Origin of the sequence: Desulfosporosinus paludis (assembly GCF_045689965.1) — a bacterium.
Classification (GTDB): Bacteria; Bacillota; Desulfitobacteriia; order Desulfitobacteriales; family Desulfitobacteriaceae; genus Desulfosporosinus; species Desulfosporosinus paludis.
Genome location: NZ_CP144211.1, coordinates 115,344 through 230,686, shown reverse-complemented (window position 1 = coordinate 230,686; position 115,343 = coordinate 115,344). Strand labels below are relative to the sequence as shown.

Here is a 115,343-nt window from a genome sequence, read left to right as displayed (position 1 = left end):
GCTCCGCTCGGGAAAAAGGTTTTCTTGTAGCTACTGGTAAAGTTGGTTCTATGGACGTGCAAAAAATCATTGCGGCAGTTGAGACTGCTGCCAAGCGAGAAGGACTTGTTGATGAGCGATATCGCTCTCAACATGCGCTCTACCATGCCATCTTAGACGCCCTTCAAGGGTTAGGACGCGGCCCGATACAATTGGGCAATGTTTTGCGAACGGTAGGTCTCCGCTTTGCAATTCTCATAGGTCCGCGAACACTTTCGGATAAGGATGACCTCTGGATTGCCGTCGGGATGTATGGGATGATTGGAGCTCCAATTAAGGGACATGAACATGAGGTCTGTGGGCTGGGGATTAATCATTTGTAAGGCTAAAATACGGTGAAAGATCGTATGAAATCGTAAAAATTGCAATAGAATAGGGTATGCTCAGAGATGTTAGATGATAGAGGGCTAAGCTGTAGACGAAGGTTTATAGCTTAATCCTCTTTTTCGTTGCTCTTAGTTTAGGGAGGAATAAAGATGAGTGAGATTTTAACGGAACAATTAGAGGTTGAATTGGATGGTGAATCTCTGACCTTGGAGCAGATGGTTGCAGTAGCTAGACACGGAGCCAAGGCGGTTTTAAAGACCGAAGCCAAAGAGAAGGTCCTAAAATCCAGAGAATTTGTCGAACAATTAATTAAGGATAATAAATCAGTCTATGGGATCACCACGGGCTTTGGTATGTTTAGTAATGTCGTGATCTCTACAGATGATGCTAAAAAGCTCCAGCGAAACCTAATTATGAGTCATTCCACTGGAGTAGGAGAACCTCTTTCGGCAGAAGTTGTAAGAGGAATCTTACTTCTGCGTGCTAATGCCTTGGCCAAAGGGTTTTCAGGTATTCGATTATCTACCTTAGAGACACTGCTTAAAGTACTAAATACCGGGATTGTTCCGGTCATTCCGGAGAAAGGGTCACTTGGGGCGAGCGGAGATTTGGCCCCGTTATCCCATATGGTTTTAGTTCTGTTGGGTGAGGGAGAGGCCTTCTATCAAGGACGACGGATGAAAGGAAGCGAGGCCTTAGCTCTTGCCGGAATTGAGCCAGTGGCTTTAGAAGGTAAAGAAGGCTTAGCTTTAATAAATGGAACTCAAATTATGACGGCGATTGCTGCTCTGGCTGTTTGGGATGCGGAGTTACTTTGGAAGTCCGCTAACATTACGGCAGCGTTGTCAATGGAGGCCTTGGAAGGAATCCTTGACGCCTTTGATCCGAAGATACATGCCGTGCGTCCTCATCGCGGACAAATGGAGACGGCAGAACAAATTCGCCAACTCACCTTCGGAAGTACGTATGTAGCCGGAAAGCAACGTCCCCGCGTTCAAGATGCCTACGCCCTGCGCTGTATTGCCCAAGTTCATGGCCCTTCAAAAGATGCTCTGGAGTATGTGAAAAAAATTGTCCAAACTGAGATGAATTCGGCGACGGATAATCCTTTGATTTTTCCCGACGCTGGGGAAGTGTTTTCAGGAGGGAATTTTCACGGACAACCCATCGCTTTAGCGATGGATTTTCTCGGAATTGCCGCAGCGGAACTGGCGAATATCGCCGAACGTCGCCTGGAGCGTTTGGTGAATCCAAATCTAAGTGGTTTGCCGGCCTTTCTCACTCCAGATGGTGGTCTGAATTCTGGTTTTATGATTGTACAATACTCTGCGGCATCCTTAGTTTCGGAAAACAAGATTTTAGCTCATCCCGCGAGTGTCGATTCAATACCTTCTTCGGCCAACCAGGAAGATCATGTCAGCATGGGGACGATTGCTGCCCGCAAAGCCCGAACTATTATAGACAATGCTGCGAACGTTTTGGCAATGGAACTTTTGGCAGCCTGTCAGGGCGTTGATTTAAGGGAAAGATCCGGAGAACTTCGGTTAGGTAAGGGTAGTATCGGCGCATATCGGCTTGTTCGGTCCAAAGTGAGCATGCTTCGAGAGGATCGCATCATGTATCCGGATATTCAAGCAGCCAAGGAATTAGTCTCCTCAGGAAAGCTCGTGGCTTCTGTTCAGGCCAGCCTTGAGGACTAAGCAGTTTGAATGATGATATCCGGTAAAGCATCGTTTTTTCTAAAATCAAAAGAGGAGTTCGAACTCATAGGTAGAATTGTTGAATAGACAAGTGAGTAGGGAGGGATAAACATGATTGTTGCGCGGGAGAAGGATGCTCTAAGAATTAAACTCGAGGGGGATACGGTTAAAAATGTTTTCAAAAAAGTTCTCGTGTCTCCGCGAGAAGGCTGGGAAGGGTATGTCATGCGGGTTTTTGATCTGGAGGCAGACGGTTATACCCCAAAACACACTCACGCCTGGCCCCATATCAACTATATTGTAAGGGGGAAGGGGATTCTTCACCTTGATGGGGTAGATCATGAAGTGGAAGCAGGTTCTTACGCTTATGTTCCAGGAAATGCCCTGCATCAATTTTCTAACCGAGGTGAGGAGCTGTTTTCCATGATTTGTATTGTTCCTGAAGAAGGAGACAAATAAGAGAGATTTTCATTTAAAGCGGATATTATTCATAAAAAAGTAAAAGATTCATGTGGAAAGAGCATGAATCTTTTTTTATTGTCAGAAAGTGAAAGTAACTTCGTTTAAAGCGAATATTATCCTTGCATAGATGCTAAGCATAAGTGCATCAAAGTAACTGTCGAGTTTTCTCTGGTTCTTGACATATAGAATAGGGGGGTATACTATATTGCTAAGAGGTGATCGTATGAAAATGAAAAATGATGAAACCCAGGAACATTCGTGTCCGGTCTGCGAGAGCGGTGAGGAAAATTCCGGAGAACGAATGAGCCATCACGACGATAAAACAATTAAGGAACTGATAACTCGGATGAACCGGATTGAAGGGCAAATTCGGGGTATAAAAGGGATGATCGAACGCCATGTCTATTGTGATGATATTCTAAACCAGATTTCATCAGCTCAATCTGCCTTAGATGGTGCCGCACGCTTGCTTTTGGAGAAGCACATGAAGTCTTGCGTGAAAGAACAGCTTCAAAACGGAGAATCAGAGGTTATTGATGAAGTCCTGAAAACAATTTTTCGTATGATCCGCTAAATTGAACTCGGCGAGAGGAGGGATTAAAATGACGGAAGAATTGATTCGAGAAGAAAAAACTATCGGAGTTTATGGTATGTCCTGCCAGCACTGTGTTAATCATGTCACCAAGATTCTTGAGGGATTGCCTAGTATCGAAGAGGTACAAGTCGCCTTAGAGGATTCTAAGGCGACCTTTGTTTGGAACCCTGCTTTAGTAAGCATAGAAACTTTGCGGCAGCAAATTGAAGAAGCCGGATATTCCTTGGAACCTATCGACAGCCTCAGAATTGCAGATACTTCGAATATTATTCCTGGAGAGAAGGTCTTAACAGCAGTAGCCGAGGAACGAAAGCAACAGTTTAAGATTAGTGGTATGACCTGTGCGAATTGTGCCTTGACGATTGAAAAAGGCCTTAAGAACATGCCGGGGGTAAACCATGCCGCTGTCAATTTTGCCACGGAAAAGCTAACTGTGGCCATAGACCCTAATCTAATTCAAGAAGAGGTTCTTTTGGCTAAAATTAGGGATCTAGGGTATGCTGCTCAAAGCGAGGAGGCGGGGAGGCAACAATTTAAAGTGGGCGGCATGACGTGCGCCAATTGTGCCCTAGCCATTGAGAAAAAACTTAAAGGAACAGCAGGAGTTCAAAACGCTGCTGTCAACTTTGCCACCGAAACAGTCACAGTGGATTTCGATCCAAGCGTTGTCACGCTGCGAGAAATTTTTGAGCAAGTTCGAGATGCCGGATACACGCCTCACGAGTCTAAGACCGAAAACCAAGATGATCGTATTGCTATCCAACAGCGCAATTGGCTTATTTTTAGTGCAGTCCTTTCACTGCCGATTATGCCTCTTATGTATCTCCCCATGGCGAGACTGTTGATGTACACGATCCTTGCTTTGGCTACGATTGTTCAGTTTACCGCTGGTTGGACATTTTATCGCGGAGCGTATCATGCCTTGAAAAATCGCTCTGCTAATATGGACGTTTTAGTCGCTTTGGGAATTACAGCCTCGTATGGGTATAGCTTGATGACAACTTTGCATATGTTCTTTCCAGCGCTGTTCTTTGAAGGCCCCAATTTCTTTGATACGTCAGCCTTACTGATTACCTTCGTGCGTTTTGGCAAGTATTTGGAAGCTAAAGCCAAAGGTCGAGCGGGACAAGCCTTAAAGCGATTGCTCGAGCTGCAGGCAGATAGAGCACATTTACTAGTCAACGGTGAAGAAAAGGAAGTGGCGGCATCCGATCTGAAAATTGGAGATCTTGTCTTCGTAAAATCCGGAGAAAGAATCCCCATTGACGGGGAGATTGTTGAAGGTCAAGCCAGTATTGATGAGGCGATGTTGACAGGGGAATCTATTCCCGTTGATAAAGGTGTAGGAGATGCTGTCATCGGAGCTACGATTAACCGTTCAGGGAGTATAAAAGTACGAACTACCAAAACAGGTCAAGATACTGTCCTTTCCGGAATTATCAAAATGGTCGAAGATGCCCAAGGAGTCAAGCCGCCTATTCAGCGTTTAGCAGATACGATCTCCAATTATTTTGTCCCCATAGTAGTCTCAATTTCTATCCTTACGTTTATAATCTGGTATTTAGCCCTGCACAGTACCTTTGTTTTTGCTTTTACCGCGGCTATCGCAGTCTTGGTAATCGCCTGCCCCTGTGCTTTAGGTCTGGCGACACCGACAGCCATTATGGTGGGCAGCGGTGTTGGCTTAAATCGGGGTATTTTATTCAAATCCGCAGCTGTCCTCGAAGGGATTGCTCATTTGCAAGTGATCGGATTTGACAAAACCGGGACCTTGACTAAAGGAACTCCCGAAGTAACGGATATTATTCCTTTTGCTTCCTATACAAAACATGACGTTCTTAATGTTGCGGCTGCAGGGGAAAATCCCTCAATTCATCCTCTGGCTCAGGCTGTTGTCTCAGCGGCTAAGCAAGAACAGTTGAGGATTCAAGAAGTGTCCGATTATCGTGAAGAGGCCGGCTATGGAGTTACCTGCTTGTTCGCTGGACAGCAGCTACTGATTGGTAATCTTAAACTGATGGAGAAGTATCAGGTGGATGTTCAGGAGGCCCGAAGGGATTTTCTGCGCCTGGCTGAATTGGGGAGAACAACAAGCTTTATTGCCTTAGGCGGAAAAGTGATCGGTTTGATCGCTTTGGCCGATGTCGTTAAAGAGAGCACGAAAGAAGCCCTCGACAGGCTGCGCCATCTGGGTTTAAAGACATTCATGATTACTGGGGACAATAAGAAGGTTGCTCAAGTTGTCGGTCAGCAAGTCGGAATTGATGATGTCGTAGCTGAAATCTTGCCCCAAGACAAGATCAATATTATTAAGAAATATCAAGAGCAAGGGTACAAGGTAGCCATGGTCGGAGATGGAATTAACGACGCTCCGGCCTTAGCTCAATCCGATGTGGGAATTGCTATCGGTTCTGGAACGGATGTTGCTAAGGAAACCGGCGATGTGGTTTTAGTACGCAATGACCTCCTCGATGTGGAACGGGCGATTCGCTTGGGACGGAAAACTCTTGGCAAAATCAAACAAAATCTGTTTTGGGCGCTGATTTATAACACGATCGGAATTCCCATCGCGGCAGGGATTCTCTATCCTTTGACCGGACAGCTATTACCTCCTGAGTGGGCTGGACTGGCCATGGCCTTTTCATCCGTTTCTGTGGTAACCAGTTCGCTGATGTTAAGGCGGTATGACAAAGTGTTAACCACCTAAGTGATTGTCTATGGCTAACATTCTAGGTTCCAACCTTTAAAATCTAAACGCTCATTTTTCTCACAAAGCATATCAATCTGCTTTTGAGAGAAAGTATAAAAGTCTAATGCTGTGTATGAAGTTAATTGTCATCTGGCTTCCGGCCTCTGACCTCTGACTTCTGTAGAAACGGAGGTGAATAAAATGAGCCAAACCATCCTGAAAGTTGAAGGCATGACTTGCAATCATTGCAAGATGAGAACAGAAAAAGCTTTGCAATCGGTCAGTGGGGTTGAAAGTGTTAAAGTCGATCTCGCAGCCAAAGAAGCGGTTGTCACAGGAGATGTGGAGCGCGCTAGCCTTGTTAAAGCGGTGCAAGACGCAGGGTATACCGTGGTCGAGTAGAACTTCATAAAGAGCAAAGCTACAATAAATGATCGGACTTAAGGTGCTGTCTCATAATGATGTCTGAGGACATTCATGTAAAGGACAGCTCCTTTTCACTTTCGAGAAAAAATTGAGAGTAAAATCTACAGAAATAATTGCTGATTCTACTCTCTCATTTGTTTTATTTTGAGTTTTTCTCGATTCAGGAAGGAAATAAAGGAATAACATAAAGGAATAACGTGGAAATCGTATAGCCTTCGCTTACTCTCAAAAATCTATTTGGCTGTGAGAAGGGACGGGGACTATGGCGGGTAGGTATAAAATCATAGAAGGGGTTGAAGAGATGCCAGGTATTAAAGAAATTATTGATAATCAAAGGACTTATTTTAATAATGGTCAAACACTAAATTTAACCTTCCGCTTAAATGCCCTGAAGGTTTTGAAAAAGTCGATCCGTGAACACGAAGAGGAGATTTTAGATGCATTAAAAAGTGATTTGAATAAATCTGCTTTCGAGGCTTATGCGACGGAAATAGGGATGGTTTTAGAAGAACTTGACTACGCGATAAAAAAACTTCCCCGGTGGGTTAAAACCAAAAGGGTCAATACACCCATCATGCATTTTAAGTCTACATGTTATCGAATATCCGAACCTTATGGTATTTCTCTGATCATGTCACCATGGAACTATCCGTTTCAGCTTACCCTCGCGCCCTTGATAGGTTCCATCGCAGGAGGAAATTGTTCTGTAGTAAAGCCATCCGCGTATTCACCTGCTACATCAGCTATAATTGCCAAGATTTTAGGATGCTTTGAAGAAAACTTTATCGCGGTAATAGAAGGCGGAAGAGATGCGAATCAAGCCTTACTGGATGAAAAATTCGACTACATATTTTTTACCGGAGGTGTTTCAGTAGGAAAAACTGTGATGGCATCTGCCTCCAGAAACCTTACACCAATCACTTTGGAACTGGGAGGAAAGAGTCCATGTATTGTTGACAAAGAGGTAAATCTCGACCTCGCTGCCCGCAGAATTGTTTGGGGCAAATTTCTGAATGCTGGACAGACATGTGTTGCGCCGGATTATCTTCTGGTCCATAAAGAAGTGAAAAAGGAGCTGATTAAGTGCTTGAAGAAGTACATATTGGAATTTTACGGGAAGTGTCCCTGCGAAAATGAAGAGTTTCCGAAGATTATTAACGAGAAGCACTTTAGGCGGATTCGAGATTATTTAAACAATGGGGAGCTTGTCGCAGGTGGTGAGTTTAATGAAAAAACTCTTAGTATCGCACCAACGATTCTAGACGGAATACAATGGGAAGCTCCAATCATGCAGGAAGAAATATTTGGCCCGGTTTTGCCTATTTTGGAGTTCTCGGATATTTCTGAGGTTATTATATCGGTTAATAGTCGCCCTAAGCCACTTGCTTTGTATCTTTTTACTACCAACAAGAAGGTTGAAACAAGAATTGTCCGGAGTATATCTTTCGGAGGCGGGTGTATTAACGATACGATCGTTCATCTTGCCACATCCTATATGCCCTTTGGAGGAGTTGGTGAAAGCGGAATGGGCGGCTATCATGGAAAATGGAGTTTTGATACGTTTACACATACCAAAAGCATTCTCAAAAAATCAAATCTGATTGACATAAAACTTAGATACCCGCCTTACGGGAATAAGCTGAATGTTTTTAAAAAGTTATTTGGATAAAACATAGCTGCTCCAAACTGTTCATGCGGAATTTATGAAGAAATAACTCGGGTTCGTATTGGGGAACTGACATTAGACATGAACTATCATGTCTCTAAGAGAGGTCGGAAGCCAAATGTGTGGTCGATTTTCTTTGATAGTACTCGTTGGTATCATCGAACGTTTTGGTCTTGTTCAATTTGAGTTTGATTTTCTGCCACGCTATAATATTGCTCCATCTCAACCAGTCCCTGTGGTGATCCATGAAAATGGAAGCAACCAACTACATTTTTTTAAGTGGGGCTTGATTCCCAATTGGGCTAAAGATGAGAGCATTGGGAACAAATTGATCAACGCTCGCGCGGAGACCTTAGAGGAAAAACCTAGTTTTAACAGGTTGTTAGCACAAAAGCGCTGTCTAATCCTGGCAGATGGATTTTACGAGTGGAAAAAAGAAGGACGTATAAAGAGACCATATAGAATCACACTGCAAGACGGCAGGCCCTTTGCCTTTGCCTTTGCCGGTTTGTGGGATTCTTGGATGTCCCCTACGGGTCAAACGATAAGCTCATGTACGATCATTACAACGGCGCCCAATACGTTGCTAGAGCCAATCCATAATAGAATGCCAGTTATATTACCACAGGATATGGAGTCCTTTTGGTTGGATGAGGGGGTAACCTTCAACCGAGAAATAAAAAGTTTGTTGACACCTTTTCCAGCGGAACAGATGGTTGCCTACGAGGTATCATCCTTGGTCAATTCTTCACGCTATGATGGACCTGAATGCGTGTTTCCAGTACAAAGCTTATTTTAAGGTGTTGAAAAAGCCAGCCGATTTCCGGATGGCTTTTTAAGTGTTATCTAATGCAATCCATCATAAGGGTATTGCTAAGAGACATGATGCTAAAATTAATTTTGATACTGGCCCAAATGGCACAACTTTCTATGTCAGGTTTAGTGTAATGAGATGGGTAATTAGGATAGGATTACAATTTGGAATATATTAAGACTATAACGACTAATATTACTAAGAAATACCGATTAGTAAGATTGCATTTTAGGGAGGATTTATTTTTGAAAGAAGATATCCTATTGGAAAGTGGCACGAATGAATTGGAAATTTTGATCTTCAAAGTTGGAGACAGTATTTTAGGAGTAAATGTTGCAAAGGTCGAAAGGATTATCAATTATCAGACTACAACTGAGGTTCCGAATTCTCATTCGAATGTTAAAGGTCTAATTAACCATAGAGGAAGAGTTATACCAGTTTTAGATCTATTAACCACTCTCGGGCAAAAGTGTGTAATAGCTCCTAAAGAAAGGTTACTAATTATAATTCACATTAATAACACTGATTTTGCAGTCGAAGTTAGTTCCGTGATAGGAATCAGAAGGCTATCTTGGTCAGAAATTGATCTGCCTTCTTCGATTCTATTAAGTAATAGCGAAACACTTATAACAGGGATCATTAAGGGCAGTTCAGATGAAATGATCTTAATGCTTGACTTGGAAAAAATACTGGCAGATATCAACCCTTCATTAGCTTTAAAAGAGCCAAAGGAAACAAGAGGATTAGAGGGGAAAAAACTTGTCGTAGTGGAGGATTCTACTTTCCTGTTAAAAGTGGTGAATGAATCTTTATTAAAAGGAGGGGCTACGGTTGAAACATTCAGTAATGGCAAGGATGCTCTAGATTATCTTCAATCCTGCTCAATCGATGAAATATACTGTGTGATTACCGATATTGAAATGCCAATTATGGATGGACTTACTCTTACAAAGCAGATAAAAAGCGATAGTAAATTAAAGGAGATACCTGTCATTTTATTTTCTTCAATTGTTAACGAGAGCTTTATGCATAAAGGTTTAAGTGTAGGTGCCGATGCCCAAATTACCAAACCTGAAATAGATAAACTCGTTGAATTGGTAAAAAGTGTCAAGCGAATGGTTTCATAATACAATTATCAGCATGGTCTAAACAACGATCAGGCACACAAATACCCTCTCACGTTATTTTAACGTTGGGAGGGTATTCGCTTGTATTGAGCCTCAGATTATTTGGTTTGATGAAACAAGGCACTTTTTGGTTATAAGATGGAGGAATTTAGTAACTTATGAAGAATCTATACTATTATTATAGATTGGATGAGCTAAGAATCCTAAACAATTTCATGACATTAATTGTACTCCATAGGAATTGAACAAGAGAAGAGAGATATTTATGAATCAAGCTAAAAAATTGAATGTAACATTAAATAAAAAACTCAAGCCCAAAATGCTTTTCGCCTTTATAATTTATAATATTATTTTGTCAGTATTGCTCACACCGTTTGTCTTATTTTGGGGGCCTTTTCAGGCTTTAAAAGTTATCGCGGTTAGTTCAGTCGAAAATTCACGTCACCCGCAATTCGTTCGGTTTTTTCTAACCGAAGAAGAGATAAATCAAACCATGCATACTTACGATAATAATGCTAGTTCTAATTCAAATATTGATCGCCAAACTTCAACCAGCAATTCTACTGATGACATTACCATTGAAGATATCCAAGGAAAAAACTATTATGGTTTGACTTATAAAGGCAAGGTAATGGTAGTAAAAGATCCAAAACGAGTCAAAGTAGCTGTGACGAACCAGTTAGGGATAGCAGGTGAAAGAGTGACCGCATTAGTCAGTGATGCCCATGCCGTAGCGGGGATTAACGCTGGAGCTTTTTATGATCCTGACGGCAAGGGAAACGGCGCGTTTCCCGATGGAATTACAGTGCATAATGGTCAAATCGTTCATAATAACGTGGACAACAAAACCCAAAGTATTATCGGTTTCGATGAAAAAGGTCAGCTAAATCTCGAAGACTTAAATGTAGATCAAGTTATAACAAAAGGAATTCAAGAAGCTGTCACTTTTTATCCATTTCTTATCAAAGGCGGGAATCTTTTGATAACAGGAGATGGTGGATGGGGAATGGCTCCGCGCACAGGGATTGGTCAAACTGCCGATGGAACTGTAATATTTGTGGTTATAGATGGACGCCAACCGTTGTGGAGCAATGGAGCTGCATTAAGTGACTTAATGAACGTTTTCAAAGATTATCACGCCGTGAATGCTGTCAATCTGGACGGCGGCTCGTCCTCCGAATTAGTTTGCGATGGTGAGGTCAAGAATAAACTTTGCGATATTTTTGGTGAACGTTATATCCCTACAGCCTTCGTAGTTATGCCCAAATAAATGACGCCAATTTGCATACTTTAATGATTACGGTAAAGATTAAAGTATAACAAATCTTGGGAGGGGATAAAATGTCTTTTAGAACATCATTTTCTAAAATGCTATCGTATATAGCCCGGTGTGATCCTTATTCAAATTTATACTATACCCCTTATACTCCAGAAGAGAGCGAATATCAAACAAGTAGTAAAAATGATCCTAAAATTTAGGTTGATTCGATTTCTAGCTAAAAAAAAGACCAGGGGGTGTTGCAAAACGAACTGAGTAGTTCGTGGAGCAATGCCCCTTTCATTGAGGCTCTTTTTGAACGCTTCTTAGACCAATATTAAACTTTTTACCACCAGAAACGACGACGAAATCCGAAGAATGGGAACCCGAAGAACGGGAAGCCGAAGAATGGGAATCCGAATCCAAACATAATATCACTCCATCCATAAGAAGATATTACATTTTATTCCAATATTCCATATTCGTTCCAAGCATGCCTCAATTATTTATTTTTAAGATAGATTAACCCATAATATTTCATCCACTCAAAACAGCTTAAAAAAGATACCTAAAAAGCCTTAAACGGAGAGGGCTTATTTTGCTATACCCAAATTAAGAGGAAAGGAAAATACTTTAGAATTGTTCTTCCAACTAAAAAAAAGGGGAGCATCGCTCACTACTTAAAAAGTAGTTTTGCGACGCGCTCTTTTTTAGCTAACGGTGACAGATGAGTCTCTCTAGCTTATTTATTGCCGATCTGAATTATCTTCTCTGTCTTTCAACTGCAACAATATTTGTCGCAAGTTTATGAGCCTTTTTATAAACGTCATCACAATTTACTGTGAGGATTTGACCGTCTTTAGCAATTACTTTGCCATTGACTATCGTCATTTTGGTGAAGCTAGAATTTCCAAGACATACCAGAGCCACTAAAGGATCGTGGCAGCCGGCAAATTCTACTTTATTTAAATCGAATAATATTATGTCAGCAGCCTTGCCCACATCCAGCCGACCAGTGTCAAGCCTTCCAAGTACGTCTGCTCCACCTCTGGTAGCCACCTTTAGTATTTCATAAGCATTTAAACCACCAGTACCATACTTCAAATGATTTAATAAATATGCTCTTCTAATTTCTTCCCACATATTAGAACCGTCATTACTAGCGCTTCCATCGACAGCAATGCTTAATTTTCCACCAGCTTTAACAATTTCACTAGTTCTACAAATGCCGCTATTAAGTTTCATGTTTGATGAAGGACAATGAGCTATACCAGACCCTTGGAGGCTGCATAGTTCTCTATCATTTAAAAAAATGCCATGAGCATACCAAACATCGGGACCAACCCATTCCAAATCTTCCATAAGTTCAAAAGGTCTTCTGGAATATTTAGTTAGACAAAATTTTTCTTCATCCAGCGTCTCGGCAAGATGAGTGTGCATCATCACTCCAAGCTTTCTCGCTAAGTCCTTTGTTTCAAGCATTAGATCTCTTGTCACAGAAAAAGGTGAACAAGGTGCAAAGGCTATTCTAACCATCGAAAAATCATGATTATCGTGATATTTACTCACTAATCTATGACAATCTTCTAAAATTTCGCTTTCAGTTTGAACAACAGACATTGGAGGCAGCCCGCCATGGTTTTTGCCTAAAGACATGGAGCCACGAGTTGCGTGAAATCTAATGCCTATTTCCTGAGCAGCAGTAATTTGGTCATCGATTAGTGTTTGTGGCTGATTACTTGGAAAAATATAATGATGATCAGAGGTAAGAGTGCAGCCCGTTCTTAAAAGCTCGCTAAAACCAACCATAGCCCCATAGTATGCCGCATCGGGAGTTATATTTTTCCAAAACTCATAAAGTCCAATCAGCCAGGGGAAAAGAGGCTGTTCCTGGACTTCTGCAATTCCACGAAATAAGGTCTGATACAAATGATGGTGTGTGTTTACAAAACCTGGCAGGGCAACAAGCCCGGTGCAGTCTATTTCTTCTGTTTCGTTTGAAAAAGAGATATCTTTTCCTATAGCTGCAATCTTTGAACCATTAGTTAGTATGCTGCAGTTTTCAAGTATTTCGTCTCTGTCATTAAAAGAGTAAATGCGGCTAATGTTTTTCAAACATAGTGTCTTCATTTTGAAACCACCTTTAACAAATATTTGAGTATTTTAAGTGGTTAACTCGACACTTTAAGGCACATTTTTGGGCTTATTTCATTCATTATTCAATTGAAAAGAGTTCTAAAACGACAACCTGCTGAGTCTGAGGTAAGGAAGCCAAAGTTATATCCAGAGTTTTTGAATTTTTAACATTAGCAAAGCGTTCAAGAAAATGGTCGATCCCGTCAATTGGCAGAGAAATCGTTTCGTCTAATTTATAGTGCATGGGCAAAACGATTTTGGGATTGAGTTGCTGAACTACATGATAAGCTTGCTCCGCATCGATGGTGTAGAATCCTCCGACGGGAATACAGGCGATATCGACATGCCCAATGTCAGTTAACTGATCTGGAGTTAAAAGATGTCCAAGGTCCCCCATGTGCGCAATTCGCAGACCATCCATCTCGAAAGAAAAGAGAGTATTCTTGCCTCGCTTTGCACCTTGTACGGCATCGTGGAATGTTGGGGTGCCTTGTATCGGCAGACCGGAAATGTTGTACGCACCTTCTCCGTCGACAACTTGAGGGTTTCCGCGGAGTACTTGTACATAATTGTGATCCGCGTGGTGATGGCTCACGGTGACAATGTCAGTTTCGATGTGGGGCATCGGATACCCAACCTTCTCATTAAATGGATCTGTCAGAACTTTTAGGCCATCTTGGTTCGTAAAAAGAAAACAGGAGTGACCTAGCCAGTCGATATTCATCTTCTCACCTCTTCTTTGAAATTAGAATTATGGAATTTCAAGCAAACAACGTTGTAAATAATTTTATCGGTCAGCGGACCAGCTGTCAACGCTTGCCAAAGAAATGAATGTTTGATCTTTGAATTAAAATCACAAAGTTATATCCCATATAAATTTGTGTAATTTTACACTAAATCAGAGTTGTAGTATCATGATTAATATAAATAAACTATTTTACATTAAAATAAATTTTAATTTAAATAGTTAAAATTATTAATTAAAATAATACACTTGCGCTAAAAATTAATTTTTTAAATATCTATAATAAAAGGAGGAAAGAAAATGTCATTATCCTTTGGAAAAGCCAAAAAAGTAATCTTTATTGGACTTGACGGTGCCGACCCTATGCTAATCAGGAGATTTATCGCTGAGGGAAGGCTGCCAAACTTTAAAAAAATCACAGAAATGGGTACTACAACTCGTGATCATGGAATGCAAGGTGCTTTACCAACCATTACTCCTCCTAACTGGGCTTCCCTTGCCACAGGTGCTTGGCCTAACACCCATGGAATTACCTGCTTTTGGAACCATACCCCTGGAAACCCTTTGGATATTCTTGACTATGGATGGGACTCCAACTTGTGTCATGCCGAATTCATTTGGGAAGCGTTTGAAAGAGCCGGAAAAAAAAGCATTATGATGAATTACCCCACTTCATGGCCTCCAAGATGTAAAAATTCAATTTTCATTGACGGAACCAGTATTTTTACAAATCTACGCGGTTACAACGATTATGAAAAATATTTTAACTGTGTGGAAGGAGATTTTCCCATTGAGGAAATCCCACACCAAGTGGATAACAGCGGCACAGATTGTCGGGTTGAAGGGGAGGTTAGTACTCAACAGGCGCAGATTAAAGCACTCGATGGGTTTGGCTATTCGGCACCTGGGCTTATAACAGAAGAAGGTGGGAGTGAAGAAGAGGCGGATGCAGCAAAATGCGATAAGGTCAAGACACCGATTAAACCTGCATCAGGATGGAAAAATGCCCCTCAAGGAGCTAAAGAGGTTGTCTTACCGGTAAACAGCGGCCAAACAAGACGTTTTGGTTTAATCATTGCCGAGGATAGCCAAACCTATAATAAGCTTCAGATTTATGTCAATAAAAATGATGAATGGCCAATTGGTGAAGCACGAGTGAATGAATGGAGCGAGTTTATTTGTGACACTTACTTAATCAATGGGAAAAAACGGCCCATTGCCTATAAAATCAAGGTGACAAAACTAAATCCAGACGGCAGCAGCCTAGAATTTTACTATTCTTTTGCTCAAGATCTTAAAGGAGACAAATATTTCTATCCTAACGAACTATGCGCCGAGCTTGTAGAAAATGTAGGCCCGATGCTGCAGCCATCAAATTATGATCGGCATAATGTAACCGCAGATACTATAGTCATTGAATCCATGGCTGATTATTACAAATGGCATGAAGCTGCTTTTGATTATTTGCTTAAAAATAAAGAGTGGGATTTAGTCTATAGCCATATTCACGGTATTGATATGCTTAACCACTATTACCTGGATTATACTTTACAGAAAAATTCCTCCGAATACGAACGCTACATTGAGTTAATTACGAAAATGTATGAAATAAGCGATCATTACGTCGGGGAATTCCTAAAACATGTTGATGAAAACACTTCAGTGGTCATAGCTTCCGATCATGCTGCCATCACGAGGAAAGCAGGATATGAGTATCCATTAATTGGTGACATGTGGGGTATGAACGTCGGAGTTATGTCTGAGCTAGGCTATACAAAATTGAAAGAGTTTAATGGCGGGCTGCAAATTGATTGGGAGAATAGCAAAGCCGTTGCCCAAAGGGCTATGTACATTTATATCAACCTTAAGGGCCGTGATCCTCAGGGAATTGTCGAACCGGAAGAATATGAAGAATTAGTCCGGGATATTATTTCTGATTTGTATAGTTACAGAGATCCAAAGACGGGCCGAAGAATCATCAAGGTTGCCTTGAATAAAATCGATATGGAAGCTCTAGGGTTAGGAGGTCCCTACTGTGGGGATATATTGTACATTCTGGAAGATGATTTTAGCCGGACTCACGGCAATGGATTCAGTAATCAAACCTTGAACGGTTACTCATGCAAGTGTCTCTTTATGATGGCTGGAGCCGGTGTTAAAAAAGGTTACTCTATTGACAACCGGGTTGTTCGAGTGGTTGACATCGTACCGACAATATGTCATTTGGCTGGAGCTTCGATGCCGGAAAATGTTGAAGGCGGTGTGATTTACCAAGCTCTGGAGGAATAGATGCGAGCAATGGGGGACATAGGATGGAATACGATCTTGTCATAGTTGGTGGTGGCCCGGCAGGACTTGTAGCAGGAATCTATGGATCACGAGCAAAGTTGAAAACAGCAATTATCGAGAAAGCTGTGTTGGGTGGGCAAGCTTTTTCCACACGGGAAATTGCTAATTTTCCCGGATTTTTTGAGAATACCACCGGACCAGGATTAATGAAGGCCATGACGAACCATGCCCAAAGATTTGGGGTAGAAATTATCAAAGATGAGGTTCTGGATCTTGAATTAGAGGGAGAAACAAAGTATCTTACGACTAAAAAAGGCAGTCAAGTCACAGCGAAAGCTGTTATCTTGGCTGCCGGGTCCCAACCCCGTTCGTTAAATATCCCTGGAGAAAAGAAATTTAGGGGTAGAGGTGTTTCCTATTGCGCTACATGTGATGCCGAATTTTTTGGAGACCAACAAGTAGTAGTTGTTGGCAATGGAGACGCGGCGCTTGAAGAAGCCATCTTCATTACGAAGTTTGCAAGTAAAGTGACTGTCATTGTAATCCACGATGAAGGGAATGTCGATTGCAATAAAGTAAGCGCGGAAAAAGCTTTCCAAAATGAAAAAATTGAATTCATTTGGAATTCAGTTCTAACAGAAATCCAAGGACATGATGAGGTCGAATCTGTCACTATCAAGAATATCAAAACAGGAACTTCTCGCGATCTTATAACTGATGGTGTTTTTATCTATATAGGAATGGTTCCGCAAACAGAATTTCTACAAAATAAGATCGCGAAGGATGAAGCAGGGTATATCATTACCAATGATCTGATGGAAACATCAATTAAAGGTGTTTATGCTGTTGGAGACGCCAGGGTTAAATATTTGCGGCAAGTAATTACGGCGGCAAATGACGGAGCTATAGCTGCTGTTGCTGCAGAAAGGTATCTTGCAGAAGAGGCAGATTTTAAAGAACGGGTATTAAATTCCACCAAGCCTGTGCTGATGTTCTTTTGGTATCCGACCGATGCTCAAGGTCTCAGCCTATTATCTTTGTTAGAAGGGATTGTAGCTAAATTAGATGGTAAGGTTCAATTGGTAAAAGTAGACATGTCTCGCAAAAAGGGGATTGCTCAAAAATACAATATCCAAAAGGCCCCTTCAGTTCTCTTATTACTTAAGGGAGAGGTGTGTCAAGAGTTTCCCAGTGATCCTTACCAAGTAGGAGCAATTGCTTACCAACAATTGCTCCTTGAGCACCTAACTAGGTGAGAGGGGAGATATTCATGGATCAAGACTTGTTGACGAGTATTTCTGCCAGTGAATTTGACAGAGTAACCTTTGATAGCAGCATACCATCGTTGGTCTTCTTCGGTGCTGAACGATGCCATGTTTGTAAAGAGCTGTTGCCAACAGTTGAAGAAACCCTGTCCAATTATAAGGGTAAAATTAATGGGTTCTGGGTTGACGTCGATCAAAACAAACCCCTGTTTCAGCGTTTTCGATTGAAGGGAATACCAAATTTACTTTTGATCAGTCAAGGCGAAGTTAAGTATAAATTTGGAGGTCTGTCCACAAAGGAAGAACTTATGGAGAAAATTAATCAATTTATTTAACGATGGTATTGTGACAAGTTAGTTTGAGGGTCTTGATAAATTCTTTAGTTGCCAGGGAAATTGGAAACCGTTTTGACCAGATCAAGCCAACCGTCATTTCTAATTTAACATCATTGATGTAAATGGGAATAACTTCACCGGTTTTGAAATAGGCGTCATCTTTTGCCATAAATTTAGGAAAAAAAGAAATGGCTATTCCTTCAGAAATAACTCTTTTGATGATTTCAAAATTGGAAAATCTAAAGGAGACTTTGGGAATAGCATAGTCCTTAAGGATACTTGAGATTCCGCCGTTGTTTCTAAACTCGTTATTGTAGGCGACAATTGGATATTTTAGGGCTTCTTCTAAGGAAACTGATTTTTTTTCAGCGAGTGGCGATTTTTTCCCAACGTAGATTAAAAATTCATCATGAAATAACTCCTCGCTGCAAATATCTTTTCCCTGAATTTCTTGAGTGAGAATGACACCTCCAATATCAATTTTACCAGACTGAATTCCTTGAAAGATATCAATGGATTCTTCCTCCAATAAATCCACTTCAATATTAGGCTGGCGTAGTTTCAAGTCCGCTATGACGCAAGGAATAATTTTATTGCACATGCTGGGGATCATCCCAACGGAAACATGACCTGTCAGTATAGAGGAATTGGCAATTTGCTTTATTTCTTTGATTTCTTCCAGAATTCCTAAGGCCTTATTAATAATAGTTTCTCCCACTTCCGTAGGATAAACACCTTGAGTCGTCCGTTTTAAGAGGATAGTACCAAGTTCATCTTCAAGTTTACTAATTGATGAGCTGATAGCCGGTTGTGATATATAATTATGCTCCGCCGCTAAAGATATGGACTTATACTTAGCAACCTCTACCAGATGGATCAACTGTTCTAGCCTCATATCTAGTGAACCTCAATTCTTTATCTCTCGCTCAGTTTTATTATTCTCCATATTAAGGTAAAACCCTTTTTATGTTAGAACTTGTTTGATATAGAAAGAACACTAAGTATAACCATAAATAATAACCTTCTCATAATTATTGGCATACGAATTGCATCAATTTCTTTATTGAATCTCTTAGTTCAAAAGGCAGCCGAGGTTCAAAATAAGATTATTTAATTTAAATAGAAAGGAGGGGGAATATTGTCTGTTGAACCTTCTAAACCAAAGGTTGTTGTGACCAATTTGACGAAACAATTTGGTGATTTGCTTGTTCTCGACGATATAAATTTTACAGTTGGCAAAGGGGAATTTCTTTGTATTGTTGGTCCAACAGGTTGTGGGAAGACGACGTTTCTCAATCTATTGTCGAAATTGATTCCATCAACTAAAGGGAATATATACATTGACGGCGAAGTCGCCGATCCAAAAAAACATAATATTTCGTTTGTTTTTCAAGAGCCTTCTTGTATGCCATGGCGAACTGTCAGACAAAATGTGGCTTATGGTATGGAGATCAAAAAAACCCCCCAGGAAGAGGCCAAAAGCAGATTGGAAAAAACTTTGAAGCTCGTTGGTTTGGCTGATTGTGCAGATCTTTATCCTAACCAAATTTCCTCAAGCATGGAGCAGCGGGTTGCGGTCGCTCGAGCCTTTGCAGTTAACCCGGATCTCCTGCTGATGGATGAACCTTACGGTCAGCTCGATGTTAAACTGCGTTATTACTTGGAAGACGAACTTATCCGAATTTGGGGCGAATTTAAAAACACGGTTATTTTTGTTACGCATAACATTGAAGAAGCTGTTTACTTAGCAGAAAGGATCCTGATTTTAAGCACTAAACCCACAACGGTTAAATCAGAGATCAATGTTGATTTGCCAAGGCCTAGAAATCCACTTGATCCCTCATTTATTGAACTAAGAAAGCGTGTCACTGAGTTAATCAGATGGTGGTAATTGAAAACGAACAGAAAGGAGGATAATGTCAATCAGTATTTATTTTTGTGCAAAATTTAACGAATGGAGGGATTTGTTTGAACAGAAAGTTTAGAGGTACGATAACCATTTTAGTCATCATCGTATTTGCTCTCGTTTCTGTCGGCTGCGGGAATACAGCCACAACGACAAACTCAACGGCACAAAACACTCCTGTCATAAGGGCTGCCCTACAAGGTGCTTACGATACGTGGCCCGCTTGGGAATTAGCTCAAGGTGATCAAGCGAAAAATGGCTTTCAGTTAAAGATGACTTACTTTGATTCCGGTCCGCAACAAATTGAGGCTTTAGCTTCAGATCAGTTTGACATTGCCCAGATTGGACCTGCTCCGGCAATGGTCGGTGCTTTAAAATATAATTTACAAATCATCGGTATCGCCGATGACGAATCTCTGGCGACAGCCATTTTGGCTCGGCCAGATAGTCCAATTTTAAAAACTAAAGGATTCAATACGCAATATCCTGAGGTTTATGGTACACCGCAAGACCTCAAGGGAAAAGACGTCTTCGTTTCCACTGTTACAACCGGAGAAGTGCTATTGATTAATTATCTCAAAGCCTTGGGTCTTACAGAAAAGGATGTTCACATCACAAATATGGAACAACCTCAAATGCTGTCTGCCTTTGCAAGTGGAAAAGGAGATACGGCAGTCATGTGGTCCCCCTTCACCTATACCGGATTTGATAAAGGATGGAAAGTTGTCGCCGATGCCTCAACAGCCAAGGCTCCGGCAGTAATTTTTATTGTTGCAACGAAAAAGTTCTGTGACCAACACCCTGATTTGGTCGAAAAATATCTGGACGCTTATATGAAAAAAGAAGTTGAACTTAAGAAGAATGAAGCGACTCTTTCCACAGAATACAGTAAATATCTTAAGGAATGGAGCGCTCTTACTTGGGACGAGAAGCTCGCTCAAACTGATATGCAAAAGCACCTTACGTATGACCTTAAAGCCCAGTTGGATTGGTTTGATAATTCGAAAGGGCCCAGCAGAATCGAAAGCCTTTTAAGCGATGCCAGTGCTGCCTTTACGGCAGGTGGTAAATTTACCCCTCAAGAAAGAGAACAGCTCGTCAAATTTGATTATCTCAATACGACTTTCTTGAAAAACTTAGGCAAAAGCCAAGGGTTAATTAAGTAATTGTAACTAAAATAAAATGTTAATCAAAGAAGTGGAAGTGATGATCACTCACCTCCACTTCTTGAGCAGAGATATGTTGGTCCTTACCTGTAACAACCATCTTCTAAACTAGAGTAACGAATGATGGAGGGCAGCTATGACAAAACCTGAGATAAGGAAAATAGCCTTGACTTGTATTTCAATCATAAGTTTACTATGTTTTTTTGTCTTTTGGCAGATGATCATCGAATTCAAGATCGTCCCTAACAGCCTTTTAGCCTCCCCTGTTCAGGTAGTAAAATTATTTTTTATTAAATTAACAGCAGTCGATCCTGAAGGAGCAACTTTAATAAGACATACGATAGTCAGTCTTGAAGAAGCAGTATTAGGCTATGTTTGTGCTCTTATCATTGGAATTCCCTTAGGATTAGCCATGGGATGGTTTAAAGTTGTCGACGGTTTGGCTCGTCCGATTTTTGAAATGGTCCGACCCATTCCCCCGGTAGCCTGGATTCCTTTAGCCATTTTCTGGTTCGGTATAGGATTAACTAGTAAAGCATTCATTATCTTCTTTGCAGCTCTTGTTGCCAGTGTCATCAATTCTTACACGGGTGTACGCTTGACGAATCCGACGTTCATACGAATGGCCAGGGCCTATGGTGCCTCGAATTGGGAGATTTTCTGGCAGGTTTGTGTGCCTTCTGCTCTGCCCATGGTTTTTGGGGGCTTACAAGTGGCTTTAGCGGGAGCTTGGACTAGCTTGGTAGCCGCAGAGCTTGTGGCAGCTGATTCTGGGCTTGGCTATCTCATCAATGTAGGAAGACGTCTTATGAGAGTCGATCTGGTAGTACTGGGTATGTTCATGGTAGGCCTGACCGGAGTGCTGATCGCCTTCATCGTAAACAGAGTCGAACGACATCTAGTTGCTGGAGTTAGGAGGTAGACGAATGATTAAACAAACCATTGTTACACGTCAGCACCTAGCAAATCAAGGAGTAAAGTCGGCAATACGAGTAGTGTTGAGCAGCAAGCAGATGCTCTATATAATTTCCTTGCTGATATTTTTCGGCTTATGGCAACTTGTTCATTTGACTGGATATCATGGCCAAAGCATATCTGGGCCGATTCAGGTAGTCCAGGAGTTAGCTAAAATGTCGACGGATAAATTAGCCGGCCATACGATATTTGGTCATCTGTGGATTAGCTTCCGACGGGTTATTATAGCGTTTGGTATTGCCGTAGTCATTGGAGTGCCTCTGGGGGTAGTCATGGGATTTAGTCCTGTCGCGAATGCCATTGTGAGGCCTGTTTTTGAATTATTTAAGCCAATGCCTCCGATTTCCTGGATTTCATTGGCGATTCTTTGGTTTGGTATCAGTGAAACATCGAAAGTATTTATTATTTTAATCGGTGCCTTAGTGCCATTAATTATAAACTGCTATAACGGTATTAGGGTTGTTGATGAAGAACTCTATCATGTTATCCGCATGTTAGGCGGTAATCGACGCAATGAGATTATACAAGTTATGTTTCCTGCTTCTTTTCCGACTATTTTTGCCGGATTACAAATCTCTTTAAGCATGGCCTGGGGCAGCGTTCTAGCTGCAGAGATGGTAGGGGCAAGAGAAGGCGTTGGTTTTATTATTATCGCCGGAATGAATCAAAATGACACAGCTATGATTTTTGCGGGCATGGTGATTATTGCTGTAACCGCCTTTGCTATTTCAGCTGGATTAAGCTATTTAGAAAGGTGGATTTGTCCATGGAAAACAGATCTGAACTAAAGACAAAGATCGAATGCCAAAATGTAAGCAAGTCATTTTACGAGTATGGCAAGGAACTTCCAGTTCTGGAAAAAATGGATTTAACGATTAGTGAGAATGAATTTGTTGTAATCCTTGGCCCGGGACAGTCAGGAAAAACAACATTGTTTAGGATGATCGCCGGCTTGGAAAAGCCTACTACAGGGAAAATATTCGTTGAAAATAAAGAAGTTACCGGGCCGGGCAGGCATGTTGGTATTGTATTTCAGCGTTATATGGTTTTTCCATGGAAAACTGTTTTCGGAAATGTAGAAATGGGTCCCAAATTAAGAGGGTTAAATAAACAAGAGAGAAGAGAGATCACCAATCATTATATTGAACTAGTTGGCCTTAAAGGCTTTGAGAAGGCTTTTCCGCATCAATTAAGCGGCGGCATGAAACAGCGTGTAGGGATTGCCCGGGCAATGGCTAACGACCCGGAGATATTATTAATGGATGAGCCTTTTGGCCAATTAGATGCCCAAACCCGTATGCAATTAGAGCAAGAAACTGCCCGGATATGGGAAATTGAAAAGAAGACGGTTTGTTTTGTAACGAACAATATCGATGAGGCGATTTACCTTGGGGACCGTATCATTGTCTTAGAGGGCAAATTGCCCGGCAGAATGCATAAAATTTATAAGGTTGATCTTCCCCGGCCAAGAGAATTTACCGATTTGGCTTTTCTCGAATTAAGGCAGCAAATTACCAATGAGACAGAATTGGTACTTTAATAGTTTAAACATAAAAAGTTACTTCAGAATTTCACGACGACGTGGATCTGAAGTAACTTTTCATATTATTTGAAGTTAGCATTATGCTTACGAACAACACGTGATACCTTGCTCTGGCTAATTTTGAGGGAGTCTGCAACTTTATAAGAGCTCTTTAATTCCTGGTATGTCTGGATAATCAGTTGTTCTTCATTAGCTTTTAATCCCTGGGATGCTTTCTCAAAAAGCAGATCTCGTCTAGTTTGATTATGCTGTTCGGCTATTATTTTTTGAGGTAAGTGGGTCGGCCCTATATTAATTTCAGGAATTGTGACAACAAGACGTTCCACTAAATGTTCCATTTCTCGAACATTACCCGGCCATGAATAACTGGATAAAATGTCCAAAGCATGCGGGCTGAATTGGTGAGACGTTTTATATTTGGAGTCAAAAGTATTTAGAAAATAGTAGAGCAAAGGCACAATATCCTCTTGTCTCTCCCGTAAGGGAGGAATTTCTAGTTCAAAAACATTTAATCGATAGTAAAGGTCTTCGCGAAATTTCTGTTCTTTAACTAATTTAGCTAAGTCTCGGTTTGTAGCAGCAATTATCCTAAGATCGACCATTTTATTTTCTTTTCCGCCTAATGGTATGAACTGATGTTCCTGAATTAATTGCAGAAGTTTGGCCTGGGTTCCATAAGGAATTTCGCCGATTTCATCAAGGAATAACGTCCCTCCCGAGGCGAGTTCTACTAATCCTTTTTTACCGCTTTTATCAGCGCCTGTGAAAGCACCACGGCAATAGCCAAACAGCTCCGATTCAATTAAGTGGTCTGGAATTGCAGCACAATTGATGCTAAGAAAAGGTCCGTTTCTGCGTTGACTTAAATTATGAATATTTTTCGTTAAGACATTTTTACCTGTTCCCGATTCACCCAAGATTAATATAGTAGAGTCGATTAACGCTATCCTTCGGGCCATCTCCAGACATTGTTTCATCTTTGTGCTGTGTGAAGAGTAGCCTTCAAAGGGTACCTTTTGTCTTAGTTCATTAACTTCACATTCGTATTTCTCCACTAATTTGCTGGTTTTTTGTAAGCTTTCTTTCAATGCTTCGATCTGGGTGATATCCCTACTATTCATAACAATAAATATAATCTGATTATTTTTGTTATAAACCGGCGTAGCGGTAACTAAGAGTTTACGACCAATATTCGTCTGCTGTTCTAGGGTGATCCTCTTTTTCTTTAATAGAACAACAGGAGCAACCGGAGGCCAATAATATCCTTCATTAATCAAATAATCAATAGATTTACCAATAACATTTGATGGTTTTAAACCGTAGTGCCTCTCGCATGCTTCATTAACATAAACGACGTTTCCCTTAGCATTAACGACAAAAATCTCATCAAAAGAATTGTCCATGATATTTTTAAGATCATCCCAAGTTAAATCGTTTGGAGTAATATCGGGCAATTTAAAACAACTCCTTTTTGTAAGTTGTTAAAAAAACATTCATAGTAATACTTATAATTTAGTAGTATTCGCTATAGAAAGTAGTTTTCCTTCTATTAAATGAGTCCATAAAACTTAAGTTCAAGTCAAAACGACTCAAACTTAAGTTTTCTAGTTACTTTAGATTAAACATTGCTCATAGTTTATTCTATCCAACACTTGGTATCAAAATTGCAATAGGTTATTAAAGAGGGTATTTAGATAGAATGAGCACAAAACGAAAGGAGGCAATAATTTTAGCTAACAAGTAATTCAAATAAAACTATCAAAGCATCAAAGAGTAGTCTCGAATCTTGTATCTTTTAAGAATTTCTTTAACATTTATTGAGAATGGAGGAGATATTATTAATACTGAACAAGAAAATAAATCTAAATTAGAGCCCTGGGTATTTTTCCCGCCGTTAATTTTCGTAGCTGCTTTTGTTTTTTGGATTTTTCAGAGTACACCTAAAAATGTTGCAAGCAGTTTAAAGTTTGCGTTCAATTTAGTAACGGATAAAATGGGAGGGACTCTGGAGATCTATGTTTTTTTCCTCTTTCTTCTTTGCTTTTATTTTGCTTTTGGACCCTATGCCAAAAAAAAGTTGGGAGATGAAAAGCCTGAGTTTAGTACTTTATCCTGGTTAGGAATGATATTTACATCTACCGCAGGTTTGGGCGTTTTAACCTGGACTTCGATTGAATTCTTTTACTACATTCAAACCCCGCCTTTTGGTTTAAAACCCATGAGCACTGAAACATATTCATGGGCTTTGGCCTATCCAATGTTCCACTGGGGGTTTACTGCTTGGGCTATGAATACAATTTTTGGTTTAGTTTTTGCTTATTTCTTCTTTGTCAAGAAAAAAGATGCTGTGCGCCCAAGCACAGCTTGTGAAACTTTAATCGGCAGTAAGTTAAGTAAAGGATGGTTAGGAAAGTTAATTGATGCCTTATTCGTTATTGGTTTCGTTGGTGGGGTAACAACCTGTATTGGTGTTAACGTTCCAACGGTTGTTGGTTTACTGACGAAAGTCTTGGGTGTTAACGAAAGCCTTTCCTCTGATGCAGTACTGATTTTATCATGGTCTGTTTTCATGGCGATTTTGCTCTATACTGGACTTAAGAAAGGCATTCGTTACTTAAGTGATATTCGTGTGTATTTCGGATTCGGGATTTTGGCAGTGATTCTTTTACTTGGTCCGACATCCTATATTATTAATACCTTTACTGACACCTTAGGGCAGCTTCTCCAGAATTTTGTACGCATGAGTTTATATACCGACCCCCATTTCAAGTCTGGCATGCCGCAAAGCTGGACCATTTGGTATTGGGCTTGGTATTTGGCGCTAGTCCTTCAATGTGGAATATTCTTGGGACGAATTTCCAAAGGCAGAACGGTTAGAGAATATGTTATTGGTTCCCTGGCAGCTGCTACTGCCGGGAGTTGGATCTTCTTTGCGGTATTTTCAAATTTTTCAATGCACGTATTCACTCAGGGGACTGTCCCGATTGCTGATATTATGGCCAAGTATGGTCAAGGGAGGGCAATCGTTGAGATCTGGACACAACTGCCGTTAGGCGGATTTATGATGGCTATCCTCCTTGTCTATGGCTATATTTCCATGCAGACGCTGTTAAATGGAGCTACGTATACGTTATCGATGGTCACAACCAAAGAGCTCTCTGGAGAAGAAGAACCTCCAAAGTGGAGCCGTATCTTCTGGTCAATTGTTTTAGGTGTGATCGCAATTGCTTTGGCTTATGTCGGTGGTATTAGTTCTGCTCAAACGACAACGATCATTGGTGCCTTACCTATGTTTTTTATTACAATTCTAATTTTAATTTCATTTTTCAAAGATATCCGCAGAACTTGGGGTAAATCCAGCGCAACCCAAAGCTCTATTTCACGGGATATGGAGAAACCGAGGGCTATGGATCAAAGTACAATAAGTATGGACAACTGACGAATTTCAGGAGGTACAAAAATGGTTCTCAAAACAAAGCTGGAAGTCTTAACCAGGGAAGATCTTACAAAGGTTCATGAGGCATCGCTAAAGATTTTACGGGAAACAGGAGTTAGGTTTCTTAACGAAGAGGCGTTGGATGTTTTCCGAAAACATGGAGCGCGAGTTGATAACAAAACAGTTTATATCACTAGCTCAATGGTCAACCAGGCGTTATCGACTGCACCGAAGACGTTTAGGATGGTAGGACGCAATGAGCATCACGCCATCACGGTAGGAGAGGGCTTTTTGATTCAGCCTAATGTCGGACCGGTTTTTATTCAGGACATAGATCGGGGCCGTCGCGAAGCTACTTTAGAGGACTATGCTAATATCCAAAAGCTTTGTCAAGCGAGTGACATTGTAGATCTTGTAGGAACTATACCGGTCGATCCCAGTAATGTCCCCATAATGGATAAACATCTTTACATGATGTATGAAATCCTAAGAAATTCTGATAAACCAATCATCGGCTTCTGTGCAAGTTCCAAACAAGCGCGTGAACAATTGGACCTCGTTGAAATTAGCTTTGGTCGTGAAGCATTTCTGCAGAATCATCATTGCGCGGCAGTATTGGTAAATTCCTTAAGTCCCTTGAGTTATGCGCCTGAAACGTTGGAGACCATGATCGAGTATGCCAAACGAAACCAGGTGATCCTACTTGCACCATGCATCATGGCAGGAGTCAGTGGGCCCGTATCATTGTTAGGGACAGCAGTACTGCAGAACACGGAAATATTAGCAGGATTAGTTCTTATGCAGCTTATTAACCCGGGGACTCCGGTAGTTTATGCAACGGCATCGTCAACTGCTTATATGAAAGCAGCAAGCTATGCCGCTGGTGCTCCTGAGGCAATGCTGATCAATACAGCAAATATTCAGATGGGCTTAGATTTTTATCATTTGCCAACACGTACTATGTGTGGAATTACGCATTCTAAAACATTGGATGCTCAAGCAGGCTATGAGACGATGCAAAGTATTTTGCTGGGAAGTTTAAGTGGTGCGCATATGGCCGTTCAATGTCTGGGCGTTCTTGATGCGATCATGACGACATCCTATGAGAAATTCGTCATCGACATCGAACTCATCAAGAGGGTGCGACGTATCTCTCAGGGGATTGATACTTCGGATGAAGCCTACTCGGTGGATATTATTCAGGAAGTCGGCCATGAAGGCAGTTATCTTACGCACCCGTCGACATTTAAAGAGTTTCGCAAAATTTGGACCCCAACAATTTCGGATTGGGACTCTTATACGGATTGGCAAAAGGCTGGAATGGAAGATGTAGTGACAAAAGCCAATCGGAAGTATAAAGAGATCCTCAAGAATGCACCCGGTACATTATTGGATTCGCAGATCGAAGAACAACTGCAAGCTTATATTCAGAAAGCTAAGAGAGTTTAATTGCCGAAGCAGAGGGTATGGAAGTTCGAGGGTCTCCATTCTAGGATTTGAGAATTATATGATTACTGTAGAAAAGCTGAGGTGGATCTTTTGAGAACTAATGTCATTGCTGGACTATCTAAAATCGAGGGTTTTGGGCTTAATAGTTTTTCCGATGAGGAATTGTACGCTATTCATTGTGCGACCATTGATGTTTTGGAACATACAGGTGTTAAGGTGCCCTGTCAAGAAGCTTTGGAAATTTTTGCTGCCGGAGGAGCAAAGGTTGACTTTGAGAAGAAGGTCGTCAAAATCCCACAATATATTGTTGAAGAGTCTATTAAATCTGCCCCCAGCACGATTTTATTAGCCGGACGCGATCATCAACATGATATTGTTTTAGACGGAAAAAGAGTGCATTTTATCAATTTTGGTGAGGGAATATCGATTATTGATCCTATAACAAAAGAATATCGACCCACAACCAAACAAGATGTAGCTGATATTACTCGTTTTTGTGATGCGATGGATCAGATAGATGCTGTGTTACGGCCAGTTGCTCCCCATGATGTTCCCCCAGAATCAGCAGTATTGCATAATGCCGAAGTGATTTTTAATAATACGACAAAACATGTTTTTATTGGGACTGAAGGCGGGAAAAACTTTAAAAAGGTTTTCAAAATGGCTGCGATTATTGCCGGCGGTGAAGATAAGCTGCGGGAACGGCCGATATTTTCCTGCAACGTGTGTCCAACAAGTCCTTTGCAGTTAGTGGACCATTGTGCTGAGGTTATTATAGAAGGGGCACGTGCGGGAATCGCTGTTAACGTTTTATCGATGGCTATGTCTGGTGCAACGTCACCGATTACTCTGGCTGGTACATTACTGACTCATAATGCGGAAGTATTAAGTGGTATTGTTTTAAGCCAACTCACACGTAAAGGCGCACCCGTACTTTACGGAAGCTCAACGACTATCATGGACCTGCGGTTTACGACAGCTCCGGTTGGATCTCCTGAGCTGGCGATGATCAATGCAGGAGTCGCCAAACTCGCTCAATACTATTTATTACCGAGTTGGGTGGCCGGTGGATAGGTAGATAGCAAAATTCCGGACGCCCAAGCCTCTCACGAATTTACCATTACGGCGATGTTAACAGCGTTGGCAGGTGCTAACCTGATATACGGAGCGGGTATGTTGGAACTGGGAATTACGTTCGATTATGCTCAAATGGTAATGGATAATGAAATGGCTAAAATGATTAAGAAAGTGGTTAATGGGATCAGTGTCTCCGATGAAACCTTAGCTGTGGATGTTGTGAAGAAGGTAGGTACCGCTGGCAACTTCCTTAGTGAAGCTCATACTCTACAAAATATGCGCTCACAGTCTCGCAGTAAGATTATTGACCGACGAATGAGAGAAACTTGGTTAGAATATGGCGCCAAAAGTTTTACGGATCGAGCCTATGAAGAGGCGATTTCAATCCTAGAAACCTATAAGCCCGCATTTTTGCCAGAAAGCGTGCAAGCCGCATTAAGAGAAATCGTTGAAGAGACAGAGAGAGAATATAAAGTCTTTTAACTTACTCATAATTCACCTCTAAAAACCAATGAGTGGAGGCCTGAAAGCAGCTTTGGTCTCCGCTTATTGGTGCAAAGGTTTAGACGGTGACTACCTAAAAACATTGCAATGCTTAAGGGAGGTATTTGACGATGGAGAACTATTCAAAACTTGCAGAAAGTGTTATTGCCGGTAACGAGGAGCAAGTCAAAATCCAGGTTCGTGAGCTCATTGCGTCTGGGAGTGCCCCAGTCGATATCATTAACCAAGGACTCATTGAGGGTATGAATGTCGTGGGACAACGTTTCAAAGTGGGTGATATGTATGTTCCAGAGGTACTAATGTGTGCTCGTAGTATGAATGCTGGCCTTGAGATTGTTCGTCCAATGATTGCAGACGCTGATATTGAAAGTTCTTGTAAAATAATTATTGGTACCGTCAAAGGTGACCTGCATGATATCGGAAAGAATCTTGTCAGCATGATGATGGAAAGCGGAGGCTTGGAAGTCATTGATCTTGGTGTGGATGTTTCAGTGGATGATTTCATTGGAGCAATCAATGAACATCATCCGGATATTTTAGCCATGTCGGCCTTATTGACAACGACAATGCCTAAAATGAAAGAAGTAATTCAGGCATTGCTGGAAAGAGGTCTGCGTGACAATGTCAAAATCATTATCGGGGAGCCCCTGTCTCCCAAGCCTTCGCCCAAACAATCGGAGCTGATGGTTACGCGTCTGATGCTGCTTCGGCTACCGAACTTTGTAAACACCTGTTTGCTTTAAATGAGAGAAAGCCTGTAGTGAATGGAAACGATGTTTCCAGATGAGATTAATCATGACCATTTTATTAAGTGTCATCGTACTCGCTAGTGTAAAAGGCTTTGACCTTAATGATTAATATAAGAACTATAAAAGCTGGAGCGTTGGCCGTTCCGGCTTTTATAGTTTCTAATACAAGAGGAATATTCGAAAAGCATATAGAATGTTTAAATGACAGATTACGAAGGTATGCTTTGCATGCCAGAATAAGAAGAGATAGCCTAAATAGAACCTGGATTTGGCTAAAGGAGAGATGAGAAATGAACTATCAATTACTTCGAAACGGACAAATGCTTACTATTCGCGAAGCCAAGCATGAAGATGCCTCTATGTTTTTAGACTATATAAGTAAAGTTGGCGCAGAGACAGACAATTTAACGTTTGGCGAAGGCGAGTTTGGAATATCCGAAGAGGAAGAGGCTAATTTTATCAAAAGCCTTGCCAAATCAGATAATCAGCTGATGGTTTGTGCATTTTTAGACGGCAAATTGGTAGGGCAATTGGTATTCAGAGGTGGCTTAAGACAAAGAGTACGCCATACTGGAGAGTTTGGGATAACAGTCCTTAAAGAGCATTGGCATAAAGGCGTTGGGAGTGAGTTAATAAATTACCTTATTACATGGGCGAGAAAATCCATAATCATAAGGAAGATTAATTTACGAGTACGTAGTGATAATCATAATGCCATTAATTTATATAAGAAATATGGCTTTATCTCAGAAGGAGCAATCACTCGGGAGTTCTTCATAAATGGTAAATTCTTTGATTCTATCCACATGGGCCTAGAGATTGACTAAGGAATAACTTTAACGCTCAAATCAGTCAAGACTGGAAACTAGAGGAGGAAGGATCTATTGCCAAAAGTTCAAATTGCGACAATCGATGATTTGGAATCACTAGCCCAACTTTATAAAGAGCTAAGTGGTGAAGAAACGGATTTCCTAAAAATGAAAGAGAATTTTATAGTGATGGATTCGAATTCTGATTATGTAGTCTTAATAGCTAAAGAGGGTAATAGCGTTGTTGGATCAGTCATGGGGATCATCTGTCTCGACTTAGTAGGTAAGTGTAATCCCTTTATGGTTATAGAAAATGTCATTGTAAAAAGTACCTGGCGCGGTCGAGGAATCGGAAAAATGCTTATCGAAGAAATAGAGAAAATTGGGCGCTTAAGAGGATGCTATTATACGATGTTTGTGTCAGGGATGCATAGAAAGAAAGCTCATCGTTTTTATGAGGCAATGGGGTATGATTTGAATTTAGTACAAGGATTCAAAAAATATTTATAGACTCAACTGGAAGGAGAAAATAAGTGAAATAAGTCGAATAATAGAGTATAATGAAATAGAACCTTAATTCTTTATAATACAACGACTTGTCATTAGTTAATTTTTATACAAGTATTTTCAATACCTTAAGGCGTAATCAACTGGCTTATCTTGCTTGAGATTTATTTCAATAAGGCTTGTGAAAATATTTATTAGAGCAATAAAGATAAAGGGGACCTAACAAATGAACAAGCCGGTACGAATAGTAGTTGCAGATGATAATCGGGAGTTAATCGAAGTATTGAAAGCATACATTCATAGTCAAGAAGACATGAAATTACTTGGCGTTGCTTATAATGGCAATGAAGCCCTAGAGGTTATTTCCCGTGAATTTCCAGATGTTTTAGTTTTGGATATAATTATGCCTCATCTCGATGGTTTAGGAGTATTAGAAAAATTACATTATGAAAAACAAAGACCACGTATTATTGTATTATCGGCCTTTGGTCAGGAATCAATGATTCAACGGGTGGTTTCTCTGGGAGCTGACTATTACATGCTGAAGCCATTTGATCTTGATACCTTGGGTAAACGGATTCGGCAGTTAAGTTCCGAAATTACTTATACCAGTTCACTCGGGGTAAATTTAACAAAAAATGGGATCTCCCAAGTCGCTGATGACACATCAAAAACCCCTGTCAAGAATTTGGAAGAGGAAGTTACCCGAGTGATTTATCAGATGGGCGTTCCAGCTCATGTAAAAGGTTATCAATATTTACGCGATGCGATCGTCAGTGTCGTTCAAGAGGTTTCCTTACTGGGTGCCGTAACAAAAGAACTCTATCCGTTGATTGCGGATAAATACCAAACTACTCCAACTCGAGCGGAACGGGCGATCCGGCATGCCATTGAATTAGCCTGGGATCGTGGTAATATAGAATTTATAAATAGATTTTTTGGCTACAGTATTAATCTTGATCGCGGTAAACCGACCAGTTCAGAATTTATTGCTATGGTGGCTGAAAAATTAAGGATGTAGACTTTGCGGTAGTTTACTGAGTTTTAATTTCTTTCATTAAGCGTTCATATAGGATGAGATTGCCAGGGCGTTACTCTAAAACTCCCTGGCTTTTGCTATGTCATTCAAAGAATTTAATTAAGAACATTTTATTTTCAGCACATGACAATTTAATGTTATGGGAAGGACTAGGCTATAGAAAAAATTCTAATAATGGCTTTGGTAAATGAGCATGACTGATTTCTTAAAGGTACATTCTGAGAGATTCGTGTAAATGTAGTCTTTTAAATAATATTGCTGAGCTAAGAAGGGGGAATCGTCCTCAAATGGAACAACACTTTCTTGTCTTCAAAGAGGTAGCGGAAACCAAAAATATTACATTATCGGCTAAGAAGCTTCATATGAGCCAACCCAGTATAACGTTACAAATTCAGAATTTAGAGAATGAGTATGGTGCGCGTTTTTTTGACCGTACCAATAAAGGCGTCGAGCTGACTAAAGCAGGCGAAATCTTCTATGAACATGTCCGGAGAGTTCTAGATATTCTTTCGACTGCCAAAGAGCAGATAAATGCTCTTGTTAAAGGCCAGAAAAAAATAATTTACATCGGTTCAGCTTTGACTATTGGAGAATATATTCTTCCCAATATTTTGGCTTTCTTGTTTAAGGCTCATCCTGATGTTGAGTTTAAGGTTAAAATCGCAAATACTGAGTCGATATCTCAGGATATCTTAGAGAAAAAAATACACATTGGCCTTATAGAGGGACCTTTCTTCCAACATAAGGACCTCAATGTTGAAAGTTTCTGGCAAGATGAGTTGGTAGTCGTGCTTCCTCATTTTCACCCTTGGGCATCGAGAAAAAGTATTACACTAGCGGAACTTTCACATGAACCTCTTGTGACAAGAGAGGAAGGCTCTGGGACTCGCAGAGCCATGGAGATGGCGTTCAAAGAGAGGGGGCTTGATCCGGACCAACTGAATATAACTATGGAGTTAGGTAGTACTCACGCCATCAAACAAGTAGTTGCGGCAGGACTTGGAATTACGCTGATCTCTTCGTTAACCGTCAGCAAAGAAAGTGAGCGAAATATCTTTAAGGTCGTAAAAATTCAAGATGCCCCTATTTATCTAGATCTCAATGTTCTTACGGATGCCCATATTACTCGGACTAAAGAGGAGCAATTCTTAATCAACCTACTCCATGATCATGAAGTAATTGGAGATATTCTGAGTAAAGATTATTATAAATTAGAGAAACAAGCCAATAAACTGCATTTGCTAACCTCAAAGTAAGTTATTCAACGATCATGAAGATCGTTGAATACATTATGGAATTATTTTCTATGGCAGGAATTAAGGGCAAGATGTGGAATGGGGTTAAGGTAGTTATTATAACGTTGACTATCTTGTGTTATTATTTATTATTTCGCTGCAGTGAGGTGAAGAGTCTGAAAAGATTTTATAAACGATATATCCCCCTTGTAGTCTTAATAATAGTTTTAACTTTAGTCCTAGTGACAGTAGCAAGTATTGGGCGGTTACATTTGGGTAAGTTACCATTTAAACAGTCTTTACGTATCCCTAATATTTCTTGCTTAAGTGATGAAGATAACGATGGTGTTAATGATTTGCAAGACATTGTTAATGGGGCAAGGGCAGAAGTAAACAGAAAGCCCCAGTACCGCAGTGCTTATTATCAAGGGGGTTTTCCGCCGGACAATGAGGGAGTATGTACGGACGTAGTGTGGAGGGCGATGCGAGATGCGGGTTATGATTTAAAGGCATTAGTAGATAAAGACATCCGCGAAAATCCTGCAAAATATCCTCGTGCAGCAGGTAGCCCAGATCCGAACATCGATTTTCGTCGTGTTCCTAACCTGAGAGCTTTTTTTGAAAGATATGGAACAGAGCTTACTAAAGATGTAAAACCGGGTGACGTTGAAAATCTCTACCAGTGGCAGCCGGGGGACATAGTCACTTTTGACAACCCACACGAGCATATTGCTATTATCTCAGATAAACGCCGGCAGGACGGAGTACCTTTCATTTTACATAATGCGGGACCGACACCAAGTGAGACAGATCAGCTTGAAAGTTGGCCATCGAAAATTACGGGACATTTCCGGTTCCCGAAGCTCGACTGATCAGTGGTACAGGTATCGCGATTGTCGAACTGGAAAATTTTCCGTCACGGAAAGTAAAATACCCACTTTTTCTCCTTTTACACGTTACCAACATAAGGAATTTTAACACAATAAAAGTTTGTGTTACTTATAAGTCTGTAGACCGATATTTAACCCTTAGTTAAACTGAAGTGATTGAGTCATTAAAGGCAAATCATCAGGAATAAACAGAAGACCTTAGTGAACAGCATAATTTTGCAAGGTCTTTTTTATATTCTCGAATTGAAGAATCTATCATAATTCAGTAAAAACCAGACCCCGGTGTTCTGCACACCGGGGTTGAATTTATATAGGAAGAATTAACTTGCTATGGGAGCAGGTCGGAGCTATCATACCTGCACTGTTGAGGCCCGGTGTAATAGGTAAATTTCACCTAATTATTTATAGATTCATTAATATTGGGTCGAATGTTCCAGAAAATAGCAGTTAAATTGATCCTTTTTTAGAACATGATTCTGTTTATTGCGACTCGCACCATGAATTAAACTGATATAGGAGGCGACATCCGTAGACGTAGGCGAGAAAATAGCGAAGTTTCGCCAGGAAAAAAACCTGACGCAAAAAGAGTTAGCGGAGGAAGCCAGAATTAGCGTTAGTTATCTAAAAAAGATTGAGGAAGGACATTATAAACGACCCCATATAAAAATATTAGCAATAATTGCCGATGTCCTTGAAGTTGATTTGAGAAAACTACTGGAGGAGGAGTAATATTGGACGATTATAGGATAGAAAACTTTTGTCAAAACTTCTGTGATAAATTATGTAATCATTTAACAGTTATTAAAGGGTACTTGGATTTAAGTGAAGAAAAGGATGACAAGAACTTTTCCTATGAATTAAGGAAAGAAATCGATAATACGGTAAAATCAATTAAAGAATGCATTGATGAAATAAACAGCTGGAAATGGTAACGAGAAGAGGCTTTGAATCAGCTTACTACAATTATTGACAGGTGAGGTGTTCAGAGCTGTTCTTATAATGAGCGTCTGGGACAAATATATTTCGAAAGAGATGAGAATAGTGTATCATGGAAAAAGCCTTTGAAAAGAGACTAAAGGCATACCTCCGTAGATTCGTTCGCGTTTTAAAGTCAATAAAACATCACCCAAATGAACTCTACCTGGTTTCGTTGTAAATCCAAGTCTATATCCAAGCTTTGACATCAATTTTAGAGTTGTTTTGTTATATTTGCCAGACGGAAAACATAGAGCTTGTACACTGATGCCAAGATGCTGCTCCAGTTCCTGTTTAGAAATATTAAGCTCACTGTCTTGTTGATTTTCAGTAAGTGAGGCTAGGTCTAAATGATGTACGGTATGGCTACCAATAAAATTTCCTTGTTTGATGAGGTCATTAAGTTGTTCCCAATTCATCATTCCGTGACCTACGGAATTTGTAATGATAAAAAAGGTAGCCCTAAAGTTGTTATGCTGCATAATTGGCCAGGCTGATCTATAATTATCACCATATCCATCATCGAATGTGAGTAATATTGGTTTTTCAGGAACCGATGCTTTATTTACTAAAGCCTGATACAAATCCTCTATGGATATTGAATGATAGCCCTGCCGGCGAAGCCAGGCTATTTCTTCATTAAATTGTTTCACGGGAACGCCGAGAGAGTTACCAGGAAGTGTACTGATGGAATGGTACATTAGTATCGGTATACCTTCGTTAGGAAACGCAATCATTTTGGGTTTCTGGGCACTTAAAGAAGAAGGGCCAGGTGAAGAAACGATAGGTTCGTGAGCTTTTGACCTAGGGTAGTGGCTGTACCGTAAATCAATCGGTACAGGCCATTTGATGGTTAAAGAAAACAGTAGTAAAACTAGGACACTGATACATGCTATAAGTAGGTTCCGTTTTTGGTTCATTAATTGGTTCCATCCCTTAAATACTATTTGTTTATAGGATAACGAATGACTAGCTTATTATGTATTTTAAGGCAATCTATTATTATTTCCCAATACGTTTACTCAAGGAGAAGCATCTGCCAAACGAAACGAATACATGATGGAAAAATGAAAGCAGAGTATAGGGAGCATCATGAGAGGTAAAAAATTATTCGGCCTACTGTTGGACTTTTTACATTATTACTGTTGACTTAAGGTAAAATAGAATAAATTGATAATTGCAATGTTAGGGGGTAATGGTGTGATAGTGGTTACCACCGAAAATATCAAAGGTTTCAAAGTCACAGAAGTAAAAGGGCAGGTTTTTGGAGTTGTTGTTCGCAGCCGAGGACTAGGCGGGAACGTGATGGCTGGGTTACGTAGTCTTGTAGGTGGAGAAATCCATGAATACACGGCTTTACTTGAAGACACACGTAAACAAGCCATAGACCGTTTAGTTAAGAATGCCCAAGCTATGGGAGCGAATGCAGTTGTTATGATGAGGTTTGATTCCAGTGAAATTGGACAGACGATGAGCGAAATTGTCGCTTATGGAACTGGAGTAGTAGTGGAGAAAGAAGCCTAGTGATGAGAACAGCCGTAGGAATATATGCGTTAATTTATGGCGGGTTTATTATTATTGCATTATTTTCATGGTTTATTTGGGATAAACGATATAGAAAGAATCATGGAACAGTTATTCCCAAAGGTTATGTGGCTACGGAGGAGGTTTTCGTAGACCCTGTCAGCGGTACAAAACTCAAAGTTTATTACGATCCACAAACTGGAAATAGATTTTATCGAGAGACTTGAGAAGTTTACAGAAACGCACTTAGAGGCGTGAGGAGTGCTTAAACTGACAGATTGTTGACGGTTATTACAAGGTTCTGGGCTAATTAAAAGTGTGTTTTTGTTTCCTTGGACGTATATCCGGGGGAATTTTTTATTTTAACAGAAATCAGAAGTCCACAAACAGACTTGTATTATTTGATCTGTCTACTCTGAGGGGGTGCATATCAAAGTTCGTATCAACGGCTCTTTATTTTGAGAAAATATAACTGCGAGCCCAAGAGCCCGCAGTTAAAGATGTTCCTCCGCAAATTCAATCATTCGTTTGGGTAATTTGACCACTGACAGAGCCGTTTTCCACGATTTGTTCAGTCGTAATCGAGTTGAAGGCCCATTTCGTCAGCTACTTCATACTTGAATGATCCAATTGCTGTGAAGCTAACTGGGCTGCTATATTTGTATTTCATTCTCTGAAGACATGATTTATTATTTCAACGATGCGACAAAATCTCCAATTGCTTTTATTTGAGTGTCATTAAGTTTACCAGCAAAAGCAGGCATTTTACCCTGTCCTTTACTGATGATAGCTTGAACTTTTGAAGAATTATTTTTCCACTCATTAGTATTTATTGCAGGGCCAGCGCTCCCTCCAGCTCCAGTTATGCCATGACATCCGGCACAATTTGTTGCATATAATGCTGCTCCGTCTACCTGGGTTGTAGTGGGTGATGTCCCGGCAGGAGTATTTGTCGTGGGTGGGGTAGTTGATGGAGCGGGTTGTTGCTTACTGCACCCAATTAAAAGTAAAAGACTTAGAAATGAGATGACAATAATTGATTTTTGCAAACGCATATACAGGATTCCTCCTTGTCGTAATCTATAGTTAAAGTGTACAAATGCTTTGCTAAATATTCTTAGGGAGAAAGAGTAGTATAGTATCACCACAAGAGGCGTCTGGGAGAACCTATTCCTGCGTTTTATCTTATGGATGAAAGGAATTACCCCAGTATTTAGGGAAAAAAATATCATTTCCGACTGATAAAAAACGGAATATTAAAATAAGCGATTGATTTCCTGGAGCTTATTGCGTCCGAAAGGTGGGGAATCATAGAGAAGTTCTATTCTTAGTGCTTATTTAAGGAGGACTTGATAATGAAAAGAACAATAAGAGCTGGTATAATTAATTATATATTGATGTCTATTAGCTACCCTTTTTACCATCAAAAATATTCAGGAGAAGCATTAGGAGTAACATGAAAAGAATAAATGAAATTTTTAGCGATTATGAAGCAAGGGGTAACATAAGTACTGCAATTGTAGAAGCGGTAGTCTTAAACAAAAGTACGAAAACCCTGGAGATGAAAATCAGCTCTGATAAATATATTGAAATAAGAGAGATAGAGTTAATTAATAAATTTATAAAAGAAAGATTAGCGTTAAACGATTCGGTAATCGCGATAGAATATCCGATGGGAACGGATAGAAGACCAATTGAAGAGGAACTCCAAACTATTGTATCTTTGTTGGCGGATAAAAATCCTGTCTTAAAATCAGCTTTAACTAAAAGTGACTATGAAATAGTAAAAAATAATACCATAAATTTTAAGTTTAAAATTGGAATATCTTACTTATTAAGAGCTAGGGGTTACGATAAACTAATTTACGAAGCCATAAAAAACATGTACGGTATAGCGTATCAAATAAATTTTGTTGATAACGTAAGCAATGAAGAATCCATGAGACTGCAAGAGGATGCCTATGCCAAGGAAATGCTGCTTCTGCAAAAGGAAGTTAGAGCAACAATTAACAGCGCCCCTAAATTACTTAAGGAAGATGCAGAGATAAAGCAGGAAATAAAAGCTGAAACCGACGGTAAAAAAGAAAATTCATCCTTAATATTAGGGAGAAATGCCAATATTAAGGATACTATCATTAAAATTACGGACGTTACGCCGGATGAGGGAAAGATAGCTCTTGAGGGTGAATTATCCAATATAGAAGCAAAAGAATTAAGAAGCGGAAAAACATTAATTTCCTTTGATTTATATGACGGATCAAGTTCCGTGACCTGTAAGGCCTTTATCAAACCTGGTGAAGACGGTGAGATATTATCTCGGCTTAAAAAGTCTAAGAGCGTCAGGCTTTCTGGAAATGCAGGTTACAGCAAGTTCTCTGGGGAAACCGAGCTTATTGCCAATACGATCATTGAAACTGAGGGTGTGAAAAAGGCTAAGAGGCAGGATAAGACTGAGGTAAAGCGTGTAGAACTGCACATGCATACCCAAATGAGTCAGATGGATGCTATGACCAGTGCCACTGATTTAATAAAAAGAGCCATGAGCTGGGGCATGAAATCCGTTGCCATAACGGATCATGGAGTGGTACAGTCCTTTCCTGAGGCCCATAAGCTCATAGGAAGAGATAATCCTAACATGAAGATCATCTATGGAGTAGAGGCCTATTTGGCACCGGATAAAAAGCCATCTGTCACAAACTCCAAGGGACAGAGTATTGATACCATCTATTGTGTGTTGGATTTGGAAACCACAGGCTTTTCAGCTGTAACAGAGAAAATTACAGAAATAGGAATCATGAAACTTAAAGGCGGCAAGGTAATTGATGAATTCAGCTGCTTTGTTAACCCCGAAAAGCCTATTCCGGCAAGGGTAGTAGAGGTTACTAACATAACCGATGATATGGTAAGAAATGCGGAAACCATTGATCAGGTATTTCCTAAAATCCTGGATTTTATTAAGGAGAGTGTTTTAGTTGCCCATAATGCTGAATTTGATATAGGCTTTTTAAAGCATAATGCCAGCGTTTTGGGCTATGATTTCGATTACACCTATTTGGATACTTTATCCTTGGCCAAGGAGCTCTTTCCTGATTATAAAACATATAAATTAGGGAGAATTGCCAAAAATCTAGGGATAAAGGTAGAGGTTGCTCATAGAGCTTTAGATGACGTCGATACCACCGTTAAGGTCTTTAATGTAATGCTGGAAAAACTGAAGCAAAGGGGAGCAGAAACCCTTGAGGATATAGACCGATATAGCTTCGATGAAGAAGCTAAGAGGGATGCTTATAAGAAACTTAAAACCTATCATGCGATAATTTTAGCAAAGGATTATGTCGGATTAAAGAATTTATATAAGCTGGTCTCCTATTCCCACTTGGATTATTTTTATAAAAAACCACGTATCTTAAAGAGCCTCTACAAAGAATACTCCGAAGGTTTAATCCTTGGCAGTGCCTGCAGTGAAGGAGAGCTTTACCAGGCAATCTTGCTTGGAAAATCCGATGAGGAAATTGAAGCCATTGCTGAGGAATACGATTATTTAGAGATCCAGCCGCTGGGGAATAATGACTATTTAGTAAGAACAGAGCAGGTGCCCAACAAAGACTATTTAAAGGAAATCAATCGAAAAATTATTGCTCTGGGTGAAAAATTAAACAAGCCTGTAGTTGCTACGGGAGATGTTCACTTCCTCGATCCTGAAGATGAGATATACAGGCGTATTCTGGAAGCAGGTCAGGGCTTTAAGGATGCGGATAATCAGGCACCCTTATATTTAAAAACCACAGAGGAGATGCTTGGGGAATTTTCCTATCTAGGTGAGGAAAAGGCCTATGAAGTGGTTATAACAAACACCAATCTGATATCTGATATGTGTGATCCCATCAGTCCTATTTCAACAGAAAAATGCCCGCCTCATATTGAAGGCTGCGAGCAGACCATTAAAGATATTGCCTTCGGGAAGGCCCATGAGCTCTATGGAGACCCGTTGCCGGAAAATGTCCAGCAAAGGTTGGACAGGGAACTGGATTCTATTATAAAAAATGGCTTCTCCGTAATGTATATCATCGCTCAAAAGCTCGTATGGAAATCAAACGAAGATGGCTATCTGGTCGGCTCCAGAGGCTCTGTTGGTTCCTCTGTTGTAGCCTATATGACCGGTATAACGGAAGTAAATGCGTTGCCGGCCCATTATAGGTGCCCCAACTGCAAGTACTCGGATTTTTCCGAGTATGGCTTTAAAATCGGCTTTGACTTGCCCGATAAGGTTTGCCCAGACTGCGGAGAAAAGCTGGCTAAGGATGGTATAGATATCCCTTTCGAAACCTTCTTAGGGTTCAATGGAGATAAGGAACCAGACATAGATTTAAACTTCTCGGGAGAATATCAAGCTAAGGCCCATAAATACACAGAGGTTATCTTTGGGAAAGGCACAACCTTTAAGGCCGGGACTATAGGTACTATAGCCGAAAAAACAGCCTTTGGCTACGTGAAAAAGTATTTTGAGGAAAAGAACCGGACAACAAACAAGGCGGAAATTATCAGAATTTCAAGAGGCTGTACGGGTATAAAAAGAACTACGGGACAGCACCCGGGTGGAATTATAGTGGTGCCTAAGGGCCGGGAAATCTTTGAATTTTGCCCCGTACAGCATCCTGCCGATGATTCAAACTCGGATATCATAACAACACATTTCGACTATCATTCGATTGATCAGAACCTGTTAAAGCTGGACATACTGGGTCATGATGATCCTACAGTCATAAGAATGCTTCAGGATATCACGGGAGTGGACCCCCAAAGGATACCTATGGATGATCAGGAAACAATGTCGATATTCTCATCCACGGAAGTCTTAGGGGTGGCTCCGGAGCAAATAAACTCTAAGGTAGGGACTTTCGGGATTCCTGAATTTGGTACGAAGTTCGTAAGGGGAATGCTTTTAGATACAAGGCCGACAGCCTTCACAGATTTAATCTGTATTTCAGGACTTTCCCATGGTACTGATGTGTGGCTGGGAAATGCGAAGGACTTAATTGATGCGGGAACAGTCACCTTAAGTGAAGCAGTATGTACCCGAGACGATATTATGATTTACCTCATTAAAAAGGGTCTGCCGCCCAATACTGCCTTTAAGATAATGGAGCTGGTTCGTAAAGGAAAGGCCTTAAAGGACCCTGAAAAATGGGCTGAATATGAAGCAATGATGAGAGAGCACGATGTACCGGAATGGTATATAGATTCCTGCAGAAAAATTAAATACATGTTCCCAAAGGCCCATGCTGCAGCCTATGTAATGATGGCTTTCAGAATTGCCTGGTTTAAGGTGCACATACCCAAGGCTTATTATGCAGCTTACTTCACCATTAGGGCAAAGGCCTTTGACGCTGAATTTATGATCTTCGGCAAAGAAAAAGTTAAAGCAAAGATGAAGGAAATTGAGATGCTGGGCAATCAAGCTGCCCCTAAGGATAAAGATATGTACGATGATTTGGAATCGGTTTTGGAAATGTACGAAAGAGGCTTCAATTTCCTGCCCATTGATTTATATAAATCCCATGCATCGAGATTTCAAGTAGAGGAGGATGGCTTAAGACCGCCCATAAACAGTATATCTGGCATGGGAACCGTCGCGGCAGAAGGTATTTATAACGCTGTCCAAGAAAAACCCTTTAACTCCGTAGAGGATATCAAGAAACGTGCTAAGATTGGAAATTCGGCGATCGATTTGCTTAGAGGATTTAATTGCTTAAAAGGTCTGCCGGAAAGTGATCAATTGAGTCTTTTTGATGTAGTTTAAGGTCAATGCTCTTGAAAAAGCTCGGCAGCAATGGAGAATAATAATTCATTAGGAAAAAATGACTAAAATCCGCCTTCCCCAAAAACATTGGAAGGCGGATTTTACGTGTAGCATTTTCGTTGGCGCATCAATACCAATAGTCTAACTTCTTAATGGTGACCCTCAGATACAAAGAGAAAACCAGTTAAATTTATTAGAAAATAACGCCTAAAGCGATAAGAATCAAGATAGCAATTGCAATGATTCCTACACCGACTCCTACTCCAACACCGCCATAAGCAGCAACCGGAGCAACAACAGGTTGAGGACAACATGCTCCGCTCATTCCGCCATAACCCATTCCGTACATAAAATGTTCCACCTTTCTAAATTTAGAATACGATTCCTAAAGCGATCAGAAGAAGAATTATCACTACAACGATTGCGATTCCGGCTCCAACTCCAACTCCTGTTCCACAACCACATGCAGCTCCATCAACGTTACCAAATGCCATTTGCATTTCCTCCTTTACCAGATATATCCTAATGTATGAACAGAATGGTAATTATGGAATTTGTCTTATTGTATAAAGAGATTGTTTTTCAAAGCTAAAGGGTTTCTAGGTTAAAATACTCAGAACCTAAACAGGAGCGTAACGAAACTAAAGTTTCACTACACCCCCGTTTAGGTTCTGAGTTTGGTTAAAGCCCCTTTTTTCTGGGGGTTAAAACCATGTTCACTATTGGGCCAAAAGAACTTCATCTAATAGATGGTCTGCTTGATCTTGAGCAATTCCTTTGACTTGCATAATCTCACTGATAAACATCCGGCGGGCACTCTTTAACATATTTGTGTCCTCTAATCCAAGCTTATTCTTTTGGCTTTTGCGCATTAAATCTCGGATGATTTCAATTTCTTTGTAAATATCGCCGGTTTTCATTTTGTTTTTATTAACATTCCTGCAATAGCGTCGGTCTTCATAGATAATTGGATCTGTATTTCCATGGTGAAAATCTGTCAGAATAGTTTCCAAGATATCAGGCTTAATTATCTGACGGATACCAAGAGCCTCAGCTTTTTCTATTGGAATCATAATTTGCAGATTGTTTTGAGGCATATTCAACGTATAGTAAAGCTTCTTTATTCCTAATACCTCTTTCTCCTCAATGTTTTCAATAACACCTACACCTTGCATTGGATAAAGAACCTTGTCGCCGATTTGAAACATAAATACACCTCCTGAGATACCTATTTATTAAGTATATCACAGGATCGTATAATTAACAAATAATACAGTTTACCATATCGTTTTAGTTGTTGTCAATGGACAAAGAAAAACTGATTTACTTTACCATCCGTTACATGGATATGTTACCTAGTCAATAAATACGACAAAATATATTTGAATATCCTCTATATAAACTAAAAACTATAAAATTATTCAAAAAAATACTACAAAATGCAACGGGTATTTTAAATGACATGTGCTAGAATAAGCTTCAGAATCTTTCAACAGATTTATGGCTTGGAGCAAAGGATTGGTCAGATGAAGTAACGATGAGAAACAAGAGGGGTCTTTTTGATGTTAAACTATATGGACAATTATCATAATATGGAACTTGAAAAGAGAAATCTCGATCAAAATGAATATATTTATACCTATAGAAATTCTTTTGAAATGATAGAATTCCGATTTATTTTTGAAGGATCATTAAACATTGTTCATTTTATCGTTTACCCAAGAGGCAAAGGATTGGGAACTTCATTTATTGGATATTTAATTGATGGCTTACCATCTCAAACAAATATTAAGTTAAAACCAAAAAATTCACTTGCAGTAAAGTTTTGGCTAAGTCGAGGTTTTAGGTTTGAAAGTGATGAGGTTATGGTTTATAACAAGGACTAAAGGGATTGGCACAGCCAATATCATATGAAGAGCAAACGTACTTACATAGTTCCGATGAACTTGGAGGGATCGATTAATCAGGATATTAAGCAGTTTTTTGAGTTGATAATAAATTGTTAAAGACGGCAATCAAATAATAACATCCAAATAGATCTAAAGATTTAACTACAAAGAATAACCCTTTGTGGATATAAATATAACCTGCTTTATATGCAAGATATTGAGCAACAAATAAACATAACAAAGCCATCGTTTTAACCACTCGATTAAACCTGGATTTATATAAGATTATTAGAAAATTAAGCACTATGAATTGGTAAACAAAACCTGATGAAGTGTTATTTCTATTTATATCAGTAAAAAATATTTTACTCTGTAATAATTGTATACCTAATATATATCAGACCAAAAACACAATACCAAATATATGAAAAATCATAAATGACTAGAAATAATGATGTTGAGGAAACGGATATTTGTGAAAATAATTACCAAAGATTATATCCAGATAAGAATCTTGGAACATTTTAGGATAGTAATTATAAGCTTTTAAACCTAGTACTAAAATTGCTTCTAAAACAAATGAAAATCCTATTATGGAAAATAGAAATGCTATAGCGAATTTCATATTATTCTTTGCTTTATGTAGTATCAAAACATTTGTAAGGATACTGGAAACAAATAATAATAATATGAACCATATTGTATTTGTCCAAAATGTTGAATTCATGTGCGCGTCTCCTTGGACATTTAATTGGCTACGACAAACACATAATTGAAGAGTTGTCCTACTTTATGATACTAAAGGGTAAATCAAATAAGCATATCATTAAAATTGCTAAAGCAAGCGATATAGGCCAAACCCACAGTGATTTTTTAAAGTGCAATAGAAGAAGTGGGAACATTAGAAAGTTAAAACCAAAGGACCAATAAAGATTCCAACCATTATGGTAAGTAATGTATCCTAAGTTATATGAAAGCCATTCAATCGAAGTATACAATAGTGAGCAAAAGAGGAAGAATGGGACATATAATGTTTTCCGACTCCTAATTTTCGAATAGAGTGCAAAAAAAACAAGACAAGTACATGGGAAACATATAAAAGCAATTATAAATTCCGAAAAATCATTGCTAATAAAGGGCGACTCGAATTGCCAGAGGGGCTTATTCGCAGTCAATAGAATACAAGATAGGTCCCCAATAATCAGATACAAAATTGTAGAATAATATTGTTTCCAGTTTCGCCAATCTCCCCATTTCCAAGCAATAAAAATTGAAACCAGGGCCAGAATTATACGGTAATCAGACATTCAATTTAACCTCAAATATTTATATCGACATCCATGCCTCTAGTCATTCTGCCTTTTCGTTGGCATTTATATACAGAGATCGAATGGAGTCTCTGATCATGACTATTGTTTTGTAAAGGGTTGCATTATTATAGCTTAATGGATAAACTAGTTGCATCTATGAAAAGGGAGCGCTGCTCTTGCCAGAATTACAGAGTTGGACATTACATAAGGTGAAATGGCATATATTGCCTTTAGTGTTTATTTTGTACATCGTAAATATTTTAGATCGTGTTAATCTAGGGTATGCTGCCATGGAAATGAATAGGGATTTAAATATTACATCGGTAGCATATGGAACCCTGTCTGCCGCCTTTTTTATTTCTTTTTTAATGTTTGAGGTTCCGAGTAACATCATCCTCCACCATCTAGGAACCAAAAAATGGATGGCTCGGATCATGATCACTTGGGGTTTTATAACTGCCCTTCATTTTTTTGCTCAGAACTTTACCCAAATCTACCTGTTGCGTTTTTTACTCGGAATAGCTGAAGCTGGTTTTTTTCCAGGGATAATTTATTATTTTACCTATTGGTTTCCTGCTAAGGAACGCGCATGGGCTACGTCTCTTTTCATGGTGGCCAGTCCTGTTTCAAATATTATTGGTGCTCCACTGGCTGTATTTATTCTGGATCATATTCATTGGTTCAGTTATGCTGGGTGGAGATGGTTGTTTGTCATCGAAGGGGTGCCAGCCATAATCTTAGGGATTATAACGCTCTTATTTATGACTAATAAACCGCAAGATGCCAAATGGCTTACGCCAGAAGAAAAGGATTGGTTAACTCAGGAAATACAGAGGGAACAGGTTCAAAACCAAATCCAGCATGTTTCCATTGCCAAAGTCTTCGCTCATTCGAAGGTCTTGCATCTGGTTGTTATTCACATAACCATCCAAATGATGTTTCAAAGCATATCTTTTTGGATGCCGACCATAGTCAAAGAGTTTTCCAATACATTTTCAAATACAGATGTTGGTCTGATTATGATGCTTCCGGGTATTGCTGGTGCTATTGCTATGCCGATCTGGGCACTTCATTCAGATCGAGCCAAAGAGAGGAAATGGCACATTGCTCTTCCAATCTTGCTTTCTGCTCTGGGTCTAGCCATGACAGGTTTTTCATCCTCAATAACTGTAAAAATTCTCGGAGTTGTCCTAAATGGAATGGGGAATGCCTGCTTTTACGGCCCCTTTTGGTCCTTACCTGCTACTTTCCTGACAACTGAAAGTGCGGCTGTTGGAGTGGCCATAATAAACTCTTCCTCCAGTATCGGTGGATTTTTTGGCAACAAAATTGTTGGTGTGATTAAAGATTCTTCACTAGGTGTCAGCGGTGTTTTAGTATTTTTGATCGTTTGTTGTTTAGGGGCCTTCACCTTGACAATGACTTTAAGGTTAAAAGAAGCAATTTAACATAGGAATTACACCAAACCATAGATTCACAGATCATTCTTTGCAAGAATATTAAGTTGAACAAAAGGAAATTCAATGCTATGATATTTACGTCTAAATGAAGATCTAACGCCTGTTTTAGGTAAGGTGAATATGGAGAATATAACTAAGATTTGCAGAGATAGTGTGTCGGAGCTTGTGTATAGCCAATTATTGGATAATATTATTAAAGGCAAATGGGTACCGGGTGACAAGATTCCATCTGAACACCAATTGGCTTCGTTATTTGGTATTAGTCGAGTATCTGTACGAGTTGCCTTGAAAAAAATGATTATCCTGGGATTACTGGAAGCGAAAGTTGGGGAAGGAACCTACGTCAGGGAATTCACCCCGGGACTGTATTTAACCGAACTTGCTCCAATTATCATGCAGCCTAAAAACCAAATTGAAATCTTAGAGTTTCGAAAAGCTCTGGAAACTGAAGTTATCCGATTGGCAATCGTACGGGCTCAAGATGATGAGATCCAAGAATTAGAAGATATTTATTCACAAATGTGCAGAGCGTCTGAAACGTCGAATTTAGACGAGTATTTTAACCTGGATGGTCAATTTCACAAATGCCTTTTTAAAATGTCCAGGAACAGTTTGTTCATTAGTATCTTTCAGAGTTTGAGTGATCTATTATTTGAACACTATCAATTAATAGTTAAAAAAAGTTGGGAAGTTGATGGTATACCGAGGGTTGCCGAGGAAGATGAACACTTTAATATTGTTCAAGGTTTAAAACATCGAGACCCAGAATTAGCCTTGGAAGCTTATATTGCTATGGTAAACGCAAAATTGGCTTTGTTCAGTGAGTAATAAATCCTCAATGATTGTAAACTATTTTTTCAATCGTTGGGGATTTATTTTATGTCAAATAAATTCGATTAAGAGAGCATATTGACAGAAAAAATCATATAATGTTAAGATAATATTAGGTCAAATGTAGGACAACTAACAAATGATGTTTGTGAAGAGTTGTATCTAGTAACCGTCGGGAGATATGAAATGTCGAAACTTGAATCTACGTTATCGCATATTCGTCCATTGCTCGAAATACGTTGTTCTATGTATGCTCTCTAGAACTAATTGCTCTTAAAGAGCTTTTAGAAATAATATCTTAGTTTTTTCTATAATTGGTGGGGGTGAAACTATGAGTTTAATCGAGAAGGCTAAAGACTACATAGTAAGTAGAAGGTCCTTTCTCGGTGCAACAGCAACATTGGCCGTTGGAGCCGCGGTAGCGGTAACCTTGCCAGGTTGTGGGCTGCAAAAAGTGGATTCGGATAGGGTTGCGGAGCTGGCCAACAAGGAAGGAGAATGGATTACTGCTGCTTGCTGGCACAACTGCGGTGGACGCTGCTTGAATAAAGCATATGTTGTGGAAGGCGTCGTGACTCGTCAAAAGACGGATGATACCCACCCAGATAGTCCGGATTATCCGCAGCAAAGAGGATGCGCACGCGGCCGATCTCATCGAAAAATGGTTATGGGAGCAGATCGCCTTAAGTATCCAATGAAACGGAAAAATTGGGAACCCGGGGGTGGCAAAAAAGAACTACGAGGTAAGGATGAATGGGTCCGTATTTCTTGGGACGAAGCCCTAGATATCGTGGCAAGTGAAATTAAACGCATTAAGGGAAAATACGGAAGCTCAAGTATTTTCGCGCCAGTCGGTGGTTCAGGCGGTGGTTTAGAACCCCTTCGGGTACTCAATGCTTATGGAGGATGCACTGAACGCTGGGGAAGCGTTTCTTGGGGAGCATGGCCTGTCGTTTGGCAGCAAGTAACCGGAATTGCGGATACCGGAGCAGCGTCAGGAAATGATCGCTTCCGCTTGCGCGAATCTAAGCTGATTATCCTCTGGGGTGCCAATCCAGCCCAATCAAGTCAAGGGCTTCCCACCTTTAACTATTTACAAGCTAAAAAGGCGGGAGCAAAATTTATTGTTATTGATCCGCTATATTCAGAATCTGCCAGAGTCTTAGCCGATGAATGGCTGCCGATTCGACCTGCTACAGATACTACTTTGATTTTAGCTATGGCGTATCATATTTTGACGAATAACTTAATGGATCAAAAGTTCTTGGACAACTACTGTATTGGCTTTGACGCTGATCATATGCCTGAAGGAGCAGATCCTAAGAATAATTTTAAAGATTATCTATTAGGTACCTATGATGGAATCCCAAAGACACCTGAGTGGGCTTCGAAAATTTGTGGAATAAGCGCTGAGACTATTCGTAAATTCGCTCAGGAATATGCGACAACAAAACCGGCTGCTATTATTTCGGGAGGAGCTCCGGCTAGAATTAACAATGGTGAGCACTTGCCTCATGCGATGATAACTCTAGGTTTAATGGCAGGTAATATAGGAATTCCGGGTGCAGGAGTTAGCCCTAATATGCACAATTCTTCAACGAATGCCGGCCCGGCTTTGGTCAAACCCGGCAACAATGGTATCCCGGCAGTTAAGAACCCGTTGAAAAGCAGTATCAACAGCGGTGAGATGTGGGATGCAGTTCTAAAAGGCAAGTACACTGAAAGTAAAGGGAATATAAAAGATATCAATATCCAAATGATTTGGAATTGGTTTGGACATACCTTGAATCAAAGGGCTGGTGCGACGTTGGGAATAGAAGCACACCGCAAAGTTGAGTTCGCTGTTGCTCAAAACTTATTTCTAACGACGGATGCCAGATATTCTGATGTTGTTCTACCTGTTATTTCTCAGTGGGAAAGTCTTGGCGGCTTATTGACAGGGAACCGTGAAATCCTCATCCACTATCGTCAAATTATGAAGCCAATGTTTGAAGCGAAAAGTGATATATGGATTGCCACTGAATTGGCTAAACGTCTTGGAGCAGACACAAAAATCGTCAATCCGATTTCTGAAGAACAAGCACTCTACAATCAAATCGCCGGGGCAATGGTCATGAAAGCTGATGGGTCCGGTTATGAGAAGTTAGTAACCCTGACAGCGGAGGATATCAAAGAACTTGGAGCCAATGGAAAGCCTCAAACAGGCCGTATAACGTATAAGGAATTCAAAGAAAAGGGAATCTATCAAGTTCCAAGATCACTTGGAGATAAGCTGGAATTCACGAGCTTTGTTGATTTCCTTGCGGATCCTGTTGGGAAGAAATTAGCAACTCCGAGTGGAAAATTTGAAATCTACTGTGATCCTCTTGCCAAGGCCATCGAAAAAGTTGGCTTTACGACAAAATCCCCTATACCAAAGTATGAACCCTCGCGCGAAGGATTTGAGGACGGAGCGAAGAATGGTTATCCTTTCCAAGTGATTACTATTCACTATTTCAGGCGGTCCCATTCTACCTTGGACAATGTGCCCTGGCTGAGAGAAGCTTTTCCGCAAGAAGTCAGGATTAGTACGAGCGATGCTGAAAAATTAGGGATCAAAAATAATGATATCGTTAAGGTCACCAGTCGCCATGGATCAGTCATTCGCCCTGCTATGGTTACAGAACGTATCATACCGGGTGTTGTTGCACTAGGTGAGGGCGCCTGGGTAGAAATGGATGAGCAAGCCGGAGTGGATAAGGCTGGTTGTACCGGGATACTTGACGGACACATCCCCACGGGTCAAGGTCACACTGGATTCAACTCCTGTAATGTTAAGCTTGAGAAGTATGATAAACCCTTGGATCCTGATGTTAAATGGCCTCAACGAATCATTTTCTAAGGATGTGAAGAAAAATGGCACAACTCGGATTTTATTATGATATGACCGTATGTACCGGTTGTAAGGTTTGTCAAATTGCTTGCAAAGATAAAAATAATGTGGATGTTGGAGCGCTTTTCCGCAAAGTCTATAATTTTGAAGGCGGAAAATTCCCTAATCCATGGGAATATAATTTGTCTATTGCATGCAACCATTGTGCGCAACCCAAATGCGCCCCGAACTGTCCGACCGGGGCCTTATATAAACGTGAAAAAGATGGCATTGTCATGCACGACCCAAATAAATGCATCGGCTGTCGTCTCTGTACCTGGTCTTGTCCGTATGGTGCTCCTCAGTATATTGAGAAATTGGGTAAAGTGGGCAAATGTACTCTTTGTGCGGATCTTCTAGATAAGGGCGAAGAGCCGGCTTGCGTTGCAGCTTGTCAAATGAGAGCTCTTCAATTTGGCGATATTGAAGAACTTCGTAAAAAGTATGGGGCAACTGCGGACATAAAACCCCTGCCGTCTTCTAGTTTGACTCATCCATCTCTCACCATTAAAGCAAACAAAGAAGCGCTGAAGTAGAGCAATAGACTTTCTTAAAGGAATGAAAGGGGGGGCCGATTTAAAATGTTTGCTGAAGAATGGCCTTTAATGATGTTTACCCTCATCAGCCAATTGGCCATTGGTAGTTTTATCATACTTGTTTTTGTGCGTGCCTTTCTGGCAAAGCAAGATGCCCCAATGGCAATGAAATTAACGAACCCAGGTTTTAAGGCGGTGGGGGCGCTGATGGTACTGTCCTTAGTCTTTTCACTTTTCCATTTAGGCACACCTTCAGGAGCGTACCGATCTATTCTAAATTTGGGTTCCTCTTGGCTCAGCCGAGAAATTCTAACAGCGGGTGGTTTTCTGGTTTTTTGGTTTGTAAGTTACAGAAGCTATCAAAAAAACAATGCGAGTGCTCTGGGTTGGCTTACTTCATTAATCGGTTTGGCTGCTATTTTTAGCATGGTTAATATATACAGCCATTCAGTTCGCCCGGCATGGACGAATGTCAATACCTACGTTGCCTTTTATGGGGCGATGCTCGCCTTGGGAAGTTTAGGCGCCGCAGCCTTGATTGTCTATGCAGCAAAAGGAATTGAAGTTTCTTCTTCCGTTGTAGCACAACTGAAGAAAGTCAGCTTAATTGCTGGAGTTGCAGTAATTCTTCCTCTCTTATATCTGCCTCTTTATATTAATGGTCTTGCCAACGGCGATGCAGCAGCTCAAGCCTCTTCTCAGCTTCTTACCGGAAGCTACATTTTCCTTTTAGTTTTGAGAGGGCTAATATCCCTGGCTGGTGCTGGGCTTCTATTCTATGCAATTAGGCAAATAGGGAAAAAAGCAGCATTTCGGAATTTGGTTTATAGTGCACTCGTACTGATTATTATTGGAGAATTCATAGGTCGTTATGTATTCTACGGGTCAGCAGTGTCAATAATGATTGGATTAAATTAATACGACGAAAGGCCTCCAGATTTCTGGAGGCCTTTCGAAATTATATATCCTGCGTGAATAATGATGGTTTAATTATTTCCCTGAGTTCAACTCTAACTCGGATTTTGTAAGCGCAGGAATGGAGTCTTTTCTGGAGCTGGTTCTGACATAGACCAACCAATAGACGCCGGCCACAAAGACAGCCCCACCGACGATGTTTCCAAGAGTTACCGGAATTAAGTTGCCAGTGATAAAGGTTTCCCAATTAAGAGCCGCGAGAGTTTTAGGATCAAGATGAGAAGCAGCAACCCAATTAGGGTTTGCCTTGCTTAAGATTCCCGCTGGAATATAGTACATATTTGCTATACTGTGTTCAAAGCCTGAGGTGATAAAAAGCCAAATCGGAAAGAAGATGGCAAACATTTTGCCTACCATGTCTTTTGCACCATAGGCCATCCAAACTGCTAAGCAAACTAACCAATTGCACATAATCCCTAAATAGAAAGCAGACATAAAAGGTAATCCTACTTTATAGGAGGCAATTTTTATGGTTATGCCGCCTAAAACATTAGAGCCACTGTTAAATAATCCGGATTGAACCATAAGATATGCTATAAATACTGAACCAATAAAATTACCTGCATAAACGAATACCCAGTTTTTTATCATCTCTTTGAACTTAATCTTGCCTTCAAAAACTCCAGCTGAGATCATGGTATTACCGGTAAATAATTCTCCCCCGGCCAAGATTACCAGCATAAGTCCAGTTCCGAAGACAGCTCCGGCAAGAACCTTTCCAAGACCATAAGTTTCAGGCTTGGCGAATAAATTAAAGGCTGCCATATTTGAGCCTTCTGCTGCGAAGGCTATGAACGCTCCTGCTAAAATCCCTAAGAGTATTTGTTTTGGTATGGGCAGAGCTACCTTTTTTATTCCTGTCTGGATTGTTGATTCGGCAATTTCTGCGGGTGTTAGAAATCCTTTTGTCTCCAAATTGACCACTCCTAACTTTTTAATATTACCTAATGATCTGACAACTTATAGACGATTTCCTGTATGTTCAGATAACTAGATGGGTTATTTTCAGTTTAGATAGTATTATCTGAATTGTCTCTGTTTTGAAAATTAAAAAGATTTTTTATAAATATTGTGAGTAAAGAAAATGATAAAAGCAATTAAGTAAATATTGAAAAAGCTGCTTTACAAAAAGATATGCCCCTCTAATGGCAGAAAGGATAATGATAAAAAACCTTCTGCATAGGAGAGCATATCTTTTTATTCCATCCTTTATAATGTTATACTCTTTTATAAAGGGATAAAGAGTTTGAGAGGACGGCCAACTGTGCCGTATTTCTGATCAGATCTTAAGACACCGCACTGTTCAAGAAATTCAAGGTAGCGACGGACTGTAACTCTTGTCAATTTAACCCCTTCTGCTACTTCCTCAGCTGAAATAGGGCGGCTAATTGTTTGTACAAACTTAAGAATATGATCCAGTGTTGCTTGATTCAATCCCTTTGGTAAACTTTCTCCTTTAAAGCGTCCTGTAGATATATAATTCGCCAGAGGAGATTCCAAGGTATCAAAATCGTCATTATCATTACTAGTGTTACTGTCGTTGGGGGTTAGATTGCATACCATATCGTCAGGACCTTCAGCCGAGTTATGGTTTGCATCAGCACTATCAGTTGGAAGATTAGTTTCAAAGTCGCAAGTAGTTTTGTTAATTTCTGAAGTCAGGGATTGGATTTGTTCCACCATCTGATTAAAAGCATTCTCAAGTTCTTTAATCTCCTTGGAACCAGAAATTTTAATTTTTTGGGTGAGATGTCCAGTTGCAATGTCCCTGGTTCCTAGCATAATATTGTGCAAAGGATAAATGATAAATTTCTGCAGAAAGAACCAAGTAATCAGAGCCACTATAAAAGTCAAAGATAATCCTAAGATTCCTAGGATAATTAATGATCCATTAATAGCTCGCTGGTCATAGGCATGTGAAATTCCTACATAGAACATGCCTATAATATTACCGCTTTCTGAGCGTAAGGGAACATAACCGGTTTCATACCATTGACCAACAACGTTAGCCTTTCCTACAAAAGTCTGTCCGTTTTGTAAAACTGTCTGTGCTACGCTGGCAGAGACCTTGGTTCCAATAGCTCGTTCATCGCTGGAACCGCGAACTGTTGTAGCCACTCTTGTATCACCTAAAAATATTGTAACTGTGTCCCCGGTTAATGAGGATAAATGATCGACGAAATTATTATTAAGGCTGATTTTTGCGGTTCCTTTGTAAAGTTCCCCATTTTGCTCGTACCAAGGGCCAGGATATGTCTTATCAATAATTTCTTTACAAGTTGCCAAATCAGCTTGAGCTTTTATGAAAGCGGCATCTTCAGCGCGATCTTTCATAAACCAACCGAAACTGACGATAAAGCAAGTGGCAAGCAATACGAGTGAACCTAGAAGAAGTATCAGGATTTGCTGTTTAAGTGAACGCATATATTCAGCCTCTTTCCTTTCTATATTAGGCAGAGAGAGTAGGTAAAATAATATATGTTCGCCGAACAAGGTTAGAAAACCTTTAAATTATTTTTGAGAAGTATACGAATTCTGACAACAAAGGAGAGTAACTATGAACCAAATTAAACCAGTTAGCATTCCTGATTTATCATCACGGCCCTTCAATCTTACCGTGGAGCGAACAATGCCGTTCTCCCCTAAAGTATTATACAAAGCTTGGACCGAACAATTTGATCTCTGGTTCGCAATGCCGGGATCAGTTTTAATGAAAGCAGAAGTCAACTCTCTTTTCTTTTTTGAAACATCCTTCGATGGAAAACGTCATCCTCACTACGGTCGTTTTCTGAGACTTGAGCCTGACCGTTTGGTTGAACTTACTTGGTTAACTGGTGAGGGCGGAACTAGAGGAGCCGAGACGGTTGTCACGGTAGAATTGAAACATAGTGACGGCGAAACTTTGTTACGACTAACTCACGCCGGATTCCCGGACAACGAGTCTAGAAATGGGCACGAGCAAGCATGGCCCCTGGTTCTTGCACAACTGGAAGATCGGTTAGCAGAGACATCCCAAATTCTAAAGTGAAATGAACTTGTAGGGTAAGACACAAAAATAAGAATGAGCTATAATAGAGACATGGAAAAAAGGAGAGAAGAGCGATGAATCAACAACGAATCAATCGTATTACGGAGAATATGAAAAAAGCAGGGCTTACGCAGATCCTAGTGTCTTCTACCGCTTCGCTGTATTACCTAACGGGTTTTTGGATCGAGCCTCATGAGCGCATGATTGCCCTGTATCTTGATGTTTCAGGCAGAGCTATTCTGTTTGGAAATGAAATTTTCGGGCTTAAAAGTATGCCTGAGTTGCCTCTGATTTGCCATCAGGACAGCGATAATCCTGTCAAGAGTTTAGCAGAGGCTGTCAAACCGGGAAAACTGGGGATTGATAAGTTTTGGTGCAGCAAGTTCCTGATCGAACTGATGGAACTAAGAAATGACATTGTGCCTGTTCAGGGTTCTGCACCTGTAGATCTGGCGAGAAAGATGAAAGATGATACTGAAATTACGCTTATGCGCAACAATTCCCGAATCAATGATCAGGTTGTCGGATCGGTTATCGCCATGCTCAAAGAAGGCGTGACAGAGAATTATCTTGCCTCTCAAGTAAATCAGCATTTTATTCAAAGGGGTGCCGATTGTGAGGGTACACAGATTGTTTGCTTTGGTGCAAATTGCTCAGACCCTCATCACTGCGGCGATGGTACAGCTCTTAAGGCAGGTGACAGCATAATTCTTGATATTTTCACCCCCATAAATCGTTATTGGTGCGATATGACTAGAACAGTTTTTTACAAAACCGTCTCCGACAAGCAGCGCCAGGTTTATGATCTTGTGAAGCTTGCCAACGAAACGGCTATTTCCAGAATAAAACCGGGCGTATTACTTTCTGAAATAGATAAAGCGGCAAGGGATATTATTACGCTGGGTGGGTATGGCGAGTACTTTACCCACCGCTTGGGTCATGGAATCGGACTCGAATGTCACGAGCCTCCTGATGTAAGCCTTGCCTCGGATATTCCGCTTGAAGTTGGCATGATCTTTTCGGTTGAACCTGGAATTTATCTGCCCGGGGAATTTGGGGTGAGAATTGAAGACTTAGTGATGGTCACTGAGGGTGGCTGCGAGGTCCTCAATCAGTATCCTAAGGAACTGCAAGTGATAGACTGATCAAAGAAAGACCTTCGTTTGTTAATTTCAATCCAATAATTACGGGTGTATGGATATAAAACCTATAAACTCAAGCTCTATTTGGGCTTGAGTTTTTTTACGCCTAACTTCTGATTAAATTAAACTCTCATTTATCCATTATATAACCACCGCGTCAGCGGTTTAATTCAATTCTAATTAGCAGCATAATGCAGTTTTATAAATCAAGAAATCATTTTTGGGATATCTTAAAAAATATATTATGTGGAATTGGGTTACTATATAGAGACAAAATATAATGGGAGGCATAAATTATGGACAAAAAGTTACCTAAAGATGCATATGGTGGCGTAACCGGCAAAGATTATATACCATATATCTCTAGTAGTTCAAAATCAGGAGGAAATGTTGCAGTATTAATAATTGGCGTTGTTTTGGCTGCTTTGTTTGCAGCGTCTACTGCCTATTCAGGTATGAAATCAGGTCTTACTGTTGCCGCTGGTATACCTGGCTCTATACTTGGCTCTGTACTTGTAGCTGCATTTGCTAAACATAAAGGCATTCTTGGAAAAAACCTAATTCAAGGTATGTCCAGTGGTGGAGAATCAATTGCCAGTGGTATGATATTCGTTTTACCAGCAATTCTTTTAATAGGTTCAAAAGTTTCTTTTTTAGAAAGCTTTGCTGTTGGTGTAGGTGGGGTTTTGTTCGGTATAGCAATAGCTTCCCTTGTTTATAATTTCCTAATAATAGAAGAACATGGCAAATTAATGTATCCTGAGTCTATGGCTATATCTGAAACACTTGTTGCTTCAGAAGGCGCTGGAGAATCTCTTAAGTACATGGGAATCGGGTTCGGAATAAGTGGCATTATAACTGTTTTAACTAGTTCATTTTTAAATGTCGCTAACAACGTTATAAGCTATATAAACGAATCTACCTACAAGTGGAGATTTCAAGTTGAAGTTAATCCTTTATTATTAGGTATAGGGTTCATAGTTGGTTTAGAGGTTTCCTTAACTATGTTTGTTGGTTCAATATTAGCTAACTTCGGTATTCTGTCGTTAATAGGTTACTTCTCAGCTCTTGCCAAAGATGGTATCGCCGTATGGAATAATCCTGGTGTTGCTATAAACGCTATGAAAGTTAATACAATTGCTGGAAGTTATGTAAAATATATTGGCGCTGGTATGATGCTTTCTGGTGGATTAATAGGTGCAATAAAGCTTATACCTACTATAGTATCTTCTATTAAAGAAACTCTCAATGCTAAGTCTTCAAATAGTGATGATAGATCATCAGCTACAAACTTGTTATTACTTTGTGGAATAGTAATAGGTTTTGTTGCAGGCTTCCTGGTATCTGGCGGTAATATATTTATGGCAATAGCTGCTTCTATTTTATCATTATTCTTATCGTTACTATTTGTTATTGTTTCTGGTCGTTTAACTGGTACTATAGGAACTTCAAACCTTCCTGTATCTGGTATGACTATAGCTTCGTTAGTTCTTGTAACATTATTATTTGTAGCAATGGGATGGATAAGTCCTGAAAACAACAGGTCTTTACTTCTATTTGGTACATTTATAGTTACTGCTATAGCTACAGCTGGTGGTTACTGTCAATCACAAAAAGTTGCTTTCATAATTGGCGGAGACAGAAACGAAATGCAAAAACACTTTGCTATAGCAGGTATAGTTGGTGTTGCAGTAGTCACTGGGACTATATTATTGCTTGCCGATCAACTTGCAATGACCGGTGAAAACGTTCCATTTGCATTACCGCAAGCTAACTTAATGGCAACCTTAACTGCTGGTATAATCTCCGGTAAATTGCCTTGGGTTATGATAATTGTTGGTACTGTTATGGGAATTGTTTTATTCCTCCTAAACCTTCCCGTAATGACAGTTGCTATAGGATTCTACTTACCAATATCTACAACTTCTATAATATTGATAGGTGCGTTAATTCGTTTGCTCGTAGAAAGAACTTCCAAATCTGAAAAAGATAAAGAAGTTAAAGTTTCGAATGGTATTGGTTTATCTTCAGGGCTTGTTGCTGGTGGCTCTATAATAGGACTTGTCGGTATAATACTTCAAGTATTAAGTGTTATAAAAGTAGGTGAGCCAAGTGGCTTTGCTGCTTCTAACGGAATGGCATTTCTGATATTAGTGGTTCTAGTAATAGCTACCATAATCCCTATAGTAAACAGTAAGGTGAAAGATGCTAAGTAAACGAAAAGTTTTAAATAATAGTTAAGCTATGTTAATAATAAGTTGTTGACAGGCATCCCTAGTTAATTTAAACCAGGGATGCCTGTCGCACCCCCTTACGAGGTTGGACACTTTTAAAATTCTTCTGTACTTAATTCAAAGCCTTCTAGGATTGCAGGGTCGTCAATCTCAATTAGCAGGTATTGTCGCCCATTCTTCTTGACTTGTTTAATGCGTTTTAGCTCCTCATGTCGAATCCTAATTTGTGCGACGCTGCATTTGATTTCAATCACTTTACTGCTTGGTAGCAGGTTGGTTGCCTTAAATTCATAATTCGCCTTTTCGGTATTTTCTAAAAATGCACTTTCTAGTTTACGTGTATCTTCAATCCCGCTTTTAACAAGAATTTGTTCAATGGCTTTGACTCCAAGGGTCGGAATCTCACTGTCTTCATTTGCATCAATGATGTATTCACTTATCTGTTCATAAACATTGGCAATTACTTCAGGTTCAACCTGATCTCCGGTGACATCCTTGATAATCGTTAAAAACCGTTCTTTATCATCTTGAGCTGTTGGAATCACTTCGCAATTTAGAACATGGTGAATGAAAGCTTCATTGGGTTGATTATCTTTCTTGGTATAATAAATGACCTTATTGGAATCGGCATACCCCTCACTCATGGAAGGGAACACAAACCCCTCTTCGGGTGATAAGGCATTAATATAGACATTCATCGGAATATCAACTCTAAAGTTCTTCTCCTCAAAGTCAAACATTAACGCCCGTTTCGGGATAGCCACCAAATTGACAGTACCCATTACAAATTCAAAAACATTCACCACATCATTTTTTGCCACATCGTCTTGGTCCACTTCATTTTTTGCAGGAATCCAAAACTCCCCACGGGTAAATGAAATCATATAATCCGATTCGTAAGACTCACTGTGACCCGTGATTTTTTGCACAATGTACCCAATCTGCTCTTTAAAATCCGAGTGCAGGGCGTTAAACAGCACCTTTTGCTCTGGATTTTCACCGAGTTTGTTGTCCGCAAAACTCAGTTCAAAAATCTTACTGTCCAGTTGACCTGTAATGAGCTTTTTAAACCCTTTCAGGTAAAACTCCTGTTTTAATTCGTCCATTTGCTCGAAGTATTCAGTCTCTACTCCAAGAATTTGAGCACTGTCTTTTTGGATATAAACGCTGCAAATTTCCTTTAATTTAAGTCCGTCATTGCCTGCCCTAAATTCTTTTCTTAGCTTGGCGAGATCATTTTTATCCATTCTATATCCCCTTAGCTTTATATAAATTTTCTCAACGTCTTAGATATTAACATAGTTAGATAGGACAATAAAAGACTGCAAAAATAATCATTGCTCAAATATGACATTTTAGGCGGTTGGGCAGTTAATTGACCTGAAATTTTTGATATAATTGTTAAAGGTGCTTATAGGGCTAATTTTTCGAGCGCTCTGAAAAACTTGCAAGGGGTATGGTGTATGAATAGTAAAGAGAAGTTTTCTAATAAGGTTTCCGACTACGTAAAATATCGACCGTCATATCCCAAAGAGCTCATAGATTATCTTATAAATCAAGTTGGGTTTTCTCAAAATACCGTTATTGCCGATATTGGAGCTGGAACAGGCAAATTAACCAAATTACTTGCTGATAATGTGAAATTTGTATATGCTGTGGAGCCAAACGATAATATGCGTTCTGCTTGTAACGCTTATTGTAAAGAGTACAATAATGTTGCTGCCATCGATGGGAGTGCAGAGGACACCGGCTTGCACAATCATTCAATAGATTTTGTTACTGTGGCCCAGGCTTTCCATTGGTTTGACAGAAATAAATCGAGAATAGAGTTTCAGCGGATACTTAAACCAAAGGGAAAAGTAGTTCTTGTCTGGAACAGTAAAGTAACAGAGAATGCTTTAATTAAAGAAAATGACGAATTCTTTAGACGAGTCTGTCCTGATTTTAAAGGTTTTTCAGGTGGGATTAATATTGCCCCCCAAGCATTCGCCGATTTCTTTAAACATGGTCTGTGTGAACATAGATTATTTGGAAATGATAGCCTATTGAAGTTAGAAGAGTACGTTGGAGGCAGTTTATCTTCCTCATATGCTCCATCTGAAAGTGATGAAAATTACGAAGAGTTCATCGCTGGTTTGAAGAGACTTTTTGAAAAATATAGCAGTAACGGTAAAATCCTGTTGCCTAATAAGACCCATGTTTATATTGGGGAGATTTAAACTTGGTCAGGATTTACTAAATTGACTAGTATCTTTTGTGGTCGGTATACGTATTGACATTATGAGCTGGAAGCTATAAATTAGGAAGTAAATTATGTGCATATACACCTAACATTTTATGCTCAAACGAGGGAGGTGATAATATCATGAGGCGGATGAATTGTAAGCCAAAATCTCTTAGCCCATGTCACTGTTTGAATATCAGGCGTGCTTCTCGGGTGGTGACTCAATTTTATGAAAAGGTTTTAGAACCGAGTGGACTAAAAGTTACCCAATATTCCTTGTTGCGAAATCTCGAATCGGTGGAACCTATTAGTATGAGTGTGCTGGCAAAAATTATGCGTATCGATCGGACTACTTTAAACCGCAATATGAAGCCACTTCTGAATGCCGGACTGATCACCGTAAATTCTGGTGAGGATTCACGCTCCAGACAAGTGACTCTCACCAATGCAGGTCAAGAAGCGCTGACCATGGCCTTGACGTTATGGAATGAAGCACAAGTGTCATTAGAAGGATATTTAGGAAAGGCGGAATTAGATAGTTTCGAACTATCACTTTCCAAATTAGAGGCACTGGTTTAGAAGGGCTTTAGAATAGTCGGGAAAATTTTTTCAATCCGTATGTGCATATACACATAAAAATACTTTAAGAAATTAGAAATTTCAACCCTCTGCAGAAAAGTAGAGGGTAAGACAGTAGGACTGTAAGTGGTTATGGTTGTCATGGATATGCTCCGATAATGAGCAAAACGAAAGTGAGAAGAAATTAGCATGTCATTAACTACACAAATTAAAGAATTTGCCCTAGATATTGGCTATAGCAAAGTAGGGATTATTCCTGCCGATAGTTTTCCTGAATACATGGCTGATTTAACTAAGAGACAAGAGATGTATTCTTTTTATATCAAAAGTCCGTCTCGGCCACTCGTTGCAGCAGAACCACGTTCGCTGATGCCTACGGCTAAATCTATCATTACGACTGTCTATGACTATGCACAGAAAAACTTCCCTCAGGAACTGATTGGTAAAATTGGTCGTATCTATCAAGCAAGGTGTTATAATGCACCGCCTGAACGTATCAATGGTGCCAGGCCGGAATTAATGAAAAATTTTCTGCGCAAAATGGGTTGTCAAGTGGGAGAGAAGATTAGCTTGCCTGAACGATTGGTGGCGGCGAAAGCAGGCATCGTAACTTATGGAAGAAATAATTTCGCTTACGCTGAAGGAATGGGGTCCTTTATCTATCTTACGTCCTTCGTAGTTGACAAGGAGCTTGAATACGACAAACCTACCGTCGAGATCGGTTGCCCTGAAGGATGCTCTGCCTGCATGAAAGCTTGTCCGACTCAAGCTATTTATGAACCGCTAAAATTGGACCCTCGACGTTGTATAGCATTTAACACATTTATGACCCAAGAGCGCATAGCGGGCAGTCATATTGACCCTGAAATCCGTACTAAAATGGGGACTAAGGTTCATGGCTGTGATATTTGCCAAGAGGTGTGTCCCCGCAATCAAGCTAAGTTAAAAGCAAATCGATCGGATGATGAGTTTTTAGTGAAAGTAGCTAGGGATTTTAGTCTCACTCAAATGCTCAATCCCACGGATGAGTTTTACTCCACAAGAATACAACCACTGATGTACAATTACCTTAGAGAGAAGAAATACTTCCAGCGGAATGCAGCCATTGCTCTTGGCAATTTAGGAGATCCAGCGAATGTTCCTGATTTGGTCATCGCTCTGGATGATCCGGAAGAATTAGTACGCAGCTACGCTGCTTGGGCATTAGGGAAAATCGGCGGCAGAGGAGCTAAACAAATTCTTGAAGAAAAATTTAAAGGAGAAACATCTGAATCTGTCAAACTAGAGATACAAGAAGCATTAGTGGGAATGGGATAAAGGTAAGTAAAGTTAAGTCAGGCTATTCTGGGTTAGCCTAGAATAACCTTAATAGATCCGTTCAGTGGATATGTACCGACTCAAAAGGGAATGGGGGAGTATAAGGTGGAAACGAATTATCGAATTGCTTATGATAAATACTGGCAAGACTTAAAGAAAAAAGTGCCGGAAGAGATTGCGGCTCAGCGTGCTGTAACTTACTTCAGCAATACTCGTCAATTCATTGTGACCTTTTTCAACTCCGAGTACATCTTGGATTGCGATACTGAGACGATATCGCGGAAAAGAGACGGACACATTCCGGAAATTACGACATCCATAATCATGCTTAATTATTTAACTTACGCAAAGGCGCCACAAGAGACTGCTAAAAAATGGGTTAGTCTTAAAGAGTTACCCAATGGCGGAATGTTATTTTATCCTGCATTTTATAAAAACTCGATTCTAAGTCTCATCAAAGCATTTGGACATCAATCCCAGCAATTATTGCCTTGCGCAGCAGCTTTGAGCGGAGTACCGGCATCATTTGGCGATGCATCCGTTGCCTTCCAAGCCTTTCCCGAGATTTTTTTGTGTGTGATTATCTGGGAAGGAGATGAAGATGTTCGCGCTAATGCTACGATCCTGTACGAGCCATGCATTGAACATTTTTTGCATATTGAAAGCACTATCGGTCTCGGAATGTATTTGGCTGAAAAGTTAAAGCGGCAGGCACTTTCATCTTGAATGTTTCAATTTTCGTGGTAAATCCTCCATATATTTATGACTCTCTTGATCAGTTATTAGCCCTCCCATAGTTATGAGAAATACTCTTTCATGGGGTATGAGTTGAAAATTATACATCTGATCGTCTCCTTTGCGTTTAAATGATTTGTTTTAATCATAAATGAGACAACTGAAATACACCTTAAGGTAAGCTGAAATATACCTTAAGGAGAACTGAAAAATGATTGAAATTAAGATTGATTTTTCTATACGTTCAAGTTCTCGGTTGCTTTGAATAATTGAGAGCGATTTCTCATGCTTTGCTGGCAAACAGCAGCATGAATCCTTTTATAAGAAGATTGATCGTGTTTAGAGAATGTCCTATAGTAAGCTTATAGAATGATATTTAAGAATTTTAAGGAGGTACCCTCAATCAATATAGTAATACTTGGCGCAACCGGCAGGGTGGGTGGTCATGTTCTTAAGAATGTTTTGCAAGGCGAGCATAATGTCACTGCGTTAGTACGTCAGCCTCTTAAAATAATTCCTGATCAACGTCTAACGTTAATTAATGGCAATGTCTTAAATAAAGAAGACATCGCTAAAGCTTTATCCGGCATTCAGGTTGTAATAAGTGCTCTAAGTACTGACGGAACGACGACCTTATCTGATAGTATGCACCTCATTCTTGAAGAAATGAAAAAGCAGATGATCAAACGGATTATAACTGTTGGCACCTCAGGTATTTTACAAAGCCAAATTGATCCTGGTTTATTGCGTTATCAATCGAAAGAGTCAAAGCGAAAATCAACAGGGGCTGCTGAAGAACACCATAAAGTGTTTCGCTTATTAAGCGAGTCAAATGTTCAGTGGACAATCATTTGTCCCCCTAAACTAACAAACGGAATTTTCACAGGATGTTATAGAATAAAACGTGACATTTTACCTCAGGATGGAAAGGCCATTTCTATTTCAGATGTTGCTGATGCAGTTTGTAAACAGATTTTATGTACAGACCATTTGAAAACGCGAATTGGTATCGCTTATTAGTTGGCTAAACGGTTTGAGGTATCCGTAAGAACGATATAGCGGGATATCGATACACTTTCACCAGCTGGAATACCTATTTATGCAAGTCAAGGAAAGGGCGGCGGCATAGCCTTATTAGATGATTATATACTCAATAAATCTGTTCTTTCGGAAATTGAACAAAATGAACTATTGTTTGCCTTGCAAAGCTTAACCGTAACCTAAAATCCGGAGACAGACAAAGTACTTTTAAAATTAAAACCTGCCTATCTTTACGGCAGGTTTTAATTTTTGAAGAAGAAGAATTCCCACGTTAAGACAGTGCTAATTTTGAAAACTGTCATAAATATAATGAAAAGTCTCTCATGTGTCGGGTTGCATACATAGTAATGGGGCGTGGGAAGAGGTAGCGTATGAACTACCAGAGATTGATTTAATATGACGGTTATATTTCCTGGATTATTTCAGTAATTAAGAAGAGGATATGAACGAAAAATGTGGAATGCTTTACTAAGAACAATGCAGGAAGAACTTGAGATATATCTATTAAATATAGAATTTGGTTTGGATCAATTAACCACTGAACTCAACTTGACAGTTCCATAATTCTGGATATGGGGGATTGTATTTGATATTCTCTTCAGTAATATATTTGTTTTTTATCGGGTTATTTAATACTTTTACAACGCATGTCTTGCTTACAAGAAGAAAATCAATAGTTTTTTGTATAAATGCTTTTATCCTAACTACAATAGTTACGTACGTTATGAATATTTGTGTAGAAAAGTATATCCATAATCCGGTGACTATAGAATATGTTTTATATCTGATTTCTTGTTTCTATTTAGCCTATATTCACGTTGTATTTAAGGAATCAATATCAAAAAAGATATTTGCAATGTTTAGCATTTGGATGTTCTCAACAATCTGTTTGGTTGTTTCTGTTAAAATTGCAACAATAGTTTCAGGTGTTAATGACATTGTATATAATCTTAATCTTATCTATCTGCTTAGAGAGTGTTTTCAAATATTACTATTATTAACTGCTTACTTCTTTATAAGTAATCAATACAAAAAAGTTCTCAGCAAAGTATCCAATAAAACGATAGGATTTATGTCTCTTTACCCAGTATTTGCTTTTCTATTGTTAATCAATAATTATACGACATCGATTGGGGGCTTAAAAAATTTAAACTTCACCTGGAATATGCTTTTGCTTTTAGTATTTATCATTTTAGGCTATGTTTTTATATTTGCAGGGATATCATCAGCATCTCGAATAATATGTATGCAATATGACATGGAGAAACTGGAGCTGATTTCCAGATCAGATCCTTTAACCGGGCTATATAACAGAAGGTTCATTATGGAGAAGATTGAAAGTGAGTACATAAATTCTAAAAAGAATACAAAGAAGTTTTCACTTATCATTGCAGATATCGATTATTTTAAGAAGATAAATGACACCTTTGGACATGACTGTGGGGATCATGTTCTTAAAGTGATATCGAATAGCCTCAAGGATGCTGTTCGAGAACATGATTTTGTATCCAGGTGGGGTGGGGAGGAATTTTTGTTCTTACTTCCGGAAACTGAAATTGAAGGAGCACACATACTTGTGGCTCGAGTAAAGAAAATCATAGAAGAACAAATTATTGAATATAATGGGGTTCAAGTGTCAATTACGATGACCTTTGGGGTAACCGAGAGCCAAGACTATGAAATGATTGAAGATATAATAAAAAAAGCGGACAATGCACTATATGTAGGAAAAAGTCGTGGAAGAAATTGTATTATCCTCGCATAATAAGGTTAGTTACTTTCTACATCCACTGCTTACTGTCAGGGGACTCAGGGTACATGTACGTTGAAACAAAACTCAACCACCGAAATCAATTTTAACGCATGATCTCGGTGGTTGAGTTAGTAGTCTTTAAGTTAAAATGACACAAGGCATGTATTCTTATTTAGTAAGTGACTCTCCTGCATTAAATGCCTGTTCTAATAATTTATTTATCCGCCAGCTTAAAACTTGGCGAACCTGTGCCTGAACAAAGCAGGCTGTCAATAAGCTCCCATAAAGGCAGATTTCTCATTGTCGGCAAATTATTTCGATGTGCCGAAAGTTGATCTTGATAACATACCTTTGGGTATACTCCTAAATCTTTGAATGGAGGAACTAACGAGAATGAAAGAATTATTTCTTGTTGAACCGCAAGAACGATATAGAGAAAGTTTCGAGAAAATGGTTTATGAATATAGCGCGCATGGTGAAAAGGATTATTATGAAATGTATAAAGAGGCTTTAAGCAATTTCAATCAATATGTTTTGAAATTGAAGAATAACTCAAAGGGGATCGGTGTACCTGCTAGTTGGGTACCTTCATACACTTATTGGTTAACCGATATGGATGATCAAATTAGAGGAGTCGTAAGAATACGTACATCCTTAAATAATGAATTTGTTAGGAAATATGCTGGCCATATAGGCTATGATATTTCTCCCCTATCCAGGAGAAAGGGCTATGGGAATACTCTATTGAAGCTTGCACTTGAAAAGGCAGCAATGATTAATTTAGATAAGGTTTTAATTACATGTAATGAGGACAATATTGCATCCCAAAGAGTTATTGAGAATAATGGAGGAGTTTTTGAATCGGTAATATTTAGCGAAGAAAAAAATAAGCAGCTCAGAAGATATTGGATTACCTTAGGGATTTAACTTGAATTTGGAATGAATGATAGTTTTTATGTGTACCGAAACTGGACAGCAAGAGCACGGCATTTTTATAAAAACCACGATTGATATAATGACTCAATCCCTTGATCAATCTCTTCACAAGTCATACTGCCAAATCCAAGCATGACTTGTGAAGAGATACAATTATTATGGAAATAGGTCCCGGAGAGGGAGAATAATCGAATATCTCTCGCCTGAGCACGTTCGATAAGTTCCTCTTCATTAAGAGGATTTCCAACGAGCTCTAAAACAACGTGAAGGCCTGCCCCTTGCCCAATAATATTACCTTGAGAACCGAAATGATGATGGATCGATTGAATGAGTGCATCGTGTTTCTTCTTATAAACGATTCGCATCTTACGTAAATGACAGTCCCAATACCCCTGTTCCATAAACTTATAAAGTGTTCTCTGCTCTAAGAAGGAGACATTCGTGAAATAATCGGAAAATAGCCTGCGGTACACTGTGAGTAAGCGGAATGGCAGAACCATATAGCTTATTCGAAGTGCAGGGGATAATACCTTAGAAAAAGTGCCAACATATACTATATTTCCTTGTGGGTGCAATCCTTGCAGCGACGGAATTGGCTTGCCGGAATACCTTAGTTCACTATCATAGTCATCTTCAATAATGACTCCGCCGACAGATTCAGCCCAATCGATTAATTTTAGTCGATTCGTGACAGGCATTACATAGCCTAATGGGAATTGGTGGGATGGAGTGACATAAACAACGGTGCTGTTGGTATTCTGTAATGAATTTAGGTCGAGACCGTTCAAATTGATGGGCACAGGGGTAATAGAAAAGGAATGATTCTGGAAAACCTTTTTGGGAACAAAATAGCCTGGATCTTCGATAGCGAATGCAGAATGATTTTCTTGCAATATTAACGCTACTTTGGAAAGACTATCTTGAAGCCCTGAGCAAAGGACTATCTGCTCAGGATCACAAGAAACGTCACGAGAACGCGCCAGATATTTTTGTATCTCGCAACGTAATGCAAAATCACCTTGTTGATCTTTATAGTTGGAATATTGTTTTGGATCTTCCTTTAAACAATCAAGATAAAGTTTACGCCATAGGTTAACTGGAAAGCTTTCGGCTGAAAGAATGGCAGGATGAAAATCATAAGAATACAATTTTTCGAAGCCGGATACTTCTTGATGGGCAGTGTGGATTTTACAGAGATCCCTTGGAAGGAATTCGGGATCTATTGATGAAACATAATAGCCACTTCTTGGCCTACTGTGTATATATCCTTCAGCACACAATTGCTGATAGGCATGTTCAACTGTATTGCGGCTTACAGATAATTCGAGCGAAAAATTTTTTATCGATGGAAGTTTTGTATCAGGCTGCAATTCCCCTGATAATATTTGCTTTTTAAGCTTTTGATAGATTTTCTTGTGTAACGGTTGACGGCTACGATAGTCTAATATAAACATTTTTCCACCTAACCTATTATCCATTAGTTATATTGAAGTGACAAAACTGTCATTCAAAATCGTTTCCGAAAACTGACCCCATAATATAGTTTGAGATTGTACCTGTTATTAGATGCAGTTTTGCTTTATTATATGCGTGTCCGATAAAACGAGCAAGGGTCGCCGTGGAGACTATCAAGCCCCTAACTACCACTTTTTCTAACAGAAAGGATGTATTCTTATGCTTAATGAAAAATTATTAGCCGTGCTTTCTCATCCAGCAGATGGTGCTGTCACAATTCTAACAAACGGAGACAAAGGTCCACATTTGGTTAATACATGGAATAGCTATGTAATGGTTACCCCCGAAGACAAACTATTAATTCCAGCTTATGGTTATAACAAAACGGAAAAGAACATTAACAGTAATAACGAGGTTACTCTTTCGATTGCCAGCAGAGAGATAGAGGGTTACAAATCGAAAGGAACAGGTTTTATCGTGAAAGGAACTATGCGAGTTATAAAATCTGGTGAGGGATTTGAACGTATGAAAGAGAAGTTTTCAGGAATTCATGCAGTACTGGAAATAACTGTAGATAGTGCACAGCAAATGCTTTAAATAAGCCTAATCCAGAGCATTTCCCGAGAGCGTTGGGGAAGTGGGGAACTAGGCGGTATTAAGTAAATTAATATGTAGAAACGTTAAACCCCCTTGCTAGTATCATTGACAGATCTAGAAAGGGGTTTTTGTCTATCGATGGAAACTGGTGGGATGAATTGAATCCTATAAAAAACTTCCGAACATTATAAGAATAAGTTGCCACAGTTGTAAAGATTCGTATTATAATGGAGGAAAATTTCCGATGAAGAAAGGTTAAACATTGCAATGTTAGAGGCTCTGAGAAAATTTGAAATTTATTATGGTTTTAGTAAGATTTACTTGGAATTGGTAAAGATTAATGGAGAGGGAATCTAAGGGAAGAATAGTCGAACATAATAACTTAAGAGGTGAACTATATGAAAAAAAGTTTGGGTGCTAAAACTTTGGTTTACCCTACACCAGTATTGGTTATTGGTACTTATGATAATGAAGGCAACCCCAATGTCATGACGGCTGCTTGGGGAGGAATTTGCTGCTCATCCCCGCCTTGCGTTGCAATTTCACTACGCAAAGCAACCTATACTTATGGTAACCTCATGTCCAAAAAGGCTTTCACCATAAATATCCCCTCTGAAAACTATATTAGAGAAGCCGATTATTTTGGCATGGTATCTGGAAAAAAAGAAGATAAATTTGCTAAGACAGGCCTTACACCGGTAAAAAGTGATACCGTTGATGCACCTTATATAAAAGAGTTTCCAGTTAATTTAGAGTGTAAAATTATCCACATTATTGAAATTGGCCTGCACACCCAGTTTATTGGTGAGGTTATGGATGCCAAAATTGATGATACCATATTAGAAACAGGAGATCAGCCGATTATAGAACAAATAAAACCTTTAATATTTGCCCCGGAAAGTAGAAATTACTATGCTATCGGAAAACAAATTGCTCAAGGATTTTCTATAGGCAAAGACATAGAGTAAAAAAATGTTTAGGGTATGAGTCTAGCGTAAGTAGGTAAAAGAGCAAGGCCTCGATTCCTTCGAAGCCTTGCCATCATTGGGTTTCCTGATCCTTATAATTAGCCTTGCCTGAAACTTGGGATAACATTTTGCCAGGAAATTGTTTTTATCGGCCACCTGTTTTACTTACATATCCCTTGGCCCTTGATAAGTTACAGCTCTCATGAGGAACCTCCTAAACTTCCCTTGACGTATTTATAGTATAGTGTAGATCTATTTTATTTTAATATTCATAAGGTACGCAGTGTAGCCAAAACCCAGGGAAAAGTCCGGTGTTGATAATCTAGGATAAATAAAAACCGAATATAGCACAAGATAATAGATATCTGAAAATCGAATTTAAACAAAAAATAATTAGATAGGAGAAAGTTATGAATTGGAACTATGAAGAGAGACGTATATTTGGTACAGATGAAAAAGGCGAATTGATGTGTGAAACTACTTTTGTCCTCAAGAAAAACGGAGAGTTAAATATCGATCATACCTATGTCAATCCGATTTTGAGAGGGCAGGGCGTAGCTGGTAAGATGATGGTAGTTGTAGCAGAGCATCTAAGGGAAAAAGGTTTAAAGGCTTCGGCTACATGTTCCTATGCTAATATTTGGTTGAGAAGGCATGAAGAATTGTATTCGGATATCCTTTCACAGGGTACGGATGATCAAGGCGCTGCATGCAAAATTGATGCGAAACATTAGTTGATCCTAACCTGTTGGTGTTTACGAAATTCGATAAGGATACCTTCAGATAAAATAAGTATCTCTAGCTGCTTGGAAAAGAGAAATTTCCGAAAAAGTATTAAACGGCGGTGCTTTCAGGCAAAAGAAATAGCCTTCGGCTTTTGTGCCGAAGGCTATTGGCGTCTTCACAGCATCAAGATATTATAAGTTCTAACGCGCCTGACAAAGGCATGCTGGAAAGATTCGCGAAGACTACTCCGGACGGATAGCCCATACTTTCTTGGAAATTTCTTCAGGGTCAACGGTTATTCGGGCTACTCCGCTGTCCATGGCGACTTTGGCAACTGCTGCCGCTACAGCGGGGGCAACGCGGGGATCGAAAGCTTTGGGAATTACGTAATCAGGGCTGCATTCTTCGTCACTGACCAAGCCTGCAATCGCATAGGCAGCAGCTATTTTCATTTTTTCATTAATTTGAGTGGCGCGAACATCGAGAGCACCTCTGAAAATACCGGGAAAAGCCGATACGTTGTTAACTTGGTTAGGATAATCCGAACGTCCGGTTCCAACAACTTTTGCTCCGGCTTCTTTAGCTAGTTCGGGCATGATTTCCGGAACCGGGTTTGCCATGGCAAAGATGATTGGGTCGGCAGCCATCGATTTAACCATCTCAGGGGTTACGGTATTCGCAGCCGAAACACCGATGAAGACATCAGCGCCGACTAAAGCATCGGCCAGTGTACCCGCCAGCTTCTGTTGATTGGTTACTTCGGCAATAGCGTCTTTGGATTTATTCATCCCGACGGGGCGTCCTTTGTAGATGGCTCCCTTAGTATCGCACATAATCACATCGTTAACGCCCATACTTAGAAGCAATTTAATAATAGCCACACCGGCAGCGCCAGCGCCATTAGTGACAACGCGAATGTTATCCAGGCGTTTGCCGGTTACTTTAAGAGCATTGATCATACCTGCCATAACGACGATAGCCGTGCCGTGTTGGTCATCATGGAAAACGGGGATATTCATTTCTTTTTTCAGCCGCTCTTCAATTTCGAAGCAGGCCGGCGCGCTGATGTCTTCCAGGTTGATGCCGCCAAAGGTTGGTTCCAGGAGTTTTACCGTCTCAACAACTTTATCGATATCCTCAGTGTTTAAGCAGATCGGGAAGGCATCGACTCCGGCAAACGCCTTAAACAGTACGGATTTTCCTTCCATAACGGGCATGGAGGCCTGCGCTCCAATGTTTCCCAGGCCGAGGACTGCCGTTCCATTCGAGACAACGGCGACAAAATTGCCCTTGTTGGTATAAGCATAGGCTAGGCTATTATCTTTCTCGATATCCAGGCAAGGCTCGGCAACCCCCGGGGAATAGGCCAGGGATAAGTCCCGGCTGTCTCGGACAGGTACTTTGCTGTGTACTTCCAGTTTTCCCACATTGCTGCGATGAAGCTCTAAAGCATCTTCTCTTAAGGTTCCCATTTAAACAAAACTCCCTCCGATATTTCTCCCTTAGATTTTGATTAATAATTATTGATTTTAGTGAAGATAGATTTTAGCAAAGATAGTAGTTGATCTGTTTGAAAGATAGCTGTGTTATTGCTCTTCTTTCTTTAGGAAGAGAATTATCAACTGATTTCCGAGGCTATTGTGTGTAATAGCTCTGCTATTTTCGCAGCCAACGGTCAAGCGTAAACTTATTAACCTCACGGTTCAAGTCCGCCAGACTCGTGGTTAAAGGTATATTTTTGGGGCAGGCGCGAACACAGTTCTGGGCATTGCCGCAATCCGCGATTCCGCCTTCATCCAGCAGGGGAGCTAAGCGTTCGTATTTGTTCATTTCACCGGTCGGATGGGCATTAAAGAGTCGGACTTGGGATATTGGCGCCGGACCGATGAATTTAGAGCGGGAATTCACTTGCGGGCAGGCTTCCATGCAGCAGCCGCAGGTCATACACTTGGATAATTCATAAGCCCACTGGCGTTTGACTTCAGCCATCCGCGGACCAGAACCCAAGTTATATGTCCCGTCAATGGGAATCCAGGCGTGGACTTTTTTCAGATTGTCAAACATGATTTGCCGGTCTACCATGAGGTCCCGTACAAGGGGAAATTTCGTCAGCGGTTCCAGGACAATGGGCTGTTCCAGTTGGTCGATCAGGGCAGAGCAGGCCTGTTTCGCTTTGCCGTTAATGATCATCGTGCAAGCTCCGCAAACCTCTTCCAGGCAGTTGCATTCCCAGACCACAGGTGTCGTCTTTTGGCCGGAAGAGGTGACCGGATTCTTCTGAATCTCCATTAAACAGGAAATGACATTTGATTTTTCCCGATAGGGAACATCAAATTCTTCCCAGCGGCTTGCTTTATCCGGGCCGTCCTGACGCCGGATTCGAAAGTGGATTGATTTTTGCTGAACCATGCTCTTATTCGCCTCCTACTTCTATTAATAATGACGCGGACGCGGCGGAATCAGAGAGACATCAACATCCTCATAACTGAGTTCCGGGCCGCCCGGTGTCCAACGTGCTATCGTTGTCTTTAAGAAATTAACATCATCGCGCTCGGGGTAATCGGGTTTATAATGAGCGCCCCGGCTTTCGTTGCGGTTTAAGGCCCCTAAAGTAATCACCCTGGCCAGCTCCAGCATATTCCGCAGCTGACGGATGAATGTTCCTTCCTGGGTTCCCCATTCGACATTATCACTTCGTCCGATATTATGCCAGCGTTTCAAGAGATCCTGAAGCACAAGGTCAGTTTCTGCCAGCTTATCGTTGTAGCGGACAACGGTCACGTTCAAGGTCATAATATCCCCCAATTCTTTATGGATGAGGTAGGGGTTTTCCGGGCCTTTCATCGCCATGACCTCTGCCCATTTTTCAGCCTGAAGTTTCTTTTCGCTTAAGAAGGCCAGTTCGTTGCCGCTGGGGGTTTGAATCTTATTTTTATTGATGTACTCCATGACTTTAGGCCCGGCGATCATGCCGCCGTAGATCGCCGAAAGCAGGGAATTAGCGCCCAGACGGTTGGCGCCGTGGTATTGGTATTCACATTCTCCGGCGGCAAAAAGTCCGGGAATGTTCGTCATCTGGTCGTAATCAACCCAAAGTCCGCCCATGGAATAGTGAACAGCCGGGAAAATCCTCATGGGAAGCTTCTTGGGATCATCCCCAACGAACTTCTCATAAATCTCCAGGATTCCGCCAAGCTTAACTTGTAAAACGTCCGGATCAATATGGGAAAGATCGAGGTAAACCATGTTTTCGCCGTTAATGCCAAGCCCTTTGTCAAAAACGACTTCGTAAATAGCGCGGGTGGCAATATCGCGGGGAACCAGGTTTCCATAGTCCGGATACATTTCCTCAAGGAAATACCAGGGCTGTCCATCTTTATACGTCCAGATCCGGCCGCCTTCTCCTCGGGCCGATTCCGACATCAGCCTTAGCTTGTCGTCTCCCGGAATCGCAGTAGGGTGGATCTGAATAAATTCCCCATTGGCATAATGCACGCCTTGTTGATACAAAGCGGCTGAGGCACTTCCGGTGCAAATGGCAGAGTTTGTGCTCTTACCAAAGACTGCGCCCGCCCCACCGGTAGCGACAATTACAGCGTCACCTGCAAAGGCCTGGATGCTCATATCCCGTAAGTTCTGGGCAACAATCCCTTGGCAAACTCCGTTGTCGATCACAGCCGAGAGCAATTCCCACTGTTCATATTTTTGAACCATACCTTCAGATTCGTAACGCCGGACCTGCTCATCCAGCGCGTAAAGAAGCTGCTGGCCGGTGGTGGCACCGGCAAAGGCAGTGCGGTGAAACTTGGTTCCGCCGAAACGGCGAAAATCCAGCAGGCCTTCCGAGGTGCGGCTGAACATGACGCCCATCCGGTCCATCATGTGAATAATCGCCGGCGCCGCATCACACATTCCTTTGACCGGCGGCTGGTTGGCGAGAAATCCCCACCGTAGACCGAATCATCAAAGTGCAGCCACGTAGAGTCTCCTTCTCCTTTGGTATTAACCGCTCCGTTAATACCTCCCTGAGCGCATACCGAGTGTGAACGTTTAACCGGCACTAAAGAAAATAAGTCGACGCGCGTACCGGCCTCAGCCATCTTGATCGTTGCCATCAGCCCGGCAAGGCCGCCGCCTACTACGATGACTTTACTCATCCCTGACCCTCCTAAAAATTTAGTATTATGATGAACATGTTCTGATTGGCTTGTTAAATAGCTTGCTTTGACTGTTGGTTTAGTGGTTGGTTTGTTTGATTCCCATCGTATTACAGGAAAGAGGAAAGATCAGCTAAGCCAACCACGGAGATCAGTACAAAGACTACCGCCAATACATAAGACAATACTTTTTGGGAATGCGGTCCAATCGTAATTCCCCAGGTGATGGCAAAGGCCCATAGGCCGTTGACGAAATGAAAGATGGCAAACAGGACGCCAAGGGCGTAGAAGATTAGTCCCAGCGGATTACTTAGGAACTGATGGATCGATGCAAAACTCGCCTCGCCAAAACGCAGAAGGTAAACGTGAATAATAATGAAGATGGCAGTATAGATGCCGGAAATACGTTGGATGAGGTAAAACCAGTTTCTTGCATAATTGTAATACAAAGCATTGCCTTGCCCGGTATAAACCACCCAGATTCCATAAACAGCGTGCAGTAAAATGGGAATAAAGATGACAACCAGTTCAACGATGATAATCCCGGGAAAGTTGCGCATGGTGTTGATGACCTTGTCATACATCTCCGGCCCTCCGCGGGCAGAAAGATTAAGAAACATGTGAAAGATCAAGAACAGACCGATGGGCACTAACCCTAATAAAGAATGGACTCTGCGAATCAAGAAATGATAAGGCTTTTGTGGTGTACTCATAAATCCCGGATCCTCTCCCCTCAAGTTGTGATGATATATACTGCATGTGAGAAAGTAAGGTGCAAACTGTGTGCCAATTCGAGATGATTTAACTGTATTTTAGAAATATTTATTCCAGAGGCCGTGCAAAGCCTTATCTGCCTTAAGGTTCAGTCGATGGAATATCAGGTTAAGAATTGAGAATAAGTGAGTAATGAATTCTCATTAATCAAAATTTAAACACAAAAAAATTCTATTATCTAGAATTTGGCACGAAAAATTCTAGATAATAGAATTTGAACGAACATAAGTTTATTTGACAAGGATTAGAAGGATTAGTTTGAAATAGTTTATTGCCGGTTAGGTCATAGTTTTCAGCTTATTATAGAGAGTTGCCAGAGATATCTTCAACGTCTTGGCAGCTTGTTTCTTTCCTTCGGCAGAGTCGCCGAACCGTTTTAACGCCAGGCGGATCATTTGCTTTTCCATTTGCTCGATGGGCATTATTTCTTCTATCCAATGCTCCTGAGGAATAGGAGACAGGGAATCAAAGAGATTAAGGATGGATTTATGACTGATTAATTCTTCATCAGAAGTAAGCATAGCGCGCTCCATAACGTTTTGAAGTTCGCGGATGTTACCGGGCCAGTCATAATTCATCAGTAACTCTTCGGCCCGACGGGTCAAACCCACGACGTGTTTGCCGAACTTGCGGTTAAATTTGCCGATGAGGGAATGGACATGGGCGGGAATATCTTCTTTGTGACTGCGCAGCGGCGGCAAGCGCAGTTCAATGACATTAAGCCGGTAATAAAGATCCTCACGAAAATCCCCCCGTTTGGCCATCGCCAGCAAATTGCGGTTGGTTGCGGCAATGACCCGGACATCCACTTTAATCGTTTTTGTTCCCCCAACCCGCTCGAATTCCATCTCCTGCAAGACGCGCAGAAGTTTAGCCTGTAAATAGGGGTTCATATCCCCAATCTCGTCTAAGAAAATAGTTCCTCCGTTGGCCAGATCCATTTTTCCCAGCTTGGTCTTTAAGGCTCCGGTAAAAGTGCCTTTTTCATGCCCGAAGAATTCACTTTCGAGTAAGGTCTCGGGAATGGCCGCGCAGTTCACCTTAATGAAAGGCTTGTCGAACCGTGAACTGGCACTGTGGATGGCGTGAGCAAACAGTTCTTTGCCGGTACCGGATTCCCCGGTTATAAGAACGGTTGAGCTGCTTTTCGCCGCTTTGCGGGCCAAATTCAAGGCGCTTTTAAATTCCGGGTGACTTCCGATTAAGTCATCAAAGGTGTAGGAACTGGTAGATATCTGATTGATGCGGCTTTGCAGATCGTCAATCACTTGATTGGAAGCTTTCAACTGTTCCATAAGCTTATAAATGTCCGTCAGCGGCTGGAAGACCACGACCGCGCCTTCTATTTTCCCATCAACGATAATAGGGGAGGCATTGGAGATGACTTCGACATCGGAGCCGCCAACCTGTGACCTGTGAGCGAACACGGATTCATGCGTCCGCAGGGCTCTGGCCAGGGCGCCGTCCGGAGAAGCCGCAAAAATATTGCTGCCGATTCTTTGACTCGCGGGAATTGTAGTCACCCGGCTGAACGATGGGTTGACATATTTAATCTTCCCGTCAATTCCTGCGACTTCAATGGCTTCCTGTACCGAGTTCAGAATCGTGTCGAGTTCTCCTTTAAGGTGTTTGATGTTGGCCAGCTTTTCGGTTTCTTCAATGATGTACATCATAAGATTGGCGCCTTGAGCTTCAATCAAGGCGCTGGACTTTGCTTTCCTGCGCTCTAATTCTACCTGGACATTGGGGCTGCCGGTTGCTTCAATAATCACATCGAGATTCGGAATTTTAAGAAAGGCCTCCAGAGTCAGGCAGGTTGCTACACCGTCCTGCCTGGCTATTTCCACCCCGGGATTCTTATCGATACGGTCACAGACCACAATGATCTCGATATGGTCAATTTTGCGCAGGGTTTTATAGACCGCCGTTCCTCCTTGCCCCATGCCTACGATGCCTACTCTTACTTTGAGAGCCATAGATCCCACTCCTGTCGGATTATCAATTGCCTTTGATCTTGCATTTTACGTTCAGTACTATTATTAAAAGAGTTTCGATATTTGTTCGGATTTAGATACTGGTTCTCAGGCCCGACTCCGGACGTTATTAGAAATATTCGATATATTAAGCTGATTCCCTACCTAAAAATCTAATTATTAGAAATTTATTTGGATTTGGCTGAGTTAAACGTGATTCTGAGGGCTGTCTTGGGTTGTCTCTGCCTGATTTTTCTACTTATCACATCTAAAATATAGAAATTAGAATCATTTTGTCAGGTTTTTCCGGGAGGAAGCTTCCGGAAACCCAGTCGTTATGCCTTTTTGAGCTATTTTCCGTGTTTATGATTATTGGCATAATTCTTGCTAAGTTAAACCAAGAGAAAACCATAGCACTGTATGATGAGCAAGTATGAGAAATAGGTTGAGAAGCAGGTAGGCGATGTAGATCTGAGAAGGAATTATGGAAGGCAGATTTGAAATGCAGTGATAAGAAAGGAGTCGGAAGAAGACAAAACTAGGATTAAGACAATAACATTGGGGGGAAAAGCATGAAGGAAATTTATGTTGAAGAAATCATTTCAGCGGTTGAAAAACTTTGTATAGAGTCCAATTACGACCTTGGTTCGGATATTATGACGGGATTTCAAAAAGCTTTGCAGGACGAGCGCTCACCCTTAGGGGCCGAGGTGTTGAAACGGTTGATTGAGAATGCCCAGGTTGCGCGGCAAGAGAGAGTTCCCATGTGCCAGGACACGGGGATGGCGATCATTTTTGCTGAACTGGGCCAGGACTTGCATGTTGCCGGCGGCGCCTTAACTGAGGCCATCAATGAGGGGGTGCGCCGCGGCTATGAAAAAGGATATTTGCGTAAATCCGTGGTCAGCGATCCCTTTGAGCGGGTGAATACAGGGGATAACACGCCGGCAATTATTCACTATGATCTTATGCCGGGCGATTCGCTGCGCCTGGTCGTGGCTCCGAAAGGGTTCGGCAGTGAAAATATGGGAGGCTTGAAAATGTGCAAGCCTTCGGAGGGTTTAGAAGGGGCTATGCAGTTTGTGGTGGACACGGTCGACCGGGCGGGCGGCAATCCTTGTCCTCCGATCATTGTGGGAGTGGGTATCGGCGGATCGATGGAAAAAGCGACCTTCCTGGCCAAAAAGAGCTTGCTCAGAGAGGTAGGCCAACATAACCCGGAGGAGCGTCTGGCGAAAATCGAGGAAGAATTATTGAATCGGATTAATCGTCTGGGCATCGGTCCCCAGGGGTTCGGCGGGGTGACGACAGCGCTTGCCGTTAACCTGGAAGTTTATCCCACGCATATCGCCGGGATGCCGGTTGCCGTAAACATTGGCTGCCATGCCACCCGTCATAAAGAAATTGTTTTACAAGGGAGGATAAGCAGATGAGCGAACCCTTACGGATTGAAACTCCCCTTACCCAGGAGAAGCTCAAAAGCCTGAAGGCAGGGGACAGTGTCTTAATCAGCGGTGTCATCTACACCGGGCGCGACGCGGCCCATAAGAAAATGATCGATGCTTTGGCCCAAGGCGCCGACCTTCCCTTCCCGGTGAAGGATCAAATGATCTATTTCGTAGGACCGACACCGGCGAAAGAAGGTCAGGTGATTGGCTCCGCCGGTCCGACAACAAGCGGGCGGATGGACGCCTATTCCCCTGCGCTAATCGCTCAGGGGTTAACCGGCATGATCGGCAAGGGACTGCGTTCCTCTGAGGTAGTTGAAGCCATGAAAGAACACGGCGCTGTTTACTTCGGCGCGATTGGCGGGGCGGGCGCCATTATATCCAAGTGCATTGTTTCCGCCGAAGTGATTGCCTACCCCGAGCTGGGAACAGAGGCGGTACGGCGCCTGGTCGTCAAGGATTTCCCGGCTATTGTGGTCATTGATTGCTATGGCAGCAATCTTTACGAAATTGGCAAAGCTCAGTACCGCAGTCTATGATGGCAATGCATGAGGAAGCGAAGCCATTAGTTCATTTCAGGTATCCCGGAAGTTTGGTAAAGCTCTTATGCAAGTGCATGGGTAAGCCTAGAAGTGCCGAGTGAACGGATGTGCGGGAAGCTGTTCCTTTGTAGTTTTTTGAAAGTTCATTATATTGTATTCTCTTTAAAGGAATTAAGGGTAAACAGACGAATAAATAGTGTAATGACTAAAGATGGAGGCTTACCAGATGAAGTTCCGCGCCAATCTGATCTTATCTGTTTTCTTGCTTGTCGTGACGCCCATTGTTATAACCAGTTTAGTCACCATGGAAGCCGCGGACAGGGCTTTACAGGCCCAGGCCCTTGAAACGGGGCATCCTCTTAGCTTTGAGAAAATAGAGATAGCCCGCTTGCGGGAAAATATCGTCTATATTGTCATCATCGGGACGGTTGTCAGTTTAACCGGCGCGGGAATTTTCACGAGTGAACTGTCCGGATCGGTCAATAAAATCAAGCAAGGCCTGGATAATTTAAGTCATGACGCCAATACGGCCATTGATGTTCAGCGGGGAATTATGGGGGAAATCGCCACTTCAATTAATCAACTTGCTGAGAAATTGCATGAGACCCGCAGTCACAGAGACGCACTGCTGGAGTGCAGCCCTAACGGAATTATTACCGTTGATAAACTTGGCAAGATCATTCTCTTTAATCCTGCAGTCTCAAGCTTAACAGGTATTCCGCCGGGAACAGCTCTTGGAGCAAATTATCAGGAGATTGGCTTACCTCCCGCTTTAATCCGCCCGCTGGCAGCTGCCTTAACCAAGCAGCCTACCGATATGACGAAAGAAGAAATCCTTTCCCGGCCTGACGGAAATTCCATTGCCGTAGCGATCTCCACCTCAAGATTGCATGATGATGAAGAGATCGTCGGCGCTTTAGCCATCATCATTGATTTGCGCGAGAAGCGCCTACTGGAAGCCCAAGTTCTGCGAGCTAACCGTCTTGCGGGTCTGGGCGAATTAGCGGCTGGGATTGCTCACGAAATCCGCAATCCGCTCACTGCAGTCAAAGGATACTCCCAGGTTCTGGAGGATGAATTGGATCTTCATGACCCGAGGCGAGAATACACCGCCGTGATTGTTAAAGAGGTAAACCGTCTTGACCGGATCGTTCAGGGACTTCTGGCTTTTGCCAGACCTTCGGCCAGTCAGTTTGAACTCGTTAATCTTAACCAAATCATCGAAGAAACCCTGGTTTTAATCGAAAAGCCTGCTTTTAAGCACCGGATTGAATTGCGGAAGGAGTACGGCGAGAATGTTCTGGCGGAAGTTGATAAGGATCAAATTAAACAGATCCTACTCAATTTGTTCATCAACGCCGGTCAAGCCATTCAGGATCAAGGGACGATCAGAATCGTCACCGGACAGAAAGGGGATCAGGTCGCTATCAGGATCATCGACTCCGGCCTGGGGATTTCCCAGGCTATTATCGATAAGCTGTTTGACCCCTTCTTTACCACCAAAGGAGAGGGCACCGGGTTAGGTTTGGCTATTGCCCATCAATTGATTGAACTTCACGGTGGAAAAATTGAAGTACACAGCCGGCTTAACTCAGGGACAGAATTTAAGCTTATTTTACCGATTCGCCAAGGGGGTATTCTAAATGTCTGAGTCCAAAGGCTCAATCCTGGTTGCTGATGATGAAGAAAGTGTACGCAATTTGACAAGCCGGGTCTTAAGCAAAATGAATTACATGGTCACCACTGCAAAGAACGGTGAAGAAGTTTTGGACAAAGTCAAAAACCGCAGTTTTGACCTCCTGATTATGGATATCCGGATGCCTAAATTAGACGGAATGGAAGCGTTCAAGACCCTGCGCAGTGACTATCCCGGCCTGCCTATTATTATGATGACGGCCTTCAGTACGGTCGAGACGACTTTGGAGACTATGCGTCTGGGCGCCTTCGATTACCTGACCAAACCGTTCGATATTTCCGAAGTAAAAACCGCTGTCGAAAAGGCATTTTCCTCCCGGCTGGAGAATGATGTCCCGAGTGACGCCCCCAAACACGCAAGCAATTTGCATATGGATTCCTTTGTCGGGTCCAGTCCTCTCATGCAGGAAGTGTTTAAGACGATTGGCCGGGTGAGCGTGAGTAATTCCTCGGTTTTAATCCAGGGAGAGAGCGGCACCGGCAAAGAGCTGGTAGCCCGTACCCTGCATCAATGCAGTAACCGCAAAAACAAACCCTTTGTGACGGTGAATTGCGGCGCGATTCCGGAAGGGATTCTGGAAAGCGAATTTTTTGGGCATGAAAAAGGTGCGTTTACAGGCGCTCACAACCGGAAAATCGGGAAATTCGAATTTTCCGACAGCGGCACCATTTTTCTCGATGAAATCGGAGAAATGAGTCCGACGTTGCAAGTTAAGCTTCTCCGGGTGCTGCAGGAGCGTGAATTTGAACGGGTGGGCGGCAATGAAAAAATAGCCGTGAATGTCCGGGTGGTTGCGGCCAGCAACAAAAATTTGCGCAAAAGCATTGCGGAAAAAAGCTTTCGGGCGGATCTGTTCTACCGCTTAAATGTTGTGTCCATTTTTATCCCTCCCTTGCGGGAAAGAAAAGAAGATATCCCTTTGTTGGCCGCCTATTTCCGGGATAAATTCTGCGCTATGCTTGGGAAACAGCCCAAAAAGATCTCCCAAGAGGTTATTGAAGTATTGCAGAATTATGATTGGCCGGGAAATGTACGGGAACTGGAAAATATTATTGAACATGCGATTGTTATGGGGAATGGACAGATTATCTTAGCGGAGGACCTGCCCATAGAAATAGCCCCGGCCCCAAAACCCCAGCTCTCCGATAAAGAAGGAAAGCCGGAGACACTGCGAGCCATGGTAAAATCTCTAGAAAAGGACGCCATTGCTGCTACCTTGCAAAAGACAGGGGGAAATAAGCTGCAAACATCTAAAGTGTTAGGTATCAGCAGACGGGCTTTACAATACAAGATCGAAGAATATGGCATAGAATAGAGAGATAAGCGATGAACAAGAATAATTTGTGCTTCAACTCATTGCCTAAGCGGGAAATAACTGAGCGAGAAGTGTCCGAACGGGATGTGACTGAAAGAAAAATAAACTTTTGGCTGCCTGAAAATATTACCAGGCAGCAATGGCTGGTCCTTCTAGCTGCCTGGATCGGCTGGGTTTTTGACTCTATGGATTCTACCATTTACGCTATGGTTCTGCCCTCATCCTTGAAAGACCTTTTGGCAACCGCAGCCAATAAAGCGGATATAGCCTCGCACGGAGGAATTATTTTAGCAATTTTCTTAGTGGGCTGGGCAATCGGAGGAACTCTATTCGGGACGCTGGCGGACTATTTCGGACGCAGCAGAACCCTGGCCATTTCCATTCTCTTTTATGCAGTCTTCACAGGAGTGGCAGCTCTATCCCAAAGCTGGGAACAGTTGGCGTTTTTTCGCTTCCTCACGGCGCTCGGCATCGGCGGCGAGTGGTCTGCAGGTTCCGCCTTGGTAGCAGAATCCTTTTCGGACAAATACCGGACAAAAGTGCTTAGTCTGATGCAAAGTGCCTGGGGGGTAGGCTTTTTCTTCGCGGCCATTGTCAATTTATTTGTTGTCCCGCTGGCGAGCGCTCATCAATTTACTCCCTGGCGGGCAGTCTTGATTATCGGCATTTTCCCGGCTGTCTTTGCCGCCTTTATCCGGGAAAAAGTCCAGGAACCCGAGAAATGGCTGGTGGTCAAGAAAAAACGGGAGACTCTGAAGAATTCGGGCAATACGGCTGCCGTCAGCAAAAATCTGGCCGTACTTACCCTAAAGCAAATTTTCTGGCCGGAACTCCGGCGCGATACCATTGTCGGTACGCTCTTATCCTTTTCCGCTACCTTCGGACTGTGGGCCGTGACTAATTGGACTCCAACCTTCGTCGAGGAGCTGCTACATGTCCATCATCTGTCTGAAGCAGTTATTTCAAACTATAAGAGTTACGCTATTATGGCCTTGAATACGGGAGCGATCCTCGGTTACGTGTTCTTTGGCCCCATAGCCGATCGTCTCGGACGCAAGAAAGCGTTTTTGATTTTTTTTCTGGGCAGTGTCCTCTTAGCACCCTATATTTTTTATAATGTCACAAACTTTACCATGCTGATATTGCTCTTGCCGGTGTTAGGGTTCTTCAATAACGGGATCTTCTCGGGGTTTCCGATTTATCTGGCCGAACTTTACCCTACGAGACTGCGGGCAACCGGGCAGGGGTTTTGCTTTAACTTCGGGAGAATTTTAGCCGCCACTGGTCCGCTATTGACAGGTTTCCTGGTTAATAGCTTCGGCTCTTATGCCAAAGCGGTTGCCGCCGTTTCATCGATTTACATTGTTGGGATTATTGCTCTCCTTTGGGCGAAGGAAACTAAAGGCAAACCCTTGCCGGATTAACCGGAGTTTGAGTCTGCGGATACTCAAATGTGAAGCTGCCTTAGGGGCCTACGGGTTTTTTCATATTCCATCGTTATTCTGTAGCTTTATTGCCTGAAAATAAGCCGTGGAGGTCTTGCTTTAAAAAAGCAAAGATCTCCACGCTTTTGTATTTATGGCTTCTTCGACCACCCGCAGATAGGGGCCGGCCGGAACAACCTCTATGCTGACAGCGCGAAACTTAATGGATACTTTTTAGGCACTGTGCTTAAAAAGTATCCACATTTTTCTGTCTATTTAATTTCCTGATTACAAATAATTTTACGCCATTTAGCTGGATATTAGGACAAAACCCAGTATTCAAGGGGACTTAAGGCGGGCTGGGTAATAAAAAATTTTGATGCAGAAATCTTGGCATAATAATTGCTATTAATATGTATAATCTGAATTTTCTGCACGAAAAAGAAATAGGAAGGGGGATCGATTTAATCATCACCGCTCTCATAGCCAGACACAGTTTTCACTGACAGAAAGTAAAAGGAGATGAGTATGTTGAAGACAAATTATCGTTGGTTTATTATTTTTATGGTCTTTATTATTACTATGGTAAATTATGTTGACCGCTCGGCAATTGCTTTTGCCATGCCGTTGCTCAGCAAACAGTTTCATATGACTCCGGAGGATATCGGTTTAACTCTTGGCGCCTTTAACGTAGGATATGCGGTTATGGTTTTCATAGGCGGACTTATGGTAGATAGGTGGGGTTCCCGCAAGATTTGGATGATCACAGCTTTGGTTTGGTCCTTGAGTATTTTGTCCACAGCCGCAGCTGCCAGCTTTGCTATGTTATATACCGTTCGTTTGATTCTGGGCGTAACGGAAGGTCCGAACTTCCCTGCTTTGAACCGTGTGGTCGGGGACTGGCTGCCCGGTAAGGAAAGAGCTCTGGCCTTGGGGAATGCCTTGGTGGGCGTACCGCTTGCTCTAGCCTTCGGCGGCCTGATTGTTGCTTTCCTGGCGAATTTATTTACCTGGCGGGGCATGTTCGTTGTTCTGGGGGCTTTAGGAATCATCTGGGCTCCAATCTGGTATTTCTACTTCCGTGATTTTCCGGAGAATTCGAGAAAAGTTAACGATGCCGAACTGAAATATATTAAGGAAAGCGACAAAGTTTCCCGTGATTCCGAAAAAGAAATCCATCGTCAAAGTCATGCTTCCAAACCTGGCATGTGGAAATTCCTGCTTACCAATCCGACTCTGCTTTCGAACGACTGGGCTTTCTTCGTCTTCGGCTACAATCTCTTCTTCTTCATGGGCTGGCTGCCGACGTTCTTAAACACAACCTATCACATGAACCTCACTCAGGTTGGCAGTTTCACGTTCTTGCCCTGGATTACGGCGGCAGTTATGTTATATCTCGTGGGCATCATCTCCAATCGCATCCTGAAGTCCACCGGGAAATATCGCCTGGCCCGTTCTCATCCACTTTGGATTACCCAACTGTTAGGCGCGATTTGTCTTTTGCCGATTCTTTACTATCATTCCGTAGGGGTTGCCTTGCTCTCAATCTCCCTCTGTGTTGGCTTCAATATGGCTCCTAACAGTATTTTCTACGCCGTTAACATTGATATTATCAAAGAACGCTCTGGAACTGCCATGGGGATCACGGATTTGTTCTTTGCGGTTGCCGGCTTAATCGCCGCTACCTTAACCGGCTTCATTATCCAGGTCAGCGGATCCTTCCAGGGAGCCTTCGTTCTGGTCATTGTACTCAATATTAGTTCGGTTATTGGTGTTATACTCTTCCATAATCCGGACCGTGAGAATAACAGGACTCAGGTGACCCAAAGTAAGGAATTGGCTTCCTAAGATAACCACGGTCTCTTAGATTATATTATAGGTCATCACCTAATAAAGCAGTGCCGTATGTTTTACAATCTCCTTCCATCAGAGGCCGTTGCAAAACCAATGTCCATAAGTTAAGAAGCCCTGAATGTATGATTAATAAGATTAGATGCAGTTGGAATGATGAAACGGTCATTCCAACTGTTTTTTTGCAATCACCAGAGAACATACCATCTGCGCTTCGGCAGCGGTAGGGTACATTGCCAGGGAATCAAGCGCTCCGCCCCGTAAGGCCGGTACGATTAATATTGTAAAGTAAGTATGATAGCTGCTTATTAAGGGGGAGACAGGATGACATCAAAAAAGAATGGGATCCCTGAGGGATGTCTTGGTCTTACCTGGGAAGAGGCGTCAGCCCTTGCTCAAAAGAATGGTGAGCGGGTGGTGCCAACCTTATGTTCCATGTGTGGTCCTACGTCAAAAGGTTGCGGTATCTACGCATTTGCTAAAGAGGGCCGGTTATCTGAGAGAGCTGCAGCCTTATCCGACCCTTCATATTCATCCCGATACAGCTATTTCCCGGGGCATCAAACATGGAGACTGGGTTATTGTGGAGTCACCGCACTGCTGGTTAAAGGTAAAGGCGGAGAGCTATCTGTGCCCGGGGAGCCCCTTGCAGCGTTCGCCCGGTTCCGCGCCGCGCTACAGCGCATTTCATCCGCAGCTGCCCTATTTGTTTGTAAATAAGGAAAATAAGCCCCTTATTAGCGCTTTCCGTTATGACGAGGAAGGGAAGCTGGAACATATCTGGACTGTTGACGCGCTTCCGCCGCAGATAACCCCGTCGGAGGGGTTTTTGCAATCCGATATTTGCCTGGGAAAATCCGGCCAATACCTCTATTCGCTCCTGAGAGTCGTGAATGTGATTTCAGTTTTTAAAATCGACGGGAAAACCGGCAAGCTCACACTGGTGCAGGCTTTTGAGAATGCCTGCGCCGGCGGCAGAGGCTGCGCGGTCTCTCCTGACGGACGCTTTCTCATCGTTGCGGCGCTTGAAGGGCATGAGGTCGCAGCCTATCCTATAGGAGAAGACGGCAGGCTCTCTCCGGCGCAATGACCACCAGATTCCAAGGCGATAATGACGCAATCTTTATTCCGGGGATTAGGTGCCATCCTCTTGATCCCTCCAGCAGTCCAGATTTTTCAGCGAGTATCCGCGATGTTGGTATTTCCTGCAAGGCAATTTTTGACTGCACCGTTCCCTATGACCAGAAGCAGCGTTTCCAGAGAGTAAAATTGGGTGGCAACGCTCTGGCCTGCGCCTCAGCTTTAAAAGTGATTTGAGATTATTGAGCGCGATAATTTGTGCGCCCGTTCGCTGGAGATTGAACGGAAATGCAGGGAGAATTTCCAGCTGTGGCAAGAAAAGTATGAAGAGGTCGGCGACGTCAGAGGGATAGGCTGTATGATGGGCCTTGAATTCGTGACCGACAAAACGAGCAGGAACCCTAATCCCCAATTGGTCGTCAAGATCATCGCCTCTGCGGCCGGACAGGGTTTGATCGTGGAGAACGCCGGAATTTACGGCAATGTGATCAGATTTTTGTGCCCGCTGGTTGTGACGGACACCAGCTTGAGAGAGGCTTGGAGATTTTGGAGTCAGCCCTGGAGACCTGCCGGCAGAATTAAGCATTTTGAGTGTAGTAACAGCATTGAGCAAAATCCAGGCCGCCTGGTTATTAAACCATATGCCTCAGGCCGGTCCCAAATTCGAATGCGCATTCGAATTTGGGACCGGCCGTCTCGTTTTACTCTAAATTCTTATTGACAAATATGGATGGGAGTATGTCACAAGCAAGACAACTATATTAATATAAGAGGAGATAAGGAAGTCTATTAATAATCCTTAAGTTTATACGGGGGAGGTAAAAACGATGAATGTAACGGAAACATCAAAAGAGAACTCTTACATGTGGGTAATCCTGACAATCATTTTTTTAGGTCAAGTGCTCTTGAATGTCTTAACCTTCCAGATAGGCGGAATGGCCGCTCAACTAATACCTGCGTTGCATTTGAAGCCCAGCCAGCTTGCCATGGCATTGTCCGCTCCCATGCTGGCCAGTGCCATACTGGGAATTCCCGCCGGCGCTCTGGCAGACCGCTTCGGCGTTAAAAGCATAGCGGCATTTGGTTTGATTATCAGCTCCATCAGCAGCTTTGCCCGGATAAGCGCTGCCAGTTTTGGCGCACTTTTTGCTTGGATGTTATTGATTGGTTTTGGTATAGCCGTCCTCAATTCAAATGCCGCTAAATTACTGGGTGCCTGGTTCCCTATACGGCGGATGGGGTTGGCTATGGGAATTTATGTCGTAGGCGCCGGAGTGGGGATTTCGATCGCCTTAGCGACGTCTCCGCTTTTCCCTTCAATTCATAGCGCTTTTCTTGCTTCGGCAATTGGTATGACTTGCGTAACGATTTTGTGGCTGCTGTTCATTAAAAATAAACCTGCAGGAGCGCCTGATCAGCCGGTTCTGTCCATGACACACTGTCTGAGTGTAGCGGCTAAAAGTAAAAATGTTTGGATTGGCGCGCTGGCAATATTTTTCATGATGGGAACCTATGTTACCCAGAGCGGATTCTTATCGAATGCACTTGTTCAGGCCAAGGGAATTAATCCGGTTCAAGCCGGCCTGGTTGCCTCTTCTCTAACCCTTGCTTTTATTGTCGGAGGCTTGCTGGGGCCGGTAATTTCTCATAAAGCCGGATCAATCAGGCCGTTCTTAGCTCCAACGGCCATCCTTTGCGCTATTAGTTCCTACCTGGCCTGGAATGTTCCATTTGGTCCGCTTACCACCGTATTTCTTATGCTCGCCGGCCTTTTCATTGGTATGACTCCTCCGATTATTTTGTCCTTGCCTATGTCACTTCCTGAAATCGGGCCGGTGTATGCCGGGAGCGCGGGAGGAATTCTCAGTACTTTTCAAATGGCCGGCGCCTTTTTTATTTCCTCTTATGTCATTATCCCGCTGGCGGGGTCGGATATTAATAAAGTGTTTTTATATATCGCCGCCGGTTATTTCATTTATGGAATCGTAATGCTGTTTTTGCCTGAATTGGGAGCAAAATCAAAAAGAAAGAATGCGGGTTTGGCCAAATAAGGGATATTCAAATTGATCGGTTTCGTTAACTCAGACGGCCCGTCTCATCTTACGCTCAAGCTGTCTTGAGATTACAGCCTTAACGATCCTTTCCTTAGAGAAGCCGGTTGAGGTTGTCCCAAAATCGACAGCGCTGTCGATTTTGGGACAACCTTTTTACAGTTTCTTATACTCCCGAGCTTGGTCACATATTCCGGAAATCAATTATCATTCGAACAGTTTCAATCAAATCGGAAAAGGAGAAATCCGTATTATCGGATTTACGTAGATAATTTTACTATCTTCTATGCCGTTATTGACAATGTGATGGAAGTCAGAAGAATTCTGTATAGAAGCAGGGATATAGATAATGTTCCAACTTCGGCAAAAGAAATTTCTGAAACTTCTAGAAGGGTAAGTGTTCAAGCGGCTGAAGTTATTGAACAGCAATGGACAGATAAGTCTTTGAGCCAAGTACAGAATGCACTTTTAGTGTGGGGCATTAAATTATTGTATATTGTCTCGTTATAAGAGTGATATGATTATACCAGCGTGGTTAATTGGTTTATTAGAGAGTGCAAAGAACAATATATGACATAAATTCCCATTATTCTTAAACCCTTCAGTTAAATGATCCCGCCTCACCTTAGTTTGGGACGGGATTCTTAATTACAAGCCGATTGATTCAGGTGGGTGGTCTAATATTTTGGGATATACTAAACTTTATTATAGTATATGCGCTTATCAAACCCGTAACCTCTCTGACTGAATGAATGGTCCAATCCTCAAGTAGATCGGCTCCCTTTAATTTAGGATGCGGCACTAGCTTGTTGACTTGTAACCCCGAGTCGACGGTCAGCAATGGTCATGATGAGTGCAATGACGCTTACCGCGATCATTATGACAGCAATGTGATGGAGACCGCTATCCGAAACCTTCGTGTGAAAAACAATGCCGATTAACGCTGAGGAAGCAATAGAACCAATGTATCCGAAGGTGCGGATGAGACCTGAAGCTACAGCAATCTGGTCTGCAGAGACCTGCATGTACAACGCTGTTTGGTTGCTGCTGGACATTGTACCCATCGTGATACCGAAAATTAAGGTGATCAATAAAATCCAAAGAATTGACGTACTTGTCGTGAGAAGAAACACCCCAATGGAGGCAACAATGGAAGAGCCCGCAGCCACAACGAGTGGCCCGCGAACTAAGTTCCGTTTGGAAATTGGACCGACTATTAACGCCGAAAGTACGCTCATGGGCAGTATTAGAAGTCCGGCTTCGAGTGCTGAGGCTCCGCGAGCCGCACTGATCCACTCAGTAACACCATAAAGCACGGTATATATGCACAACGTCGTCAATGCAAACCGTGCATAGGTGCAGGTGAGCGCCAGGTTCGAGGCAAGCATGCGCATATCGATGAAAGGATGTTTGGCCCGCAGCTCCCATAAGACAAGAAAAATGCCCAACACTACGGCCATGCCCAAGACAATCCACTCGGGACGAGGCAATGAGAACAGGAATATCATTAGTGCAGTGATTGATGCTGCGAATCCAACCATACCCATAATATCAATGCGTGATGAGATATCCCGCATTGTCCTCGTTCCCTCCATGGGCGCGTCTTTCGGAATCCAAAGCACGGCCATGAGAAGCGCGACAAGCGCAAAGGGGATATTAACCAGAAACGTTGTCCGCCATCCCCACACATCCACGAGCACGCCGCCAATCGGGAGTCCTACAGCGGCCGTAACCACTCCCGCAATCTGAAGCGCTCCCAGTACGTTTCCAGGCGGCATTGACATCCCGGCGGATTCTGCACGTCGCCGAATCAGGAGCATAGCAGAGGGATAGGCGGTGGACGTTCCAATGCCTATGAGAATTCGCGATACGACCAGCATCGTCAAGTCACGTCCAAACCCACCCAACAAACCTCCCAAAAGTACCATAAGAGTTTCAGCCTGAAATACCCGACGAGGCCCAAATTCTGCTGAAAGCTTTCCGGCAGTAGGCTGTGCGATCGAACACGCTAGATAGGAGCCGTCACCAGGATTGTGGTTTGAGCCACTGAAACATGCATATAGGCAGCGATAGGCACGAGTGCAGTGGCAATCATCGAACTATTGATTGGATTAAGTGTGGACCCCATGTACAGGGGCGCCACGAACCTCCAAGAGAATGGGCTGCCACTTGGCATGATTGGTTCACTCCTTAGTCATTGAGTCTAATTCGCCGATCCAATTGTCGACCGTCAGCACATCCGCCTGACGAGGGAAAACCTTCTCCATGAGCACGCGATGAACTTCAGGATCAGGATCAATGCAGGCGTCCGAAAGCACTTTGATTGCAAAATCCTTATCTGCTGCTTCGCGCAGTGTTGACAGTACGACTCCGCCCGTGGCAATTCCGGTGAGAATCAAAGTGTCAATTTGTCTCGCGCGAAGGATAACTTCCAAATTGCTTCCGGCGAAGGCGCTAACCCGATACTTCGTAACGACCGGTTCACCATTCACTGGTTGTACGGACTCATGGATTTGCGTTGCATGATCCGATACCGTAATACCACCGAATTGAGCAATTTGCGAGAAAATTTTGTTTCTTGGACTTACCTCCGGGTATCCTTCACTAAAAGCGACTCGCACGAAGATGACTGGGATGTTGTACCGCCGCGCTGTTTCCACTGATTTTTGAACCGGGCGTAACAATTCAGGATTGGCTTGAAAACGGGATACGGTTCCATTCTGCATGTCCATTACGAGAAGTGAGGGTTTGTTCATATGTTTTACACTCCTTTCGTATTCGTATATAATAAGTGGGGAATCCTCCATTTAATTTTAAACGGAGATCTCCCCACTTGTCAATGAGATTCACATATTAATGTTGGGAGTGGAAATCGTGAAAAGTATAGGAGGAACTAAGATGCGACAAGAACGCCGCGATGCTGCTGAGAATCGTCAGCGAATATTAGATGCCGCAATTAAGCTTTTTGAACAACACGGTGTCAAGCAAGTCAGTATGAACCAAATAGCGCTGGAAGCTCATATTGGCTCGGGACCCTTTACCGCCGTTATAAAAATAAAAGTGAGTTATGTCAGGATTTAATTAAAGACAACATCCTTCTGCTCTTCGAGGACATTGAAGTGTACTTGAAAGAGCATCAGACCGATACACCGCGTCAGCGCTTAAAAGGGGTATTCAGCCTTTTTATGCGTTTTCGCGATAGAAAGCTTCAGCTGCTGGCAGGTGTTGAAGAGGGAGCATTAGAGGGTAGTCATTTCAAATTTAATCTGCACGAAGTCGTCGTTCAACTACTCGAGGAGATGAATAGAGACGAGCGTACCGGAGCGAACACTGTGTTTAAGGCTGATATGTTATTGATAGCCTTAAGAAGTGATTCCTATATATTTCAAAGAGATGTGCGTGGGTATTCATCTGAATCGTTTTTGGACCAAATTTTCTTGACATTTTTTCCAGAGAGATAAACTTATAGCTGTCCCTTTCCCTTGAATTGCCCCATCCGGATACTGAAAATACTGCAGTAAATATGGCAATTAAAGCACTTAGGCAATAAGAATTGTTATCTCTGAACCTTGTTGACAGTGACGGTAAGCCAAATTCGTCACCGGTGACGAATTTGACCTCACCCAGGCATACATCCTTCTTGGGATTCCTAAAGTGGTGCGAGATGAGTTTATCGCGATGCATGATGGTGAGAATATGATTAAATTGAAATTCGCCATGAAGAAAGTAAAGCGGACTGCTAAAAGCAGTCTTCTTTTTTGTGGGCCGGTGCAAATTCTGCAAGTCGCTTTTTAATTCCTAACTCCAAAAAATAAAATCCCATCCCTCTGGAAAGCTCGGAGTTAGCCCCTCTTGTCTTTAGGTAAGCGTTTCCCAGCTCCCATAAATATTGAAAGCTATTGTTGGCTAAAAAGGAATAGCGCTTGCAGACATAGTTATAGCCGATCTCAAAATCACTGAGGTGTTGTCTGGACATCGTCTTCCTCCTGCTGTTCAGGGGACTGTTCTCCGATCAGTTCGGCAATACTAACGTCGAGAGCGGCGGCAAGTTTGGTTAAGGTTCGGATTGAGCCTGTTGAATGACCATTTTCGATTTTATTAATCATGCTTTCGTCGATATGAACCAGGTCAGCAAGTTGTTTTTGAGTCAATTTGAGCGCTATTCTTATCTTTTTAATTTGTTTGTTTGCAGTATTCAATAAGACACCCCTGTTTAAAATATTATAGAATTATATTCTATATGTCAACATAAAATAATGAATTAAAATCAGTATATTTTCTTTTGCATGGTTCCGATATAATTAAACATGAATTATATTCAGGATGTGATGAAATGAATTACGGACAACGGATAAAGTTCTTTCGTAATACAGTTGGAATTTCCGCCAATACTTTAGCGAAAAAAGTCGGACTGGATCCAACTACAATTTATAAAATTGAAGCCAACGATTCTAAACCCTCACTGGGTTCCCTGGAAAGCATATGTGCCGCTCTCGGCATTAGTCTTGCGGAATTCTTCACAGAAGAAGAACAAGACTTGGGCCCAGAAATCCAACGATTACTGGGCACTGTGAAAAAGCTTTCTCCGGAACAAATAGATTATCTTCAGAAGTTACTGGAATCCATGAGTAAGGATTAATTCTTTTGATATCACAAGTGTATAATGCTTTATCGATACGAGACTGACAGTACACCATTTCATATTAAGGAATCCTGAGTATAACAAAGTACCTTATGAGGACAGAATTATAAAATCGAAATATCAGAGAAGAAAATAAAATAACCGAGGCTTAATGTAAACAAGATGAGAGGCGATTTTCCTCTCATCTTGTTTCATGTACCGGCTTCTATTGTAAGCCGAATAATCAACAATTTTCTTGGTGAAAGTGTGTTGAGTTAACCGAATTTAATACTCAATGATTTGGTTAGGTTAAGCAAAACAATAGGGGATAGGGTGAACTGGCAAATATAAAGCCCACATTTTATGTTGTTATATTTTTAAAAGGATAGTTTTCGAAAGATTTAGTGATTGATGGAAGGAAAAGACATAAGTTTGGCGAAAAAATAAGGTACGAGCCAAACATGGTCTTATTTAAAGGTATGTCCAAAGGGACAATTGTCGGAATTGATGCTCCGCTTATCGTGAATAACGAAATAGGCTCCAGATATTACGATAGAGCTATTATGAGGGAAAAAAATTCACGGCAAAAATCTGTCTGTTTTCACCTGTAGTAAAAGCGTTATACAAAAGCACTTAGGGGTATATGGCGGGTATTAATCAATATAAAGGGCAAATATGGAATTTCAAGGAGCGTAAAATTACTCAGAGTATAGTCTACAATTACCAACTAAGCAATAGAGCCTGTTTGGGTGTAATACAAGTACTTATAATGTCTAGCAAATTATCCGAAGTTAGACTTAAAAAAACCTCAAACTCGAATCAGAGCTTGAGTAAATTAACAGCAGGTTCAGGTGGAGAATCTACTTACCTAACTTTGGATAATTACATAGCACGAAACTGCGGTAATTGGTGCTCTCGCTATGGGGATTGAATAGTCATCTCCTATCTAATCTATATAACTTTAGGGAGAACTCGGTAACGAAATGTATCAGGCCTGCGTTAATTATGCCGAAATAGATATTATTTCCCCCTCCCCATGACAGGGCAATTTTTATATACATGCAGTTTGGTTAGTGATAGGAGGAGATTTGCCCAAACTCAAAAACCGTCTGGGTTTTACCGATCCGCAATTCGGGCATTTAGATAAATCTTTTCCGATGAGTTTCTGGATAAGTCGAAGAGTAGAGACTTTTTCTTGGCTTAAAAGAGGCGTACAGGTGAGCTGTTTGCAAATCTTTAACTTAGCTGTCTTGTTACGATTGCCTAGTAAGCCGTAGTGTCTGATTTTTATAAAACCACTCGGTAGGATATGAATAAGAAATCTGCGGATAAACTCATTGGCAGAGAGCGTCATCACCTTATATTTATTGTCATCCTTGTAGTCCCGCCATTTGAAGGTAACTGTATCCTTAGCAAGGCTAACGATACGCTTATTGGATATAGCTACTCGGTGAGTATATCGACCCAGATATTCGATAACACAAGATGCATTTTTAAATGGTGGTTTGCAGTAAACAATCCATTCTTTGCTATAAAGTGAGGTGAGCAGCGTTCCAAATTCTCTATCGTCAGAAAGATAGGCTTGGCTACCGTGAAATTCAAGCTTGTTTTGGCTGCAGAACTGTTTGAGATAATACAAGAATTTGCCTCTGAACTTACGAAATAGAACTTTCACAGGGATGAAGAATTTTTTTCTGCTATTCACCCATTTGCCGATGGAGGATAATCCGCCGCCGGGTACTATGCAGTGAATATGCGGATGGTGCATGAGGTTTTGTCCCCAGGTATGCAAAACAGATGAAAAGCCAATCTTAGCACCGAGATATTTTTTGTCGGAGGCTAATTCATCGAGAGTTTCAGCAACGGCCTTAAACAAAAGGGTGTAGACTGCTTTTTGGTTTTGATAGGCCAGTAAATTGAGTGCGTCAGGGATTGTGAATACCACATGGAAGTATCCCACATTAAGTAGATTACTTTTCTGGTTTTCGATCCAGCGTTCTTTGGCAAGAGCTTGGCATTTAGGGCAATGCCTGTTGCGGCAAGAATTGTAAGAAATTCGGGTATGCCCACAATTGTCACAAATCTCTTTATGTCCGCCTAACTGTGATGTTCTGCATTTTTGAATCGCTGACATTGCTTTATGTTGAACAAGAGTGAGCTTGCGGTTGGTTCGATAGTTATTGCCGTATTTTAGGAAGATATCTTGAACCTCAGCCATTGACTTTTTCGGATTCAGTCATCTGATCAAGAGGGCTAGTTACGTTGAGAGATTCTATCTTAACCAGATGTAAATAGACGCAGGTCGTATTGATATTTGAATGACCAAGCAGTTGTTTAATGTGGTAAATACTTGTGCCGGATTCAAGCAGATGAGTGGCAAAACTATGCCTCATAGTATGGACGGTCACGTTTTTAGTGATTTTAGCTTTCCTTACATATTTATGAAAGAGATTTTGTATTGAGTCTAGGAAAGTTAAATTGTTCGAAATATTAAATGATATAGGGTTAGATATTTTGAATACAAACATTTCTCAAGAAGATATAAATTCTATTATCGACGACAGAAATAAATTGTTTCATCAAGGGGATACAATTAATTTGGAAATACTCTACAATAAACTATTTCCACTTGTTTCTGAAATTGTTGGAAAACTAATTACCGATCCTAATTTGCTAAACTAAAAGACCGTTCGAACATGCATCGAAAAGAGAGGGAAAAGTTGTAACGAAGTTGAGTAACATTTTAGGCTAATAACTGGAAGGAAATTAGTAGGGTGCAATTATGGATAATAAATTAGTATATACAGTTATATTATGTGCAGTGATTTTTGGCTCAGACGAAACCTTGCTTAATGTTGATCTTGGCGAAGAGTTTATATTTAAGCGAATGTCATTAAAACCTTTAAAAGATCATTTGGATTTAACTTTTAAAACTGATGCAATGGGATTACGCCGAGATTATGAAACTGCGCGCATAGGTGAAAACCTTGATATAATATGTGCATTTAAATCATATACAATATGTTTAACCGAAATTGAAGCCGAAAAGTATTACAAAGAAATGAGTGATTATGTTCTTACATATCTTGACGACAGGATAAGAGCGATTCGTCTGTTTGTTGAAGGTCCAATTCATTTCAAAAAGTTATCTATAGAAATGAAATCCGAAACTTTGCGTTCAGGCGAAACTGATATGTGTAGCAATATTAACAGCGTTATTCCAATTGGAGAAGCAGTAGGAACAAGCAGTATATCATTATTTCATTGTGATAATGAAAATATTAATGAACTAAATAACAATATATCTTCAGTTAAGTTTCCATTATCAGATGTATTGCTAAATAATTGTCATAGATATTATGATTTATCATATCACTTAGATAATTTCATCTCGATTACTTTGCTAATTACAAGTCTTGAGATATTATTCCTAAATAATGAAAATGCAAAAAAAGAAAAGCTGGCAAAACGCTGTTCAATATTCTTATATGATAATAGAAATGACCAAGTAAGTTGTTATAAAAAGTTGATAATAGCGTATAAAAAGAGATCCGACTTTGTACATGATGGAAATTGTCTACAAATTATAAATGAAGATATATTGTTTTTGAGAGATTGTGTAAGAAAATCACTCATTAAATATGTAAACAATAACTACAGAAAATCCGATGTTATTAAGATGTTGAAAACAACCATAAAAAATCTGGATTATTGGAGTGACACGAGAACATAAAAAACAAACTTCACATTGGCGGTTTGTCTATAAGCGGAAGTTAAGTTAAACGTAGGAAACCAACTAAAACTAGTCTTTTATTGTTACGAATTTTCATAATAACTAAAATGGTATTAATAAGTATACTAAATTTAGGTAATCTTTTTGATATAGCAATGATTTTCTAACACAGTTACTTTAAGCAATATTAGATCATCAGGACACTATTCTGGAGGAATTCGTATTTGTTATAGCTGGATGGAAAATCAGTAGAGATCAACAAACTTAGCTGAATTTTTCAATCTTTCACTGGAGGATTTATGAACATTTTTCTAAGTTCTACTTATTTAGATTTACAGGAAGAACGGACTGCAGCTATTGAAGTACTGGATCGAGTCGGGAAAGCCTATGCCATGGAAAAGTTCGTTGCTTATAACCACCGTTCCCGCGAGGCTTGTTTAGCAAAACTAAGGGAATGTGACGCATTAGTACTGATTATTGGAGAACGATACGGGTATATTGACGATATTCATCATGTGTCTATTACTGAGCTTGAGTATAGAACTGCAAATGAATTGGGGTTACCCGTTTTTGCTTTTATTAAGACTGATGAACATGGGCAATGGGATTCTATTGAACAAGATGGAGAAAAGAAACGAAAACATTTAGCCTTTAAACAACGCGTTGATAATGAGAAAACTAGGGTTACATTTTCTACCGTGGAACAGCTCCAACGCGACATTGCTCTAACATTATTAGAAAACTCACAAAAGTTTGGTTTAATTGGTGGTAGATTGAGTGCGTTCCAGAGCTTTGAACAGTTTTATAGAGATTTTTTGAATAGAAGCAAAATATTTAATCATTGCTTTAAATTAATCGGTCGTGATAACTATGTTGATTCGCTTATAAACTTCGCGTTTTCTCAGAAGTTAGTGGCTTATTTAAGCGGTAGAGGCGGTATTGGCAAAAGTAAAATACTTTTTGAATCTCTTAGCCGAATTCTCACTACAGCCGATCACCCGAAAATTCTCTTATTACGGGATAGCATTGGTTTCAATGTTGAGTCTGCCAAGGAGCTGCCTGAGGGTAAGCTGATTATCGTAGCTGATGATGCCCACAGGATCGGGGGACTACGGCAGTTATTAGCAGTAGTAAAACAACACTCAGGGAGGATGAAACTAATATTATCAACCAGACCCTACGGTGTTAATTTAATTAAGAAAAACCTTTCCGAATTGGGTTTTGAGGCAGACGACTTAGAAGAACTTCCTGAGGTCAAAAGCCTAGCACGCAAAGAGATTCAACAGCTTGCTGTGGAAGTTTTAAAGGACAGCAATCCCTACCTGGTTCAAAGCTTAATTAATCTCTCATCGGATTCTCCGCTGATTACAGTTATTGGTGGACAATTATTAACCCACTTGCAAATCACTCCCGCAAAGCTAACTAATTCAGAGGACTTTAGGCGACTGGTTTTAGACCGTTTTCAGGATACTATTACATCTTCATTATCATCAAACGTTCCATCCCAAACCGCAAAAGAAATTCTTAACCTAGTAGCTGCTTTGAGTCCTCTTCGTATTACAGATAAAGAACTGATGAACCGAAGTGCTAATTTGCTAGGTATTAAAGAATATCAACTAATCAGTAGTTTGTTAGAACTTGAGCGAACTGGAGCTTTGTTGCAGCGTGGCGACACTGTGCGAATAACTCCAGATGTTTTATCGGATTTTATCCTTGAAGAAGCATGTTTCCCTGCGAGGGTAAAAACAGGTTATAGCGATGTCATATTTGAAACCTTTGCCGATGTTTACTTAGATAACATCTTTAAAAATTTCGCAGAGCTGGATTGGCGAGTTAGTGAAGGGAAAGGTACAAACCTTCTTAATGAAATTTGGAATAAAGTTTGGGAATATTTTATACATTCATCCGATTTTCAGCAGCGAGGCATTCTAAATACCCTAAGGGAGATAGCTTATTTTCAGCCATCAGAAACGTTTGATTTCATTTTGAATGTAATTGAAAATTTTGATTCAAGTCGTTGCACGGCTTTCGAGAATATACCTCCAATACTAGGTGTAGTTGCAACACTTCAAAGTCATACACGAAAAGCAGTAAATCTTCTATGGCAGCTAGGAAAAGAAGATAGCCGTGACTTAAATCCTAATCCTGATCATGGAATCAGAGTTTTAACGGAGTTAGCTAGTTACAAAACCTATAAACCATTGTTCTTTCAGGAAGTGATAGTGACTTGCATTGAGGAATGGGTTAAGAATGAAGACGCTTTTAACGGACGTTATACTCCGGTTGATATTACAGATGTGTTATTAGTTAGAGAAGAGCATGAAGACATATACGAGGGATTTCAAATTAGTATGTATACTTTTGCGATTAACCCAGTTGCAACGACTTTAATTCGTAACAAGGTCCTTGAGATTTTAAAATCATTAGGGCAGCTCAAGGAAGAAAGAGTTAAACGCCGTGTTTTGGACTCACTTTTAGGTGCTCTTAGTGGCCCATTAGGTATGTTAGGAAGAATTCCTTCGACTGAAGAAAAGCAAAGTTGGATACCCGAAAAGATAAAAATTTTAAAAATTATAGATACACTACTTTCAGAAACGGATAACCCATTTCTGCATTGCAAGGCAATCAAATCACTAAAACCAATAGCCAATTATAGTGAAAAAACTTTGGCTGAAGAAATAGATATAATACTCGAAAAGTTCCCTAATGATTTTGAGACAAGTCTAATTCATCTTCTTTGGAGCAATCAGCCCCACTGGTTAACTCCTGGTGATTATGATTATGAGACTGCTCGGGCTATTGTAGAACAAGAATCTGAGGAACTTGCAAAGGAATTGATAAACCGTTTTCCTTTAGAGACAGATATTCTTGCTGAGTTGGAACGCCTTGTACTATTAATCGAAAGTCACGGCGAGAACTGTGTTGGAAATTATTACTTTACCAAATTAGCGGAACAAAGCTCAGTCATTGCTCGCCAGCTTTGTAATATTCTAATCGATAAACTCGATTCGCCATTGTTAATCTGCTTTTCACAATTCCTTTATCCTCTAAGAGAAATGGACAACGCCAAATACTTTGGGATAATTGATCTAGCGATTTCAAAGGGAAATGAAACAGTTCTAATTTCATTAGCCTATATGTTTTTTTGGTTTAATGATTATACTCCGAAGGAACGGTGTTTTATAAGGAAACTTGCGTTAAACCAGGATCACAAGGTTTCCACTATTGCGTTCCGAGCTGTAACGAATTTCCCGCTTGAAGCTCGAACTGAAGTATTTCAAATTGTATCTGACGTGGACTTAGGTGACGATTCCAATTTGGCCAATCAAGTTTGCCATCTATTTGATGAGCATTACGGAATCCCTTTCGCCGAGATACCATCTTGGCTGGTAACAGAGATTTTAGAAAAACTTGTTCCAATTAAAAACATATCCATTAATGATTACGAGATAAGTAAATTCCTTAGATTCTTGTTCAAGGTTAACCCCAAACTGGTTGCGGAATGGTTTATAACTCGAATTCGATACTATAAGAATTTGAATGAGTGTTTAGACTATGACCCAGTACCAAATCCATCTTTAGACGGAATTCAACTAGTCGATGCTATCGAAATTCAGCTTAAAGAAGCTTTGAGTTTGGTTCGGGACAATGTTTTTACATGTGAAGATGAACTCGATTATTCTTTCTCAGAGTTATTTTCCCTAATGGCAAATGGTTTTGGTCAGGTTAGTTTATCCGTTCTTTCCGAATGGGTGGACAGTAGTGAGAAAGACAAGGTTATAGGGAGTGCAAAATTACTTAGATATGCGGGTGAAAACTTTGTTTTTACACAGGAACAATTTATAGTAAAACTACTTAATAAGGCAGAAAAATTGGGGCAATTAGTTCTAAAAGAGGTTATGAGCGTACCTTATACTGTTGCAGTTTCCCGTGGAGGGGCAGGAACTCCAGGACAACCGATGCCCCATCAAGTGCAATTAAAGGAAAGTGCTCAAGTAGCTGCTTCACGCTATTCAAAAGGATCGAATGCATGGGAGTTTTATAAAAGTCTTCAACGAAATGCAGAGTACCATATCGAAATGGACATGAAACATTGGGAAGAAAGGGGATTCGCTTAAAAACAGTACCAAAGTCGCAGGCTATAACTTTCGATTATCCAAATATCCGTTAGGCATAATTAATGCTAAGTTCTCTATGGCAATTCTCGGGGTGGCAGATGACATCGGATGGAAATGATGCGTATCAATGCGAGGATCATTTTGGTCTTCGCGTTTGGTGCTTTTAAGTTTCATAATGGGGGGGGAAATGTGTGAGTGGAAGTATATCGGAAAGAGTTGCTAAGTATTTGGAAAATCAAAGTTCTTTTATCCACGTGGACAATTATTTAGGGACATTAAGAGACAACTTGAAAGTGATGGAGGAAAAATTCAATAAGAACTTTATAATGGTTTTGGCTCTGATTGCGATATTTTATCTTTTTTCACGATCAGCAATTTCAGAAGCCAGTGTGGGACCATTTAAGGTTAAAGATGTATCAATAATATACTTGTTCATCCCAATACTTATAGCATACAAATACTACGAAACAAATTCTATTCTTGCGATGAGGCGGCTGTCGAGGGTCCTTCATTTGGAAATGATCAAACAAGTCAATAGGCCGCTTTTTGATAATAAGTTAGAGTACTTTTTATTACCGACATCCATCTTTTTATCCAACGAAGTTTCATTCGAGAGCGAGAGCAATATCCTTATTAAAATATTTCTGCCACTCATGGAGTTATCAATACAGCTTGGATTTCCCGCATTTGAAGTCTATGCACTATATAATGTCTATTGTAATTTTGGAACAACTAGCAAATCTTTTTGGTTTGTATTAGTCAGTTCATTTGTCCTCATGACGTTGGGTTTCTTCACCTTAATGAGAAATGCCCCGAACACAAGAGCATATAATATAGGCTCAAGGGATTCCCGTACTGCTAATAGATAAGAAGTTTAAAGGACCGCCATCTTGGCGGCTTCTGAATCTTGGGTCATCCGACGCTAAATGACACATTTTTTACGAGTTTTAAAAAAATAATAACTGCTAATAACCTATAACTGGCTATACTATGCAATAACCATTTAGACAAGTTTAGTTAAGGGAGAGTTTAATGTGGGGACATTGGAAAAACTGGCAAGCTCTTACGAAAGGACTCCTGTAATTAGAGGGTTAATTCAACTTATACCATTCGGTATCGGTTCTGGGATAGACGTAGCTCTTGTTACAACAATCCAAAATATCAGAGCCGATAGAGTAAAGACCTTTTTTGATCAACTTGAAGCGAATGATGCTGTATTAAATCCAGAGTTGTTAAAATCCGAGGACTTTTTGCATTGTTATTTTGCAACAGTAAACGCCGCCTTAAACACCAAACGCCGTGAGAAAATTCGTATGTTTGCCAAATTGCTTAGCTCCGCAGTGTCTACTAGCCTATTTAATAATTCAGATGAATACGAGGAATACCTTTCAATACTGGATGAACTCACATTTAGAGAATTGGTGATACTGAATATTTTACATAGGCATGAAGATGCTACACCTTTAATTCAGAATGAAAACGACTTACAAAGAGCAAATAGGTTCTGGGAAAAGTTTATTGAGGAAATTGAAACTGAATTGCGGATTCCTCGGAACGAGATTAACTCACTATTAACAAGATTAAATAGAACTGGTTGTTATGAAACTTTTACAGGTTCTTATCTTAGTTATACTGGTGGAAGGGGTAAATTGACGCCACTATACTTTCGGCTAGAGAGTTTAGTCGATAGGGTTTAAACTTTATTTACCAGAATTTAGCTAAAGCATTTTAAGTATTTTTCCTATTTTAGCTACAAAATTTTTATGAGCTTACTTCTGCTAATCCATATACCGATATGGCTAATAACTGGAAGTTATAGTAATTCAGACATGGGCACAAAAAGTAGGATAACGGGAAGTTCACTCCACTAAATAAACATAAATAATAAATTGACTAATCTTATATCATGTAATAATATAAGTTACATGAAAAGAAATAAACGCTTATCAGTTGCCCTGCACGTACTACTGCATATGGCCGAGCGACCTGACGCCGCGATGACCTCAGAAGAGATGTCCACTTGCGCCGGCACCAATGCGGTAGTGATCCGCCGCACTTTCGCCGGTTTGCGTGAAGCACAAATCGTCTCGTCTTTGAAGGGGCATGGTGGCGGTTGGCGACTGGTCCGGCCCCTTTCCGAAATTACCTTAGAGGATGTTCAACGCGCTCTCGACGAGCGGGTGGTCACCTCCCCCTCGACGCACAATGAAAGCCCCGGCTGCCTCATCGAAAAGGTGATTCACCTTGCTCTAGATGACGCCGTCGCAGAGGCGAGTCGTGTTCTGGATCGACGCCTCGCGACTATTACCTTGGCCGACATTGCTGCCGATGTTTACCGACTCGACAGGGCGATCTCCTCAACGCCTAAAGACGACAAATATTAATTAGTTTGAGATTGCTATCCCCGTGAAACATGGAGCATTGAGGCATAACCCTTAATAAGGAGAAGAGTACGATGACTAATTTGAAACACCGTATAATTAAGGCGAACAATATCCAGATGCATATAGTTGAGCAGGGCGAAGGTCCTCTTGTGCTGTTATGTCATGGGTTTCCGGAAACATGGTACTCATGGCGTCATCAAATCCCTGTGCTAGCTGAGGCGGGGTTTCGCGTGGTGGCCCCTGATTTACGTGGCTACGGCGGTACGGAGCAGCCGGAAGAAATTGACCAGTACACCCTTCTGCATCTTGTCGGCGATATGGTGGGTCTGCTCGACGCATTGGACGTTGAAAAAGCCGTAATCGTCGGGAATGACTGGGGCGCAACGCTCGCGTGGCATGCGGCCTTATTACGGCCTGACCGCTTCCGTGGGGTGATCGCATTATGCGTACCGATGATGGGCCAACCCCCTGTTCCTCCCTCCAAAATCTTTCCTCAGAAGGAAGATGAGTTGTTCTATACGCTCTACTTCCAGACTCCAGGCCTGCCAGAGGAGGAGTTTGAGCTCGACGTTCGCTTCACAATGCTTAACCTGCTCTTTGCTGCTTCCGGAGATGCAGGACCTCGTAAAGAAAACGATGGCACTCCGAATCCCTTTAGTATGGTATCCCGAAGTAAAGGTTTGCTCGCGCCGCTGCCCGCCCCTTCATTGCCTTGCTGGCTTACAGAAGTCGACTTGGCCGTCTATTCCGAGGCGTTCAGCGCGACCGGGTTTCGTGGGGGTTTGAACTATTATCGTAATCTAGATCGCAACTGGGAACTACTAGCTTGTTTTAGTGGAATGAAGATAATGATTCCCGCCCTGTATGTGGTGGGCGAACGTGACGTCGGTCTCAGTATCCCTGGGATGAGGGAAATAATTTCTGAGATGCCTAGTCTTGTGCCAATGCTCGATCAAACGATCATACTCCCGGGCTGCGGACACTGGACTCAACAGGAGAAACCTCAAGAGGTCAGCACTGCAATAATTTCGTTCCTGCAAAGCCTCTCTAGGTCGTAGGGATAATTCTAGTGGCTTGTTCTAAGATCGCTACGTGGTCACCCGCGAAGAATGCTGATCCAGAAGCGTTGCCTCTCAAGATTATTAACTTTACTAAGAAAAGGGGGCGTTGCAAAACGAACTAAAATAGTTCGTAAGCAACGCCCCTTTTTTTCCTACTAGAAACAAAACTGCAGGTCCCAAAGAACCCGCAGTTGTCGTATAATTTGAGTTATGCTAACAACCAAATTACACTCTAAAAATTATACTGAATTAAGTGGACACTATCAATTAGTTCTACCATTTAATTTTGATGTGTTAATACCGGAGGATGACTCAGTTCGACTGCTAAGCCACATTTTGGAGGGATTGAATTACGAAGCGTTGTATCAGGCCTACTCTTCCACTGGAAGAAAACCTGTAGTCGAACCCAAAATCCTGTTCAAAGTAGTAGCCTATGCCTATATGAACAACATTTACTCAAGCCGCAAGATTGAAGTTGCTTGTAAAAGAGACATTAACTTCATGTGGTTGTTGGAAGGATGCAAGGCACCAGACCACAGCACCCTTGCTCGATTTCGGAAGAACTATTTAAAGGAATCCATAGAAGACCTCTTTTTCCAAATGGTGACGTATTTACACAAGCTTGGGGAAGTAGAGTTTAAGAACCTTTTTGTCGATGGAACAAAAATTGAAGCCAATGCTAACCGTTATACGTTTGTCTGGAAGAAAGTCGTTACTAAGAATGAGACCAAAATGTTCTTGAAAATTCAATCCTGTCTTGAGGAGATCAATTTGACCTATCTAAAGGACTTCAAGGCAACCAAAGAAACGTTACTTAAGGACCTTAAGGCGGCCCTCTCCTACCTAGAAGAAAAACGTCAGCAAGAGCAGATTGAATTTGTCCATGGTATTGGAAAACGGAAATCAAAGCTACAAAAGTTTACAGAAGACCTGAAGGAATTCTATACCCGTCAAGAAAAGTACAACAGACATCACCAATTCTTCGAAGGAAGAAATAGCTACTCCAAAACCGATCCTGATGCGACCTTCATGCATATGAAAGATGACCATATGCGCAACGCTCAGTTAAAGCCGGCTTACAATGTTCAGATTGGCGTGGAAAGTGAATATGTAACAGGGGTTGGGATTTTCCAGGATCGTAACGACATAGCCACACTCATCCCTTTCTTAAACACGCTGGAATCTAAACTACAGGCCCATTATGAAAATGTTACTGCAGACTCTGGTTATGAGAGTGAGGAGAATTATCTTTATCTCGAAGGGAAAAAGCAGACCTGCTACATAAAGCCGCAAACCTATGAACAATGGAAAAAGAAACGCTTCAAAAAGGATATCAGCAAGCGAGAAAACATGGTTTACAATGCAGAAATGGATGAATACACCTGTCATAACGGAAAACAACTCAAACTAGTGGGAATTACCCATCGAACATCGGCAACGGGCTACCGATCTGAAATCACGATCTATGAATGTGAAGACTGCCGTGATTGTCCTTGTAAAAGTCAATGTACAAAAGCTAAAGGCAATCGAAGAATGCAAGTATCTAAAACGTTTGTGGCCAAACGCCAGGTATCGTACGGAAACATTACCACCGAAAAAGGGAGACTACTCAGAGTAAATCGATCCATACAGGTCGAAGGAGCCTTTGGGGTACTCAAAAATGACTATAACTTTAATCGCTTTTTGACACGAGGTAAAAACAGTGTAAAAACTGAATTTATGCTGCTGTGTTTTGGGTATAACGTGAATAAACTTCACGCTAAAATACAGAATGAACGAATTGGTAAACCCCTTCATCCATTAAAAACGGCTTAAAAAGGGGTCGAAAAAACAGTCTCATCTAGAAGGCTTATTTTGCTATACACAAATTTAAGTAGAAAATAGAGATTGAGCATTGCAATCAAACCACTTAATATTTTCCACAGTAAAAAGAAATGGGGAGCATCGCTTGCTACTTCAAAATAGTAGTTTTGCGACACTCCCTTACGTTCTGTGCATTATTAACTTTAGCCGTAAGTAGGGTAATATCCCATTAAAATAAAACATAAAGGAGTAGAGATATGACAGAATTCTGGGAATCAAGTTTTATAGAAAAACAGATGATGTGGGGATTTGAACCTTCAGACTCCGCAATCTTGACAAAGGACTTTTTCCTTGAGAAGAAAGTTAAGGACATATTAATCCCGGGTATTGGATACGGCCGAAATGCAAAGATTTTTCTTGACAACAGAATTAATGTAACAGGTATTGAAATTTCAAAAACAGCGATTGATTTGGCAGAACAAAACAGCCTTGATATAAGAATCTATCATGGGTCAGTAACTGACATGCCTTTTGATAACAAACTTTACGATGGTGTATTTTGCTATGGACTTATTCACTTAATGAATAGTAGTGAAAGAAAAAAATTAATTGGAGATTGCTATAGTCAGCTAAGACCAAACGGTTATATGATTTTTACAGCTGTTTCAAAAAAAGCCCCAATGTTTGGAAAGGGTAAACAACTGAGTAAAGATCGATTCGAGACAATGAAGGGCGTAAAAATCTTCTTTTATGATTCTGAATCAATACAAAAAGAATTTGGAAAATACGGGCTGGTAGAATTCTCAAATATCGATGAGCCAAATAAGCATATGGAAAATAAACCGCCAGTGAACTTTATAATTGTAAAATGTAAAAAAGAATCATAGAGATACGCTACGGGACTTCGAGGCCCATAATGCCTGGGTCCTTTAAGCTACAGAGCTTCGGATTATTCTTAATTTGTTACAGTTTATTCCTGCTTACCTGAACTTCCGCTAATCCATAAACCCTGGTGTATTTCCCCAAAAATATTGTAGTAGCCATAAAGTAAGAGGACGCCCCCGGCGTTCTCTTACTTTTCGATAATTAGGTCTTTGCGAAAGTTATGTTGATATACTTTTGTTCTCGAAAGAAAGAAAATAAGGCTCATTTTATCGGGGTGCAAATGTAACATAATTCCGCTAAACTTGTGATCGTGTATGTACTTGGAATTTCTGCAGAGCATTTTTGCGATTTTCTATTGATCCAGCAGGTATCAATTCCTGACAGTAGGCCGCCTTTTATATCGGTATTTAATGAATCCCCGATAATAACCGCTTCCCTTACATTAAAATCCTTAATATGACTCATCACATAATCGAAGAATCCTTTTGATGGCTTTTGTAATCCAATGCGTTGAGAATCAAATATGTCTTCGAAAAATTCATATAATCCTGCCTGCTTTAATCGCTTTATCTGAGTTTTTGTTATACCATTTGTGATAACAAACAGTCTATGCGATACAGATAAGTTCTGACAAACTTCCAAAGCTCCGTCTATTAGCTGATATCCATTACCCAAAAGGTCTCGATATTGATTTTCCCATTCCATACCATCCACAATTTTGCCCAATTTCAACATGGTTTCTGAAAACCTTGAGTTTAATACCTCATCTAATGCAATATTTCCATTTTCATAATCAGTCCACAGTTGTTTATTTACGGAATCATATAGTCGAAAAAGTTCATCTGAAAAAGTATATCCATTCTGGTTAAACAATTTGTTTAACGAATCAATTTCGTTAGCACCGAAATCTAATAATGTATCATCTAAATCAAATAGTAATATTTTATAACTCATTTTTCGCTCCCCACAAAATATAAATTATCTGTAGCTCATTAATCCTATTAATACGAAATTGACATCAATTATTGTCCTGAAAAATCCGCGCATGAAATAATTAGTATATATCTGACTTTATATGTCTTCATCATTATAGCAGGTTTTATCCTACGGCCGATATCTGCCGCTATTACGAATACCAGATTATTTTTCCATTTTCGGTGACCCAAACCACGAAAATTTGGAACTTTATTTATTCGCTAAAATCCCAGATAGTGAACTTGAAAAATATCATAAAGATTACCACAAAAAAATGAACTATTTGTGGTAAAGTTAATGGCTTTAAGTGTCCATTGTCTTAGGTGGGCCACTGGCTTTTCAAATCAGCTTGTGTCTGGCAAAACAAACTGGGTTGTAGAAGTATAAGATCGGTGATTGGGTAAGATACAAGGTAGAGCTTCAGTGACTCTACCACTGCGAAATATCTGGTGAACAAGTTAAACCTCAGGACGTCTTAATAGGACGGCCTGTGCTTTTCACTTTTATGTAATATTTTGATATCTTAGGAGAAAATCGAGGAATGATGCTGAAAGTGTAGTATGACAGCGAACTTGCCCCTTGCTAAGCTCAAGAAGGTTTGAAATAGCCGTCTTGATAAAGCCTAGCCAGTTGTCTAACTTCGAAAAGCCCGGTGCAGGAAATTCTCACGCCGGGTTCCGAGGATTGGGTTAGCGAAGATGGCCCTTGTACCTGGAGAGTCGGTGGGCTAACTGGTTTTACATATCTCAATACCAATAGCTAAATAGTTGGTAGTTTGCTAACCTATATCAATCAGGCGTAGGGTACGCATACGGAGGTTTAAGTTTTGGCGATTGAAAATTGGTGTCAAAGTGGTGATGAATATGCAAGAAACGATTGATAACATTTTAAAATCCAGACCAGAGCCACATTCTGGGGAAGAATTAGTACAATTTTTGAAGCAAATTTTTAATGCCATTGAAATTCCTGAACGTTTTGAGGATTTATCATTGAAGGATGCTGCTATAAAGGTCCTTGATCCAGGTTTTTCTCAACCTCTTCCAATGGATTTTGGTCAAAGGTTGAAAATAGTTCGAGATATCCCTTCTGAAAAATACGACTTACAATTTGTTGCATTACATTTAACTCAATTTAATATGAATATTCGTATCGAAGTAAAATCCGCCACTTTTGGCGCTTCCTTCGTAGGTGATGATGCAACGGGTGAAGTGAATCGTCGCTTTTTAAATAAATTGCGTGTTTGGTTGGGTATCTCTCAAGAAGATATTGATAATCATTCTGATCGCTTTATGAGTTATGTATATGCTTATAAGGAATTAAGCAAACAAAAAATTATGAACATAATGACGTGTTGAAATATTTCGCACAAGATTCACATTGCCCTTATATCTGTTCAGGCTATTAATTGGAAGTTTCCAAATCCCAATCTGAAACATATCCAGGAGGACTTATGGAACCAAGAAAACCAGTGATCGGCGGCAAGTACTGCCATTTCAAGAACAAAATGTACCAGCTGCTGGCGGTTGCCACCCACAGCGAAACTAAGGAAAAATATATCGTTTATCAGGCGCTTTATGACGATTTCAGGGTATATATCCGTCCTTACGACATGTTTTTGAGCGAAGTAGACCATGTGAAATACCCGGAGGTCATGCAAAAATATCGCTTTGAGCTGATGCAGGAGCCGGAGCGCTGATGATCAAATTCGCACTGGAAGAAAAATATTGCTGGGCAGAGCAGGTGGGATCAACGGATCAGCCGGTGCCGCTGGTGATTTTGCTGTCAGGTGACGACAGCGTGCAGCAGCTGTCGGAAATCCGAGAAATGCTGTTGCCCCGGATCGAAGCGGGGAAGTGCCGGCCGTTTCTAATTACGGGATTCGGACCCATCGACTGGAACCGGGACTTTACACCATGGTATCTAGAAGGCACGGGCGGCCGGATTTTTGCCGGGAAAGCCGACGAAACGCTGGACTTCATGAAAAATATCCTGCTGCCGGCGCTGCAGAACCTTATTTCCCTCAACGGGGAAGTGTATCCAGTGGGCTATTCTCTGGGTGGACTAACGGCTTTCTATGCCCACTGCAAGTTGGGCTTTACTGGTTGCGGCAGCTGTTCCGGGTCGCTATGGTTTCCTGGATGGCTGGAATTTTTGCAGAAGCACCAGCCATCCGGCAAAGTATACCTGAGTTTGGGCGGCAAAGAGGAAAAGACCAAAGATCCCTTAATGTGCGAAGTGGGCACAGCCACGCAGAAGTCCAAAGAGCTGATTGCAAAATCGGCCAAAGTGACCTATGTAAAAGAGCCCGGCGGGCATTTTCGGGAAATGCCCAAGAGAATCGGCAGGGCCATTTTATGGCTGCTAAAGTCGTAAAGATAAATAAATACTAATTTTCTTTCCGGAGAAATGCATCGCCTCCCGGTTTGCATCAGAACTATATCTCCCGGTTCGAATATTGACGTTATCCTTATTTATTATAGCAGTTACAATTAACTAACTTCTCAAATTCATATACTGGTTAGGCTAATAACTGGAAGTTCCAATAAGCCCTGGGTTAAAGCAAAAAAGTAGGATTAGTGGAAGTTAATGAAGTATGTATTTTGACTAGAAGATGAGAAATTTAAGACTATAAATTAAAGTAAAATAGACGAAATGTTTCGATATTTAACGTTATTTTGCCCATAATATTGTATATAATGGATATAGATGATTTTGTGAAGTCTTTTATCAGGACAATAATTTTCGGAGAACAGTAACGTTTTATATTTATGTGACTCTATAACAATTAAGATTGAACTTTGTTATGCCCTTGTTATTTATTATTCTGGGGGTGATAACACATGAGAAAATTAGAAAGGAATATTCATTTTAGGTATTTTGACAATCGGATTAGTCTCTTTGCTGGTAATAAAGGTAAACATCATGCGTAACTCGTCTGTCAGTCAGATTGTCAAGAATCACGGCACGGTATGCAGTATAAGGCTCAAGTGTTTTATAAGAATAAATCTCAAACTCAATATGAATCAGACGGTTGGATTCGTGAAAGTGCCGTAGGAAAACCGAATGGACCAGAGCTAATACCTAATTTCAAAGGGGCATATCATTTAAAAGTAATTTAAAAATATTAAGGATAAAAACGTTGCACTTAATCCAAGAGAATTGGTTAGGGGAGAAAGTAATATGCTTCATTATTTTTATATCATAATGGTATCCATTATAGTCATTTTTATAATGATTCGTGAAATTTATCATTTTAATAACGGGAGATATTACCCATACTTAACCTGGAACAAGGAAGATAGTACTAAGAAAAGAATATTCGATTTTGGATTGTTAATAGTGCTTTTAATCTCTTTGCAAAATTTATCGACTTATAGTAAACTGCCTCTTTTCCTTCTATGTTTGATGATAGCACTTCCTATTTGTGTAAATATATTAAATTTCTTATCATATGCAAAAGTTAAAGACTGTAAAATTATTAAACAAACAGTCATTTTAGATATGTCTATTATTGCTTATTTTTTAGTTCTGAAATTTATATTTCGATGCTTAATCCCCAATATATAAATAATTTTGAAGGGAGCAGAGTTCCCATTTATGGTCGTATCTAAATTCGCAGGTCAAATGGAAGAAATGTAGTTTAACAGACTTCGCAGGATTGTTCTTAAACCCATCAGTACAACCGTTAATCATGGTACTAAAACTTTTAATAGTTCAATATTGGTTATGCAGGAGGGCAGGGCTTTGAAAAAGAAGGTCGTAGTTGCCGTCATTATAATGATTGTTGTTTTAGGCTATGTTACATTTCAAGCTCATACCACACCAGACATGGCAATAAGAACATATCTACTTATATCGGGGCATCCATTTAGTGCTTTGACAACAGGTATTACAGAGAACCAATTTCAAACTGAATTAGATAGAAATAGCCTGGAATGTCAAAACGCAAAAATTTATTCGTTAACAAGACCGCCTCTCGATACATCAGGGAATCATTTAATCAATTGTAAGGTGATAAAAAGAGGGTCTCAATACTATGCGGAACCTTATGGTGAAGCATAATAAACCGTTCCCAGAGTAACGGTTATTACCATTATTCTTATTACTGCGATGACAGATGAAGGACGATATGTCTTGAAGGAGGTTAAACCTTGCTTGAGGATATAAGCAATCTGACGAAATTACTTAATAGAAAAGACATATTACCAGTAGGATATTTAAGAAGAAATTCTATCTATTATTCATTTGTTTCTTATATAAATCACACAATTGCTCTATTTATCGGCGAAGACTATGACGATGTTGCCCTATTCATTAAAAGGTCACATAGTGAGCTTATGAAGTTGAAGGTAAAGAATGAATGCAGTGAAGAATATTTTTCGCTATGCGAACAATATCTAAAGAAACTTTCGATTTATCTGTATAAAAACGAACTTTTATCAGACTTTGGGATTGAGATGTTACATAAGTGTTACAATATAATTTTATGGAATGATGACGTAATATTAGAGCCAATTAAGGGTTCACTAAAGCATTAATTTATACTATTTCTTTTTTTACTGCATTGCAATTGAAGTTTATTGGAGATGATTTAATGTTACTTTTTCGTCCTGTTGGCAAAGCAGAATTGGAATTAATAGAGAAAACAAATTTTACTGCTTTTCCACCCAGATTACCTGAACAACCAATATTTTATCCTGTTCTAAATAAAAAGTATGCCGAGGAAATTGCACAAAGATGGAATACGCGGGATATTAATTCTCAAAACAAAGGTTATGTTCTAAAATTTGAAGTTGAAGACACATATATTTCCCAATTTGAAGTACAAACCGTAGGCAATAGTTACCACCAAGAATTATGGATACCAGCAGAAGAATTGGAAAACTTCAATAGATTTATTATCGGAAAAATAGCGGTCATTAAAGCGTTTGAATAGCTTATCTGAACTATACTGATTTTGCTTTGGTACTAGATAACTTCAGGTTATTCTTAATTTGTTACAGTTTATTCCTGCTTACCTGAACTTCCGCTAATCCATAAACTGTATATTACTTTTGTATAAGATTTCTACTATAAATAGACCTCGCTTTGTTGATTTGAAACAAAGCGAGGTCATTGTGTCAACGGTTTGAGTTGGTCCGTTAATTGGGTCTTAAGCGTAGTTAAGTTTCCATACTTTTTGATTCGTCATATTGTACTAATACGTGTTGCTTTTCATAGCGAATTTGTTGAAAGATATTCAATAAAACTGCACTCAAGATCATTGCTATTCCCACAAATCCGTAGTTTGTCGGAACTTCACCAATAAAGATAAACACCCAAATTGGATTTAACACTGCCTCAAGCAT

102 protein-coding genes and 6 pseudogenes (2 of these 108 cut by a window edge) are annotated in these 115,343 nt (G+C 40.8%); 80 read left to right on the top strand and 28 right to left on the bottom strand.

Annotated elements, in window-relative coordinates; translation table 11 throughout:
- The 11 genes from VZF35_RS01090 to VZF35_RS01040 form a co-directional block, all read left to right on the top strand.
- A protein-coding gene (locus VZF35_RS01090; RefSeq protein WP_407310183.1) for a HutP family protein crosses the window boundary here: on the top strand, positions 1-362 show its 3' portion. It extends 61 nt beyond the left edge of the window; 362 of the gene's 423 nt are visible here — the last part of the coding sequence; its start codon lies beyond the left edge, outside the window; the stop codon is at positions 360-362.
- Positions 363-515: 153 nt separating this feature from the next.
- Positions 516-2,066, top strand: coding sequence for a histidine ammonia-lyase (hutH, locus tag VZF35_RS01085; protein ID WP_407310181.1), 1,551 nt, complete (start codon positions 516-518; stop codon positions 2,064-2,066).
- A gap of 111 nt (positions 2,067-2,177) precedes the next feature.
- On the top strand, positions 2,178-2,525 hold the full coding sequence (locus VZF35_RS01080) for a cupin domain-containing protein (protein WP_407310179.1): 348 nt from the start codon (positions 2,178-2,180) through the stop codon (positions 2,523-2,525).
- Between the two features lie 232 nt (positions 2,526-2,757).
- Positions 2,758-3,102 (top strand): metal-sensitive transcriptional regulator, encoded by a 345-nt coding sequence (locus VZF35_RS01075; protein ID WP_407314871.1) that lies wholly within the window; start codon positions 2,758-2,760, stop codon positions 3,100-3,102.
- Between the two features lie 28 nt (positions 3,103-3,130).
- On the top strand, positions 3,131-5,830 hold the full coding sequence (locus tag VZF35_RS01070) for a heavy metal translocating P-type ATPase (protein WP_407310177.1): 2,700 nt from the start codon (positions 3,131-3,133) through the stop codon (positions 5,828-5,830).
- 183 nt (positions 5,831-6,013) lie between these two features.
- A complete protein-coding gene (locus VZF35_RS01065; protein WP_407310175.1) occupies positions 6,014-6,214 on the top strand; it encodes a CopZ family metallochaperone in 201 nt (66 codons plus the stop codon).
- Between the two features lie 325 nt (positions 6,215-6,539).
- Positions 6,540-7,907, top strand: a complete 1,368-nt coding sequence (locus tag VZF35_RS01060; protein ID WP_407314868.1) for an aldehyde dehydrogenase — start codon at positions 6,540-6,542, stop codon at positions 7,905-7,907.
- Positions 7,908-8,022: 115 nt separating this feature from the next.
- Positions 8,023-8,703 carry an SOS response-associated peptidase gene (locus VZF35_RS01055; RefSeq protein ID WP_407314866.1) on the top strand — a complete coding sequence of 227 codons (681 nt, stop codon included), beginning with the start codon at positions 8,023-8,025 and terminating at the stop codon, positions 8,701-8,703.
- 260 nt (positions 8,704-8,963) lie between these two features.
- A complete protein-coding gene (locus tag VZF35_RS01050; RefSeq protein WP_407310173.1) occupies positions 8,964-9,845 on the top strand; it encodes a chemotaxis protein CheV in 882 nt (293 codons plus the stop codon).
- Positions 9,846-10,110: 265 nt separating this feature from the next.
- A complete protein-coding gene (locus VZF35_RS01045; RefSeq protein WP_407310171.1) occupies positions 10,111-11,115 on the top strand; it encodes a phosphodiester glycosidase family protein in 1,005 nt (334 codons plus the stop codon).
- Between the two features lie 71 nt (positions 11,116-11,186).
- A complete protein-coding gene (locus tag VZF35_RS01040) occupies positions 11,187-11,324 on the top strand; it encodes a hypothetical protein (protein ID WP_407310169.1) in 138 nt (45 codons plus the stop codon).
- Between the two features lie 541 nt (positions 11,325-11,865).
- Here the strand turns inward: VZF35_RS01040 and VZF35_RS01035 are convergent.
- Both VZF35_RS01035 and VZF35_RS01030 read right to left on the bottom strand, forming a co-directional pair.
- A complete protein-coding gene (locus tag VZF35_RS01035; RefSeq protein WP_407310167.1) occupies positions 11,866-13,233 on the bottom strand; it encodes an 8-oxoguanine deaminase in 1,368 nt (455 codons plus the stop codon).
- An 85-nt stretch (positions 13,234-13,318) separates the two neighbouring features.
- Entirely contained in the window at positions 13,319-13,963 is a 645-nt protein-coding gene (locus tag VZF35_RS01030) for an MBL fold metallo-hydrolase (RefSeq protein ID WP_407310165.1), read from the bottom strand.
- Positions 13,964-14,284: 321 nt separating this feature from the next.
- Between VZF35_RS01030 and VZF35_RS01025 the strand changes: the two genes are divergently transcribed.
- From VZF35_RS01025 to VZF35_RS01015, 3 genes are read left to right on the top strand one after another with little or no spacing between them, the layout of a single operon-like run.
- Entirely contained in the window at positions 14,285-16,273 is a 1,989-nt protein-coding gene (locus tag VZF35_RS01025) for an alkaline phosphatase family protein (RefSeq protein ID WP_407310163.1), read from the top strand.
- Between the two features lie 23 nt (positions 16,274-16,296).
- Positions 16,297-17,529: a thioredoxin-disulfide reductase gene (gene trxB / locus VZF35_RS01020; protein ID WP_407310161.1), complete on the top strand. Its 1,233-nt coding sequence runs from the start codon at positions 16,297-16,299 to the stop codon at positions 17,527-17,529.
- Between the two features lie 14 nt (positions 17,530-17,543).
- Positions 17,544-17,873, top strand: coding sequence for a thioredoxin family protein (locus VZF35_RS01015; protein ID WP_407310159.1), 330 nt, complete (start codon positions 17,544-17,546; stop codon positions 17,871-17,873).
- Here the strand turns inward: VZF35_RS01015 and VZF35_RS01010 are convergent.
- Positions 17,866-18,768 carry a LysR family transcriptional regulator gene (locus VZF35_RS01010; RefSeq protein WP_407310157.1) on the bottom strand — a complete coding sequence of 301 codons (903 nt, stop codon included), beginning with the start codon at positions 18,766-18,768 and terminating at the stop codon, positions 17,866-17,868. The two genes, VZF35_RS01015 and VZF35_RS01010, sit on opposite strands and share 8 nt — an antisense overlap.
- 243 nt (positions 18,769-19,011) lie before the next feature.
- On the opposite strand from VZF35_RS01010, the gene VZF35_RS01005 reads away from it, so the two are divergent.
- The 5 genes from VZF35_RS01005 to VZF35_RS00985 all read left to right on the top strand — a co-directional run bounded on the left by VZF35_RS01005 (position 19,012) and on the right by VZF35_RS00985 (position 23,460).
- Positions 19,012-19,764 (top strand): ABC transporter ATP-binding protein, encoded by a 753-nt coding sequence (locus tag VZF35_RS01005; RefSeq protein ID WP_407310155.1) that lies wholly within the window; start codon positions 19,012-19,014, stop codon positions 19,762-19,764.
- 77 nt (positions 19,765-19,841) lie between these two features.
- Positions 19,842-20,945, top strand: a complete 1,104-nt coding sequence (locus VZF35_RS01000) for an NrtA/SsuA/CpmA family ABC transporter substrate-binding protein (protein WP_407310154.1) — start codon at positions 19,842-19,844, stop codon at positions 20,943-20,945.
- Positions 20,946-21,081: 136 nt separating this feature from the next.
- On the top strand, positions 21,082-21,867 hold the full coding sequence (locus tag VZF35_RS00995; protein ID WP_407310152.1) for an ABC transporter permease: 786 nt from the start codon (positions 21,082-21,084) through the stop codon (positions 21,865-21,867).
- Between the two features lie 4 nt (positions 21,868-21,871).
- Positions 21,872-22,708 (top strand): ABC transporter permease, encoded by an 837-nt coding sequence (locus tag VZF35_RS00990; RefSeq protein ID WP_407310150.1) that lies wholly within the window; start codon positions 21,872-21,874, stop codon positions 22,706-22,708.
- Positions 22,687-23,460 carry an ABC transporter ATP-binding protein gene (locus tag VZF35_RS00985; protein WP_407310148.1) on the top strand — a complete coding sequence of 258 codons (774 nt, stop codon included), beginning with the start codon at positions 22,687-22,689 and terminating at the stop codon, positions 23,458-23,460. Before VZF35_RS00990 ends, VZF35_RS00985 begins: the two co-directional genes overlap by 22 nt.
- 65 nt (positions 23,461-23,525) lie before the next feature.
- Here the strand turns inward: VZF35_RS00985 and VZF35_RS00980 are convergent, their stop codons facing one another.
- Entirely contained in the window at positions 23,526-24,917 is a 1,392-nt protein-coding gene (locus VZF35_RS00980) for a sigma-54 interaction domain-containing protein (RefSeq protein WP_407310146.1), read from the bottom strand.
- Between the two features lie 332 nt (positions 24,918-25,249).
- On the opposite strand from VZF35_RS00980, the gene caiT reads away from it, so the two are divergent.
- The 11 genes and pseudogenes from caiT to VZF35_RS00925 all read left to right on the top strand — a co-directional run bounded on the left by caiT (position 25,250) and on the right by VZF35_RS00925 (position 36,090).
- The gene (gene caiT, locus VZF35_RS00975) at positions 25,250-26,902 is read left to right on the top strand and encodes an L-carnitine/gamma-butyrobetaine antiporter (protein ID WP_407310144.1); all 1,653 of its coding nucleotides are present in this window, start codon (positions 25,250-25,252) and stop codon (positions 26,900-26,902) included.
- A 21-nt stretch (positions 26,903-26,923) separates the two neighbouring features.
- The gene (locus VZF35_RS00970) at positions 26,924-28,348 is read left to right on the top strand and encodes a trimethylamine methyltransferase family protein (protein ID WP_407310142.1); all 1,425 of its coding nucleotides are present in this window, start codon (positions 26,924-26,926) and stop codon (positions 28,346-28,348) included.
- Positions 28,349-28,429: 81 nt separating this feature from the next.
- A pseudogene (gene mttB / locus VZF35_RS00965) lies at positions 28,430-29,908 on the top strand ([trimethylamine--corrinoid protein] Co-methyltransferase).
- Between the two features lie 131 nt (positions 29,909-30,039).
- A pseudogene (locus VZF35_RS00960) lies at positions 30,040-30,716 on the top strand (B12-binding domain-containing protein).
- A gap of 252 nt (positions 30,717-30,968) precedes the next feature.
- Positions 30,969-31,505, top strand: coding sequence for a GNAT family N-acetyltransferase (locus VZF35_RS00955; protein WP_407310140.1), 537 nt, complete (start codon positions 30,969-30,971; stop codon positions 31,503-31,505).
- 57 nt (positions 31,506-31,562) lie between these two features.
- Positions 31,563-31,997 carry a GNAT family N-acetyltransferase gene (locus tag VZF35_RS00950; protein ID WP_407310138.1) on the top strand — a complete coding sequence of 145 codons (435 nt, stop codon included), beginning with the start codon at positions 31,563-31,565 and terminating at the stop codon, positions 31,995-31,997.
- Positions 31,998-32,220: 223 nt separating this feature from the next.
- Positions 32,221-33,015, top strand: coding sequence for a sporulation transcription factor Spo0A (spo0A, locus tag VZF35_RS00945; protein WP_407310136.1), 795 nt, complete (start codon positions 32,221-32,223; stop codon positions 33,013-33,015).
- A 305-nt stretch (positions 33,016-33,320) separates the two neighbouring features.
- Complete coding sequence (locus VZF35_RS00940; RefSeq protein ID WP_407310134.1) at positions 33,321-34,289, top strand: LysR family transcriptional regulator; 969 nt, start codon at positions 33,321-33,323, stop codon at positions 34,287-34,289.
- Positions 34,290-34,339: 50 nt separating this feature from the next.
- On the top strand, positions 34,340-35,140 hold the full coding sequence (locus VZF35_RS00935; protein ID WP_407310132.1) for a DUF1287 domain-containing protein: 801 nt from the start codon (positions 34,340-34,342) through the stop codon (positions 35,138-35,140).
- A gap of 564 nt (positions 35,141-35,704) precedes the next feature.
- Positions 35,705-35,887 (top strand): helix-turn-helix domain-containing protein, encoded by a 183-nt coding sequence (locus VZF35_RS00930; RefSeq protein WP_407314864.1) that lies wholly within the window; start codon positions 35,705-35,707, stop codon positions 35,885-35,887.
- Between the two features lie 2 nt (positions 35,888-35,889).
- Entirely contained in the window at positions 35,890-36,090 is a 201-nt protein-coding gene (locus tag VZF35_RS00925; protein ID WP_407310130.1) for a hypothetical protein, read from the top strand.
- Positions 36,091-36,204: 114 nt separating this feature from the next.
- Here the strand turns inward: VZF35_RS00925 and VZF35_RS00920 are convergent, their stop codons facing one another.
- Positions 36,205-36,786, bottom strand: coding sequence for a polysaccharide deacetylase family protein (locus VZF35_RS00920; protein WP_407310128.1), 582 nt, complete (start codon positions 36,784-36,786; stop codon positions 36,205-36,207).
- Between the two features lie 547 nt (positions 36,787-37,333).
- On the opposite strand from VZF35_RS00920, the gene VZF35_RS00915 reads away from it, so the two are divergent.
- On the top strand, positions 37,334-37,657 hold the full coding sequence (locus VZF35_RS00915; RefSeq protein ID WP_407310126.1) for a heavy metal-binding domain-containing protein: 324 nt from the start codon (positions 37,334-37,336) through the stop codon (positions 37,655-37,657).
- A 2-nt stretch (positions 37,658-37,659) separates the two neighbouring features.
- A complete protein-coding gene (locus VZF35_RS00910; RefSeq protein ID WP_407314862.1) occupies positions 37,660-37,884 on the top strand; it encodes a hypothetical protein in 225 nt (74 codons plus the stop codon).
- Positions 37,885-38,346: 462 nt separating this feature from the next.
- Here VZF35_RS00910 and VZF35_RS00905 read toward each other — a convergent pair whose 3' ends face one another.
- Positions 38,347-38,712, bottom strand: a complete 366-nt coding sequence (locus tag VZF35_RS00905; RefSeq protein WP_407310124.1) for a c-type cytochrome — start codon at positions 38,710-38,712, stop codon at positions 38,347-38,349.
- A 401-nt stretch (positions 38,713-39,113) separates the two neighbouring features.
- Between VZF35_RS00905 and polC the strand changes: the two genes are divergently transcribed.
- Positions 39,114-43,457, top strand: a complete 4,344-nt coding sequence (gene polC, locus VZF35_RS00900; protein ID WP_407310122.1) for a DNA polymerase III subunit alpha — start codon at positions 39,114-39,116, stop codon at positions 43,455-43,457.
- Between the two features lie 193 nt (positions 43,458-43,650).
- On the opposite strand, the gene VZF35_RS00895 is transcribed toward polC, so the two are convergent.
- The 3 genes from VZF35_RS00895 to VZF35_RS00885 all read right to left on the bottom strand — a co-directional run bounded on the left by VZF35_RS00895 (position 43,651) and on the right by VZF35_RS00885 (position 44,665).
- On the bottom strand, positions 43,651-43,806 hold the full coding sequence (locus VZF35_RS00895) for a hypothetical protein (RefSeq protein ID WP_407310120.1): 156 nt from the start codon (positions 43,804-43,806) through the stop codon (positions 43,651-43,653).
- 22 nt (positions 43,807-43,828) lie between these two features.
- Positions 43,829-43,951: a hypothetical protein gene (locus VZF35_RS00890; protein WP_407310119.1), complete on the bottom strand. Its 123-nt coding sequence runs from the start codon at positions 43,949-43,951 to the stop codon at positions 43,829-43,831.
- Between the two features lie 225 nt (positions 43,952-44,176).
- Positions 44,177-44,665, bottom strand: a complete 489-nt coding sequence (locus VZF35_RS00885; protein ID WP_407310117.1) for a CarD family transcriptional regulator — start codon at positions 44,663-44,665, stop codon at positions 44,177-44,179.
- A 354-nt stretch (positions 44,666-45,019) separates the two neighbouring features.
- Between VZF35_RS00885 and VZF35_RS00880 the strand changes: the two genes are divergently transcribed.
- The gene (locus VZF35_RS00880; protein WP_407310115.1) at positions 45,020-45,343 is read left to right on the top strand and encodes a hypothetical protein; all 324 of its coding nucleotides are present in this window, start codon (positions 45,020-45,022) and stop codon (positions 45,341-45,343) included.
- A 788-nt stretch (positions 45,344-46,131) separates the two neighbouring features.
- On the opposite strand, the gene VZF35_RS00875 is transcribed toward VZF35_RS00880, so the two are convergent.
- Positions 46,132-46,653, bottom strand: a complete 522-nt coding sequence (locus tag VZF35_RS00875) for a CBO0543 family protein (protein WP_407310113.1) — start codon at positions 46,651-46,653, stop codon at positions 46,132-46,134.
- Positions 46,654-46,898: 245 nt separating this feature from the next.
- Between VZF35_RS00875 and VZF35_RS00870 the strand changes: the two genes are divergently transcribed.
- The 5 genes from VZF35_RS00870 (at position 46,899) to VZF35_RS00850 (ending at position 53,312) form a co-directional block, all read left to right on the top strand.
- Entirely contained in the window at positions 46,899-48,104 is a 1,206-nt protein-coding gene (locus VZF35_RS00870; protein WP_407310111.1) for an MFS transporter, read from the top strand.
- A 165-nt stretch (positions 48,105-48,269) separates the two neighbouring features.
- Positions 48,270-48,944, top strand: a complete 675-nt coding sequence (locus VZF35_RS00865; protein ID WP_407310109.1) for a FadR/GntR family transcriptional regulator — start codon at positions 48,270-48,272, stop codon at positions 48,942-48,944.
- 334 nt (positions 48,945-49,278) lie between these two features.
- On the top strand, positions 49,279-51,828 hold the full coding sequence (locus tag VZF35_RS00860) for a molybdopterin-dependent oxidoreductase (RefSeq protein ID WP_407310107.1): 2,550 nt from the start codon (positions 49,279-49,281) through the stop codon (positions 51,826-51,828).
- A 14-nt stretch (positions 51,829-51,842) separates the two neighbouring features.
- Entirely contained in the window at positions 51,843-52,394 is a 552-nt protein-coding gene (locus VZF35_RS00855; protein WP_407310105.1) for a DMSO/selenate family reductase complex B subunit, read from the top strand.
- 45 nt (positions 52,395-52,439) lie between these two features.
- Complete coding sequence (locus VZF35_RS00850; protein WP_407310103.1) at positions 52,440-53,312, top strand: dimethyl sulfoxide reductase anchor subunit family protein; 873 nt, start codon at positions 52,440-52,442, stop codon at positions 53,310-53,312.
- 72 nt (positions 53,313-53,384) lie between these two features.
- Here the strand turns inward: VZF35_RS00850 and VZF35_RS00845 are convergent, their stop codons facing one another.
- Both VZF35_RS00845 and VZF35_RS00840 read right to left on the bottom strand, forming a co-directional pair.
- Positions 53,385-54,284, bottom strand: a complete 900-nt coding sequence (locus VZF35_RS00845; RefSeq protein ID WP_407310101.1) for a formate/nitrite transporter family protein — start codon at positions 54,282-54,284, stop codon at positions 53,385-53,387.
- A gap of 312 nt (positions 54,285-54,596) precedes the next feature.
- Positions 54,597-55,793 (bottom strand): cache domain-containing protein, encoded by a 1,197-nt coding sequence (locus VZF35_RS00840; protein WP_407314860.1) that lies wholly within the window; start codon positions 55,791-55,793, stop codon positions 54,597-54,599.
- Positions 55,794-55,926: 133 nt separating this feature from the next.
- Between VZF35_RS00840 and VZF35_RS00835 the strand changes: the two genes are divergently transcribed.
- From VZF35_RS00835 to VZF35_RS00825, 3 genes are all read left to right on the top strand, one after another.
- Positions 55,927-56,397: an SRPBCC family protein gene (locus VZF35_RS00835; RefSeq protein ID WP_407310099.1), complete on the top strand. Its 471-nt coding sequence runs from the start codon at positions 55,927-55,929 to the stop codon at positions 56,395-56,397.
- 74 nt (positions 56,398-56,471) lie between these two features.
- Positions 56,472-57,542 (top strand): M24 family metallopeptidase, encoded by a 1,071-nt coding sequence (locus tag VZF35_RS00830; protein ID WP_407310097.1) that lies wholly within the window; start codon positions 56,472-56,474, stop codon positions 57,540-57,542.
- A gap of 293 nt (positions 57,543-57,835) precedes the next feature.
- Positions 57,836-59,755, top strand: a complete 1,920-nt coding sequence (locus VZF35_RS00825; protein ID WP_407310095.1) for an OPT family oligopeptide transporter — start codon at positions 57,836-57,838, stop codon at positions 59,753-59,755.
- Between the two features lie 113 nt (positions 59,756-59,868).
- Here VZF35_RS00825 and VZF35_RS00820 read toward each other — a convergent pair whose 3' ends face one another.
- Positions 59,869-61,020 carry a DUF4317 family protein gene (locus tag VZF35_RS00820; protein ID WP_407310093.1) on the bottom strand — a complete coding sequence of 384 codons (1,152 nt, stop codon included), beginning with the start codon at positions 61,018-61,020 and terminating at the stop codon, positions 59,869-59,871.
- 216 nt (positions 61,021-61,236) lie between these two features.
- Between VZF35_RS00820 and VZF35_RS00815 the strand changes: the two genes are divergently transcribed.
- The 8 genes and pseudogenes from VZF35_RS00815 (at position 61,237) to VZF35_RS00780 (ending at position 68,349) form a co-directional block, all read left to right on the top strand.
- On the top strand, positions 61,237-61,992 hold the full coding sequence (locus VZF35_RS00815; protein WP_407310091.1) for a class I SAM-dependent methyltransferase: 756 nt from the start codon (positions 61,237-61,239) through the stop codon (positions 61,990-61,992).
- 194 nt (positions 61,993-62,186) lie between these two features.
- A complete protein-coding gene (locus VZF35_RS00810) occupies positions 62,187-62,576 on the top strand; it encodes a MarR family winged helix-turn-helix transcriptional regulator (protein WP_407310089.1) in 390 nt (129 codons plus the stop codon).
- Positions 62,577-62,765: 189 nt separating this feature from the next.
- Entirely contained in the window at positions 62,766-63,893 is a 1,128-nt protein-coding gene (locus VZF35_RS00805; RefSeq protein ID WP_407310087.1) for an epoxyqueuosine reductase, read from the top strand.
- A gap of 105 nt (positions 63,894-63,998) precedes the next feature.
- On the top strand, positions 63,999-64,619 hold the full coding sequence (locus tag VZF35_RS00800) for a DUF3786 domain-containing protein (protein ID WP_407310085.1): 621 nt from the start codon (positions 63,999-64,001) through the stop codon (positions 64,617-64,619).
- Between the two features lie 378 nt (positions 64,620-64,997).
- Complete coding sequence (locus VZF35_RS00795) at positions 64,998-65,648, top strand: NAD(P)-dependent oxidoreductase (protein ID WP_407310083.1); 651 nt, start codon at positions 64,998-65,000, stop codon at positions 65,646-65,648.
- Positions 65,649-65,846 (top strand): annotated as a pseudogene (locus VZF35_RS00790) (helix-turn-helix transcriptional regulator); the annotation flags it as partial. It lies immediately after the preceding gene.
- 583 nt (positions 65,847-66,429) lie between these two features.
- Positions 66,430-67,434, top strand: coding sequence for a GGDEF domain-containing protein (locus VZF35_RS00785; protein WP_407310081.1), 1,005 nt, complete (start codon positions 66,430-66,432; stop codon positions 67,432-67,434).
- 381 nt (positions 67,435-67,815) lie between these two features.
- Positions 67,816-68,349: a GNAT family N-acetyltransferase gene (locus VZF35_RS00780; protein WP_407310079.1), complete on the top strand. Its 534-nt coding sequence runs from the start codon at positions 67,816-67,818 to the stop codon at positions 68,347-68,349.
- Positions 68,350-68,414: 65 nt separating this feature from the next.
- On the opposite strand, the gene VZF35_RS00775 is transcribed toward VZF35_RS00780, so the two are convergent.
- The gene (locus VZF35_RS00775) at positions 68,415-69,836 is read right to left on the bottom strand and encodes a PLP-dependent aminotransferase family protein (RefSeq protein WP_407310077.1); all 1,422 of its coding nucleotides are present in this window, start codon (positions 69,834-69,836) and stop codon (positions 68,415-68,417) included.
- Between the two features lie 196 nt (positions 69,837-70,032).
- Here VZF35_RS00775 and VZF35_RS00770 point away from each other — a divergent pair, with 196 nt between their 5' ends.
- From VZF35_RS00770 to VZF35_RS00760, 3 genes are all read left to right on the top strand, one after another.
- The gene (locus VZF35_RS00770) at positions 70,033-70,410 is read left to right on the top strand and encodes a pyridoxamine 5'-phosphate oxidase family protein (RefSeq protein ID WP_407310075.1); all 378 of its coding nucleotides are present in this window, start codon (positions 70,033-70,035) and stop codon (positions 70,408-70,410) included.
- A 398-nt stretch (positions 70,411-70,808) separates the two neighbouring features.
- Entirely contained in the window at positions 70,809-71,378 is a 570-nt protein-coding gene (locus VZF35_RS00765; protein WP_407310073.1) for a flavin reductase family protein, read from the top strand.
- A 410-nt stretch (positions 71,379-71,788) separates the two neighbouring features.
- Positions 71,789-72,112, top strand: a complete 324-nt coding sequence (locus VZF35_RS00760; RefSeq protein ID WP_407310071.1) for a GNAT family N-acetyltransferase — start codon at positions 71,789-71,791, stop codon at positions 72,110-72,112.
- A gap of 234 nt (positions 72,113-72,346) precedes the next feature.
- On the opposite strand, the gene VZF35_RS00755 is transcribed toward VZF35_RS00760, so the two are convergent.
- The 5 genes and pseudogenes from VZF35_RS00755 to VZF35_RS00735 form a co-directional block, all read right to left on the bottom strand.
- A complete protein-coding gene (locus VZF35_RS00755; RefSeq protein ID WP_407310069.1) occupies positions 72,347-73,576 on the bottom strand; it encodes an NADP-dependent malic enzyme in 1,230 nt (409 codons plus the stop codon).
- Positions 73,577-73,760: 184 nt separating this feature from the next.
- Positions 73,761-74,513 (bottom strand): succinate dehydrogenase iron-sulfur subunit, encoded by a 753-nt coding sequence (gene sdhB, locus VZF35_RS00750; RefSeq protein WP_407310067.1) that lies wholly within the window; start codon positions 74,511-74,513, stop codon positions 73,761-73,763.
- A gap of 24 nt (positions 74,514-74,537) precedes the next feature.
- Positions 74,538-76,261, bottom strand: a pseudogene (gene sdhA, locus VZF35_RS00745) (succinate dehydrogenase flavoprotein subunit).
- Positions 76,262-76,371: 110 nt separating this feature from the next.
- Positions 76,372-76,974 (bottom strand): succinate dehydrogenase cytochrome b558 subunit, encoded by a 603-nt coding sequence (locus VZF35_RS00740; protein ID WP_407310065.1) that lies wholly within the window; start codon positions 76,972-76,974, stop codon positions 76,372-76,374.
- Between the two features lie 339 nt (positions 76,975-77,313).
- On the bottom strand, positions 77,314-79,011 hold the full coding sequence (locus VZF35_RS00735) for a sigma 54-interacting transcriptional regulator (RefSeq protein ID WP_407310063.1): 1,698 nt from the start codon (positions 79,009-79,011) through the stop codon (positions 77,314-77,316).
- Between the two features lie 569 nt (positions 79,012-79,580).
- Here VZF35_RS00735 and VZF35_RS00730 point away from each other — a divergent pair.
- The 10 genes and pseudogenes from VZF35_RS00730 to VZF35_RS00685 all read left to right on the top strand — a co-directional run bounded on the left by VZF35_RS00730 (position 79,581) and on the right by VZF35_RS00685 (position 90,415).
- Positions 79,581-80,441 (top strand): fumarate hydratase, encoded by an 861-nt coding sequence (locus tag VZF35_RS00730; RefSeq protein WP_407310061.1) that lies wholly within the window; start codon positions 79,581-79,583, stop codon positions 80,439-80,441.
- Positions 80,438-80,995, top strand: a complete 558-nt coding sequence (locus VZF35_RS00725; RefSeq protein ID WP_407310059.1) for a Fe-S-containing hydro-lyase — start codon at positions 80,438-80,440, stop codon at positions 80,993-80,995. The genes VZF35_RS00730 and VZF35_RS00725 overlap by 4 nt, the downstream gene beginning before the upstream one ends.
- A gap of 229 nt (positions 80,996-81,224) precedes the next feature.
- Positions 81,225-82,649: an ATP-binding protein gene (locus VZF35_RS00720; protein ID WP_407310058.1), complete on the top strand. Its 1,425-nt coding sequence runs from the start codon at positions 81,225-81,227 to the stop codon at positions 82,647-82,649.
- Complete coding sequence (locus tag VZF35_RS00715) at positions 82,642-84,009, top strand: sigma-54-dependent transcriptional regulator (protein ID WP_407310056.1); 1,368 nt, start codon at positions 82,642-82,644, stop codon at positions 84,007-84,009. The genes VZF35_RS00720 and VZF35_RS00715 overlap by 8 nt, the downstream gene beginning before the upstream one ends.
- A 41-nt stretch (positions 84,010-84,050) precedes the next feature.
- Positions 84,051-85,433, top strand: a complete 1,383-nt coding sequence (locus VZF35_RS00710) for an MFS transporter (protein WP_407310054.1) — start codon at positions 84,051-84,053, stop codon at positions 85,431-85,433.
- A 528-nt stretch (positions 85,434-85,961) separates the two neighbouring features.
- Complete coding sequence (locus tag VZF35_RS00705) at positions 85,962-87,281, top strand: MFS transporter (protein WP_407310052.1); 1,320 nt, start codon at positions 85,962-85,964, stop codon at positions 87,279-87,281.
- Positions 87,282-87,624: 343 nt separating this feature from the next.
- Complete coding sequence (locus VZF35_RS00700; RefSeq protein WP_407310050.1) at positions 87,625-88,374, top strand: beta-propeller fold lactonase family protein; 750 nt, start codon at positions 87,625-87,627, stop codon at positions 88,372-88,374.
- A pseudogene (locus VZF35_RS00695) lies at positions 88,368-88,601 on the top strand (hypothetical protein); the annotation flags it as partial. The gene VZF35_RS00700 and the pseudogene VZF35_RS00695, both read left to right, overlap by 7 nt.
- A 19-nt stretch (positions 88,602-88,620) precedes the next feature.
- A complete protein-coding gene (locus VZF35_RS00690) occupies positions 88,621-89,085 on the top strand; it encodes an aminotransferase class III-fold pyridoxal phosphate-dependent enzyme (RefSeq protein ID WP_407310048.1) in 465 nt (154 codons plus the stop codon).
- A 106-nt stretch (positions 89,086-89,191) separates the two neighbouring features.
- Positions 89,192-90,415 carry a nitrate/nitrite transporter gene (locus tag VZF35_RS00685; RefSeq protein ID WP_407310046.1) on the top strand — a complete coding sequence of 408 codons (1,224 nt, stop codon included), beginning with the start codon at positions 89,192-89,194 and terminating at the stop codon, positions 90,413-90,415.
- A 788-nt stretch (positions 90,416-91,203) separates the two neighbouring features.
- Here the strand turns inward: VZF35_RS00685 and VZF35_RS00680 are convergent.
- Genes VZF35_RS00680 through VZF35_RS00670 form a run of 3 tightly spaced genes read right to left on the bottom strand, consistent with a single transcriptional unit; the run spans position 91,204 to position 93,171 of the window.
- Positions 91,204-92,415, bottom strand: a complete 1,212-nt coding sequence (locus tag VZF35_RS00680) for an MFS transporter (protein WP_407314858.1) — start codon at positions 92,413-92,415, stop codon at positions 91,204-91,206.
- Between the two features lie 8 nt (positions 92,416-92,423).
- Positions 92,424-92,591 carry a hypothetical protein gene (locus tag VZF35_RS00675; RefSeq protein ID WP_407310044.1) on the bottom strand — a complete coding sequence of 56 codons (168 nt, stop codon included), beginning with the start codon at positions 92,589-92,591 and terminating at the stop codon, positions 92,424-92,426.
- A 7-nt stretch (positions 92,592-92,598) separates the two neighbouring features.
- A complete protein-coding gene (locus tag VZF35_RS00670) occupies positions 92,599-93,171 on the bottom strand; it encodes a cysteine hydrolase family protein (RefSeq protein ID WP_407310042.1) in 573 nt (190 codons plus the stop codon).
- A gap of 142 nt (positions 93,172-93,313) precedes the next feature.
- On the opposite strand from VZF35_RS00670, the gene VZF35_RS00665 reads away from it, so the two are divergent.
- Positions 93,314-93,496, top strand: coding sequence for a TetR family transcriptional regulator (locus VZF35_RS00665; RefSeq protein WP_407310040.1), 183 nt, complete (start codon positions 93,314-93,316; stop codon positions 93,494-93,496).
- A gap of 44 nt (positions 93,497-93,540) precedes the next feature.
- A complete protein-coding gene (locus VZF35_RS00660; protein WP_407310038.1) occupies positions 93,541-93,876 on the top strand; it encodes a hypothetical protein in 336 nt (111 codons plus the stop codon).
- Positions 93,877-94,154: 278 nt separating this feature from the next.
- On the opposite strand, the gene VZF35_RS00655 is transcribed toward VZF35_RS00660, so the two are convergent.
- Positions 94,155-94,391, bottom strand: a complete 237-nt coding sequence (locus tag VZF35_RS00655; RefSeq protein WP_407310036.1) for a hypothetical protein — start codon at positions 94,389-94,391, stop codon at positions 94,155-94,157.
- On the bottom strand, positions 94,369-94,614 hold the full coding sequence (locus VZF35_RS00650; protein WP_407310034.1) for a helix-turn-helix domain-containing protein: 246 nt from the start codon (positions 94,612-94,614) through the stop codon (positions 94,369-94,371). The genes VZF35_RS00655 and VZF35_RS00650 overlap by 23 nt, the downstream gene beginning before the upstream one ends.
- Positions 94,615-94,748: 134 nt before the next feature.
- Between VZF35_RS00650 and VZF35_RS00645 the strand changes: the two genes are divergently transcribed.
- Positions 94,749-95,054: a helix-turn-helix domain-containing protein gene (locus VZF35_RS00645; RefSeq protein ID WP_407310032.1), complete on the top strand. Its 306-nt coding sequence runs from the start codon at positions 94,749-94,751 to the stop codon at positions 95,052-95,054.
- A 1,033-nt stretch (positions 95,055-96,087) separates the two neighbouring features.
- On the opposite strand, the gene VZF35_RS00640 is transcribed toward VZF35_RS00645, so the two are convergent.
- Together VZF35_RS00640 and VZF35_RS00635 are read right to left on the bottom strand one after the other, a co-directional pair.
- On the bottom strand, positions 96,088-97,254 hold the full coding sequence (locus VZF35_RS00640) for an IS91 family transposase (protein WP_407310030.1): 1,167 nt from the start codon (positions 97,252-97,254) through the stop codon (positions 96,088-96,090).
- A pseudogene (locus VZF35_RS00635) lies at positions 97,247-97,498 on the bottom strand (tyrosine-type recombinase/integrase); the annotation flags it as partial. The pseudogene VZF35_RS00635 and the gene VZF35_RS00640, both read right to left, overlap by 8 nt.
- Before the next feature lie 320 nt (positions 97,499-97,818).
- On the opposite strand from VZF35_RS00635, the gene VZF35_RS00630 reads away from it, so the two are divergent.
- The 8 genes from VZF35_RS00630 to VZF35_RS00595 all read left to right on the top strand — a co-directional run bounded on the left by VZF35_RS00630 (position 97,819) and on the right by VZF35_RS00595 (position 109,022).
- Positions 97,819-98,769 (top strand): hypothetical protein, encoded by a 951-nt coding sequence (locus tag VZF35_RS00630; protein WP_407310028.1) that lies wholly within the window; start codon positions 97,819-97,821, stop codon positions 98,767-98,769.
- 299 nt (positions 98,770-99,068) lie between these two features.
- Entirely contained in the window at positions 99,069-102,887 is a 3,819-nt protein-coding gene (locus VZF35_RS00625; RefSeq protein ID WP_407310027.1) for a DUF4062 domain-containing protein, read from the top strand.
- A gap of 191 nt (positions 102,888-103,078) precedes the next feature.
- Positions 103,079-103,756 (top strand): hypothetical protein, encoded by a 678-nt coding sequence (locus tag VZF35_RS00620; protein ID WP_407310025.1) that lies wholly within the window; start codon positions 103,079-103,081, stop codon positions 103,754-103,756.
- Positions 103,757-103,921: 165 nt separating this feature from the next.
- Positions 103,922-104,584, top strand: a complete 663-nt coding sequence (locus tag VZF35_RS00615) for a hypothetical protein (RefSeq protein ID WP_407310023.1) — start codon at positions 103,922-103,924, stop codon at positions 104,582-104,584.
- Between the two features lie 228 nt (positions 104,585-104,812).
- Entirely contained in the window at positions 104,813-105,271 is a 459-nt protein-coding gene (locus VZF35_RS00610; protein WP_407309809.1) for an RrF2 family transcriptional regulator, read from the top strand.
- 71 nt (positions 105,272-105,342) lie between these two features.
- Complete coding sequence (locus tag VZF35_RS00605; protein ID WP_407310021.1) at positions 105,343-106,329, top strand: alpha/beta fold hydrolase; 987 nt, start codon at positions 105,343-105,345, stop codon at positions 106,327-106,329.
- A 213-nt stretch (positions 106,330-106,542) separates the two neighbouring features.
- Entirely contained in the window at positions 106,543-108,147 is a 1,605-nt protein-coding gene (locus VZF35_RS00600; protein WP_407307550.1) for an IS1182 family transposase, read from the top strand.
- Positions 108,148-108,392: 245 nt separating this feature from the next.
- Entirely contained in the window at positions 108,393-109,022 is a 630-nt protein-coding gene (locus VZF35_RS00595) for a class I SAM-dependent methyltransferase (RefSeq protein ID WP_407310019.1), read from the top strand.
- Between the two features lie 259 nt (positions 109,023-109,281).
- Here VZF35_RS00595 and VZF35_RS00590 read toward each other — a convergent pair whose 3' ends face one another.
- The gene (locus VZF35_RS00590) at positions 109,282-109,974 is read right to left on the bottom strand and encodes a YjjG family noncanonical pyrimidine nucleotidase (RefSeq protein ID WP_407310017.1); all 693 of its coding nucleotides are present in this window, start codon (positions 109,972-109,974) and stop codon (positions 109,282-109,284) included.
- A gap of 884 nt (positions 109,975-110,858) precedes the next feature.
- Between VZF35_RS00590 and VZF35_RS00585 the strand changes: the two genes are divergently transcribed.
- From VZF35_RS00585 to VZF35_RS00560, 6 genes are all read left to right on the top strand, one after another.
- On the top strand, positions 110,859-111,350 hold the full coding sequence (locus tag VZF35_RS00585; RefSeq protein ID WP_407310015.1) for a hypothetical protein: 492 nt from the start codon (positions 110,859-110,861) through the stop codon (positions 111,348-111,350).
- 95 nt (positions 111,351-111,445) lie between these two features.
- Positions 111,446-111,691 (top strand): DUF1653 domain-containing protein, encoded by a 246-nt coding sequence (locus VZF35_RS00580; RefSeq protein ID WP_407310013.1) that lies wholly within the window; start codon positions 111,446-111,448, stop codon positions 111,689-111,691.
- On the top strand, positions 111,691-112,368 hold the full coding sequence (locus tag VZF35_RS00575) for an alpha/beta hydrolase-fold protein (protein ID WP_407310011.1): 678 nt from the start codon (positions 111,691-111,693) through the stop codon (positions 112,366-112,368). Before VZF35_RS00580 ends, VZF35_RS00575 begins: the two co-directional genes overlap by 1 nt.
- A gap of 1,371 nt (positions 112,369-113,739) precedes the next feature.
- Positions 113,740-114,057: a hypothetical protein gene (locus tag VZF35_RS00570; RefSeq protein ID WP_407310009.1), complete on the top strand. Its 318-nt coding sequence runs from the start codon at positions 113,740-113,742 to the stop codon at positions 114,055-114,057.
- Between the two features lie 89 nt (positions 114,058-114,146).
- Complete coding sequence (locus tag VZF35_RS00565; protein WP_407310007.1) at positions 114,147-114,533, top strand: hypothetical protein; 387 nt, start codon at positions 114,147-114,149, stop codon at positions 114,531-114,533.
- Between the two features lie 56 nt (positions 114,534-114,589).
- The gene (locus VZF35_RS00560) at positions 114,590-114,931 is read left to right on the top strand and encodes an ADP-ribosylation/crystallin J1 (RefSeq protein ID WP_407310005.1); all 342 of its coding nucleotides are present in this window, start codon (positions 114,590-114,592) and stop codon (positions 114,929-114,931) included.
- Between the two features lie 226 nt (positions 114,932-115,157).
- On the opposite strand, the gene VZF35_RS00555 is transcribed toward VZF35_RS00560, so the two are convergent.
- Positions 115,158-115,343, bottom strand: the 3' portion of a protein-coding gene (locus VZF35_RS00555) for a DMT family transporter (RefSeq protein WP_407310002.1). 702 nt of this gene lie beyond the right edge of the window; only the last 186 of its 888 coding nucleotides appear in the window; its start codon lies off the right edge, out of view; the stop codon is at positions 115,158-115,160.

What these genes read in the sequence shown, in the direction of transcription:
- hutH (WP_407310181.1), top strand. Translation starts at nt 516, where the DNA reads ATGAGTGAGATTTTAACGGAACAATTAGAGGTTGAATTGGATGGTGAA.
- VZF35_RS01080 (WP_407310179.1), top strand. Translation starts at nt 2,178, where the DNA reads ATGATTGTTGCGCGGGAGAAGGATGCTCTAAGAATTAAACTCGAGGGG.
- VZF35_RS01075 (WP_407314871.1), top strand. Translation starts at nt 2,758, where the DNA reads ATGAAAAATGATGAAACCCAGGAACATTCGTGTCCGGTCTGCGAGAGC.
- VZF35_RS01070 (WP_407310177.1), top strand. Translation starts at nt 3,131, where the DNA reads ATGACGGAAGAATTGATTCGAGAAGAAAAAACTATCGGAGTTTATGGT.
- VZF35_RS01065 (WP_407310175.1), top strand. Translation starts at nt 6,014, where the DNA reads ATGAGCCAAACCATCCTGAAAGTTGAAGGCATGACTTGCAATCATTGC.
- VZF35_RS01060 (WP_407314868.1), top strand. Translation starts at nt 6,540, where the DNA reads ATGCCAGGTATTAAAGAAATTATTGATAATCAAAGGACTTATTTTAAT.
- VZF35_RS01055 (WP_407314866.1), top strand. Translation starts at nt 8,023, where the DNA reads ATGTGTGGTCGATTTTCTTTGATAGTACTCGTTGGTATCATCGAACGT.
- VZF35_RS01045 (WP_407310171.1), top strand. Translation starts at nt 10,111, where the DNA reads ATGAATCAAGCTAAAAAATTGAATGTAACATTAAATAAAAAACTCAAG.
- VZF35_RS01040 (WP_407310169.1), top strand. Translation starts at nt 11,187, where the DNA reads ATGTCTTTTAGAACATCATTTTCTAAAATGCTATCGTATATAGCCCGG.
- VZF35_RS01035 (WP_407310167.1), bottom strand. Translation starts at nt 13,233, where the DNA reads ATGAAGACACTATGTTTGAAAAACATTAGCCGCATTTACTCTTTTAAT.
- VZF35_RS01030 (WP_407310165.1), bottom strand. Translation starts at nt 13,963, where the DNA reads ATGAATATCGACTGGCTAGGTCACTCCTGTTTTCTTTTTACGAACCAA.
- VZF35_RS01025 (WP_407310163.1), top strand. Translation starts at nt 14,285, where the DNA reads ATGTCATTATCCTTTGGAAAAGCCAAAAAAGTAATCTTTATTGGACTT.
- trxB (WP_407310161.1), top strand. Translation starts at nt 16,297, where the DNA reads ATGGAATACGATCTTGTCATAGTTGGTGGTGGCCCGGCAGGACTTGTA.
- VZF35_RS01015 (WP_407310159.1), top strand. Translation starts at nt 17,544, where the DNA reads ATGGATCAAGACTTGTTGACGAGTATTTCTGCCAGTGAATTTGACAGA.
- VZF35_RS01010 (WP_407310157.1), bottom strand. Translation starts at nt 18,768, where the DNA reads ATGAGGCTAGAACAGTTGATCCATCTGGTAGAGGTTGCTAAGTATAAG.
- VZF35_RS00995 (WP_407310152.1), top strand. Translation starts at nt 21,082, where the DNA reads ATGACAAAACCTGAGATAAGGAAAATAGCCTTGACTTGTATTTCAATC.
- VZF35_RS00990 (WP_407310150.1), top strand. Translation starts at nt 21,872, where the DNA reads ATGATTAAACAAACCATTGTTACACGTCAGCACCTAGCAAATCAAGGA.
- VZF35_RS00985 (WP_407310148.1), top strand. Translation starts at nt 22,687, where the DNA reads ATGGAAAACAGATCTGAACTAAAGACAAAGATCGAATGCCAAAATGTA.
- VZF35_RS00970 (WP_407310142.1), top strand. Translation starts at nt 26,924, where the DNA reads ATGGTTCTCAAAACAAAGCTGGAAGTCTTAACCAGGGAAGATCTTACA.
- VZF35_RS00955 (WP_407310140.1), top strand. Translation starts at nt 30,969, where the DNA reads ATGAACTATCAATTACTTCGAAACGGACAAATGCTTACTATTCGCGAA.
- spo0A (WP_407310136.1), top strand. Translation starts at nt 32,221, where the DNA reads ATGAACAAGCCGGTACGAATAGTAGTTGCAGATGATAATCGGGAGTTA.
- VZF35_RS00940 (WP_407310134.1), top strand. Translation starts at nt 33,321, where the DNA reads ATGGAACAACACTTTCTTGTCTTCAAAGAGGTAGCGGAAACCAAAAAT.
- VZF35_RS00935 (WP_407310132.1), top strand. Translation starts at nt 34,340, where the DNA reads ATGGCAGGAATTAAGGGCAAGATGTGGAATGGGGTTAAGGTAGTTATT.
- VZF35_RS00910 (WP_407314862.1), top strand. Translation starts at nt 37,660, where the DNA reads ATGAGAACAGCCGTAGGAATATATGCGTTAATTTATGGCGGGTTTATT.
- VZF35_RS00905 (WP_407310124.1), bottom strand. Translation starts at nt 38,712, where the DNA reads ATGCGTTTGCAAAAATCAATTATTGTCATCTCATTTCTAAGTCTTTTA.
- polC (WP_407310122.1), top strand. Translation starts at nt 39,114, where the DNA reads ATGAAAAGAATAAATGAAATTTTTAGCGATTATGAAGCAAGGGGTAAC.
- VZF35_RS00895 (WP_407310120.1), bottom strand. Translation starts at nt 43,806, where the DNA reads ATGTACGGAATGGGTTATGGCGGAATGAGCGGAGCATGTTGTCCTCAA.
- VZF35_RS00890 (WP_407310119.1), bottom strand. Translation starts at nt 43,951, where the DNA reads ATGGCATTTGGTAACGTTGATGGAGCTGCATGTGGTTGTGGAACAGGA.
- VZF35_RS00885 (WP_407310117.1), bottom strand. Translation starts at nt 44,665, where the DNA reads ATGTTTCAAATCGGCGACAAGGTTCTTTATCCAATGCAAGGTGTAGGT.
- VZF35_RS00880 (WP_407310115.1), top strand. Translation starts at nt 45,020, where the DNA reads ATGTTAAACTATATGGACAATTATCATAATATGGAACTTGAAAAGAGA.
- VZF35_RS00875 (WP_407310113.1), bottom strand. Translation starts at nt 46,653, where the DNA reads ATGTCTGATTACCGTATAATTCTGGCCCTGGTTTCAATTTTTATTGCT.
- VZF35_RS00860 (WP_407310107.1), top strand. Translation starts at nt 49,279, where the DNA reads ATGAGTTTAATCGAGAAGGCTAAAGACTACATAGTAAGTAGAAGGTCC.
- VZF35_RS00855 (WP_407310105.1), top strand. Translation starts at nt 51,843, where the DNA reads ATGGCACAACTCGGATTTTATTATGATATGACCGTATGTACCGGTTGT.
- VZF35_RS00850 (WP_407310103.1), top strand. Translation starts at nt 52,440, where the DNA reads ATGTTTGCTGAAGAATGGCCTTTAATGATGTTTACCCTCATCAGCCAA.
- VZF35_RS00840 (WP_407314860.1), bottom strand. Translation starts at nt 55,793, where the DNA reads ATGCGTTCACTTAAACAGCAAATCCTGATACTTCTTCTAGGTTCACTC.
- VZF35_RS00835 (WP_407310099.1), top strand. Translation starts at nt 55,927, where the DNA reads ATGAACCAAATTAAACCAGTTAGCATTCCTGATTTATCATCACGGCCC.
- VZF35_RS00830 (WP_407310097.1), top strand. Translation starts at nt 56,472, where the DNA reads ATGAATCAACAACGAATCAATCGTATTACGGAGAATATGAAAAAAGCA.
- VZF35_RS00825 (WP_407310095.1), top strand. Translation starts at nt 57,836, where the DNA reads ATGGACAAAAAGTTACCTAAAGATGCATATGGTGGCGTAACCGGCAAA.
- VZF35_RS00820 (WP_407310093.1), bottom strand. Translation starts at nt 61,020, where the DNA reads ATGGATAAAAATGATCTCGCCAAGCTAAGAAAAGAATTTAGGGCAGGC.
- VZF35_RS00815 (WP_407310091.1), top strand. Translation starts at nt 61,237, where the DNA reads ATGAATAGTAAAGAGAAGTTTTCTAATAAGGTTTCCGACTACGTAAAA.
- VZF35_RS00805 (WP_407310087.1), top strand. Translation starts at nt 62,766, where the DNA reads ATGTCATTAACTACACAAATTAAAGAATTTGCCCTAGATATTGGCTAT.
- VZF35_RS00795 (WP_407310083.1), top strand. Translation starts at nt 64,998, where the DNA reads ATGATATTTAAGAATTTTAAGGAGGTACCCTCAATCAATATAGTAATA.
- VZF35_RS00780 (WP_407310079.1), top strand. Translation starts at nt 67,816, where the DNA reads ATGAAAGAATTATTTCTTGTTGAACCGCAAGAACGATATAGAGAAAGT.
- VZF35_RS00775 (WP_407310077.1), bottom strand. Translation starts at nt 69,836, where the DNA reads ATGGATAATAGGTTAGGTGGAAAAATGTTTATATTAGACTATCGTAGC.
- VZF35_RS00770 (WP_407310075.1), top strand. Translation starts at nt 70,033, where the DNA reads ATGCTTAATGAAAAATTATTAGCCGTGCTTTCTCATCCAGCAGATGGT.
- VZF35_RS00765 (WP_407310073.1), top strand. Translation starts at nt 70,809, where the DNA reads ATGAAAAAAAGTTTGGGTGCTAAAACTTTGGTTTACCCTACACCAGTA.
- VZF35_RS00760 (WP_407310071.1), top strand. Translation starts at nt 71,789, where the DNA reads ATGAATTGGAACTATGAAGAGAGACGTATATTTGGTACAGATGAAAAA.
- VZF35_RS00755 (WP_407310069.1), bottom strand. Translation starts at nt 73,576, where the DNA reads ATGGGAACCTTAAGAGAAGATGCTTTAGAGCTTCATCGCAGCAATGTG.
- sdhB (WP_407310067.1), bottom strand. Translation starts at nt 74,513, where the DNA reads ATGGTTCAGCAAAAATCAATCCACTTTCGAATCCGGCGTCAGGACGGC.
- VZF35_RS00740 (WP_407310065.1), bottom strand. Translation starts at nt 76,974, where the DNA reads ATGAGTACACCACAAAAGCCTTATCATTTCTTGATTCGCAGAGTCCAT.
- VZF35_RS00735 (WP_407310063.1), bottom strand. Translation starts at nt 79,011, where the DNA reads ATGGCTCTCAAAGTAAGAGTAGGCATCGTAGGCATGGGGCAAGGAGGA.
- VZF35_RS00730 (WP_407310061.1), top strand. Translation starts at nt 79,581, where the DNA reads ATGAAGGAAATTTATGTTGAAGAAATCATTTCAGCGGTTGAAAAACTT.
- VZF35_RS00725 (WP_407310059.1), top strand. Translation starts at nt 80,438, where the DNA reads ATGAGCGAACCCTTACGGATTGAAACTCCCCTTACCCAGGAGAAGCTC.
- VZF35_RS00720 (WP_407310058.1), top strand. Translation starts at nt 81,225, where the DNA reads ATGAAGTTCCGCGCCAATCTGATCTTATCTGTTTTCTTGCTTGTCGTG.
- VZF35_RS00715 (WP_407310056.1), top strand. Translation starts at nt 82,642, where the DNA reads ATGTCTGAGTCCAAAGGCTCAATCCTGGTTGCTGATGATGAAGAAAGT.
- VZF35_RS00705 (WP_407310052.1), top strand. Translation starts at nt 85,962, where the DNA reads ATGTTGAAGACAAATTATCGTTGGTTTATTATTTTTATGGTCTTTATT.
- VZF35_RS00700 (WP_407310050.1), top strand. Translation starts at nt 87,625, where the DNA reads ATGGGATCCCTGAGGGATGTCTTGGTCTTACCTGGGAAGAGGCGTCAG.
- VZF35_RS00685 (WP_407310046.1), top strand. Translation starts at nt 89,192, where the DNA reads ATGAATGTAACGGAAACATCAAAAGAGAACTCTTACATGTGGGTAATC.
- VZF35_RS00675 (WP_407310044.1), bottom strand. Translation starts at nt 92,591, where the DNA reads ATGCCAAGTGGCAGCCCATTCTCTTGGAGGTTCGTGGCGCCCCTGTAC.
- VZF35_RS00670 (WP_407310042.1), bottom strand. Translation starts at nt 93,171, where the DNA reads ATGAACAAACCCTCACTTCTCGTAATGGACATGCAGAATGGAACCGTA.
- VZF35_RS00665 (WP_407310040.1), top strand. Translation starts at nt 93,314, where the DNA reads ATGCGACAAGAACGCCGCGATGCTGCTGAGAATCGTCAGCGAATATTA.
- VZF35_RS00655 (WP_407310036.1), bottom strand. Translation starts at nt 94,391, where the DNA reads ATGTCCAGACAACACCTCAGTGATTTTGAGATCGGCTATAACTATGTC.
- VZF35_RS00645 (WP_407310032.1), top strand. Translation starts at nt 94,749, where the DNA reads ATGAATTACGGACAACGGATAAAGTTCTTTCGTAATACAGTTGGAATT.
- VZF35_RS00640 (WP_407310030.1), bottom strand. Translation starts at nt 97,254, where the DNA reads ATGGCTGAGGTTCAAGATATCTTCCTAAAATACGGCAATAACTATCGA.
- VZF35_RS00630 (WP_407310028.1), top strand. Translation starts at nt 97,819, where the DNA reads ATGGATAATAAATTAGTATATACAGTTATATTATGTGCAGTGATTTTT.
- VZF35_RS00625 (WP_407310027.1), top strand. Translation starts at nt 99,069, where the DNA reads ATGAACATTTTTCTAAGTTCTACTTATTTAGATTTACAGGAAGAACGG.
- VZF35_RS00610 (WP_407309809.1), top strand. Translation starts at nt 104,813, where the DNA reads ATGAAAAGAAATAAACGCTTATCAGTTGCCCTGCACGTACTACTGCAT.
- VZF35_RS00605 (WP_407310021.1), top strand. Translation starts at nt 105,343, where the DNA reads ATGACTAATTTGAAACACCGTATAATTAAGGCGAACAATATCCAGATG.
- VZF35_RS00600 (WP_407307550.1), top strand. Translation starts at nt 106,543, where the DNA reads ATGCTAACAACCAAATTACACTCTAAAAATTATACTGAATTAAGTGGA.
- VZF35_RS00595 (WP_407310019.1), top strand. Translation starts at nt 108,393, where the DNA reads ATGACAGAATTCTGGGAATCAAGTTTTATAGAAAAACAGATGATGTGG.
- VZF35_RS00590 (WP_407310017.1), bottom strand. Translation starts at nt 109,974, where the DNA reads ATGAGTTATAAAATATTACTATTTGATTTAGATGATACATTATTAGAT.
- VZF35_RS00585 (WP_407310015.1), top strand. Translation starts at nt 110,859, where the DNA reads ATGCAAGAAACGATTGATAACATTTTAAAATCCAGACCAGAGCCACAT.
- VZF35_RS00580 (WP_407310013.1), top strand. Translation starts at nt 111,446, where the DNA reads ATGGAACCAAGAAAACCAGTGATCGGCGGCAAGTACTGCCATTTCAAG.
- VZF35_RS00575 (WP_407310011.1), top strand. Translation starts at nt 111,691, where the DNA reads ATGATCAAATTCGCACTGGAAGAAAAATATTGCTGGGCAGAGCAGGTG.
- VZF35_RS00560 (WP_407310005.1), top strand. Translation starts at nt 114,590, where the DNA reads ATGTTACTTTTTCGTCCTGTTGGCAAAGCAGAATTGGAATTAATAGAG.